The following is a 115,343-nucleotide window of genomic DNA, read 5'->3' on the forward strand; positions in this document are numbered from 1 at the left end:
GAGCTGGAGATCCTGCGCATCTCGCACGAGGTGGAGCTGGAGCAGCGCCGGTTGCTGGCCGAGCGCAAGACCGTCCGGGACGCCGCCCGGGCCCGGGCGGCGGTCGAGGCGATGGTGGCGGTGAGCCGTACCGGGGAGAACATGATCCCGGCGATGCTGGACGCCGTCCGGGCCGAGGCGACGCTCGGCGAGATCTGCGACGCGTTGCGCGCGGAATGGGGCGTTTACCGCGAGCCCGCCCGGTTCTGACCCCTCCCTCCGCCGGGGTGGTTGGGCAGCGGTGACAGTGGCAACTGCGCGGGCGGCGGGTGCACCTGGGTTCGGCAGATCGCGTGCGAGACTAGGTAACCATGAGCGACCCACGGATCACCTCGTCGATCTTCACCCGCGGCGCGGTCGACCTCAGCGCGTTGCGCCCCGCCGCGCCCAGCCCCACCCCGGCACCGGCCCAGTCCGGCCCGCCCGCCGCCGCGCCCGGCAACCCCGTCGTCGGCGGCGTCACCGTCATTGACGTGACGGAGGCGACCTTCCAGTCCGAGGTCCTGGAGCGCTCGCTGACCACACCTGTGGTGGTGGACTTCTGGGCCGAGTGGTGCGAACCCTGCAAGCAGCTCTCCCCTGTGCTGGAACGACTGGCGGCGGAGGGCGCCGGCGCCTGGGTGCTCGCCAAGGTCGACGTGGACGCCAACCCGCGACTGGCCCAGATGTTCCGGGTGCAGGGCATCCCGATGGTGTACGCGGTGGTCGGCGGGCAGCCGGTCGACGCCTTCTCCGGAGTGGTGCCCGAGGCACAGTTGCGCCAGTGGATCCAGGCGGTGCTCAAGGCCGGCGGGGTGACCGTGGCCGAGCCGGAGGACCCGCGCCTGGACGAGGCGGACGACGCCCTGATGAGCGGCGATCTGGATGCCGCCGAGCGGGCGTACCGCAAGATCCTGGCGGAGACCCCGGCGGACGCGGCGGCGGAGGCCGGGCTGGCCCAGGTCGGGCTCGCCCGTCGGGTGGCCGGTACGGACCCGCAGGCGGCGCTCGCCGCCGCCGCGGCCGACCCCGACGACGTCGAGGCGCAACTGCTGGCCGCCGACATCGAGGTGCTCAGCGGTCTTGCCGAGCAGGCGTACCAGCGGCTGGTCGCGGTGGTCCGACGGACCGCCGGGGAGGACCGGGAGAAGGTACGCCAGCACCTGGTCGGCCTGTTCACCATCGCCGGTCCGGAGGATCCGGCGGTCGCGTCGGCGCGTCGGGCCCTGGCCAGCGCCCTGTTCTGAGTCACTGACCACGCCAGTGCGGGCCGGCGTGCTGCCGGCCCGCCCGACATCGGAGGACGGGAGCCCATCATTCGCCGGATCGCCGTCCTCGACGCGCCGAGCAACCTCGGCCTGCGCCCACCCACGCCCACCTCGGTGCCGGGCTGTGGCAAAGCCCCCGGAGCACTGCGTGACCAGGGTCTGCTGCCCCGGCTGCGGGCTCGCGACGCCGGTCACCTGACGCCGCCCCGGTACGACGCCGGGGACTGGCGACCGGGCGACGGGGTGTGCCACGCCCGGGAGATCGCCGACTACTCGGTGGGACTGGCCGACCGGATCGGCGCGATCATCGACCGGGACGAGTTCCCGGTGATCCTGGGCGGCGACTGCTCGATCCTGCTCGGCTCGGCACTGGCCATGCATCGGCTCGGCGAGGCGGTGGGCGGCCGGATCGGCCTGGTCTTCGTGGACGGGCACTCCGACTTCCGGCACCCGGGCAACGCCTCGTACGTGGGTGCCGCCGCAGGCGAGGACCTCGCCCTGGTCACCGGTCGGGGCCAGGCCGACCTGGCCGCCATCGAGGGGCGGCGCCCGTACTTCCGGGACATCGACGTGGTGGTGCTCGGCATCCGCGCCCAGGACGAGTACCGGTTGGATCTCCAGGCCGCCGGGATCCTCACCCGGCCGGTACCGGCGCTGCGTGCCGAGGGCGCCGCCCGCACCGCACAGTGGGCGCACGAGCAGCTCGCCGACTGCGCCGGTTACTGGGTGCACGTCGACGTGGACGTCCTCGACCCGGCCGTGATGCCGGCGGTCGACGCTCCCGACCCCGGCGGGATCGCCTTCGCCGAGTTGGAGATCCTGCTCGCCGGGCTGGTCGACACGCCGCACTGCCTCGGCGTCGAGCTGACCGTCTTCGACCCCGACTACGACCCGGACGGCGCGTACGCGGCCGAGATCGTCAACACGCTGGTGGCCGGGCTGCGACCGGTCACCGCGCCCGGCTCGGTGCCGCCCCGACTGCGTCCCGAGTCGGCCGCGCGTCCCGCTCCGGCGCCGCGCCGGGGCATCGATCCGGCCGACGTGCCACCGGCACCCGATCCGGCCGGGTCGCTCCTGCGCGCGGCGGCACCGGTCGCCGTCGGCCCGTCGACCGGTGAACACCCGGGCGAGGCGGAGGAGGCCGACCTGGACGACGGGGAGTCGGTACCGGACGCCGCCGACCTCGACGAGGACGGGTTCGGCGACGTCGACCCGGCCGGTGACGCCTCCCGTACCATGTCCGCGCCGGGCGGCCTGAGCGCCTGAGCGGTCAGCGGGAGAGGGCGCGCAGGAAGCGCTCGGCGATCGGCACGGCGGTGCCGCTGCCCGAGCCGCCCTTCTCCACGAATGCGGCGAAGGCGACGTCACCCTGCCAGCCGACGAACCAGGCGTGGGTGTTCTCCGGGTTGTCGTCGTACTCCGCAGTGCCGGTCTTGCCGTGCACCGGCCCGCCCGGGGCGTCCTCCAACGCGGTGCCGGTGCCGCTGGTCACGACCTCACGCATCATCTCGCGGACCGCCGCCACCGCCTCGGCGTTCAGCTCCGGGCCCGGCTCGGCCGCTGCCTCCGGCGCGGGGTCGAGCACCAGCCTCGGCGGGGTGAAGCCGCCCTTGGCCACCGCCGCGGTCGCCGCCGCCATGGCCAGCGGGCTGACCAGGGTGGTGCCCTGGCCGATCGCGGCGGCGGCCTGCTCGGTCGCGCCGCCGTTCGCGGAGACCTTGCCGGTGAAGGCGTCGAGCCCGACCGTCCACTGACCCTCCAGGCCGAGCGTCCGGCCGGCGGCGGCCAGCCCGTCGCCGCCGAGCTGTGGTGCCAGGGCGGCGAACGTGGTGTTGCAGGACCGGGCGAAGACGGTGCGGAAAGGCACCTCGCCGAGGGCGAAGTCGCCTGCGTTCTTGAACGACCGGCCGTCGACCACCTGGGTCTTGGGGCAGTCGACCCGCCCGTCCGGGGTCACCGCGCCGCGTTCCAGCAGCCCGAGCGCGCTGACCATCTTGAACGTGGAGCCCGGGGGCACCTGCGCGGTGAAGGCCAGGTTCTCCCCGGCGGCGCCGGGGCCGTTGGCGGCGGCGAGCACCGTGCCGTCGCCGATCCGGACGGCGACCAGGGCGGAGCGCCGCCGCTCGCCGCGCAGCGCCTGGTCGGCCGCGTTCTGGGTAGCCACGTCGAGGCTGGTCCGCACCGGTTCGCCGGGCTGCGGAGCACGCTGGAACAGTTCGGTGCCGGTAAATTCCACCGTGCCGCCCGCCGACGCCCGCCGGACGACCACCGTGAGGCCCGGCGCGCCGCGGAGCCGTTCGTCCCAGCGGCCCTGCAATCCGCCGTGCCCGACCAGGTCGCCGGGGGAGTAGCGGTCGGGGAACTTGGCCAGGTCGTCGGCCTGGGCCGGGTCGACCGTGCCGAGGACCGCCCGGGCGAACTCGCGGGTGGGGGCGAGGTCCAGCTCGTCGGTGGAGAAGACGGCTCCCGGCAGGTCCTTGATCCGGGACCTGATCTGCCGGTACGCCTCGTCGCGCAGGGTGACCACCTCGACGAACGCGTCCGGCTTCGCCTCGTCCAACCGCTTGGCCAGACCGGACAGGTCGACCGGTGGGGTTATCGCCGGCCGGATCGCCCGGAACGCCGCGTCCAGTTCGCGGGTGACGGCCTTCACGTCGGTCACCGCGCGGTGCTCCAGCCCGACCCGGACGACCGCGCGCGGGGCCACCAGCGGCGCACCGGCACCGTCGAGCACTCCGGCACGGGGTGCCGGGTCGCGCCGCAGGCCGAGGCGGTCGCCGCGGGTGAGCTGCTCGGCGAGGACCTGCGGCTCCCAGATCACCTGCCAGTCGTCGTCACGTCCCTTGACCAGCCGCACCGGCCGGTCGTACGTCCAGGTCGTATCGCCCGGCAGCGTCCACTCGACGCGGATCGTGCTGGTCGCGGTGTCCTGCTCCACCGTGGGCTTGCCCTGCCGGCTCAGCTTGGGCGGCGTCTCAGCCAGTTCGCCGGAGAGCTCCTTGATCTCCCGTGCGACATCGGCGGCGGCCAGCCGGCTGCCGGTCGGGTCGACGAAACCGACCGCCTGGAGATCACCTGTGGGCCAGCCGGCGAGGAAGGCGTCGACGCTGCGCTCCGGGCCGTCCTCACCGGAGCAGGCGACCAGAGTGGCCGAGATCACCACGCATGCGGCGAGGACGGCGAGTCGTGACGAGGTGTGACGACTGCGGTACGCGCGGTGCATCGGGGTGGTGTCCTCCTGTTCGGGCTTGCCCTGCACGCTAGTACACCCTGGCACCCGGGGCTGCCCCGCCCGTGCCCCGTCCGGCCGAAAGACGGGGCGGCGCCGGTGTGATGAACAACATCTGGCGGGGTACTCCTGATCCGGCCGAACCTCGTACCGCAACGTGCGAAAGGACGACGTCACGCACCGGAAGTCCGGCTGGTGGTACGCCGACGGGCCGACCGGTCGGTCTGGCCTAGGCTGGGCGGCGAGAGTGACCCACAACGCGGTGGGTCGAGGGGAGTGGCACCGAATGGACCGGCGTCCGGCGATCAAACCGGGACCCGACCTCCGGCAGGCTGACACCGGCCGGGACGACAGCTTCGACACGGCGACCGACGGAGACGGCTACGGCCGACTCGACACAGGAACGACCGGGATGACCGGTTCGAGCATCGACACCCTCTACGACCTGGGCCTGCCACCAGAGGCGCTGGCGGACGACGTGGAGGACGCCGAACTCGACGAGCCGGTGCCCAACGCCGAGCGGTTGGTGGCCCAAGCGGTCGCCCTGGCCGGCGACGACCACGACGCGGCGACCCTGGTGGGACGGTTCTGGCGGTTCGCGCCGGACGAGGAGCTGATCGGTTTCACCGCCGAGGAGATGCTCGACGCCGCGCGTGCCCACCGCCAGCTCGCCGAGCAGCGGGTGCCGGGCGAGTTGAAGCTGCGGATCCACTCGCCCGACGCGGAGCAGCACCACAGCGTGGTCGAGATCGTCACCGACGACATGCCGTTCCTGGTCGACTCGGTGACCGCCCTGCTCAACAGCCACCACCTGGACGTGCACCTGCTGGTGCACCCGTTGGTGGTGGTGCGCCGCGAGCCGCTGGGACGGCTGGTCGAGGTCGCCGCCGACGTGGAGCCGGACGACGCGATCGACGGTGACCTGGTCGAGAGCTGGATGCGGATCGAGATCGACCCGGTCCGTGACGAGGCGGAGCGCGACAAGCTGCGCCGCGAGTTGCAGCGGGTGCTCACCGACGTGCGGGAGGCCGTCGAGGACTGGCCCAAGATGCGGCAGTGCGCCCTCGCTCTCGCCGACGAGCTGGCCGCCGCGCGGACCAGCGACAACCGGCCGCCGGTGCCGGAGAAGGACATCACCGACTCGGTCGAGCTGCTGCGCTGGCTGGCCCACGACCACTTCACCTTCCTTGGGTACCGCGAGTACCGGCTGGTGCAGAACTCGACCGAGGGTGGGCCGGCGCTGGAGGCGGTGCTCGGCACCGGGCTGGGCATCCTGCGGCAGGACTCGCCGGAGGCACGGGCGCTGTCGTCGATGACGCCCGAGGCGCACGAGAAGGTCACCGAGAAGCGCCTGCTGATCATCACCAAGGCGAACTCGCGGGCCACCGTGCACCGCTCGGCGTACCTGGACTACATCGGTTTCAAGATCTTCAACGCCAACGGCGAGGTGGTGGGCGAGCGGCGGTTCCTCGGCCTCTTCTCCACCGCCGCGTACCGGACCAGCGTGCAGGAGCTGCCGGTGGTCCGGCGCAAGGTCGCCGAGGTGCTGGACCGCTCCGGACTGAGCCAGCGCAGCCACTCCGGCAAGGACCTGTTGCAGATCCTGGAGACGTACCCGCGCGACGAGCTGTTCCAGATCAAGACCGACGACCTCTACCACGCGGTGATCGGCGTACTGCGGATGGCGGGTCGCCGGCAGTTGCGGGTCTTCCTGCGCCGGGACGCGTACGGGCGGTTCATCTCCTGCCTGATCTACCTGCCCCGGGACCGGTTCACCACGCAGAACCGGCTGCGGATGCAGGACATCCTGCTGCGCGAGCTGAACGGTGTCGGGGTGGACTACACCACCCGGGTCACCGAGTCGATGCTGGCCCGGGTGCACTTCATCGTGCGTACCGACCCGAGCAGCCCGCCCGGGGACATCGACGCCGACCTGCTCGCCGAGGAGCTGGCCGACGCCACCCGGCTGTGGGACGACGACTACCGGCTGGTGCTGGAGCGCAAGCTCGGCGACGAGCAGGCCAAGCACCTGTTCGCCCGGTACGCCGACGCGTTCCCGGAGGGCTACAAGGACGGGCACACGCCGTACGAGGCGATGAAGGACCTGGCCAAGCTGGAGCTGTTGGAGGAGTCCGGCCAGCTCGAGATGCACCTGTTCCGCAAGCAGTTGCCGCCGCGCGCGGTCGCCCGGTCCGCGGACGTCGACGATTCGATGGACGTCCGGTTCAAGGTCTACCGCTACGGCGAGCCGATGATGCTCTCGGCCGTGCTGCCGGTGCTGCACTCGCTCGGCGTGAAGGTGGTCGACGAGCACCCGTACGAGGTGGAACGCGTCGACGGCCGGATCTGGCTGTACGACTTCGGGCTGCGACTGCCCGAGGGCCACCAGGAGCTGGCCGAGGTACGCCCGCACGTGGAGAACGCCTTTGCGGCGGCGTGGCGGGGCGAGGCCGAGGTGGACGGCTTCAACGAGCTGGTGTTGCGCGCCGGGCTCACCTGGCGGCAGGTGGTGGTGCTGCGGGCGTACGCAAAGTACCTGCGCCAGACCGGCACCGTCTTCTCCCAGGACTACATGGAGTCGACGTTCATCGCGTACCCGGGCATGGCCACGCTGCTGGTGCGGCTCTTCGAGGCCCGGTTCGAACCGGGGACGCTCACCGCCGAGCAGCGGGAACAGCGGGCCGCCGAGCTGGTGTCCGAGATCGACGCCGCGCTCGACGACGTGGCCAGCCTGGACCAGGACCGCATCCTGCGGGCGTACCTGACCCTGATCCAGGCCACCCTGCGGACCAGCTTCTACCAGAAGCCGATCGGCGGACGCCCCAAGCCGTACGTGGCGTTCAAGCTCGACCCGCAGGCCATCCCCGAGCTGCCGGCGCCCCGGCCGAAGTTCGAGATCTTCGTCTACTCGCCCCGCTTCGAGGGTGTGCACCTGCGGTTCGGGCCGGTGGCCCGGGGCGGCCTTCGCTGGTCCGACCGGCGCGAGGACTTCCGCACCGAGGTGCTCGGCCTGGTCAAGGCGCAGATGGTGAAGAACGCGGTGATCGTGCCGGTCGGCGCCAAGGGCGGCTTCGTGCTCAAGCAGCGTCCGGGCGACCGGGACGAGGCCGTGGTCTGCTACAAGGAGTTCATCTCGGCGCTGCTGGACGTCACCGACAACATCGTCGCCGGTGAGATTGTGCCGCCGGAGGACGTCGTCCGGCACGACAGCGACGACCCGTACATGGTGGTGGCGGCCGACAAGGGCACGGCGACCTTCTCCGACATCGCCAACGAGATCTCCGTCGCGCACAACTTCTGGATGGGCGACGCCTTCGCCTCCGGTGGTTCGGCGGGCTACGACCACAAGAAGATGGGCATCACGGCCCGGGGCGCGTGGGAGTCGGTCAAGCGGCACTTCCGCGAGTTGGGCCACGACACCCAGAGCCAGGACTTCACCGTGGTCGGGGTCGGCGACATGTCCGGCGACGTGTTCGGCAACGGGATGCTGCTCTCCGAGCACATCCGGCTGGTGGCCGCCTTCGACCACCGGCACATCTTCCTGGACCCGAACCCGGACGCGGGCACCTCGTTCGTCGAGCGCAAGCGGTTGTTCGAGATGTCCCGTTCGACCTGGGAGGACTACCACGCCGAGCTGATCTCCGCCGGCGGCGGCGTCTACCCGCGTACCGCGAAGTCGGTGCCGGTGTCGCCGCAGGTCCGCGCGGTGCTCGGGCTGCCCGACGACGTGACGCAGATCAGCCCGCAGGAGTTGATGAAGGCGATCGTCACCGCGCCGGTCGACCTGTTCTGGAACGGCGGCATCGGCACCTACGTCAAGGCCTCCGGCCAGACCAACGCGGAGGTGGGCGACAAGTCCAACGACGCGATCCGGGTGGACGGGCGCAACCTGCGCTGCCGGGTGGTCGGCGAGGGCGGCAACCTGGGCTTCACCCAGCAGGGCCGGATCGAGTACGCCCAGGCGGGCGGCCGGATGTACACCGACTTCATCGACAACGCGGCCGGGGTGGACTGCTCCGACCATGAGGTGAACATCAAGATCCTGCTGAACACGGCGGTGGCCGACGGCGAGCTGTCCGTACCCGAGCGCGACGACCTGCTCGCCCGGATGACCGACGAGGTCGCCGAGCTGGTGCTGCGGGACAACTACGACCAGGCCCGCGCCATCAACAACGCCCAGGCGCAGGCCGCGTCGCTGCTGCCGGTGCACCGACGGATGATCAGCCACCTGGAGCGCTCCGGCGAGCTGAACCGGGCGTTGGAGGCGCTGCCGCCGGACGAGGAACTGGCGGTACGGGCCGAGGCCGGGCTGACCGCGCCGGAGTTCGCGGTGCTGCTGGCGTACGTGAAGATCGTCTTGGAGAAGGAGATTCTCGCCGAGGGGCTGGCCGACGAGGAGTGGACCAACGAGGTGTTGGTCAACTATTTCCCGACCCCGATGCGGGAGCGGTTCGCCGACCGGATGGCACGGCACCGGCTGCGCCGCGACATCGTGACCACGGTGCTGGTCAACGAGGCGATCAACCGGGGTGGCATCTCGTTCGTCTACCGGGTGGTGGAGGAGACCGCCGCCACCGCCAGCGACGTGATCCGGGCGTACGTCGTGGTCCGCGAGGTGTTCGGGCTGCGTGAGGTCTGGGACGCCATCGAGGCCCTGGACAACCGCATCGACCCGGAGTTGCAGACCAGCGCCTACCTGGACACCCGACGCCTGCTCGACCGGGCGGTGCGCTGGCTGGTCACCAACCGGCGTGCGCCACTCGACGTGCCGGCGGAGATCGCCCGGCTGCGGGAGGGTGTGTCGGAGCTGCTGCCGAAGCTGGAGACGCTGTTCTACGGCACCGAGCGGGAGGGCATCGCGGCGCACATCGACTCGATGACCGAGCGGGGCGTGCCGCGTGAACTGGCGGAGCGCAACACCCGCCTGATGTACAGCTTCGGCCTGCTGGACGTGGTGGAGACCGGGGCCGGCAGCGGGCGGAACGTGAGCGAGGTGGCCTCGGTCTACTTCGTGCTCTCGAACCGGTTCCGGGTCGACTCGCTGCTGTCGAAGATCTCCCTGCTGCCCCGGGAGGATCGCTGGCAGACGCTGGCCCGGATGGCGCTGCGCTACGACCTGTACGCCGCGTTGGCCGCGCTCACCGGGGAGGTGCTCGACTCCACGCCGGGTGACCTTCCGCCGTCGGAGCGGGTACAGCAGTGGGAGCAGTCGAACGCCACCTCGATCCACCGCGCCGAGCGGGCGATGGGGGAGTTCGACGAGTCCCGCGCCGACCTGGCCGCGCTCTCGGTGCTGCTGCGCCAGATCCGTACCCTGGTGCGGACCTCCTCGGCCAGCTGACATGTAAGGAAGGGCCCCTTCTTAACGCCTCGTGCATAGGAAGGGGCCCTTCCTAACACTTCGGTCAGGTCGCCAGCGAGGCGAAGACGATCACGTTGTCCGGGTAATCGCCCCTGGCCTCGTCGAACGTGCCGCCGCAGGTGATCACGCGCAGTCCGGGCCGGTCGGACGGGCCGTACACCTGCTCGGTGGGGAAGGCGTTCTTGGGGTGGGCGGCCACCGAGTCCACCCGGAAGTCGACGGACCCGCCGTCCGCCCGGCTGACCGTGATGACGTCGCCGGGTTGCAGCGCGCCGAGGGAGAAGAAGACGGCCGCGCCGATCGCGGCGGAGTCCACGTGCCCGACGATCACCGAGTTGCCCACCTCGCCCGGGCTGGGACCCGGCTCGTACCAGCCGGCGCGCATCGCCTGGTCCAGCGGGGGGACCTCCACGGTGCCGTCGGGGTTGGTGCCGAGCGTCATGATCTTCGCGTTGACGCCGATGCGGGGAATCGTGATCGTGGTCGGGGTGGACCGGGGTAGCCCGGTCGCCGGGCCGGCTGCGCCGGACTCACCGCCGTCGAGGTCCGCGTCGTCCAGCGGCGTGGACGCGGCGCGCTCGGGGGCGCCCGGACCGGCCTGCGCCCGGGGCTGCGGTGGGCGTACCGGCTCGGTGGACCGCATCGACGCGCCGATCAGCCCGAAACCCGCCATGGCCAGCAGTACGACGACGGCGGCGCCGACGGCGCGCCACGGAGAACCGTGACGGCCGCCGGCCCGTCTCGCCGTCGTGTCAGACCGCGAACTCATCGGCCCGGCGCCGACGCATCAGCACGAGGCCGCCGAGGGTCGCCGCGCCGACCATGCCCGCTCCGGCGGTGGCCAGGCCACCCTTGGTGCCGGTGGCGATCCCACCGTCACCGCCGTCGACCCCGCCGTGCGGCAGGACCACCAGCTCACCCACGCCGCAGGAGCCCTTCAGCTCGTACGTGCCAGGCTTGGCGTCCTTGGCGACCCGGGCTTCGCCGTAGTAGACGAAGTCCTTCTCGTGCTCCCAGCGATCGCCCGAGTCGTCCTTGCCGTGCTTGTCCGACTCGTCCTTGCGGCGCTCACCGGACCACTCGTGCTCGCCCTCGCTCGACCAGTCCCGCTTGTCCTCGCCCTTCTCGTCCCGGTTCTTCCAGTCGTGCTCGGACTTCGCGTCGCGCTCCTCCTCGGCGGACGGGGCCTTGCGGTCCTGCGCGCCCTCCGCTTCCTGGCCGTGCTCCTCGGCCTTCCAGCCGCGGTCCTTGTCACCCGCGTCGGTCTCGTCGGCCGCACCGCCACCGGTGCCCTTCGACTCCGGCGCCGACTCGGCCTCGCCCGACCAGTCCTTGCCGTGCTGCGAGTCCTTGCGGTCCTCCCAGTCCTTGTGACCCTGTTTCCGGTCGTGGTCCCGGCCGCCCCGGTTGTCGCCCTTGTCGGCTGCCTCGAGTTCGACCTTCCCGGTGACCTTGGACCACACGAAGGGGTGTTCCTGCGCCTCTTCGCAGACCTGCACCAGCTTGACCTCGTCGCCGGCCTTCACCGCGTGTGGCCTGGCGAAGACCTTGCCCTCGTCCTCGTGACCGTGGCCGTCAGCGAGCGCGACCCCGGGTGCGAACACCAGCAGAGAGGCACTGCCGAGGGCGGCGCCCGTAACGACCTTCCCCAGCATCTTCTTAGCCATGACCTGTGTCACTCCATCCCTGTGTTGTCCTGTGGCTCGCACGACCGAGCCAGAACCGACGTTAGACCGTTTCATGGCCTATGAAGGGAAAGATTCGTGTTCTGCCATTCGTGCGATTTACCCGGCTGGCAGGGCTCCGCTGAGGGAGTCGTGCCGGGGCGTCCCGGGTGGGTCCGTTCCACTCCTCGTGACCGGTCATCGCCCGTACGGGCCGCTGATCGACGGCGATGTGTCACGTCGGGTGGCCCGTCGGGCGGGGTAGGGTTTCGAAAATATCGAACCATTGCCATGGAAGCGCTCCCATGCAAGAATCTCTGCACGCGGTGAGCGGAGCCACACCGCGCAGGCAGGTGTCGAGGGCAGCCGGTGTCACCGGACGACCACTTGCCGTCGGCCGGGTACGCCGGTCGTGCACCACCACCAACGCCCGCCCGGGTCGGGCGCTCCCGAAAAATCCCGTTGGCACCGGCGGTCGTCCGTGAGGACGTCCCTCGGGTGCCACGTGCCGGGCCCTACGCGGATCCGGTCTCGCCCAAGGAGATCAGTGGCATGAATGTGTGGAGAAGGCTGTCCAGTCGACGCCGCGCCGTCGCGCTGGCCGGCGCGAGCGCGCTGGTCGCGGGCGGTTTGGTGACGATTCCGGTCACCGCGGCGCACGCCGCGACGCAGTGCGACGTCGCGTACACGACGAACGACTGGCAGGGTGGCTTCACCGCCACCATCACCATCCGGAACATCGGTGACGCGCTCAGCGGATGGACCCTCGGCTTCACGTTCCCCGACGCCAACCAGCGCGTACAGCAGGGCTGGTCGGCCCGCTGGAGCCAGTCGGGCCGGAACGTGACCGCGCAGAACGAGTCCTACAACGGCAACCTCGCCACCGGTGCCAGCACCAGCATCGGCTTCAACGGCTCCTGGAGCGGCAGCAACCCGCGCCCCACCTCGTTCACGGTGAACGGCGTGGCCTGCAACGGCGGCACCACGCCGACCACGCCGGCACCGACCACGCCGGCACCGACCACGCCGGCACCGACCACGCCGGCACCGACCACGCCGGCACCCACCACCCCGCCGCCCACGACGCCGCCGCCCGGCGGACCTCGGGTGGACAACCCGTACCTGAACGCCCGGGGCTACGTGAACCCGGAGTGGAAGGCCAAGGCCGAGTCGGTCAGCGGCGGTAACCGGATCTCGAACACCCCGACGGGTGTGTGGCTGGACCGGATCGCGGCGATCGAGGGCACCGACAACAGCCAGTCCAACGGCCCGATGGGTCTGCGTGACCACCTGGACGAGGCGCTGCGGCAGAACGCCCAGTACATCCAGGTCGTCATCTACAACCTGCCCGGCCGCGACTGCGCGGCGCTCGCCTCCAACGGTGAGCTGCAGGCCCACGAGCTGCCCAGGTACAAGGCGCAGTACATCGACCCGATCGCAGCGATCATGGGTGACGCGAAGTACCGCAACCTGCGGATCATCACCATCATCGAGATCGACTCGCTGCCGAACCTGGTGACCAACACCTCCGGAAACCCGGGCGGCACCGCGATGTGCGACACGGTGAAGGCCAACGGCGCGTACGTGCAGGGTGTCGGCTACGCCCTCGCCAAGCTCGGCGCGATTCCGAACGTCTACAACTACATCGACGCCGCGCACCACGGCTGGATCGGCTGGGACAGCAACTTCGTCCCGACCGCCCAGATCCTGCGCGAGGCGGCCGGCGCCTCCAACGCCACCGTCGCCAACGTGCACGGCTTCATCGTGAACACCGCGAACTACTCGGCGCTGCGTGAGCCGTACGCCCGGGTCACCGACTCGGTGAACGGCCAGACGGTGCGGCAGTCGAAGTGGATCGACTGGAACCAGTACAACGACGAGCTGTCCTTCGCCCAGGCGTTCCGGCAGGAGCTGGTCCGGCAGGGCTTCGACAGCAACATCGGCATGCTGATCGACACCTCCCGTAACGGCTGGGGCGGCAGCGCCCGGCCCACCGGTGCGGGCCCGACGACCAGTGTGGACGCCTACGTGGACGGTGGTCGGACCGACCGTCGTATCCACAAGGGCAACTGGTGCAACCAGTCCGGTGCGGGTCTGGGCGAGCGGCCGAAGGCCGCGCCGGAGCCGGGTATCGACGCGTACGTCTGGATCAAGCCCCCGGGTGAGTCGGACGGCTCCAGCCGCGAGATCCCCAACAACGACGGCAAGGGCTTCGACCGGATGTGCGACCCGACCTACGAGGGCAACGCCCGTAACGGCAACAACCGCAGTGGTGCCCTGCCGGACGCCCCGATCTCGGGCGCCTGGTTCCCGGCGCAGCTCTCCGAGCTGATGCGCAACGCCTACCCGCCGTTGTCCTGACGGTCAGGCATACCGGCCGCCAGCGGTAGGTGAGGCGCTGCGGCGGCAGGTTCCCCGGGCCCCTGGTCCGACCGCACCGGTCGGACCAGGGGCCCCTCTCGCTGCGCGGGAGGAGGTCCGCCCGAATCGGGTGGACCCTGTTCCGCGCTCAGGGCACCGTCTTCTCGATCGCCGCCCGGCCGGTCTCGGCCAGCTCACGCCGGGCGCGTTCGACGTTCTCGGGGGTGAGGTCCTGACCTCGCGCCATCACCAGGTCCTCCGGCTCCCACGGCTGCTCGGCGCCGGTCCGGATGTTGTCCCCGCCGGCTCCGGTGCCGGTACCGGTCGCGCCGGTGCCCGCCGCGTACGGATCGGCGATGACGTCCTCGGTCGGTGCGTCGCGGTCGAGCCGTTCGCCCGGTCCGGCGAAGGCCGGAGTCTCCTGGTCGAATCCGCCGCCGGTCATCAGCTCGGGGACGCCGCTGTCGTCGTCCACCGCCGCGGCCACCTCGGGGCGCTCCTCCAGCGGTCGTTCACGATCCGTCATCGTTGCCGCCTCCTGTCCGCCGCACAGTTCCTCCGGCCCCCTGCGGGTACCCGCCGGATACCGCGCCATGCCTACGACGGCACGACGAAGGCGGGCACCCCGCTCCGGGACACCCGCCTCCCGACACCGATCAGCGGCCGAGCACCCGATCGAGGAAGTCGCGGTACTCGCGGACGGCCACCCGGAGCTGCTCGGTGTCGGGTGAGCCTGCCTCCTGCCAACCGCCGAGCTTGTTCTTGTGCTCCGCCAGCGCCGTGGAGAGCGCCTGCATGGCCTCGTCGACGAGCGACTGCGCCTGACCGGCGGCGGCCTGCGGGTCGTCCACGAAGCGGAGCTGGACGTCACGCCAGCGGTCCCGGAAGCCCTGTGCGGTCGCCCCGTCGAAGAGGGTCGCCGCGCCGGCGAGAACCGACGAACCGGTGGTGTCGGAGTCGCCGCTCGGCGACGGCCCGTCCGGGTCGACCATCGTCGGGGCGGCGCTGCCGTAGCCGGGGCCGCCGGCCGCCGCCGCGTCGGTGGTGTCGACCGTCGAGGTGCGCTCCGTCTCGCCGCCGGGAGTGAGCGGCTCGGCCCGCCCGTCGAGGTTGTCGGCCCGGTGGCCGGCCGGCTCAACCTCGACAGCCGTGTCGGTGTCGTCGAGGTCGTCGCCGGTGCGGCCGAACTCGGCGGTGGGATCGGCCCGCAGCCCCTCCCGCTCCCCGTCGACGGCGCCGTCGCCCGGCCGGGCGGTGCGCTCCGCGCGCGGGTCGATCTCGTCCTCGGGGCGCGGGCTGGCCATCGCGGACGCGGCCACCGCGCCGCCCACGGAGGTGGCGCCGAAGGCGGTCGGCACCGGAGCGGGCTCGGTCACCTCACCACCCTCGTCGTCGCGCGGCCGACCGTCCCACGGGCGGTTGCGGTCGGTGGACTCCACACGGTCGCGGTCCGTCGGCTCGTCGGTGCGGTCGGGGTCGTCCGGTACGTCCCGGTGGGCACCGTTCGGCGGCACTGCCACCGGGGCAGACCGGACGGCCTCGGGGTGGTCGTTGTTGAGCTGCTGCTCGTCTTGCCGCATGGTGCTCTCCTCAGCGGTTCGTGGCGTCATGGGCGGCCTCGGGGTGGCGCTGCTCCGGCGAGGTGGCGGCCGCGACCGGTTCCTCGCCGAGCAGGTCGGCGAAGAGGGCGCGGTAGTGCACGACGGCCTGACGGAGGTCCTCGGTGCTGGCCTCGCCCCGGGAATTGCGCAGGTGGATCTCGTGCGCGTCCCGGTAGTGGCTGAGCGTCCGGGCGTGCTCGACGGACAGGTGGGCGATCTGGTCCGAGAAGTCACCGGTGGGGTAGCCCCGCTCGGCGACGAGCCGGGTGACCAGTTCGTCGGCCTGACCGACGGTCTCGGCGGGGGAGTCGACGAAACGCACCTGGAGTTCCTCCCAGGCGGCGGCGTACCGGGCGCGGGAGCCGGGGTCCAGCGGGACGAGTTCGAGTCCGGCGTGCCGGCGTTCCCGGTCCCGCAACTCCCGCTCGGCGGCGCTGCGGCTGTCCCGTTCGGCGACGACGTGGTCGTACTCGGGTCCGAAGCGTTGCCGCAGCGAACGGCGGCGGCCGGCCACGACGACGGCCGCGGCCACGGCGGCGACCACCAGGATGATGAGGACGGTGACGACTATCTGCGTGGGCGACATGGCTCCTCCTTCGCCTTGAGGTATTCCCTCCGAGCACTGATCGCCAATCCCGTTCCGGAGCACTTTCCTCACCCGAATCGGTGGTGAGGCAGGGCGGAGCCTCGTCCTGACGGGACGAGCGGCGACCTGGGGCGTCGGCCGGGGCCGGGAAACCGGGCGAGCGGCGCGGCGTCGTCCATTCCGGGCGGCAGGCACCTCCCCGGTGCGTTCGGCACCGTATAGGTAGTCTCGACAGACGGTAGTGCGTCCGGCGCGGATTACGTATCCTGCCCAAGGCGCCCGAGCCCGGGCGCCTCGGCGGGCCATCGGGGGTGCGCGCCGGTGACGGTGCCCGGCCCGTGCCGGAGCCCTTCCAGCCACCCTTCCGGGCGAGGTCCGATTGAACACCCGCGACTGGCCGATCCGCTCCAAGCTGACCGCGCTGGTCGTGGTGCCGGTGACCGCGCTGCTGGCACTGTGGATATTCGCGACCACGCTCACCTTCGGTCCCGCTCTGGATCTGCTCGCCGCCCGGACCCTCCTCTACGATTTGGGACGGCCGGGCGAGACGGTGGTGGCCGAACTGCAGCGGGAGCGCCGGCTCTCGGTGGTGCATCTCGGCTCGCCCCGTACGGTCTGCGGTCAGCCGCCGGCCAACTGCGTGTTGCCGGAGTTGGTCGCGCAGCGGGACCGCACCGACACCGCGATCGCCGAACTGCGTCGCCGGGTCGCCGGGGAGCAACTGCGCGACGCCGCCGGCGAGCTGCTCGAGTCCCGGCTGGACCGGTTTCTCGGCGATCTCGACGCGCTGCCGGCGGGGCGCCCGTTCATCGACCGTCGTGACCTCGACCGGGCGGGGGTGATCGGCCTCTACAGTGGCATGATCTCGTCGGCGTTCCACACCTTCTCCGCCCTGGCGAACCTGCCGGACCAGGACCTCAACCGGGAAGCGCGGGCGCTGACCGATATCGGTCGCTCCCGCGAGCTGCTCGGGCAGACCGACGCGTTGCTGGCCGGTGCGCTGATTGGCGGACGGCTCGCCGAGGGCGAGCACACGCTGCTCGTGCAGGGCATCGCCAACCAGCGCTTCCTGACCGAGAGTGCGGTGGCCGACCTGCCGGAGCCGGACCGCGTGGCGTACCAACGGTTGACCGAGCAGGACGCGTTCACGCAGTTGCGGCAGATGCAGGACGATCTGGTCGCCGCCGACCCCTCGGCCCGCCTCCGGATCGACCAGCAGGCATGGCAGAGCAACTACGACACCGTGCAGCAGTCGCTGCGGGACTTCGAGCTGACCCAGGCCGACGGGCTGGCCGACCGCTCGGTGCCGATGGCGGTGCGCACCCTGGTCCGGCTGGCCGCCGCCGGCCTGCTCGGCCTGGTCGCCGTCGTGCTCTCACTCGTGGTCGCGCTGCGGGTCGGCCGGTCGCTGGCGCAACGGCTGACCCAGGTACGCGGCACCGTCAAGGAGGCCGAGGAGCGCCTGCCCGAGGTGGTGGCCCGGCTGCGGCAGGGCGAGCAGGTCGACGTGGCCCGGGAGGCGCCGCTGGCCGACCGGGGCGCGGACGAGATCGGCCAGGTGGCCCAGGCGTTCACCGAGGTGCACAAGGCCGCGATCCGCTCCGCAATGGTCGAGGTGAGCCTGCGGCGCGGTCTCAACGAGGTCTTCCTGAACATCGCCCGACGCAGCCAGGGGTTGGTGCACCGGCAGCTCACCGTGCTCGACCGGATGGAACGGGACGCCGAGGACCCGGACCATCTTGCCGAGTTGTTCCGGGTCGACCACCTCGCCACCCGGTTGCGACGGCACGCCGAGGACCTGGTCATCCTCGCCGGTGCCGCACCCGGGCGGGGCTGGCGCAACCCGGTGGCCATGGTGGACCTCATCCGGGGCGCGACCTCCGAGGTCGAGTCGTACGACCGGGTGGACATCGTCAACGTCCAGCCCGCCGGCACCGTGGGCCGGGTGGTCGGCGACATCATCCACCTGCTCGCCGAACTGATCGAGAACGCCACCGCGTACTCGCCGCCGGACTCTCGGGTCGAGATCTCGGGCGAGCACGTCGCGCACGGGTACGCGCTCTCCGTCACCGACCACGGGCTCGGCATGACGCCTGCCGCCATCGAGGAGGCCAACCGGAAGCTCGCCCGGTCACCGGACTTCGACCCGGCCGAGACCGCGCGCCTGGGGTTGTTCGTGGTCGCGCGGCTCGCCGCCCGGCACGACGTACGGGTGCGGTTGCGGGAGTCGGACGGGACCGGGCTGACCGCCGTGGTGCTGATCCCGGCGGCATTGATCACCGCCGAGCCGTCGCCGCTGCCCGACCTGGACGCGCCGGCCGGTGACGACGAGGCCGCCACCCCGGAGCAGCGGCGGCTGGCCCGGGCCACCCGGCTGACCACGGTGTCCCGACAGAGCACCCGAGCGCAGGCCGGACCGGACAAGCAGGCGTCCACCGAGGCGGTGGCGGCGAGTAGGGCCGGCAGCCGGGGCGGCCCGACCTCCGGGTCCGCCGTCGGCCCGGCCGAGGCCGACGGCCTGCCCCGCCGCATCCGCCAGCGGGGCCCGGCCGTCACCGCACCGCCGGCCGCCGCCCCCGAGCCGCCACCGCGGAACTCGTCCGCCGGACCGGCACCGGTCGGGCCGCCGCCTCCGGTGGCGCCGGACGCCGCCTCGACGGAGGTGGCGTCCGGCAACGGGTCGTCCGGCCCGGCCGGGCACCGGGCGGCACCCGACCGTGACCAGGGCGTCGTCGACGCGCCGACGGTGTGGATGCCGGTGGTCTCCTCGGCGATCGACGGTCCGACCGTGCGGCAACCGGTGGTGGTCCCGCGCGGGCCGATCCGGCCGCTCGGCGAGCCGACCCCGCGCAGTCCGGAGGAGGCCCGCCGGTTCATGTCGGCGCTCCAGGCGGGCACCACGCGGGGCCGGCGCGCCGCCGTCGCGCCGAATGACGACGCGGGACGCGCCGGACCGCCGAGCGACGACGCGGAGCGCACCGGACCGGCCACGCCGGGTCGACCCGGTGCCGTCTCCGCCGACCAGCAGCAGGACCGGAGCGCCGAGCCGGCAGAGTCGCCGGCCGACGATCCGGCGACTGTGCAACCCCCGACCGCGACTGAGAGGGACGCCTGATGCATTCGACGAGGCAGAGTGCCGATCTCGGCTGGTTGCTGGACGACCTGTTGGAACGGGTACCGACCGCGCGGCAGGCGGTGGTGCTCTCGGCGGACGGCCTGCTGCTCGGCTGCTCCACGGGAATGGACAAGTCCGATGCCGAGCATCTGTGCGCGCTGGCCTCCGGGCTGTCCAGCCTGGCCCGGGGCGCGAGCCGCCATCTCATCGGCGGGCCGGTGCGCCAGACGGTGGTGGAGATGGAGTCCGCGTACCTCTTCGTGACGGCAGCCGGGCAGGGCACCTGCCTCGCGGTGGCCAGTGACACCGACGCTGACATCGGCCTGGTGGCGTACGAGATGGCGATGCTGGTGACCCGGGTGGGCGAGAATCTGGGGACACCGACGCGGGCGTCGATGGGTGTCGCCGATGCGCACTGACTTACCGGGGAACCAACACGAGTGGCTCGACGCCGACGCCGGCCCGGTGGTCCGGCCGTACACCCTGACCGGCGGCCGGGTCCGGGCCAGCGCGGACGCCTTCGACCTGGTGGCGTACGTGCTTGCGAAGCCGGACCCGGACCTCGGCGCCTATCCGGAGCTGTACCCGGAACACCGGCTGCTGGTGGAACTCGCCGGCCGGGGAACGCCGGTGGTGGAACTCGCCGCCGATCTCAACCTGGCCATCGGTGTGGTCCGGGTGCTGCTCGGCGATCTACTCTCCCGGGGACTGGTCGCTGTGCACCAGCCGCCGCGTGCCACGTACCTGCCCGACAACGACATCCTCAAGGCGGTGGTCGATGGACTCCGTGCGTTATGACGGCGAGCGGCGGGGCCACGGGGTCCCGATCGCGCTGAAGATCCTCGTCGCCGGCGGCTTCGGTGCCGGCAAGACGACGCTGGTCAGCGCGTTGAGTGAGGTCCGGCCGTTGCAGACCGAGGAGATCTTGACCGGGGCGGGGATCGAGACCGACGACCTCTCCGGAGTGGAGACGAAATCGACCACCACGGTGGCGATGGACTTCGGCCGGATCACCATCAACGACGACCTCCAGCTGTACCTGTTCGGCACGCCCGGGCAGGACCGGTTCTGGTTCCTCTGGGACGAGCTGGCTTTCGGGGCGCTCGGCGCGGTGGTGCTCGCGGACACCCGTCGGCTGGCCGACTGCTTCCCGTCGATCGACTACTTCGAGCAGCGCGGCATCCCGTTCGTGGTCGGGGTCAACTGCTTCGACAACTCGCAGCGGTTCAGTCTGGAGGCGGTACGCCGGGCCCTCGACCTCGACGGCGACGTGCCGATGGTGCTCTGCGACGCTCGTGACCGGCAGTCCGGCAAGACGGTGTTGATCTCCCTGGTCGAGCACGTGGCCCGGCAGCGGGGCGAGCCGGTTCCGGCGGCCTGACCCGGGTTTCGGACGCCTGTCGAGGCCGGGCCGTTCCGGGAGGACCAAAGGTCCGTCCCGGATTCAAGGTCTAACCGGCCCACATCGGGGCAAGGCTTCTGGTGGGATCGACGCAGGGATTCGGCAAGGAGGCGGTACGCGGTGGCAGTTCAGGGCGAGATCGTGCACATCGGCGGGTACACCGCGCAGAGCGGGGGCCGGGCCATCGGCATCGTCGCGGCCCGTCGGGATCCGCGCTCCGGCGAGCTGACGTCGCTGGGCACGGTCGCGGTCACCGCGTCACCGTCCTTCCTCGCCCGCCACCCCCGCCTGCCGATGCTGTACGCGGTCAACGAGCTGCCCACCGGTGAGATCAGTGCCTGGCGGGTGGGCGCCGACGGGGAACTGGACGCGGCCGGCACGCAGCCGACCGGTGGGGCGGAGCCGTGTCACCTGGCGGTCACCCCGGGCGGCGGGCACCTCGTGGTGGCCAACTACGGCAGCGGCAGCGTGACCGTGTTCCCCCTCGACGCCGACGGGGTCCCGGGTGCGCGTACCGACGTGGTGGCACACCAGGGGCACGGGCCGAACCCCGAGCGGCAGGAACAGGCGCACGCGCACATGGTCTCGCCGGGCGCGGACGGCGAGCCGCTGCTCGCCGTCGACCTGGGTACCGACTCGATCTACCGGTACGACCTCGACATGACGGGCGGGCTGACCTCCCGGGGTGCCCGGGTGCGGACAGCTCAGGGGGTGGGTCCCCGGCACGTGGCCCGGCACCCGGACGGCCGGCACTGTTATGTCGCCGGTGAGTTGGACGGCTCGGTTCTCGCGTACGAGGTGACCGGCGACGGGGGGCTCCAGGAACTCGGGCGGGTCGAGGCCAGCGATCGTGCCGGGCACGTGCAACCGTCGGAGATCGCCGTGGGTGCCGACGGACGCTTCCTCTACGTCGCCAACCGTGGGGTGGGCACGATCGCCGTCTTCGCTCTCGGCGCGGGCCTGCCGAAGCAGGTCGCGGAGGTGGAGACCGGCGGCGAGTGGCCGCGCCACTTCGCGCTCGTCGGCGAGCACCTGTACGTCGTCGACGAGCGGGCAGATATGGTACGCACTTTCCTCGTCGACCGGGAGTCTGGAGTTCCGACGCCGTTGGGGGAGCCGCTCGTGGTCGCCAGCCCGACTTGCCTTCTGCCCTGATCGTGGGCTTGAGACATAGATGCATCCACATTGCGCCGTTGCATCGTGACGCAAAGTTACGATTCTGCAGTGATCTGTTTCTCCTCTGTAACTTTCGACCGAAAGGCCATGGCAGACCACCGGCCGGGTACGCAAGATGGTCTGCGTGTCAGCAGGCCGCCATCGCATGCGTTCAGGTATTCACGCCGCCGCCGCCGCGGCGGCGGTCGGCGTTCTCGTCGTCACGGCCGGGGGGTGGGTCGGTTATCGCCAACTCGCCGGTCCGGACTGCTCCGGCAAGATCGAGCTGTCCGTCGCCGTGGCCGGCGAGCTCGCTCCGGCGGTGGACCAGGCGGCCTCCGAGTGGGAGGAGAAGGGTGCCGCCGTCGAGGGGACCTGCATCGACGTGACGGTCACGGCGGCCGACCCGGTCGAGGTGGCGGCGGTGGTGGCGGCCAGGCACGGCGCGACCCTGGCCGGTGTGGGCCAGGCCAGCGGCACCGCGGTGAGCCCCGACGTCTGGATCCCGGACTCCTCCACCTGGCTGCTGCGACTCAAGACCGGTGGCGCGGCGGCCTTCGAGCCGGGTAACGGGGCGTCGATCGCCAGCAGCCCGGTGGTCGTCGCGATGCCGGAGCCGATCGCCGCCCGGCTCGGCTGGCCGCAGAAGGAACTCGACTGGACACAGCTGCTGGCCCGGGTGAACAGCGACCGGCCGCTGCGAACCGGGATCGTCGAGCCGACCCGGGACGCCGCCGGCCTGTCCGGTTTGCTGTCGCTGATGACCGCGGCGTCGTCCACCGGCGGTGCCACCGCCGAGCAGGACCGGGTCGGCGCGCTGCGGGCGCTGGCGTCGGGTGCCTCGGCGCTGCGCCAGGACCTGCTCGCGAAGTTCCCGACCTCGGCGGACAACACCACGCTGGCCAGCGCCCTCGGCGCGGCGGCGCTCTCCGAGGAGGACGTCATCCAGTACAACGCCCGCAAGCCTCCGGTGCCGTTGGCGGCGCTGTATCTCAAGCCGGCACCGCTGCCGCTGGACTACCCGTACGCGGTGCTGCCCGGCATCGACCCGGCCAAGGCGTCCGCCGCCCGGGTGCTGTTCGAGGCGCTGACCACCTCGTCGTTTAGGGACAGGCTGGCCACGCAGTCGTTGCGCGGGCCGGACGGGAACTGGGGTGCCGGCTTCGCGGCGCCGCAGGGTGCGCCCAGCCCGGCCGGTGGCGACGCCTCCGCCGCGCCGCCGCCACAGGGCGGGGTGGCTGCCGGTGGGCTGGCGCCGGACGCGGTGGAGCGGGCGGTGTCGAGCTGGTCGATCGCCACCCTGTCCGGCCGGATGCTCTGCATCATCGACGTCTCCGGCTCGATGAAGAAGACCGTGCCGACGGCCAACGGGGCGACCCGGCAGCAGGTCACCATCGAGGCGGCCCGCCGCGGCCTGAACCTCTTCGACGACTCCTGGTCGATCGGGCTGTGGGTGTTCTCCACCAATCTGGTGGGTACGCGGGACCACCGCGAGGTGGTGCCGATCGGGCCGCTGTCGCGGCAGCGCAGCACCCTGGAGCGGGGTCTGGACACGGTCGCCTCGTCCAGTGGTGACACCGGCCTGTACGACACGCTGCTGGCCGCCTACAAGGACGTCCAGCGGAACTGGGAACCGGGCAAGGTCAACTCGATCGTGCTCTTCACAGACGGCAAGAACGAGGACGCCGACGGCATCTCGCAGCGCCAGCTGATCGCCGAGCTGGAGCGGATCAAGGACCCGGAGCAGCCGATCCAGGTCATCATCGTGGGAATCGGCACCGAGGTGAGCAAGTCGGAGCTGGACACCATCGCCGGGGCCGCCGGCGGCGGGGCGTTCATCGCCGCCGACCCGACCAAGATCAGTGACATCTTCCTCAGGGCGATCGCCCTGAGGAAGGCGCCGGCCTGAGCAAAGGCACAGGACTGGGGTCTGCGGTACCGGAGAAAGCAGTACGACAGGCCCCTTTCCGGTCGTCCTCCACACCGGAAAGTGACGGCAATACGTCGGAAGCAATCGGCCCTCATAGTTATCAAGGCAGGATGTTCCTCGTGCACCGGCAGATCCGGCCGCCCGTCCCGGCCGATCCCGGGCCGTCGGCGAGCGAAGTGTGGGAGGGCCGGTGACCTCGGCGACGCTGTTGACCCCCGCCAGATCGTCATCGCGATCAGGTGACACCCCGCCGGCGAGCGGGTCGGTGCGCGACGACCAGCGGGCGTACGTCCGTTCCCTGGTCGTGCTGGACGCCACCGTCCTGTCCGTGGCGGTGCTCATCGGGTACGCGGCTCGATTCGGCGAATCCGTTCCACGTGGCACCCACGTGTCCTACGTCCTGTTCGCTCCGGCGCTGGTGCTGGCCTGGCTGGTCTCGCTCAAGGCCCTGCGCTGCTACGACGACCGGGTGGTCGGCTACGGCGCGGACGAGTACCGGCGGGTGAGCATGGCCAGTCTCCGGCTGGCCGGCGCCGTCGCGATCCTCGGCTACGTCGCCGATGTCGGCGTGTCCCGTGGTTTCCTGGCGATCTCGTTCGCGGTGGGCACGATCGCGCTCGAAGTGGCCCGGTTCGCCGCGCGCAAGCGCCTGCACCGAGCCCGGTCGCGGGGTGCGGGCTGGTCTCGGCGGGTGCTGGTGGTCGGCGACACCGCACACGTGTTGGAGTTGGTGCACACGCTGCGCCGCGAGCCGTACGCCGGCTATCAGGTGGTCGGTGCCTGCATCCCGGACGCGCTGCTGGCCCCGGTGGCGCAGCGGCTCGGTGACGTGCCGGTGGTCGGCTCGTTCCGGGGTATCCCGGAGGCCGCCGCCGCCATCGGCGCGGACACGGTGGCGGTCACCGCCTGCGGGGAGCTGACCGCCACCCGGCTGCGCCGGCTCGGTTGGCAGCTGGAGGGCACCGGCATCGACCTGGTGCTGGCCCCGGCGTTGACCGACGTCGCCGGTCCGCGCATCCACACCCGCCCGGTCGCCGGGCTGCCCTTGATCCACGTGGAGGCACCCGAGTTCCGTGGGGCGCGCAAGCTGGTCAAGGGGCTGGTCGACCGCTCGTTGTCGCTGGTGGCGCTGACCCTGCTGCTGCCGCTGCTGGCGGCCATCGCGCTCGCCGTGAAGCTGAACAGCCGGGGACCGGTGCTGTTCCGGCAGACCCGGGTGGGGCAGGGGGGGCGCGAGTTCGGCGTCTTCAAGTTCCGCACCATGGTGGTCAACGCGGACGCCCTGCTGGCCGAGTTGACCGCCCGCAACGAGACCGACGGCCTGATGTTCAAGATGCGGGACGACCCCCGGGTGACCAGGGTCGGGCGGCTGCTGCGCAAGTGGTCCCTGGACGAGCTTCCCCAGCTGGTCAACGTCCTGCTCGGTCAGATGAGCCTGGTCGGGCCCCGGCCGCCGCTGCCGTCGGAGGTGGCCCGCTACGACGGCGACGTGGCCCGCCGCCTGCTGGTCAAGCCCGGGATGACCGGCCTCTGGCAGGTCAGCGGCCGATCCGACCTGAGTTGGGAGGACGGCATCCGGCTGGACCTCTACTACGTGGAGAACTGGTCGCTCGCGGCCGACCTGACCATCCTCTGGAAGACCTTCGGCGCGGTGATCAACAGTCGGGGCGCGTACTGACCTCGGCCTACGGCTGCGGGCCGGTCCAGTCCAGGCAGACCACCACCGCGTCGTCGGTGAGGTCGCCGGCGACGAAGGCCCGCAGGTCGCCGAGGAGAGAGCGGACGGCGTCCAGCGGCGTCATCGGCCCGGTACGGCGCAACATCCGGTCCAGCGCGGTCTCGCCGTAGCGGGTGCTGCGCCCGGTCGCGTCGATCACTCCGTCGCTGATCATGAAGAGTCGGTCGCCCCGCTGGAGCTGGATGTACTGTTCGTGATAGTTCGTCCCCTCGAACATGCCGAGCGGGAACTGCGCCTCCAGCGCCTGCACGGTGACCTCGCCGGCCCGCAGCAGCACCAGCCGGGGTGATCCGGCGTCGACGGCGGTGAGCAGGCCGGTCCGCAGGTCGAGTTCGAGCAGCAGGGTGGAGAGATGTTGCTCACCCCGGTGCATGTCGTAGACCGCCTGGTCGGCCAGGGTGGCCTGGTCGGCCAGCGGGATGCCGGCCCGGCGGGCGTTGCGCAGCGCGCAGGTGGCCAGCATGGAGAGCATCGAGGCGGCCACCCCCTCACCCATCCCGTTGATTGTCGCGGTCCAGACCCGTTCGCCGTCGTCGGACCAGTCGAAGCTGTCGCCCCGCACCGCGTACGCCGGTTCGAGCTGACCGGCCAGGCTGAACGACGGACGGGTCCGGCTGCGCCCGGGCAGGAGCTCCCACTGCACCTCGGCCGCGAGCGTGAGCCGCCGACTGCGCCGCGCCACGCGGTACACGTCGGTGCCGGGGTCGACCGCGGTCAGCTCGTGGGCCAGGGACGTGGCGATCTCCAGCAGATCGGCCAGCAGCCCGTCGTCGTCCAGCGGTGCGACCCGGAGCACACCACGCCGTTCGCCGCGCATGTTGACCGGCAGGTAACCGGTACCGTCCGCGTACACCGGAGTCTCGTGGTCGAAGCAGCGCCAGGCGGGGTGACCCGGGCTGGTCACCTCGTCACCACCGCTGAGTGGAAGCAGGGCGGCCAGGCGGTAGTCGACCTGGAGCAGCTCGGTCTCGGTGATGCCGTACTCCCGCTCCAGCAGCTCCGCGATCCGCGCAACGAGCAGGTCAGCGGGGGCCGCCGTGAGTGTGACGCGGGCCTCGTCGACCGGCTCGTTCATCGTCTCTCCTTGATCACAAGCCCATTCGGCGACAGAATCGGAGTACGCTCAGGCCCACCATGGCGGAACTGCATGGTCCACCGGGACCCGAGATGAGTATGGCTGCCGAGCTGGATACCGCGGCAGGTGCCCTGCTGACCGTCTGGGACGGTGCGCGGGAACGGACGGCCAACCGGATCTCGACCGCCCAGCTGCGGGCCGTCATGCTCGTCGAGCAGCAGGACGGGATCAACCTGCGCCGGTTGGCCACCGGGCTGGACATGCTGCTCTCCTCGGCCAGCCGGCTCTGCGACCGGCTGGTCGCCGCCGGGATGCTGGAACGCGAGCCGGGCCGCGCCGACCGCCGGGAGATCTCGCTGCACCTCACCGCCGAGGCCCGCCGGCTCCTCGCCGAGCTGCGCGAGGACCGCCGCCAGCACCTGGCCGCGATCCTGGCCGCGATGACCCCGGAGGCCAGTGAGGCGCTGCTGCACGGATTGCGCGAGTTCGACGCGGCAGCTCGGGCGCGGGTGAGGCGGCCGGTGTCGCCGTTGGTGCCCCCGCAGGAGGCGCACCCGGAGCAGCTACCGGCGTCGGGCCGGGGAGCTGCGGAGCACGGTGTCGAGCCGCAGTCGCGGGGCTGGTCGGCGGGGAAGACCTCGGTCTCACGTACCGCCTGACGCCCAGGCCGGGGTCAGCCGCGCTCGGCCGGGCTCACCGCCAGCATCGCCACGTCGTCGTGCCGGTGCCCACCGCACCACTCGTCGACCAGGCGCAGCACCCGGTCGACCAGTGCGGCCGGCGACGACCCGGTGGCCTCGACCAGGGCCCGGTGCAGTCGCCGCTCGCCGAACATCTCGGTGCCGTGCGGCCCGCCCCGGGCCTCGGTCACCCCGTCGGTGCGGGCCACCAGCAGCTCACCCGGCCGCAGCCGCACCTCGGCCTCGTCGATCCGGGCGCCGGGCACCGCGCCCACCGGCATGCCGCCCACCTCGACCGGGGTCACCGCCCCGGCGCCGTCGACCAGCAGGGGCACCGGATGCCCGCCGCCGGCCACCCGGACCCGCAACCCGCCGTCCGGTTCGGCGCGCAGCGTGCCGAGCAGCAGGGTGGTGAACTGGCCACGACGGGCCGCGTCCGGGATGTCCAGCAGGGCCCGGGAGGTCGGTACGCCCCCGCTCGGTCCGCAGCGCCTCGGCGCGCCGGTGGTCGTCGGTGACGTCTCTTACGTACCAGACCGACCGGTTGCCGGCCAACGGCCGGCGGATGCCCCGGAGCCGCCGGTCCCGGTGCTGCCCCTCGACGTCGTCCGACCCGGTCGCGTACGCCTCGGCCAGCATCGTCACCGGGCACCCGGACAGTCCGGCACCCGGTGCCAGCTCCGGCAGCAACGCGGTGGCCGTGGCGTTGACCAGTACGACCTGCCCGGCGCTGTCGGTGATCAGCACCGCATCGGCGAGCCCGTCGAGGAGTTCGAGGGCGAGATCGGAGTCGACCGAGGTGCTCAGCCGGAGGCGGCCGGCTCGCCCACTGCCGGCGGAGCCGGCGGCCGGGCCTCGTCGGGTCCTGGGCGCCGGCGGTCGCCCTGCGCCCTGCGCTGTCGACCTGTACGCATACCGGTGCTGTGCTCCTCGGGTCCACGGGGTTTGTTGCCTCGCGACAAGGGTACCGAGGCGTTCCGAGGCACGCCGTGCAGGAACAACTAGAGCCGGGCGAGCCAACCGGCGGGGCGGGCGATGATCCTGCGTACCACCGAGCCGGCCGCGCCCACCGCGGCGGCCGTGGCACCGAGGGTTGCCGGTCGCACGGTCACCGGCGACCAGGCGGCGGTGAGCACCCGGCGCTCGATCTCGGCGAGCACCGGGGGCCGGATCCAGGGGGCGAGCGGGGCGTAGCCGCCGCCGAGCACCACGGTGTCCAGGTCCAGCAGGTTGATCACGCTCGACACGGTGATCCCGATGGCCGTACCGGCCTCGTGCAGGGCGTGCCGGGCGGCGGGCTCGCCGGCCTCGGCGAGCTGGGCCAGTCGCATCGCGGCGGTGTCCGCCGGCATGTCGGCCCCGGCCAGGCCGGCTGTGGCGAGGATCGCCTCCTGTCCGGCGTAGCGTTCCAGGCAGCCCCGGCCGCCGCACCGGCAGGGCGGTCCGTCCGGTCGTACCGGGATGTGCCCGATCTCGCCGCTCCAGCCCCGGACGCCCCGGAACAACGCGCCGTCGAGCACGATCCCGGCACCGATGCCGACCTCGCCGGACAGGTGCAGGAAGCTGCCCGGTCCGGCACCGGCGTGCAGTTCGCTGAGCGCGGCGAGGTTGGCCTCGTTGTCCACCACCAGCGCCGGTACGCCCTCGACGGTCTCGGTGAGCGGCGGATACGCGGCCAGCAGCTCCGGCACCGGCACGTCCCGCCAGCTCAGGTTGGGCGCGAGGCGGACCCCGCCGGTGTCGTCGACCAGCCCGGGTACGCCGAGGGCCGCACCGGCCAGGGTGAGGCCCTGGGCAGCGGCGTCGGCGCGGGCGTGGGCGGCGAGCCGGGCCAGCCGGCCGAGTGCGTCGGCGGGGGAGACCGGACGTAGGTCGGCCCGGTGCACCGTGTGGTGGCGGACCTCACCGGAGAGGTCGACCACGCAGGCGGCCAGGTAGTCGACGTTGATCTCCAGGCCGAGCCCGGCCGGTCCGTCACCGGCGAGCACCAGGCCGCGGGCGGGTCGACCGGCACCGGCGCGCGGGGTCGGCTCGGCCTCGGTGACCAGTCGGCCGGCGACGAGGTCCTCCACCACGGCGGAGACGGTGGCCCGGGTCAGACCGGTCTGGGCGGCCAGGGCCGCCCGTGAGGGCGGACGGTCGGCGGCGGCGATCCGGCCGAGGACGAGGGCGAGGTTCAGTTCACGCAGGCTGCCCTGGCGTACGCCGCCGGCCGGGGCTGCGAGTCGGTTCACCCCTTGACACTGCCACATCGCGGCAATTTAATTCAACCACTGAACAAATAGCGGACGACACCACCGGAGGTCTGTCATGGCATCCCGTCCCACCCCCGCCGACAAGTTCTCCTTCGGCCTCTGGACGGTCGGCTGGCAGGGCCGAGACCCGTTCGGTCACGCCACCCGTCCCGCGCTGGACCCGGTCGAGTCGGTGCACCGGCTCGCCGAGCTGGGCGCGTACGGCGTCACCTTCCACGACGACGACCTCGTGCCGTTCGGTGCGGACGCCGCCACCCGCGACGGCCAGATCGCCCGGTTCCGCAAGGCGCTCGACGAGACCGGCCTGGCGGTGCCGATGGTCACCACCGACCTCTTCCAGCAGCCCGTCTTCAAGGACGGTGGCTTCACCAGCAACGACCGCGACGTCCGGCGGTACGCGCTGCGCAAGGTGCTGCGCAACATCGACCTCGCCGCCGAGCTGGGCGCACAGACCTTCGTCATGTGGGGCGGCCGGGAAGGCGGCGAGTACGACGTGGCCAAGGACGTGCAGGCCGCGCTGGAGCGCTACCGCGAGGCGGTCGACCTGCTCTGCCAGTACGTCGTCGACCGCGGCTACGACCTGCGCTTCGCGCTGGAGCCCAAGCCCAACGAGCCGCGCGGCGACATCCTGCTGCCCACCGTCGGGCACGCCCTGGCCTTCATCTCCACCCTCGCCCACCCCGACCGGGTCGGCGTGAACCCGGAGGTCGGCCACGAGCAGATGGCCGGGCTGAACTTCGTCCACGGCATCGCCCAGGCGCTGTGGCAGGGCAAGCTGTTCCACATCGACCTCAACGGCCAGCGCGGCATCAAGTACGACCAGGACCTGGTCTTCGGCCACGGTGACCTGCTCAACGCGTTCGCGCTGGTGGACCTGCTGGAGCACGGCGCACCGGGCGGCGGCCCGGCGTACCAGGGGCCGCGCCACTTCGACTACAAGCCCTCCCGCACCGAGGACATGGACGGGGTGTGGGTCTCCGCCGCCGCGAACATGCGGACCTACCTGCTGCTCAAGGAGCGGGCGGCGGCGTTCCGGGCCGACCCCGAGGTGGCCGAGGCGCTGGCCGCGAGCAAGGTCGGCGAGCTGGGCGTACCGACCCTGGGCGACGGCGAGGGCTACGCCGAGCTGCTCGCCGACACCAGCGCGTACGAGGAGTTCGACGTCGAGACGACCGGGGCCCGGGGCTTCGGCTTCATCCGGCTCAACCAGCTCGCCGTCGAGCACGTGCTCGGCGCGCGCTGAGGCGGACGGCATGCCGCTTGTCGCCGGGGTGGACTCCTCCACCCAGTCCTGCAAGGTGGTCGTCCGGGACGCGGAGACCGGTGACCTGGTCCGCCAGGGCCGGGCACCGCACCCGGACGGCACCGAGGTCGACCCCTCGGCCTGGTGGTCGGCCCTCCAGACGGCGATCGACGCCGCCGGCGGGCTGGACGACGTCGCCGCCGTCTCCGTCGCCGGCCAACAGCACGGCATGGTCTGCCTGGACGCCGCTGGCGAGGTGGTCCGGCCGGCGCTGCTGTGGAACGACACCCGCTCCGCACAGGCCGCCGCCGACCTGGTCGAGGAGGCCGGTGCCGGTACGGCGGGACGGCAGTTCTGGGCCGACGCGGTGGGCAGCGTGCCGGTGGCCAGCTTCACCGTCACCAAGCTGCGCTGGCTGGCCCGCCACGAGCCGGCCAACGCCGATCGGGTGGCCGCCGTCTGCCTGCCGCACGACTGGCTGACCTGGCGTCTGTCCGGATCGTCCGACCTGGCGGCGCTGCGGACCGACCGCAGCGACGCCAGCGGCACCGGCTACTGGTCGCCGGCCACCGGCGAGTACCGCCCCGACCTGCTGGAACGGGCGCTCGGCCGGGCGGTGCGGGTGCCGACCGTGCTGGGTGCCGCCGAGGCGGCGGGCGCGCTGCCCGACGGGGCGCTGCTCGGGCCCGGGGCGGGGGACAACGCCGCCGCCGGGCTCGGCGTGGGTGCCGGCCCCGGTGACGTGGTCGTCTCGATCGGCACCTCCGGCACCGTGTTCAGCGTCGCCGACGCGCCGGCCGCCGACCCGACCGGGATCGTCGCCGGCTTCGCTGACGCCACCGGCCGGTTCCTGCCGCTGGTCTGCACGCTCAACGCGGCCCGGGTGCTGGACGCCGCCGCCGGGATGCTGCGGGTCGGGCTGGACGAGTTGGCCGAGCTGGCGCTGGCGGCGCCGCCCGGAGCGGATGGGCTCGTCCTGGTGCCGTACCTGGAGGGCGAGCGGACGCCGAACCGGCCGCTGGCCACCGGGGCGGTGCACGGGCTCACCCTGCGTACCTCGACCCCGGCACACCTGGCCCGGGCCGCGGTGGAGGGCATGCTCTGCGCGCTCGCCGACGGGCTGGACGCGCTGGCCGCCCAGGGGGCGACCGTCCGGCGGGTGATCCTGGTCGGTGGCGGGGCCCGCTCCGCCGCCGTCCGCCGGATCGCCGCCCAGGTCTTCGGCTGCCCGGTGGTCGTCCCACCGCCCGGCGAGTACGTCGCCGACGGGGCCGCCCGCCAGGCTGCCTGGCTGGCCCTCGGCGGCGCGGAACCGCCGTCGTGGTCACCGTCCGGCACCGAGGAGTACGCGGCCGAGCCGGTACCGGCCATCCGCGAGCGCTACGCCGAAGCTCGGGAGCGCCACCTGGACCGCCCGACGACCGGATAAGAGCGACCGGGCCGGGGCGCGCGACGCTGCCCCGGCCCGGACCACGCCCGGCGCCCGCCGGCCCCGGCAACCCTCCGACCCGTCGGGCCGTGTCGGGTCGCTGTACCTCAAGGTCGTGCTCGATCCTGGATCGAGTGGTCATTGCGGCGCTGGGATGCCACTCGATCCAGGATCGATCCAGGATGAGCGTGATCTTGGTAAGGCGGGCCGGTCGTCAGGCTGGTCCGCTGTCGCCCGGCCGGGATGGGTGGACCCGGTGATTGGGCCGTTATCCGGTCCTGGTTGGCTGCCGACATGACCTTGCGCACGGGCCGATCCGCGCGGGTGTGGGGCGGGAGCGCCACGCACCGGATCTACAGCGTGGTGGTCTTCGTGCTGCTCGCCTCACTGGACAACGTGGCGATCGGTCTGGTGCCGCCGCTCTACGGCGCGATCGCCGACTCCTTCTCGGTGCCGCAACGCCTGCTCGGCCTGGTCACCGCGATCAGCTTCCTGGTCAGCGCGGTGGCGGCGGTCGGCTGGGCGTACTTCGGGGACCGCACCAACCGCAAGCCGTTGCTCATGATCGGCACGTTGATCTGGGCCGTCGGCACCGGCGGCAGCGGCCTGGCCGGCAACTACCCCACGTTCCTTGCCTCGCAGTTGCTGGCGGCGATAGGACTCGGCGCGGTCGGATCGGTCGGCTTCTCGGTCGTCACCGACCTGATCTCGCCCCGCCGTCGGGGCCTGGTGATGAGCTTCTGGGGACTCTCCCAGGGCATCGGCACCCTGGCCGGCACGCTGGTCGGCGGGCTGCTCGGCGCGGCCGACTGGCGTCGGCCGTTCCTGCTGCTCACCGTCGTCGGCCTGGCCGCCACCGCGGCGTACCTGTTCACGTACGACATCCGGCGCGGGCAGAGCGAACCGGAGCTGGCCGCCGCGCTCGCCACCGGCGCGGAGTACGACCATCGGATCAGCCGGTCCGACCTGCCGGTCATCCTGGGCCGGCGGACCAACCGGTGGCTCGTGCTGCAGGGCCTCACCGCGCAGGCCGCGTTCGGCTCGCTGGTCTGGCTGCCGGTGCTCTTCACCGAGCGGGCCCGGGAGCAGGGCTACTCCCCGGCGACGGCGATCGTGGTGGGCAGCGTCTTCGCCACCCTGTTCCAGCTCGGCGGGGTGTTCTCCATCGTCGGCGGCCTGATCGGCGACGCGCTGCAACGGCGTACGCCCTCCGGCCGGGCGCTGGTCGCCGCGGTCGGCATCCTCGCCGCGGTCCCGCTCTACCTGGTGCTGTTCTTCGTGCCGATCCGCATCGACGTGCCCGACGGCGCCGGCACCGGCACGGTGGTGGCCGCCGTGGTGGGCAGCGTGTTCACCGAGCCGACGGTCGGGCTGAGCCTGCTCACCGCGCTCCTGGCGTTGGCGTTGACCTCGGCGAACTCACCGAACTGGTTCGCGTTGATCGCCGACGCCAACCCGCCCGAGCACCGGGGCACCGTCTACAGCCTCGGCAACCTGGTCAACGGGGTGGGCCGGGCGGCCGGCAACGGGCTGGTCGGCGTGGTCTTCCACGCTTTGCGGGCGGCCTTCCCGCCGCCGCTGAACTACGCCGTCGGGCTGGCCGCGTTCCAGCTCTTCTTCATCCCCACCGGCATCATGTACTGGCTCGCCGCGCGGACCTCGCCCAAGGACATCGCCGACGTCCGCCAACTGCTGCACACCCGCGCCGAAAAGCTGTAAGGAAGGGCCCCTTGTTAACGCCTGGTGCATAGCAAGGGTCCCCTGTTAAGCACCTGGCCAGAAGTTCTGTCGGTAATCGTGGGGTAGCCATGGGCTGGTCCAGGGTGCGGCGGCACGTTGTCTGGAAACTCCATGCAAACCCAGCGAGGTCCATACCGCACGACGAGCCTCAACCCAGACGGTTACCGACAGGACTTACGGCAACCTGCTTAACAACGACCGCCATCCGGCCTGCTGCACGAGACACCCCCGGACGGCAGCGTCCGACTGCCGCAGTCCGCGACGAGCGGTGTTAACAAGGGGCCCTTCCTCTACCTGAGGCGTTAACAAGGGGCCCTTCCTTACACCTCAGCCGGGGCGGAGCCAGACGGTCACGTCGGTGGGGAGGGAACCGTCCTCGGTCAGCGGGGCGCTGCTGTGCACCAGCTCGCCGTCGGGCAGCGGAACGGATTCCGGGCCGAAGTTGGTCGACACCACCAGGTCGCCGTTGCGGAAGGTCAGCACCTCGTCGCCGGAGGAGAGCCACTCCAGGGTGCCCTGGCCCAGCCCGTGGGTACGCCGCAGCCGCAACGCCGTCCGGTACGTCTCGTACGTCGAGCCGGGCACGTCACGCTGGCGGTCCAGCGCGTACTCGGCCCAGGCCGGCGGCTGCGGCAACCAGCTCGCGTCGGTGGGCCCGAACCCGTACGACGGGGCATCGGCCTCCCACGGGATCGGCACCCGACAGCCGTCCCGGCCCCGTTGGGTGTGCCCGCTGCGTTCCCACGTCGGGTCCTGGCGGGCCTCGTCGGGCAGGCTGGTGTGCTCTGGCAGCCCCAACTCCTCGCCCTGGTAGAGGTAGGCCGACCCGGGCAGGGCGAGCATCAGCAGGGTGGCCGCGCGGGCCCGGCGCAGCCCGAGCGCCGCGTCCGGCTGCTCGTCGCCGACGCCGATGCCGTTGGGCCGGACGGCGCCCACCGGCAGTCCGAGCCGGGACGCGTGCCGGACCACGTCGTGGTTGGAGAGCACCCAGGTGGTGGGCGCGCCGACCGCGTCGGTGGCCTCCAGCGACCGGGTGATCACCGCGTACTGGGCGGGGGCGGTCCAGGAGGCCAGCAGGTACTCGAAGTTGAACGCCTGGTGCATCTCGTCGGGGCGGACGTACCGGGCCAGCCGCTCGGCCGGCTCCACCCACGCCTCGGCGACCAGGACGCGTTCCCCGGGGTAGCCGTCCAGCAGCCGCCGCCAGTCCCGGTAGATCTCGTGTACGCCGTCCTGGTCCCACATCGGCGGGCGGGGCTTGTCGGACTCCTGCCCGGAGAGGATCTCCTGCGGTTCCCGCCAGTCGGCCAGGTCGGCCTGCTTGACCAGGCCATGCGCCACGTCGACCCGGAAGCCGTCCACGCCCCGGTCCAGCCAGAACCGCAGCACGTCGAGGAACTCCGCGCGTACCTCGGGGTCATCCCAGTTCAGGTCGGGCTGGGCGGTGTCGAACAGGTGCAGGTACCACTGCCCGTCGGGGACCCGGGTCCAGGCTGGTCCGCCGAAGACGCTCTGCCAGTCGTTGGGCGGCTCGGCACCGTCCGGTCCCCGGCCGTCGCGGAAGACGTACCGCTGCCGCTCGGCGCTGCCCGGCTCGGCGGCCAGGGCGGCCTGGAACCACCGGTGTGCCGACGAGGTGTGGTTGGGCACCAGGTCGACGATTACCCGCAGCCCTCGGGCGCGGGCCTGCGCGATCAGGTCGTCGGCGTCGGCGAGCGTGCCGAACAGCGGCTCCACGTCCCGGTAGTCGGCCACGTCGTAGCCGGCGTCGGCCTGTGGCGACGGGTAGAACGGGGAGAGCCAGACCGCGTCGACCCCCAACTCGGCGAGGTGGTCGAGACGGGCGGTGATCCCCGGCAGGTCTCCGATGCCGTCGCCGTTGGAGTCGGCGAAGGAACGCGGGTAGATCTGGTAGATCACCGCCTCGGTCCACCAGCCGGTGATCGTGGCGGGGGGCGAGCTCTGGTGCGTCGCGTTGTCGTTCAGGACGGACTCCCGTGGTCGAGCCGGCCCGGCGGGTCGCCGGAGGACGATGGTGACTGGCGTTAGTTTGCCCGCGCCGGTGCGGTCGATTCACGCACGACCAGCCGAGTGTCCAGAATCACCGGCGACACCGCCTGGTGCGCGCCGGTCTGCGGGGACGGCCCGGCGAGCGGGTCGAGCAGCAGCTTCGCGGCCAACCGGCCCTGCTCGGCGGCGGGCTGGGCGATGGTGCTCAACCCGAGTACGTCGGCAAGGGCGTGGTCGTCGATGCCGATCACGCTGACGTCCTGGGGCACCCGCAGCCCGGCGTCGCGCAGCGCGGTCAGGGCGCCCATCGCCATCTCGTCGCAGGCGGCGAAGATCGCCGTGGGCGGATCACCCCGGCGCAGCAGCTCCTCGGTGGCCCGGGTACCGCCGGCGATGTCGAACCCGGACTCCACGTCGAGGCTCGGGTCGGGGCGCAACCCGGCGGCGCGGAGGGCGTCCTGGTAGCCCCGGCGTCGGTCCAGGTGGGCGGTGAAGGCGAGTTCGTCGTCGGGGTCGCCGGAGATGTGGGCGACGCGGCGGTGCCCGAGGTCCAGCAGGTGCCGGGTGGCGGTCCGCGCGGCGGCCACGTCGTCGATGCGTACGCACGGCCAGCCCGGCACGTCGGTCCCGGAGCTGACGGTCACGCCGGGCAGGTCGAGCGCGGCCAGAGCGGTCAACTCCGGTGCCCGCAGCGGGGTGGCGACCAGCATCACGGCGTCCACCCGATTGTGCAGGTTGACGGGGTGCAGCAGCCGTTGCCGGTTCTGCTCCCGGCCGCCGAGGTTGTGCAGCAGGAGGTCGTAGCCCGCCTGGTGGAGGAAGTCCTCGACCGCTTCGACGACGACGCCGAAGAACCACCGGGTGATCCGGGGGACGACCACCGCGACGGTGCCGGTGCGACCCCCGGCCAACCGGGAGGCGCTCGGCGACACGGCGTACTGCAACTGCTCGGCGGCGGCCAGCACCCGGTGGCGGGTGGCGGCCGACACGGTCGGCAGTCCGCGTAGCGCCCGGGAGACGGTGGCCGTGGAGACTCCGGCCAGCCGGGCGACGTCGTCGATCCTCGTCACACATACCCCGCTCATGTCCCGCGTGGTGCCGCCGTCCCCGTCGACGGCGGCACCACCCGGGGTATCAGCCCTTGACGCTGCCGGCGAGCAGCCCTCGAACGAAGTATCGCTGCAACGACAGGAACACGATCAGCGGTACGACGATCGAGACGAACGCCCCGGCGGTCAGCCGTTGCCACTCGTTGCCCCGGGTGCCGGCCAGTTCGGCCAGCCGGACGGTGAGCGGCGCGGTGACCTCGCTGCCACCGGCGAAGATGAGCGCGACCAGCAGGTCGTTCCAGACCCAGAGGAACTGGAAGATGCCGAACGCGGCCAGGGCGGGAGCGACCAGCGGCAGCACGATGGTGCGGAAGATCCTGGGGTGGGTGGCCCCGTCGACCCGGGCCGCCTCCATCAGGTCCTTCGGTAGCTGCGAGATGAAGTTGTGCAGCAGGAACACGGCGAACGGCAACGCGAAACAGGTGTGCGCGAACCACACCTGGGCGAAGTTCTGCGCGCCGTCGAGGTTCCAGGCGGGCATCAGGGTGACGCCGCCGACGCTGACTCCTCGCGAGAAGAAGCTCAGCAGCGGCACCAGCGCCATCTGCAACGGCACGATCTGGAGCGCGAAGATGCCGATGTAGACCCAGTCCCGGCCGCGGAAGTTGATCCACGCCAGGGCGTACGCGGCCAGGGCGGCGAACGCGAGCGGGAACAGCACCGACGGCACGGTGATGACCAGCGAGTTGACGAAGTAGTTGGCGAGCTGACCCGATCCGGATGCCTGCCCGAACAGCACGTCCTGGTAGTTCTGCAGGGTGAACTGCGGGTCCCGGAAGAACGTCCACCAGCCGGTGGTCTTGAGCTGGGGCTCCGGCCGGAACGAGGAGACGAACAGGCCGAACGTCGGGATGGTCCAGACGACCGCGATGACGATCGCGACCACGGTCGCGGTACGGCTGTTCAGCCGCTTGCGTACCCGGGACGCCCGCGTCGACGTGCCGCTGGTGTCCTGGGCACCGGCGGCGACCGGGGGAGTGGTGGTGGTCATCTCAGCCCTCCCGTCGCTGCTGACGCAGGTTCCGGATCTGGAAGATCACGATCGGTAGCACCAGGACGAAGAGGAAGACTGCCAGGGCTGACCCCTGACCGTTCTGGCCGTACCGGAACGCCTGGTTGTACATCTCGTTCGCGATCACGCTGGTGTCGTAGTTGCCGTTGGTCGTGGTGCGGACGATGTCGAAGACCTTCAGCGTGGCGATCGAGATGGTGACCACGACGACGATCATGGCCGGCCGGATGCTGGGCACGGTGATCTGCCGGAACATCTGCCAGGGGGTGACCCCGTCGAGGCGGGCCGCCTCCACGATGTCGGCCGGGATGGACTTGATCGCCGCGGAGAGCACCACCATGGCGAATCCGGCCTGGATCCATACCATGATCACGATGAGCAGCAGCGTGTTCAGTGGCGAGTCGAGCAGCCACTGTCGGGGTTCGCCGCCGAGGCTGACCACGATCTGGTTGAGCAGACCGATCTGTTCCTGGTCCTCACCCCGGTAGGCGTAGACGAACCGCCAGATGATGGCGGCGCCCACGAACGAGATCGCCATCGGCATGAAGATCAGCGACTTCGCCAGCGCCTCCATCCGGGCCTTGTCGACCAGCACGGCGTAGAGCAGGCCCATGGCGGTGGCGACCAGCGGGACCAGGGTGACCCAGACCAGCGTGTTGATCAGCACCCGGACGATCGCGTCCTCGGCGAACATCCAGCGGTAGTTGTCCAGACCGACCCAGTTCTGGCTGCCGCCGTCCATGAAGGACAGCAGCGTGGTGCGGATTGCCGGGACGACCAGGCCGATCATCAGCAGCAGCACCGTCGGCAGCAGGAAGAACAGCGCGAACAGCCCCTCCCGGGGCTTGGTCCGCCGGGGTAGGGGCACACCGCCGCCGGCGGCGGCGACCAGTTGCGCCTCGCGGCGTCGGGCGAAGAACGCCGGTACCGCGTCGAGCAGGACGAGCAGGCCGCCGACCACCACTGCGAAGGCGACCAGCCCCCACAGCAACATCATCAGTTTCGGCGCCTGGTCGGCGAAGTCGAAGTTCATCAACCCTCCCAGAGGTGTCGGCAGAGCCGGTGGGCCGGCTCGCAGTCGCGGACCGGCCCACCACTGGACTCAGTTCGGCCAGCTGCTCTCGATGCCCTGGAGGACCGTGGCGGTGTCCCGCCCGTTGATCCACTCGACCATGCCCTTCCAGAAGGTGCCGTTGCCGACGGCCGCCGGCATCAGGTCGGACCCGTCGAAGCGGAAGACCGAGCTGTCGTCCTGGAGCAGCTCCACGGACAGCTTGTCGATCGGGTTCGCGACGTTGGCCAGGTCGAGCTTGTTGTTGGCGGACACCCAGTCGCCGATCTTCGCGCGGCTGTTGGCGTGCTCACCGGAGGCGAGGTACGTCTGCACCGCCTGCACCTCGGGACGGTCGCTGAACGCCGTCACGAACTCGCCGCCGCCCAGGACCGGCTTGCCCCGGGCCGGGTCGATGGCCGGGAAGTAGAACGCGAACACGTCGCCGTCCTCGGCCACCCGGGTGCCCTGCGGCCACTGGTTGGCGTAGAACGAGGCCTGCCGGTGCAGCGCGCACTTGCCGGCCGTGATCGGCACGCCGGCCTCCTGGAAGGAGGTGGTGGCGATGCTGCGCACCCCGCCGAAGCCGCCGTTGACGTACTTGTCGTTCTTCAGGATGGTGCCGGCGCGGTCGAGCGCCTCGGCGACCCGCGGGTCGTTGAACGGGATCTCGTGCTTGGTCCACTGGTCGTAGACCTCGGGCGTCTGCGTACGCAGCATCAGGTCTTCGATCCAGTCGGTGGCCGGCCACCCGGTGGCCTCGCCGGACTCGATCCCGGCGCACCACGGCTTGGTGCCGCTGTCCGCGATCGTGTCACTGAGCTTGATCATCTCTTCCCAGGTGTTCGGGACCGTCCAGCCCTTCTCCTGGAACATCTTCGGCGAGTACCAGACGAAGGACTTCACGTTCGAGCCGAGCGGCGCGCCGTAGAAGGTGCCGTTGACCGTGCTGTAGGTCAGCCATTCGGCCGGGTAGTTCTCCTCGGCCATCGCCTTGGTGTCGGCGCTGGCGGCCTTGATCTGGTCCCGCTCGGCGAACCGCTGGATCAGGCCAGGCTGGGGGATGAACGCCAGGTCGGGAGCGTTGCCACCGTCGACGCGTACCGGCAGTTGCGCCTCGAACTCACCACTGCCCTCGTGGCTGATGTCGATGCCGGTGCAGTCCTCGAACTGCTTCCACGACTCGTTCAGCCGGTCGTCCTCGATGTCCCGGATCGACGAGTAGATCGTCACCTTTCTGCCGTCGTGGCCCTGGTACTTCTCGTACGGGGCACACTCGGCGGAACCGGCGTTGTTGTTGCCGCTGCTGGTGTTGCTGCCGGTGCCGCAGGCGGTGGCGCCGAGCGCCAGTCCGAGCGCGCCGGCGATCACGAGGGCCTGGCGTGGCCTGGCAAAGACCGCCATGCCTCCTCCTTCCTAGCCGGCGCGGGCCGGATCTCATCCGGTTGGCCTGGCGCCGGTCCGATGGGCGTTTTCACATGTAAGCGCTTGCATCCCGCGCGGTCCACCCCTGGGACGGACACGACCGAGTAACAATCCGGAAACCTGACGCCCCTGCTTGGGCGCGCTCCCACCCCCACCGGTCACCCTTGTCGATCGGTGCCCGCCCCTCAAGGCCGACAGACCGTCCGACGGGCCGCGCTGGCCGGAGTTGACCAAGGGGTTTGCGCCTTTGACGTCCCCCTCCGTGGCCAAAACTCCTTGATCAACGCGGGCGTCAGCGTGTGGGCGGTGCGCTTGCGCCTGGACGCGGCGAGATCCGGGTGTGCGGACACGGCGCACATTGATCGGGAGCGACGCAGGCGCAGCTCCGGGCGGGTCAGGCGTTCAGTTGCCAGATCGAGTAGTTGAGCGCCGCGGCGAAGGTCACCCAGGCCCAGTAGGGCAGCAGCAGGACGGCCGCGGCGGTGCTGATCCGCCGGAACAGCAGGATGGTCACGCCGATCGCCAACCACAGCAGCACGATCTCCGCGAAGGCCAGGCCGTAGCGGCCGGCGCCGAAGAACAGTGGGGTCCAGGCGGCGTTGAGTACGAGCTGCACCACCCAGGCGAGCACGGCCGGGCCGAGACCCACCCGGCGCCAGACCAGCCAGCCGGCCAGCGCAATGGTCACGTAGAGCACGGTCCAGACCGGCCCGAACAGCCAGGACGGGGGTGCCCAGGCGGGCTGTTCGATGCTGCGGTACTCGTCCGCCGCACCGGCGGCGGCCAGGTTGCCGAGGGCGGCGGCCACGCCCACCGCCGCCGCGAAACCGGCCAACGCCCACCACCGCCGGGCACCGCCTCGCCGGGTGTCGTTCGCACTCGTCCGCATGCTCACAGCTTCTCCCTGGGGCGGGCCGGCAAACCTGCCGGCGGGGCCGGTGCGCGACGCAGGACCCGATCCCGAAGACAACGCCGGGGTCGCCGTGGCCGGTGGCTCCTGTCGGGAGGACGGAGTTCCGGTCACGACGACCCCGGCGGGTCCGGACAGGCGACGCGTCGCGCCGCCACGTCAACTGAAGATGCTCACACCACCCGGGCCCACGAGCAGGCCAACGACGATGAGGACGATGCCCCACAGGATCTGCCGGCGGAACAGCGCGAGGATGCCGGAGACCACCAGTACGACTGCGAGAATCCAGAGAATCAGCTCCATGTTTGCTGAATACCCCCCACGCCTACGCCGGAAACCTGCGGCTGATCAAGGTCGTCACCCAAGTGGAAGACGCTGTACGCCTGCTTGATCACCGGGTGCGCGACGTTGCGTACGCGTACTCCGCCGGGCGTGGTGCCGCGCTCGGAGCCGTGGTGCGCGTGCCCGTGCAGGGCCAGCGCGGTGGGTGCCGAGTCGACCGCCTGCCCGAGCTGGTAGCAGCCCAGGAACGGGTAGATCTCCAGCGGCTCCCCGGCCAGGGTGTCCGGCACCGGCGAGTAGTGGGTCAGCGCCACCAGCGTGTCGCAGTCCAGCGAGCGCAGCGCGGCACCCAGCCGGTCTGCGCTCTCGGTCGTGGTCCGGACGAACGCCTTCATCTCCGGTTCGCCGAAGTCACTGGCGCACCGGCCGGCGAACCCGCCGCCGAAGCCCTTCACCCCGGCGACGCCGAGCCGGCCGCCGGGGCAGTCGAGCACCACGCCGTCGCCCTCCAGCACGATGATCCCCGCCTCCTGCAACGCGCCGACCACCTGCGGCACCTGGTCGCACTGGTGGTCGTGGTTGCCGAGCACGGCGATCACCGGTACGCCCAGTCCGCCGAACTCCCGCGCCACGCACCGGGCCTCCGCCTCGGTGCCGTGCCGGGTCAGGTCACCGGCGAGCAGCAGCGCGTCGGCCTTGCCCGGCAGTTCCTCCAGGGCCGGCCGGAAGCGGCCGACCACGTCCTCGTCCAGATGTACGTCGCCCACCGCGGCGATCCGGATAGCCATCGCGCCTCCCTCAGGGCAGTTGCTCGATCTCTGTGGGTGCCTGCGCGCGGATCACCCCGATGTCGCTGGTGACCGGCTCCTCGGGAAATCGCTCGGCCACCCGGCGCAGGATCTCCTCCCGCCGGTGGGCGCTCTCCACCTCGCCCCGGAGCACCAGGCCGCGTTCCGTGCGGACCACGGTGATGCCCTGCTCGGCGACGGCCGGATCCTCGGCGAGCAGCCGGTGGATCTCCGCCTCGACGTACTCGTCCGGCGGTCCGGCACCGGGGTCGCGGTACGTGGTCACGGTGTTCCCCTCCCGTCGGCCGTGCCGCCGTCGGGCACGACATCCAGCCTGTCCAGCAGCACCAGGAACGCCTCCGCGTACGGCGAGTGCTGCGTCTCCTTGCGTACCCGTTCCCAGTCGATCTGCTCCCGCAGCGATCGGGCCAGCGGCAGCCCTCGCGCGAAGTCGCAGTAGTGCTGGGAGAAACTGAGCAGTTTGTGCACCATCAACTGGCTGGCCGACAGCACCGGCATGTGGATGGCGTCGACCGGTCGCACCACCGTGTCGGCGAAGGTCTCCTCGGTGACCGGCGTCTCGATCGGGCGATGGATCAGATCCACCATGCGACCGCCGTCGTAGACCTTGACCAGCCAGTCCTCCGGTGGCCGTTCGGCGGTGAACCCGGCCGCCACCAGCGCCTCCAGGGCGGCTTCGACGTCCGGCTCACGGATGAGGAAGTCGACGTCGTGCTCGCTGGAGTGGCCGCCGTGCGCGTACACGGCGAAGCTGCCGCCGAGCGCGAACGGGATGTCCGACTGCTTGAGCACGGCGGCGACCTTCTTCAGTGTGTGCAGGAGAGTCTCGTCGTCGCGCTCGGCCATGTCGCCTCTCCCGTCAACGTGTGCGGTACCTACCGGTGGGATGCCGGATCGGTACCCGGCAATCCGGTCGTCCACACCTGTTGCCACGCGCGGAAGGGCGCGATCAGCGGTATAGCGGGATGAACCACCCGGGCGTCGTGCGAGGGTCGGATATCCTGTGCAGAGTGGCCAGATCGACGGGAACCCGGTACGGGACGGCCCGACTGCGCACCGTAGCCCTGATCGGCGTGGATGGATCGGGCAAGACCACTCAGGCACACCGGCTCGCCGAGGCGCTCGCCGCCGCCGGCCACCCGGCCACCTACCACCGCAACGCCGGTGGGCGTCGCTGGTTGGGGCGGGCCGCGCACCGGCTTGGTCGGCCGGACGCGCAGGGACTGCTCGGGCGGGACGCGATGCTCCTGGTGGAGTCCGTGCTGCGCTGGCTCGCGATCGCCATGGCCCTGCTCGGCTGCCTCTTCACCGGGCGCGTGGCGGTGATGGACCGCTACGCCGCCTGCCAGTACGCCAGCCTCCGGGCACACGGTGGCCAGCGCTGGGAACGGCTGATCCGGGCCGCGTACCGGGTCTTCCCGCAGCCGCAGGTGACGTTCCTGCTGACGGTGCCGCCGGCCGAGGCGTACCGGCGGATCGAGCGGCGCGGCACCGACCAGGAGAGCCTGCCCTATCTGACCGCCGCCGACCTCGCGTACCGCACCCTGCCGGAGTCCCCGAGCTTCGTGCCGATCGACGGGGACCGGCCGGCGGACCAGGTGGCCCGGGAGATCCGGGCCCACCTCGCCGAGTGGGTGTCCGTCGACGACGAGCCGGACGAGCCGGGGCCGCAACGGTACCGGCCGTGGCTGCCCGGCCCGGTGACCGCGCTGGTCCCGATTCATGCCCTGCCGTGGACGACCGGGCCGGTGGCGATTCAGGCCCGGCCGTAGACCGGGACCGCGGCGCCGCTGGTCGGCGCGGACTCGTCCGAGGCCAGGAAGCGGATCACCGAGGCGATCTCGGCCGGGTCCACCCAGCGGGCGTGGTCGGCGTCGGGCATGGCGGTCCGGTTGGTGGGCGTGTCGATGACGCTGGGCAGCACCGTGTTGCAGCGCACGCCCGTGGCCCGGTACTCCACCGCCACGGCCGAGGCGAAGCCGAGGACGGCGGCCTTCGCGGTCACGTAGCCGGCCACGCCCGGGAACGGCGCGACCGCCGCGCGGGCTGCCACGCACACCACCGCGCCACCGCCTGCCGCGACCAGGTGCGGCAGCGCAGCCCGGGTGACCAGGTGGGTGGGCCGGAGGTTGAGGGCGAGCATCCGGTCGAAGTCCTCGATCGGGGTCTCGTGCACCAGGCCGGCGCTGGCGTACCCGCCGACCAGGTTGACCAGAGCGCGCAGCGGTGCCTCGGGATCGCCGGCGGCCACCTCGACCGCGCGGGCGACGTCCTGCGGGTCGGTCAGGTCCGCGACGGGCCGCACCGGGTCGGTGCCGCCGGGATCGGTCACCGGCGACGGTCGGGCGCGTTGCGGCGTGACCACCCGCCAGCCCGCCTCGGCGAACGCGGCGGTCACCGCCTTGCCCAGCCCGCCCGCGCCCCCGGTGACCAGCACACTGCGTCGCGTCATGACCCCACGCTAGTGCCGCCGCCCGGTCGGCTCCCGAGCGCCCCCACCCGACCGGACCGACCCGCCCGTCGGGGGAGGCGGGCGCCCTCGGGCGAACGGCAGGCTGTGGGCGTGGTGCCTGGCCCGGTGCTGTCTGTCGGGTGGGCGCGTCGTGGTTGACGCCTCACGGCATGTGAAAGTAAGTTCCACCTGTGGGGAAGAGTTCGAATATTTCCGCGAGCCACGAGCCGGGTGGACTGATCGTCCACATCAGCGGCCTGCTCCCGTCGCTGTCGCCGGCCGAACAGCGGGTCGCCCGACTGGTGGTCGCAGACCCCGCCGACGCGGCCCGGCGGACCATCACCGACCTCGCCACCGCCGCCGAGACGTCGGAGGCCACCGTCATCCGGTTCTGCCGGTCGGTCGGCATGGACGGCTACCCGCAACTGCGGATCCGGCTCGCCGCCGAGGCGGCCCGGCGGATAGAGCCCCCGGACGCGCGGGTCGTCGGTGGCGACATCCCGCCCGGGGCCGACCTCGCCCAGATCATCGCCACCATCGCGTTCAACGACGCCCGCGCTGTGGAGGAGACCGCCGAGCAGCTCGACCCGGCGGTCTGCGAGCGGGTGGTGGACGCCATCGTCGGTGCCGGTCGGATCGACATCTACGGTGCCGGGGCGAGCGGGTTCGTGGCCTCGGACTTCCAGCAGAAGCTGCACCGCATCGGTCGCACCGCGTTCTATTTCCCGGACGTGCACACCGCGCTGACCTCGGCCGCCCTGTTGGGCCGGGGCGACGTCGCCGTCGGCATCTCGCACACCGGCACCACCTCCGACGTGGTGGAGGTGCTGGAGCAGGCACGGGCCCGAGGGGCGACCACGGTGGTGCTGACCAACTTCCCCCGCTCGCCGGTCACCGAGGTCGCCGACCATGTCCTCACCACCGCGGCCCGGGAGACCACCTACCGCTCCGGCGCCACCGCGAGCCGGCTCGCCCAACTCACCGTGGTCGACTGCCTCTTCGTCGGCGTGGCCGCACGCAATCGTTCCCAGGCCCGCAAGGCGCTGGAGGCGACCGCCGAGGCCGTCCGGTCCCACCGGGTCGGTTCCGGCCGGAGGCGGGCATGACGGCGCTGCGCGCCGGACGCCGGGTGCACTACTTCGGCGCCGGCACCTCGGGGCGGCTGGGCGTGCTGGACGCCGCCGAGCTGGCACCGACCTTCAACTCGCCACGCCACTGGTTCTGCGCCCACCTGGCCGGCGGGCCGGAGGCCATGCGGCGGGCCGTGGAGGACGCCGAGGACGACGACACCCGAGGCGCGGCCGAGGCGACGGACTGCGTGCGCCGGGGCGACCTGGTCGTGGGCCTCACCGCCAGCGGTCGCACCCCGTACGTCCTCGGGGCGCTCGCCGCGTCCCGGGCCGAGGGCGCCTCGACGGTGCTGCTCTGCGCGAACCCGGACGCCCCGGCCGCACGGCCGGTGGACGTCTTCATCGGCCTGGACACCGGGCCGGAGGTGGCCGCCGGGTCGACCCGGATGAAGGCGGGCACGGCCCAGAAGATCGTGCTGAACAGCTTCTCCACCGCGGTCATGGTGCGCCTGGGGCGGGTCTACTCGAACCTGATGATCGACATGGTGGCGACCAATGCGAAGCTCCGGGGCCGAATGCTCTCGATCCTGGTCGAGGCGACCGGCTGTGCCGAGGACCGCGCCCGTCGGGCCCTCGACGAGGCGGACGGCGATCTGAAGACCGCCCTGGTCAGCCTCGTGTCAGGCGTGGAGGTGACGGCCGCGCGGGCGGCTCTGGCCCGCTCCGCCGACCAGGTACGCGGCGCGCTCGCGCTCCTCGCGTCCTGAGTCCGACGCCTGCTCCGACGGCGGCGTGCGGGCTGGGCATAGAACCGGGGGCACGGATTGTTCATCAGGGCGTGGGGTATTACCACCGGCGTGGATGAACCGACTGGTCCGCGTACGCGTATCAGGCAGTGACCAGGATCGCAGCACGGTGGTGACCCGGGTCGCTGTGTCGGTCGGCCGGGCAGTGTTGCCATGGACCGGGACGGACGGCGATCCGTCGATCCGTCGACCTCACGAGGTGCCTGCCGACAGCAGTCAGGCAGGGTGCTGACAGCAAACGTAGACCGTGCTCTCAGCGGATTATCAGGCATTCGTGACACTTTCGACCCACGACATGGAATCCCTGACACGTCTCATCTGTTGTGTAGATGCCGGCTCCGGTGGGCACAGCGGAAGTTGCGGGGAGGGCCGATGGGCGTGGGGATGGCAAGGAACCGGGCAACCGGCGCGAGCGAGGGGACCGTGGGCAACGTGGACAAGAACATCGGAATGCGCACCGACGAGGTCGCCGAGGAGCGCGACCTGGTCGGAGTCTACCTGCACGAGATCTCCCGGACGCCACTGCTGGACGCCGCCAAGGAGGTCGATCTCTCCAAGGCGATCGAGGCCGGCCTCTATGCCGAGCACCTGCTCGGTGAGGACCGGGTTCCCGACGGTGCCACCCGGGACGAACTGGCCCGGCTGGTCGCCGAGGGCGAGCGGGCCAAGGACCTGTTCATCCGGGCCAACCTCCGGCTCGTCGTGTCGATCGCCCGCCGGTACGTCCGCTCCGGCATGCCCATGCTGGACCTGATCCAGGAGGGCAACACCGGTCTGGTCCGGGCGGTCGAGAAGTTCGACTACGAGCGGGGCTACAAGTTCTCCACCTATGCGACCTGGTGGATCCGCCAGGCGATCAGCCGGGCCATCGCCCAGCAGGAGCGCACCGTGCGGCTGCCGGTGCACCTGGTGGAGGACGTCAACCGGATGCGTAACGTGGCTCGCCAGCTCACCCGCGAGTTGGGCAGCGACCCGGAGCCCGAGCAGATCGCCGCAGCGCTCGGCGTGACCGTCGAGCGGGTCAACGAGCTGGTCCGTTGGTCGCAGGACACCGTGTCGTTGGACACACCGGTCGGCGACGACGGCGACACCAACCTGGGTGACCTGGTCGCCGACAGCGACGCTCCGTCGCCGGAGGAGATCGTGCTCACCGGGCTGGAGCGGCAGCGGATCGAGGGGTTGCTCAACCACCTCGACGACCGCTCGGCCGGGATCATGCGGGCCCGCTACGGGCTGGAGGACGGTCGGGAGCACTCGCTCACCGAGGTGGCCTCGCGGTTCTCGCTGTCCCGCGAGCGGATCCGGCAGCTGGAGATCCAGGCGCTCGGGCGGCTGCGCGAGCTGGCTCGCGCAGAGGGCCTACAGGCCGCCTGAGCTGGGTATTAATGACGGCGAACGGCCGGCGTCCGATAGGGGGCGCCGGCCGTTCACCGTCTTCGGACGAGTCGGCGACTCAGCGTACCCGTCCGTAGCCGTACGGTGGCATCAGGTCGACAGCGCGTTTCTCCACGTTGCGGCCGAACGTGGGGGCGTGGATGACCTGACCACTGCCCACGTAGATCGCCACGTGCCCGAGATTGCGATAGAAGACCAGGTCGCCGGGGCGAAGCTCGCCACGGCTGATGTGCGCCACCTTGCCCCACTGCATCCGGGTGTTGTGCGGCAGGGATCTGCCCGCCGCCCGCCAGGCGGCGGAGGTCAACCCGGAGCAGTCGTAGCCGTTCGGCCCGTCCTGCCCCCAGGCGTACGGCTTGCCCAGCGCGCCGTAGGCGTACCGGACGGCGGCACCGGCCTGCCCGGAGACCGAGGGCGCGTCGTTGGCGCTGCCGGAGCGGTTGGTCGGGCGTTCGGTCGCCCGGCCGTACGCCTGCCGGCGCATCTCGTACAGCTTGGCCAGATCCCGCTCGATCCGCCGTTTCGCGGCGGTCAGCTCCCGGGACTGGGCGGCCTGCCGGCTGAGCGTGACGTCCAACCGGGTCTTCTCGTCGAGCAGGCGCTGCTGGTCGGCGGTGTAGCTGGCGACGGTCGCCTGGCGTTGCCGGGTCAGGTGGTCCAGCGTGCCGAGCCGGTCGAGCATGGACGTCGAGTCGTCGGCGCGCAGCAGTGCCTCGGCGGCACCGAGGTTGCCGGTCTTGTACGCGGTCACGGCCAGTCGGCCGACGTCCGCCCGGCTCTGCTCGGCCTGCTGCTCCAGCGGGCCGATCCGCTCCTGCAACCGGCCGACGGCGGTCCGGTTGTCCTTGATCTTCTCGCGCAGCTCGTTGTGTGACTCCACCACGTCCTGCAGTTCGGCGGAGGACTTGTCGATCCGCCGGGTCAACTCGGCGGGGGACGGGTCGGCGCGGGCCACCGTGGCCGGCGCGACCAGCGCCAGCGAGCAGGCGGCCACGGCCAGGGCGCGCAGCGTGTTCGTCAGGGACGACAAGAGCTCGATGCTCCTCTCCCAGGGCCGGCGCGGGCTGCTGACGCTCCGCGACGGCACCGGCCCGGTGCCGTCCGGGTGGACGGCGGCCGACCAGGCCGACCTGCCCAAGGTAGTACGGGAACAGAGTTACCGGCAGAGATTGTCGGGACATGTGAGGAGCGTGTGGCGAATTCGATTCACCCTAAGGGGCATGTCGGCTTATCTGGGCAGATGCCGTACTGGTCGCTCTCGGCATATGACGTCGGATGCCTCGGCGCTATAACCGATAAGACGGACTTGGACGGCTCTTTCCGGCGACGGTGTGCCGCAGAAGCGGTGTGACCACCGGAAACAGGCCGGTGCGGCTGGCGCGCCGGGCAGACAATGAAGTGCACAGCCGGGATTCCCGTCAACTGGCGTCGATGGGTTGGTGGAGCGGCCCGGCAGCGCCAGGTGGTGGGGGAGGAGGGGCCGTGAATCCTGACGGTGCGACGACACGACCACCACGCTTCGCGCCCGGTGGCACCGGCCGCAATCCGCGGCTGCTCTACGCCCGACCCGGGATCATCGTCACCGCCGACCGGTTCACCGTCGGCCGCAGCAGTTGGCGGGTCGCCGAGCTGACCCACCTGCACACCACCCGGGGGGACCACGACCCGGTGGCGGCCCGGGCCGTGCTGGTCTCCACCGTGGTGATCGGCGGCATCGGCCTGCTGCTCGGCTTCACCGGTGGGCTGCACCGGCTCACCGCCGAGGCGTACCTGCTGTTGGGGGCGGTGTTCCTGGTGCCGGTGCTGCTCGCGGCGGCCGGGGACCGCTGGCGCCCGCCACCGTACGAACTGTGGGGGCGTCGCGGGGAGGTCGAGGAGCTGCTGTTCAGCAGCGACGACGAGCAGCAGTTCGGCCAGGTGAGCCGGGCGTTGCGCCGGGCCCGGGAGATGAACAGCTACGGCGGGTGGGAGGACCCGCTGGCGACCGTGGACCCGTGGCGGCCGGGCCGCTGAGGCCCGCCACGACGCTAGCCGGCGACCGGCTCCGGCGTCTGCTGCTCCCGTACCCGCTGCTCGGCCAGGTACAGCGCGCTCACCCGACGCTCGGCCCAGAAGGAGACGAACGGCACGGTGCCGGCCAGCATCACCAGGACCATCCGCTTGAGCGGCCAGTCGACCCGCCGGGACAGGTCGAACGCGGCGACCAGGTAGAGCATGTAGAGGAAGCCGTGCGCCTGGCCGACGGTCTCCACCAGGATCGGGTTGTCGAAGCCGTACTTGAGCGGCATGCCGATCACCACGAGCAGGATCAGCACCACGCCGACGATCCAGGCGATCACGCGGTAGCGGGTGAGAGCAGCGCGCACGTCTCGTCAGTCCTTCCGGCCCGGGCTCAGCCGGGGTAGTCACCGGGCTTGGCGCCCGGATTGGCGTTCAACCATGACAGGTAGCGGTTGTAGGCGGCCAGGTCCGCGTTGTCGGAGACCTCGTCGACGACGGTGCCACGGGCCACCCGTACCGGCCGGCGGATCCCGGGTCGCCGGCCCGCCTCCGCCGTAGCGTCGACGGGGCCGGTCTCGTCGGTCGCCGCGGTCTCCGGTGCCGACGCGGTCTCCGGCGCCGACGTGGTGGCTGCGGCGTCGTCGGTGGCGGTCGGCTGGTCCCGCAGCGTGTGACGCACCTCGCGCCACCACACGAAGACCACGAAACCCGCGAAGATCGGCCACTCCACGGCATAGCCCCAACTGATGGCGTTGCCGGCGGCGGCCCGGCTGACCTGCCACCAGCCGAGGCCGAGGAAGGTGGTCACCAGCACGACCAGGGCCACGTGGCGGGCGATCCACGCCGGGGTCCAGAGCCGCTTCATGGCAACGAGGGTACCGGGACCGGCTGTGCTCTCCGACGCGGTGTCGTAGTGGCGGCGTGGTTTGGCCGTACCCGGCGTGGGCAACCGTACAGATGCCAGCCCGGCACGGACGAGGGGGCGCGAGATGACCGCATCAGGACGACCCGACGGATTTCCCGCCGGAGGCACCGAGGTGAGCCCCGAGCAGCGGATCCCCGAGTGGGGTGACCACCGGGCGGCCGCTCACGTGTTCGACGGCGACCTGCCCGGCATCGACCCGGCCGAGTTGAGCGAGGAGGACCTGATCCGTGAGGTGCAGAGCCTGCACCGCACGCGCCTGGACACGTTGCGGCACGCCACCGACTCGGCGCTCGCCAACCACCTGCGACGGACCGCCGAACTCGAGACCGAGTACCTCGCCCGGCACCCCGGGCGGGAAGTCGACCCGAGCCGGCTGCGGGACGCGTGATGGCGTACGCGGAAAGGGGAGTGTCGGCACCTCCCGAGGTCGTCTTCAACACGGCGACCGACCGGCTCGCCGACGAGGCCCTCACCAAGCTGGCCCGCGAGGTGGACGACAACCTCCAGGCCGGCTGACCCGGCCGGACGACCGAGCCGCTCCGGCCGGGGCGGCGATCTGGCCGTCCCGGCCGGGACGGTGCACCCCCGCGTGAGACGAAGGAGGCCGGGTGAGCGAGCTGAGACAGAAGGTGGCGCGGTTGCGTCAGGCGTACGCCCCGCACGAGCACCGCCCACTGGGCGGGTACCTGGCGGCGATGGGTACCTACGCCGCGGTGACCGGCGCCATCGCCGGGTTGGTCAAGGCGACCGGGCGTCCGGTGCCGGAACGCCCCGCCACGTCCGACGTGGTGCTCCTGGCCATCGCCACCCACAAGCTCAGCCGGCTGCTGTCCAAGGACGCGGTGACCAGTCCGCTGCGGGCACCGTTCACCCGATACGACCGGCCGATCGGCAGCGGCGAGGTGATGGAGCAGGTACGCGACTCCGGCAGTTCCACCCGGCACGCCATCGGCGAGCTGCTGAGCTGCCCGTTCTGCCTGGCGGTCTGGGTGGCCACCGGGTTCACCGGCGCGCTGGTCCTCACGCCGAGGCTGACCCGACTGGTGGCCACCGCACTGACCGCGGTGACCGCGTCGGACTTCCTCCAGATGGCGTACGCGATGGCGCAGCGGGGGGCCGAGGGCGACCACCGGAAGTGAGGTCGGGCCCGGTGTGTCTGGCGGTGGTGTGTGCCGCCGGGGCCACCGGGCCTTCGCGGCGCTGGGCCGTCAGCGCTGCATGCCCGACCAGCCGCGCGGCGACTCCGGTTCCCGTTCGTCCTCGTCGGCGCCGGTGATGATGTCCCGGTCCACGGCGGTGCGGTCGTGCTCGTTGGCGAAATCCGGCTCGGGGAGGGTGTCGGTGCCCTCCGGGGGTTGGCCGAGCGCGGGCATCCGGTCGTGCTGGCGTTCCTCGGGCTGCGACATCGCGTTCCTCTTCTCGTCGCCGGCGCCGGCCGGGTCGGCGTCGGACGTCACCCCGCCGTACCACCCAGCAGGTCGGTCACCTCGTCGACCGCGTACTCGCCCTGGGGCAGCGCATTGAGCCGGGAGAGCAGCTGCGCCGGCAGCTCCGCGGCGACCGCCCGCCGGTAGATGTCCACCTGACTGATCCGCTCCTGACCGTGGTAGAGGTCGTCGAGCAGGTCGTCGAGCGGCCGGGTGTCCACCTCCTCCGTCTCCACCTCGTCCGGTACGGCCGCAGCCGTGCCGGGCAGGTCGGTGACGGCCGGGTCGATGCCCGCGGTGTCGACCACGGGCACGTCGGCCAGGATGGCGTCGGGCAGCCGCGCCTCGGTCGTCGGTGCCGTGGGCGTCACGGGCGCCCCGGTCACGGGTACGTCATCGGTCACGCCCGCCACCTACCCCCACCCCACCCGGCCAAACTTCACCGCATTCGCGGCGATCATGAGGTCGGCGGCGTTCTCGCTGGTCGCGCCGCACGCCGACCCCTGATCGACGAGAGCGGGGTGGTAGGTCAGGCGGGGGTGGGCAGGGTCTGCGAGTGGTGGGCGCGGCGGGTGCGGACGGCGGTGGCCAGCGCGTCGAGCACCTCGTCGGTGGTGTCCCAGCCCATGCAGGCGTCGGTGACGGACTGGCCGTAGGTCAGCTCGCGGGTCGGGTCCAGGTCCTGACGTCCGGGTTCGAGGAAGCTCTCCAGCATGATTCCGACGATGCCCTGCTGCCCGGTGGCGATCTGCCCGGCCACGTCGGCGGCCACCCTGGGCTGGTTGCGGTGGTCCTTGCCGCTGTTGGCGTGGCTGGCGTCCACCACCAGCCGCTCCGGCAGGCCGGCGGCCCGCAGCAGCTCCAGCGCGCCGGCGACCGACTCGGCGTCGTAGTTGGGTCGGCCGCCACCGCCGCGCAGCACCAGGTGACCGTCCGCGTTGCCCCGGGTATGCATGATCGCCGGGGTGCCCGAGACGTCGATGCCAGGGAAGACGTGCGGTACGCCGGCCGCCCGGATCGCGTCCACCGCGGTGGCGATGCTGCCGTCGGGGCGGTTCTTCATGCCGATCGGCATGGACAGGCCGGAGGCGAGCTGGCGGTGCACCTGGCTCTCCACCGTGCGCGCCCCGATCGCGCCCCACGCCACCGTGTCGGCGATGTACTGCGGGGTGATCGGGTCGAGGAACTCGCAGCCCACCGGCAGACCCAGTCGCAACACGTCGAGCAGCAGCGCGCGGGCCAGGCGCAGCCCGGTGTTGACGTCTCCGGAACCGTCCAGCCCCGGGTCGTTGATCAGGCCCTTCCAACCCACCGTGGAGCGCGGCTTCTCGAAGTAGACCCGCATCACCACCAGCAGGTCGTCGGCGACCCGCGCCGCCGCCTCGCGCAACCGGTGGGCGTAGTCCAGGGCTGCGGCGGGGTCGTGCACCGAGCACGGCCCGACCACCACCAGCAGGCGGTCGTCGGCCCGGTCGAGAACCTGCCCGACCGCGCGTCGCCCGGCCAGCACGGTCGAGGTGAGGTCGGCGTCCAGGGGCAGCTCGTGCAGCAGCAGGGCCGGGGTGGTCAGCGGCACGACGCGGTCGATTCGCTGGTCGATGACCCGGTGGTTCTCCGGGGTCGTCACGGTGGGCATCCTTTCGCCGACCGCACCCGGGGCCGGTGCCCGGGTCGAGCCGGCTGCTCGTACGCGAAAGGGCAGGAACGAAAGCTCCTGCCCGGCCGGCTCGAATTCGGTGACGTCAGATCATGGTGAGGTCACCGGCCGAGCCGGCTGCCTAAACCATCGATACGACCGCGTCACGGCGGTAAGCGTACCCGACGGCGGCAACCCGGCGGCATCACCTACGAGGTCCGCGGCCCGCTCCGCAGCTGATTGTTAGGAGGGGTCCCCTGCTATGCACGAGGCGTTAGCAGGGGGCCCTTCCTTACATGCTTCCTTACATGCGTGCGGGGAACGGGGTGGGGGTAAGGAAACGGCATGACTGACGCGCAGAGCGACCAGGAGCGAATCGAGTCGCGAGCCCACCTGCTGCCGGAGGAGGCGGCGGTCGGCAGCGACGACCCCCAGGCCCAGGCCCACGCGATCCTGACCGAGTCGGACCTCCGCGAGGCCGACCGCAACGCCGCACCGGACACGGTCCTGGAACGGCGGTCCTCGGATCAGACGGTGACCCCGATCGAGCCGCCGGACTGACCGCGCGGGGGCGCGGCCGACCACGACACGGGCGTGCCGCGTCCCACCCCCGCTGGAGCCCGGAGATCGGATAGCGTCGTGGCCATGCCCGACAGCGGTTATCCCTGGCCCATCTCGACGACCCGACTGGACAACGGCCTGCGCGTGGTGGTCAGCGAGGACCGCACCGCCCCGGCGGTCGCGGTCAACCTCTGGTACGACGTCGGTTCGCGGCACGAGCCGGCCGGACAGACCGGTTTCGCACACCTCTTCGAGCATTTGATGTTCGAGGGTTCGGTGAACGTCGCGAAGACCGAGCACATGAAGTTGGTGCAGGGCGCGGGCGGCTCGCTGAACGCCACCACCAACCCGGATCGCACGAACTACTTCGAGACGGTCCCGGCCGAACACCTCGAACTGGCGCTGTGGCTGGAGGCCGACCGGATGGGCGGCCTGGTGCCGGCGCTGACCCAGCAGACGCTGGACAACCAGCGGGACGTGGTCAAGAACGAGCGCCGCCAGCGCTACGAGAACGTGCCGTACGGCGACGCCTGGCTGAGGCTGCTGCCCCTGCTCTACCCGCCGGGCCATCCGTACCATCACGCCACCATCGGCTCGATGGCTGACCTGAACGCCGCCGACCTGGCCACTTTCCAGGCGTTCCACCGGACGTACTACGCGCCGAACAACGCGGTGCTGACCGTGGTCGGTGACACCGGCGTGGACGAGGTCACCGCGCTGGCCGGGAAGTACTTCGGCGCGATCCCGCCCCGGCCGGAGATCCCGTCCGCGCCGGACGGCCTGGCCGTCACCGGCAGCGGCGAGCCGGTGGGGGAGACGGTGGTCGCGGACGTCCCGGCACCCCGGGTGTACGTGGCCCACCGCACGCACCCGTTCGGCACTCCCGGGTACGACGTGGTGACGGTGCTCGCCACCGTGCTCGGCAGTGGCCGGGGCAGCCGCCTGTACCAGCGCCTCGCCGACGGTGAGCGGATCGCGCAGCCGGATCTGGTCGGGGCGTACGGGGTGGACCTGGCGCACGCGCCGGCACCACTGATCGCCACCGCCACCGCCCGCCCCGGAGTGCACGCCGAGCGGCTGGCCACCGGGCTGGCCGAGGTGGTCGACGAACTGGCCACCGTGCCGGTCACCGCCGCCGAGTTGGACCGCGCCAAGGCGCTGCTGACCACCGCGTGGTGGCGGCAGATGTCCACGGTGGACGGACGGGCCGACGCGTTGGGCCGGTACGCCACCCAGTTCGGTGACCCCGGCGTGATCGCCGAGCGGCTACCGGGCTGGCTCGCGGTGACCGCCGAGCAGATCGCCGAGGTGGCCGCCGACGTACTCGCCCCCGCCGACCGGGCGACTCTCACCTATGTCCCCGAGGAGAAGCCATGACGTTGATCGCCGACCGTCCGGGACCGGGTGCGGCCCGCCCGTACCGGTTCCCGCAGGTGGTCCGTCGGAGCGTGGCGGGCGGTCAGGTCGTCGCGGCGCACCTGCCCGGGCAGAACCTGGCCGTCGCGCTGCTGTTGCTCGACGCGGGCGCGGGCCGGGAGCCGGTGGGCAGGGAGGGGCTTGGCGGGGTACTGGCCAAGGCGCTGGAGGAGGGCACCACCCAGCGGGACGCCACCGCGTACGCGCTGGCCATCGAGGCGCTCGGCACCGAGTTGGTGACCGGGCTGGACTGGGACACCTTCCAGGCCAGCGTGCAGGTGCCGGTGAACCGGTTGGGCGCGGCCGTGGAGCTGCTCGCCGAGGCGGTGCGTACGCCGAGACTGGACCCGGACGACGTCCGGCGCGTCCGTGACGACGAGGCGACCGCCTTGCGGATGGACTGGGCGAACCCGGGCCCCCGGGCGGACGCGGCGCTGCGAGCCGACCTGTTCGGCGCGGACAACCGGTGGGGTCGCCCGATGTACGGCGACCCGGAGTCGGTGGCCGGGCTGGACGTCGAGGACGTCACCGTCTTCCACTCGGAGTGGTTCATCCGACCGGGGACCCTTGTCGTCGCCGGTGACCTGGACCGGCTCGACCTGGACGCGCTGGCCACGACGGCGTTCGCCGGCACCGGCGGCGGACCGGTGGACCGGGGCGCGCCGATCGAGGTGCCGTTGCGCAGAAGTCGCCGGGTGATCCTGGTCGACCGGCCCAATTCGGTGCAGTCCACGCTGCGGCTCGGGCATCCGGCGCCGCACCGGGCCCACCCGGACCACGTGCCGATCGCGCTGGCCGGCACGGTGCTCGGTGGCGCCTTCACGTCCCGGCTGAACCACCTGATCCGCGAGGTGCGCGGCTACACGTACGGCATCCGGGGCGACTTCGCCTCGTCGCGCCGGTTCGGCCGGTTCGCGGTCAGTTCCGGGGTGCAGACCGCCGTCACCGCGTTGGCCCTGGTGGACGCGGTCGGGGAGATCGCGCGTACCCAGGCCGGTGGGGTGACCGAGGAGGAGCTGGCGGTGGCCCGGTCCTGGCGGGCGGGGCAGCTCTCGGTCGAGTTGCAGAGCCCTCGGGCGATCGCCGCTGCGCTCACCACGCTGGTGGTGCACGACCTGCCGGACGACTACCACGCCCGGTTGCGTGAGGCGTTGCTCGCCACCGACGTGGCGGAGGTCTCGGCGGCGGCGGCCGCCCACCTGTTCCCGGAGTCGCTCACCCTCGTCATCGAGGGGGACGCGGCGGTGATCAGGGACGAACTCGTGGCGGCGGGCCTGGGTGAGGTGATCGACGCCACGCGGTGATCAGGCGGTCGGAGGAGTCCGGGCGGTGGGAAAGCGTTCCCGCCGCCACCGGCCGGCTGGGTAGCCTCGCGGGCATGAGGATCGGCATTGTGGGGGCCACCGGCCAGGTCGGTGGCGTCATGCGGCAGGTGTTGGCGGATCGGGAGTTCCCGGCGGAGCAGGTGCGGTTGTTCGCCTCGGCGCGGTCGGCCGGGCGGACGTTGCCGTGGCGCGGCGAGGAGGTCACGGTCGAGGACGCCACCACCGCCGACTACGCGGGGCTGGACATCGTCCTCTTCTCGGCGGGCAAGGGCAGCGCCAAGGAGTTGGCGCCCGGGGTCGCCGCCGCCGGGGCCGTGGTGATCGACAACTCGTCGGCGTTCCGGATGGACCCGGAGGTGCCGCTGGTGGTCGCCGAGGTCAACCCGCACGCCGCAGCCGTCCGCCCGAAGGGCATCATCGCCAACCCGAACTGCACCACGATGGCCGCGATGCCGGTGCTGCGCCCGCTGCACGCCGAGGCGGAGCTGGTCAGCCTGGTCGTCTCGACGTATCAGGCGGTGTCCGGTGCCGGGCTGGCCGGCGTGGCCGAGCTGGACGAGCAGGTCCGCAAGGTGGTGGAGACGGCGTCCGGCCTGGCCTTCGACGGTGCGGCGGTGGACTTCCCGGCCCCGCGCTCGTTCGCCCGGCCGATCGCGTTCAACGTGCTGCCGCTGGCCGGCTCGATCGTCGACGACGGTTCCGCCGAGACCGACGAGGAGCAGAAGCTGCGCAACGAGAGCCGCAAGATCCTGGAGATCCCCGACCTGAAGGTTTCCGGCACCTGCGTCCGGGTGCCGGTGTTCACCGGGCACTCGCTCCAGATCAACGCGCGGTTCGCCCGGCCGATCAGCCCGCAGCGGGCCCACGAGCTGCTTTCCGACGCGCCGGGCGTCGCGCTCTCCGATGTGCCGACGCCGTTGCAGGCGGCCGGGCAGGACCCGACGTACGTGGGCCGGATCCGTGCCGACGAGACGGTCCCGCACGGGCTGGCCCTGTTCTGCGCGAACGACAACCTGCGCAAGGGCGCCGCTCTCAACGCCGTGCAGCTCGCCGAGCTGGTCGCCGCCGAGCGCTGAGCGTTACTGCCTGCGGTCGTCGGGTAGACACCTGGTTGCCCGACACCGAGAGGGAGGCGCCATGACAACGGTCGGAGACTTCATGACGACCCGGTTGGTGACCATGGACGGCAACGCCACGGTCGCTGCCGCTGCCCAGGAGATGCGTGACTCCGCCATCGGGGATGTCGTGGTGACCCGGGGTGACGATGTGGTCGGCATCATCACGGACCGGGACATCACGGTCCGGAGCGTCGCGGCGGACCTGGACCCGAACACCACCCCGCTCGACCAGATCACCTCCAAGGACGTGATCACGGTCAGTCAGTACGACGACGCCGTGGCCGCCGCCGACCTGATGCGGACGTACGCCGTACGGCGGTTGCCGGTGATCGAGGACGGCCGGCTGATCGGCCTGGTCTCCATGGGTGACCTGGCCGTCGAGCGGGAGCCGCAGTCGGTGCTCGCCGACATCAGCGCCGACGACCCCAACACCTGACCATTCCGCCGCTCGACGCCGGCGCCCGCCTCGGGGGCCGCGTCGACGCGTACCCGCGGCCGGTCGGCTCACCCGATCCGGGCGAGGTTGACCCCGCCGAGGGCGGGGACCCGCCTTCCGGAGACGAGCGACCGGGAGGAGTGCGGCGATGTCGGACGCGACCACACGGTTCTTCGAGGACCTCGACCACCGGGGGTACGAGCCCCTGCTGGCGAAGTCGTCGGGGGCCCTGCGCCTCGATCTGCACGAGGGGCCGCGGACCACCCACTGGCTGTTGCGGATCGATCGGGGGAACGTGACGGTCTCCCGGGAGGACCTGGCAGCCGACACCGTGGTCGGGACCAGCCCGGAGCTGTTCGAGGACCTGGTGACCGGCCGGGAGAACGGGCTGGCGGCACTGCTGCGCGGGGACATGAGAGTGTCCGGTGACGCCCGGCTGGTGGTCCAGGTGGACCGGCTCTTTCCCGGGCCGCCGCAGGCCGAGGGGCCGCGTCGCTACCGGAAGGGGGTCCGCTGATGGCTCCCAGCCACACCGTCCGGATCCTCGACGGCAGCACCTTCGTGGTCTGCGAGGCGACCGGCGACATCGAGGCGACACCGACCGAGCCGACCGGGTTGTTCTCCTTCGACACCCGCTACCTGTCGAAGTGGGTGCTCACCGTGAACGGTGAGCGGCTCAACGCGCTCTCCTACGACGACCTCCAGTACTTCGAGTCGCGCTTCTTCCTGGTGCCCGGCCTGGCCACGCACTACGTGGACGCGAAGCTGTCGATCATCCGCGAGCGGGCCGTCGGGGGCAGCTTCCGGGAGAACATCACCATCCTCAACCACGACGAGAAGGCCGTCGACCTCCAGGTGCGGATGGAGGCGGGGTGCGACTTCGCCGACCTGTTCGAGGTCAAGGACGAGATCCTGAACAAGAAGGGCGAGACGTACGCCGAGGTGGAGTCGGACCGGCTGCGTATCGGCTACCGGCGCGGCAACTTCCGGCGGGAGACCGTCATCTCCTCCTCCGAGCCGACCCGGTACGACCGCACCGGCTTCTCGTACACGATCCACCTGGAGCCGAACGAGCAGTGGCACACCGCCGTCGACGTGCAGACGTTGGCGCTCGGCCCGGACCATCGGGACCTGCGGATCGGGTTGCGGGTGCACGGCACCGAACGGCTCGCGCTCCAGCACGACCTGGAGGAGTGGATCGCCCGGGCGCCGAAGGTGAACAGCGAGCACGACCAGGTCGCGGCGACGTACCAGCGGTGCATCGTGGACCTGGCCGCGTTGCGGTTCGCGCCGCTCTCGCTCGGTGGACAGACGCTGCCGGCGGCCGGCCTGCCCTGGTTCATGACCATGTTTGGCCGGGACAGCATCCTGACCTGCTTGCAGACCCTGCCGTTCACGCCCGAGCTGAGCGCGACCACGCTGCGGATCCTCGGCGCACTTCAGGGCACCCGGTGCGACGACTTCCGGGAGGAGGACCCGGGCCGGATCCTGCACGAGATGCGTTACGGCGAGAGCGCCGCGTTCGAGGAGCAGCCGCACTCGCCGTACTACGGCTCGGTGGACGCCACGCCGCTGTTCGTGGTGCTGCTCGATGAGTACGAGCGGTGGAGCGGGGACGCGGCGCTGGTCAAGGAGTTGGAGCAGGAGTGCCGCCGGGCGTTCCGGTGGATGGACGAGTACGCCGACCTGGTCGGCAACGGCTACATCTGGTATGAACGCCGCAACACCGACACCGGCCTGGAGAACCAGTGCTGGAAGGACTCCTGGGACTCCATCTCGTACGCCGACGGCAGCCTGCCGCCGTTCCCCCGGGCCACCTGCGAGGTGCAGGGGTACGCGTACGACGCGAAGATGCGCGGCGCCCGGCTGGCCCGCGAGTTCTGGGACGACCCGGGGTTCGCCGACCAGTTGGAGCGGGAGGCGGCGGCGCTCAAGGAGCGGTTCAACCGGGACTGGTGGGTCGAAGCCGGCGGCTACTACGCGTTGGCGCTGGACCCGGACGGGCGGCAGTGCGACGTGCTCACGTCGAACGTGGGCCACCTGCTGTGGAGCGGGATCGTCGACGAGGACCGGGCCGAGCAGGTCGCCCACCATCTGGTCGGGCCGCGACTCTTCTCCGGCTGGGGGGTCCGCACGCTGGCCGAGGGCGAGGTGCGCTACAACCCGATCGGCTACCACAACGGCACGGTCTGGCCGTTCGACACCTCGTTCTGCGCCTGGGGCCTGCGGCGGTACGGCTTCGCCGAGGAGGCGGCCGTCATCGCCAACGGGATCCTGGACGCGGCCTGCTACTTCGACGGGCGACTGCCGGAGGCGTTCGGCGGCTACCAGCGGGAGCAGACGAAGTTCCCGGTGGAGTACCCGACCGCGTGCAGCCCGCAGGCGTGGTCGACGGGCGCCCCGCTGTTGTTGCTGCGCACCATGCTGGGCCTGGAGCCGCACGAGGGTCACCTGGCGGTGGAACCACGGCTGCCGGTGGGCATGGGCCGGATCGAGGTGCTGGACATCCCGGGCCGCTGGGGTCGGGTGGACGCCTTCGCCCGAGGCCGGCTCGACCTGCACAAACTCGCCGACTGACGGTGCCGGCAGCAGTCCCGGCGGTCGTCCTACCGGCGCGTAACCTACTCGGGGTAAAGTTGCCGGATGCCGGAACTCGTGTACCCGCCCGTGATCGCCGCCTGCAAGACGATGTTCCGCGTACTCGACCTGAGGCTGGCCGTGGAGGGATCGCACCACGTGCCCCGCACCGGTGGCGTGGTGCTGGCCAGTAACCACGTCAGCTACCTGGACTTCATCTTCTGCGGGCTGGGGGCGCTGGAGTCCCGGCGACTGGTCCGGTTCATGGCGAAGGACTCGGTGTTCCGGCACCGGGTGTCCGGCCCGCTGATGCGCGGGATGCGGCACATCCCGGTGGACCGGCGGGCGGGTGCCGAGTCGTACGCCGCCGCCGTGCGGGCGCTGCGGGCCGGCGAGGCGGTCGGCGTATTCCCGGAGGCGACCGTCAGCCGCTCCCTCACCGTCAAGGCCCTCAAGAGCGGGGCCGCCCGGATGGCCCGCGACGCCGACGTGCCGGTGCTGCCGGTGGCGTTGTGGGGCAGCCAGCGCCTGTGGACCAAGGACCGACCGCGTACGCTGACCCGGCGACACACGCCGATCACCATCCTGGTCGGCGAGCCGATGCTGCCCGGCGCGTACCCGGACACCGCCGCGATGACCGGCGACCTGGCCGCCCGGCTCGGCGCGTTGGTGGACCGGGCGCAACGGGAGTACCCGGACCGGCCCGCCGGACCGGAGGACCGCTGGTGGATGCCGGCCCACCTCGGCGGCACCGCGCCGACCCCGGAGGAGGCCGACGCCCGCGACGCCGCCGACCGGGCTGCCCGCAACTCCGGTCGCTCTTGAGGACCAGGCCGGGGTGGATCACCGCTGCCCGGAGGCTGCGTCGTACAGCATCGGATCGGTGTGCCGGGGTCGGTAGTAGTCGTCGCGGGAGTGGAACTCGACGGGCAGGGAACCGGGCAGCACCACCCGCGCCGGTCCGGCCAGCAGCGTGGCACGGGCGATCCGCGCCAGTGCGTCCCGCTCCGGTGGCGACAGGTCCACCAGCTCCGGCCGGGTGAGCCGGAACACGGCCACCGCGCGGCGGATCTGCCGGGCCAACTCGCCGACCTGGTCGCGCTGCCCGATGAGGCCGAGCGCCGGCTGCCGGATGGTCCGCAACGCGTCGCAGACCACCAGCAGCCGCATCGCCTCGTCGGCGGTGCCCGGCAACCACTCCAGCCGGGACGGCCACTGCCAGCGGATCTGTCCACTGACCATGCCCGGGGTCCGGCCGCCCTGGCTGGAACGCGACCCGACCAGGGTGAGGTGCGAGGGCGTCCCGACGTACACCATGCGGAAGTCGGTGACGGTGAGCGTGACCGGGGCGGGCAGCGTCCACGACCGCGAGGCGTCCGTCGGGCACAGCAGGTAGCCCGCCACGTTCAGCCGATGGCGTCCGAGCACCTGCTCGCCAGCCTCCGGCACCAGTTCGTGTCGCCGGTCCAGGACTGGTCCGGCGTCGTCGTGCACCGCGTCGAAGCGATGCGGGGCGATGAAGAACGGGGACGCATCATCGTGCATCGGGACGTAACCTCCGGTGCTGGCGGGGGCATCTGATCACGAGCCTCGCCCAATCCGACACACCCTGTCATGACGCCCGTTAGGGGGTCGGCCATTCGGTCGACGCGTGCGACCGATAGATACCTATTTCCTCCGGCCGGACGAGTCCGTCCTCGATCGCACGGGCGAGCAGCGCCGCCTTGGTGGCCGCCGGACGTCCGGCCCGGGTGTACTTGATCCGCGCCCGGTCCACGTACTGCTTGACGGTGTGTTCGCTGATCCGCATCCGGCGGGCCACCGACGCCTTGGACATCGACTGGAACCACAACAGCAGCGCCTCGCGCTCCTTGTCGGAGAGCACCGGGCGGTCCGGACGGGGGTCACCGACCATCGCACCGGCCAGCGCCGGGGCCACGTACGGGCGGTCGCGCGCCGCGTCCAGCACGGTCGCCACGCAGTGCTCCCGCCCCTCGTGCTTGGCGAGGAACGCCACCGCACCGGCGTCCAGGGCAGCGAGCATGGTGCGCGGATCGGAGTGTTCGGAGTAGACCACCACCCGTCGACCGGCGGCACTGAGCTCGGCGAGCTTGTCCAGCACCAGCCGCCCGTGCAGGCGCAGGTCCAGCATGATCACGTCGGCTTCGGGCGCGGCGCGGAGCACCTCGTCGGGGTCGTCGCCGGTGGCCAGGACGGTCAGTCGCGGCTCGGTGGCGAGCCAGGCGCGGACCCCGTCGATAACCACCGGATGATCGTCCACGATGGCCACACCGACGGGGCGGTGTGGCGTCAACGGCGCCACCGCGTCTGCGTCCATCTGATCTCCCCGTCCCGTTCGTAGACCTGCTCGACCTGCGCGTCGCTCTCCTCCGGCGGCGGCCCGGTGGCCTCCGGGCCGCCCCGGTCCGGTGTGACCAGGCTGACCACCACCTCGTCGGGGCCGGCGACGACTGTCACCCGCGCCCACTCCTGTGCCTCCGCGAGGACGGCGATGAGGGGATCGGCCAGGCTACGGCGGACCTGCACCGGCAACGGTGGCGGTGCACCAATGGTGACCAGGTCGATGGGCAGACCGTTACGCTCCGCCAGGTCGGCCGCGGCACGGAGTTCGTGGAAAAGTGGGTGCGGCACGTCGTCGGACTCGGCGATCAGCCGACGCAACTGGCCGGCGGCCCGTACGCAGCGGCGCTGCACCTCCGGGTCGGCCGGGTCAGCCCGGCCCTGCGCCAGCTCGGCCAGCACCTCGCTGGCCGCCGCGCTGGCCAACGCCAGCCGCTCCCGCCGTTCGCGCCGGGCGTGTTCGGCGGCGTCCCGTTCGGCCACCATCGCGTTCGTGGTCGCGACGGTGGCGGCGCGCTCGCGGGAGAGCAGCGACAGGGCCACGGCACCGACGAAGACCGCCGCCGGCAGCGATGAGGTGCCGTACAGGGCCATCGTGGAGCGGGCCAGGTCCGCTGCGCCGGTCGCGCCGTACAGCGCCACGGCGGCCAGTGCGGTCGCCGCGTGCGCTACCAGCAGGGCGAGCAGCCAGCGCACCCGCCGGCCCCAGAGCACCACCACGAAGAACCAGGCGAGCGTGCCCCAGACCCAGTTGGCCGGACTGAAGAGGTGCTCCCGGCCCACCGCGGCGAAGACCGCCACGTCGACCGCCAGCAGCAGCCCGGCCAGCGGCGCCGCCGGCAGCGGGCGGTCGTGCAGCAGGCGTACCCCGGCGGCCATGCCGACCGCCGTCACCAGCAGCCAGCCACCGACCACCACCTGCGACGCCGCCAGCTCGGACCAGGCGGACAGCACCGCCGGCAGCCCGATCACCAGGTGCCAGACCAGCGCGATGGTCACCGCGACGATCCGGGCACCCCGGTCGGAGATGAGCGCCACCGCAGCCGCCGCCCGGCCCGCGTCGGCACCGTCGACCACTCCGGTGGTACGCGCCGCCGGTCGTACCACCGCCCCGGGTGCCGTTCCCGCCTCAGCCGACATCCGACCACTCCAACCGGATCCGGGTGCCGCGACCGGGGGCGGAGTCCACCTCGGCCCGCCCGCCGATGGTGGCCATCCGGCCGTGGATCGACTCGCGCAGGCCGTACCGGTGCGCCGGGACGGTGGTCGGGTCGAAGCCGGGACCGTCGTCGACCACCTCGACCGCGACCGTGCCGGTGATGCGCCGCAGTCGCACGGTGGTGGCGGCGCCCGGCGCGTGCCGGAGCACGTTGGACAGCGCGGCGTGGGTGCTCTCCGCGATCGCCTCGGCGACCGGCGCCGGTGCCGGGCACGGCGGCAGGTCGGCGTTGACCGGCAGGCCGGGCAGCCGGGCGAACACCGCCCGCAGCCGTTCGTCCACCCGGGCCGTGCCGTCCGCCGGCACCGACCGGGTGTCCGCCAGGGCGGCGAGGGTACGCAGGTCGGCCGTGCACCGGTCGCGCAGGGCTGGTGACGGGCCGGGTACGGCGCCCTGTCCCACCATGGTCAGCGTCGCCAGGACGGTGTCGTGCAGGTCGCGGTTCTGCTGCCGCTCGGACTCGCGGGCGGTACGGGCGACGAGCGCCTCCCGGGTGGCCTTCTGGCTCGTCACGAACTCGGCGTCGGCGCGGGCCATCCGGCGACGCATCACCGCGGTCATCATCGCCGTGCAGGCGATCTGCGCCAACAGCGTCGCGGAGTGGGCGCTGGCCTCGACGGGGTCCCCGGTCGCGTACGCGCCGGTCGCGTAGCTCGCGGTGACCAGCAGGCCGGCGGCGACGGACCAGCGTGCCGGTGCGGTCGCCTGTGCGTTGATGACCGTGGTGCTGGCCAGGACCGCGATCCAGCTAGCCTCGCCGGGCAGCACCTCCGGGGCGACCAGGACCGGCATCGCCAGGCAGGCGGCGGTGGTGAGGGCCACGTCCCCGGCGACCACGGCGGGACCGATGCCGTGCCGGAAGGCGCGCAGCGCGTACCAGACGGCCCAGGCGGTCAGCACCGCCACGGCCGGGACCAACAACTCCACCCGGACCGGCGGGGTACGGACGGAGAGCGCCACCACCGCGACGAAGAGGCCGCAGGAGAGCCGCAGCAGTGCCGGTAACCGGGTGAAGATCAGCGCGAACGCGCCGGTGGCGGGGCGCTCCACCGGAGCGGGTGGTGCGATCGAAACGGTGTGGGCCGACATCGGGGGAAAGCGTCCTTTGCGACAAACGACCCGATCCGGGTCCGCGCTGCGGAGATCGACGCCGGAGAATAGCATGTGGCAGCGACCTCGGTGACCGAGGGTGTTCGAAAATTCGCGTATGTTACATTGATAAACATCACTATATAGGGAGGTGGCATGAGAATCCGACTCACGGTCGGGGCCGTACTCACCGCCGGGCTGGTCGCCGGTGCCGTCGGTGTCGGTGGTCTCGCCGGTGCGGTCCCCACCGTCGAACGCCCGCCCGCGCTCACCGCCGGATCTGCCCCCGGGCTGCTCGCCGTCGGCGACTTCGACTTCACCCGCCCGGAAACGGTCGCCACCGGACTCCAGGTGCCGTGGGGCATGGACTTCCTGCCCGACGGCAGCGCCCTGGTCGCCCAACGCCCCACCGGCCAGGTGGTCCGGGTCCGTCCCGGCCAGCAGCCCCAGCCCGTCGTCACGATCTCCGGAGTGACCGCGACCAGCGAGGGTGGCCTGCTCGGTCTCGCCGTCTCGCCGACCTACGCGCAGGACGGCTGGATCTACGTCTACTTCACCACCGCGACCGACAACCGCATCTCCCGGTTCCGGCTCACCGCCGTGCAGGACCAGCAACCAATCCTCACCGGGCTGACCCGGGCCTCGATCCACAACGGAGGCCGGATCGCCTTCGGACCGGACGGGATGCTCTATGTCGGAGTCGGTGACGCCGGACAGACCGCCACGGCCCAGAACCCACAGAGCCGCAACGGCAAGATCCTGCGTGTCCGGCCGGACGGCAGCGTCCCGCCGGACAACCCGACCGCCGGCTCGCCGGTCTACAGCCTCGGCCACCGCCACGTGCAAGGTCTTGCCTGGGACGCCCAAGGCCGACTATATGCCAGCGAGTTCGGTCAGAACACCTGGGACGAGCTCAACCTGATCGTCGCGGGCGGCAACTACGGCTGGCCCACGGTCGAGGGCCGGGCCAACGACCCCCGGTTCCGCAATCCCCTGCTCGTCTGGACCCCGGCCGAGGCGTCACCCAGCGGCGTCACCATCGCCGGGAACCGGCTCTTCGTGGCCGGGCTGCGCGGCAACCGGCTGTGGAACGTGCCGCTGAACGGCTCCGGCGGCGTCGGCACCCCCACCGCCGAACTGCTCGGCGCCTACGGACGCCTGCGCACTGTCGAGTACGGCCCCGACGGCTGGCTCTGGGTCACCACCAGCAACCGCGACGGCCGGGGCACCCCGGCGTCCACCGACGACCGGGTGCTGCGCTTCCCGCCCCGCGACGGCACCACGCCTCCGCCGACGACGCCCCCGCCGACGACGCCTCCGCCGACGACGCCCCCGCCGACGACGCCTCCGCCGACGACGCCCCCGCCGACGACGCCCCCGCCGACGACGCCTCCGCCGACCACGCCCCCGCCGACCACCGGCCCGGCGGCCTGCACGGTGAGCTGGACGGCCAACCAGTGGAGCAACGGCTTCACCGCCGACGTGCGCGTCACCAACCGTGGGTCCGCCCTGACCAGTTGGACGCTGACCTGGTCCTTCCCCGGCAACCAGCAGGTCACCAACGCCTGGAACGCCCAGGTCACCCAATCCGGCCGGACCGTGACCGCGCGCAACGTGTCCTGGAACGGCAGCCTGCCGACCAACGGCACGGCCACCTTCGGCCTCCAGGCGACCTACTCCGGCGCCAACGACCATCCCTCCGACTTCCGCCTCAACGGCACGTCCTGCCGACTCGGCTGATCCCCGCCTCCGCGCAAGGGCAGCCCGCCATTCACGGCGGGCTGCCCTTGCCATGCTGCTGGTACGGGTGCACCGGCCAGTCGGCGTGGAGTCGTCCGATCGAGGATCGCGGCGGCGCTGACGTCCGGTCCGTTTCCTTACGCGCAGTCATGGGGATCGATCAACCATGCTCGCTCGTCGACTCCTGCAGAGTTGCGGGTTTAGTGATTCTAGGACTACTGTCCGTGTGGTATTAGGTGAGGCTTACCTAATTAGATATCGCGGAATGGCGGGTCTTGTGCGACGGGAGGAGCGGGGCATCTTGTTACACATCAGTGAACTCGCGCGCAGGGTGGGGGTGAAGCCGTCCGCCTTGAGGTACTACGAGCGGGAAGGTCTACTGACACCCGCAGGGCGGTCGAACGGCCGGCGAGTGTTCGATGAGGAAGGGCTGGCGCAACTCGCGGCGATTGACTTCTGGCGCGAAGCCGGTTTCTCGATCAAGGAGATGGCAGTGCTGCTCGCCGACATGAAGGTCTCCATGAGCGCGGTGAAGCGGATCGCCTCCGCGCGTATCGCTGAGCTTGATGGCACCATCAACCACGCCGAACGCGTCAAGGAACTGTTGTCCGAGGTCATGGCGTGTCACCATCGCCAGCTCAACGAGTGTCCGCACTACCAGAACATCCTGAAGGCGCGGATTGACAGCATCCTGCTCGACGACTATCGGGGGTTCGGTCCCCGGTGGCACGAGCGGTCGCCTGGCTGATGCCACGGGCATGGCACCGTCGTGCCTAGTTCACCGTCGCCGTGCTGCTCGGCCGGCCCGGCTTGTCGGCGACGGAGGCGCGCAGCGCCTTCTTGTCCACCTTGCCGATCCCCAGGTAGGGAAGTCGTGCCACGATCTCCACACGTTCTGGCAACTTGAACCGTGCCAGCCCGCGCTCCGCCAGGAAGCTGCGCATCTCCCTCAAACGTGGTGCGGGCACGCCCTCACGGCACACGACGTACAGGCACACGATCTCGCCGTAGCGTTCGTGCGGGACGCCGATGACTGTCACCTCAACCACATCGGGATGCTCGGCGGCCAGGGACTCCAGCTCCGCCGCCGGGATCTTCTCGCCACCGCGGTTGACCACGTCCCGGCACCGGCCCTCGACCACGAGCGAGCCGGACGGCTCATGCACTCGGACCAGGTCGCCTGTGCGGTAATAGCCGTCGACAGTGAAGCTGGAGGCGTTGGCCTCGTCGTCGGCGTAGTAGCCCGCCACGGTGTACGGCCCGCGAGTCAGCAACTCGCCAGTGCCGCCCGGCGGTACCGGGCGGCCGTCGGGGCCGACGACGAGGATCTCGTCGGCAGGCGAGGCCGGTCTGCCCTGGGTGTCGAACTTGACGTCGTCGCCGTCGTCCAACGCGGTGTAATTCAGCAGGCCCTCGCTCATCCCGTAGCACTGCTGCACCACCGCCCCGAGCGTCTGGGGAATCCGCTCGACCTGTGGCCGGCTCGGCCGTGCCCCACCTACCTGCAACACCTGCAGGCTGGACAGATCGTGCTCGGTGTCGGCGGCGGCCTCGACCCAGCGCTGGGCCAGGGCGGGCACCAACGCGCAGTGGGTGACCCGTTCGCGCTCGACCAGCGCGAAGGCGACGGCGGGCTCGGCCGAGTGCCCCAGCACCACCCGGCCACCAACACCGATCGTCCCCAGCACGCCGGGACAGCCGAGCACGAATCCGTGGGTGGCGGGCATCACCGCCAGATACACCGAGTCCTGATCGACGCCCGCGAGATCCGGTGTGATGCGTAACTGGTAATCGTAGGCTTGCTGAAGCCGGGGGATCACCTTCGGCGGCCCCGTGGTGCCGCTGGACAGCAGACACAGCGCCGGATCGTCGAGTTGGGCGGTATCCGTTACGGGAATGGATGATCCGAAACCGGGCGCGCAGAGCGCGACCAGGTCCACGATGGATTCATTGGTCGCATGGTCGGCGACGCCGGAGACCAGCAGGCTGCGTACCGACGGGTGCGTCGCACGCAGCCGCCGTGCCATCGCGAGATGATCGAAACGCGCGTGTGTGGCCGCGATGGCGATCCCCACCGGTCGGACGATCCGTACCAGATGCTCCAGCTCGTAGTCGCGCAGCGCAGTCGGCGTCAATACCGGTGGTGCCCCCAGTCGAGAGAGCGCCAGCGTCAGGACGACCAGTTCGAGGTCGTTGGGTAGCTGCACGATCACTGCGTCACCGCGACGGATGCCGAGGGCGGTCAGTCCTGCGGCGGCCGTGGCGACCGCCGCCGCCAGTTCGCCATGCGTCAGGCTCCGCCCGCCGGCGCTCAGCGCGAGGGCCTCCGGGCGGGTACGCGCCGCCGCCAGCACCGTCTGGTCGATCCGTGTGTCGCCCCACAGGCCACCGTCCCGGTAGCGCTTGGCACGTACGGCAGCGATCCTGGCCAGCGGCTCACGCACCGGACGCTCCCGATGTGCCGTCGGTACGCGTACGCTCGATCCGTTCGGCCAGCTCGGCCACCGTGAAGTCGTGCTTGTCCCACAGATCCACCACGACACCGAAGCGGGTCTGGAGTTCCTGCTCCAGCTCGACGGTGTCGACCGAGTCCAGTGCCAGGTGCGCGCGCAGCCTGCGATCTGCCGCGATCTCGCTGCCTTCGAGGCCCAGCGCCAGGAGGATGTCCCGCAGTTCGCCCATGTGCGAAGGCTAGCCACGGGCCCGCTCGCGCCGCAGTACATCCTTGGTGCTACACCGTCCGGCCACTACCTGGCCTCCGCCGGCCGTGACAAGACTGTGGAACCGTGGCTACCCCCCCGAGCTACCTTGTCCCCTATCCACAGCGCGGAAGCGTCCTCGCCGACGAGGAACTAGAGGCGATCACGGAGGTTCTGCGCTCCGACGTTCCGCTGTCCGGCGGCGTGTACCGGGAGGCGTTCGAGCAGAGGTTCCGCGAGATGATCGGCGCGCGTCACGCGTTGTCGGTGACCAGCGGTACGGTGGCGCTGTCCCTCGCGGTCGCTCTGCTGGGCCTGCGGCCGGGCGACGAACTGATCGTCACACCGCAGACGTACAAGGCCACGATCCAGCCGTTGCTGGACTATCCGGTGACCGTGCGCTTCTGCGACGTCGACCCGCTGACGCTCAACGCGGACCCGGCGAGCATCGAAGCCTTGGTGACCGAACGCACCAAGGCCATCCTGCTTGTGCACTACGGTGGCCTGCCCGCCGACATGGACCGGATCATGGACATCGCCAGACGGCACGGCATCCTCGTGGTGGAGGACTGCGCACACGCCCTGGGCAGCCGCTACCGTGACCGGCGGCCCGGAGCCCTGGCCGACATCGGCTGCTTCAGCTTCCACACCAGCAAGAACATCACCACGCTCGGCGAGGGCGGCATGGTGACAATGCACAACGCCGAGCACGGTGACGCGTGGGCCGTACGCCTGGACCGGATGCGTTCCAACGACTCCGACGCGGACTACGTGCCCGCCGGACTACGTATCGGCGATCGTCAGGACGCACCGCCCTGGATGTTGCACGCGGGCAACTCCTATACCCATGACTGCGTGGAACTGCGCAGCTCCGGCACCAACGCGACCCTGCCCGAGCCGAGCGCGGCGGTCGGCATCGTCCAATTGAACCGGCTGGACCGGCTGGTCAAGCGCCGCCGGGAGAACGCCGCGCGCATCACCGACGTGCTGCGCGCTTTCCCGTTCGTCGAGCCGGTCACCGAGTCCGGCGACGTGGTGAACGCCTACCACCTTTACACGTTCTTCCTAGACCCGGCCGTGGGGGTGACTCGCGACACCGTCGTGGAGCGCTTGGGCCAGCTCGGTGTGCAGTTGCAACTGCGGTACTTCCCGCTGCACCTGTTGCCGGAGTGGCGTGCCCGCGGGCATCGCTTCGGTGAGTGCCCCGCCGCCGAGGAGGTGTGGTTCCGGCGGCAGGTGAACGTGCCCTGTCAGCCGAGTCTGTCCGACCAGCAGGTCAATCACCTGCTGGAAGCGCTGCACACGGTGCTTACCGAGGTGGAAAGGACTGCGGGGTAGATGACCGGCTCTGAGGTGTTCGACATCATCGTCGTCGGCGGCGGTCCGGTGGGACTGTCCACCGGATGGCAGGCCGCAGCACAGGGCCAGCGCACATTGGTGCTGGACCGCCACGGCTTCTTCAACGAGCGCTGTGGTACCAGCGGGGCGGAGCGGCACTGGCGTCTGCAGTACACCCAGGAGGACCTGTTCCGACTGACGCTGGAGACCTTGCCCCGCTGGCGCCGGCTGGAAAGCCTTGCCGAGCGCACCCTGATCCACGAGATCGGCAGCCTGTGGTTCGGCGATGTCGACGTCGAGACCAACGAGGGGCAGATCGCCGAGACCATGCGGGTCATGGACCGGCTCGATGTGCGCTACGAGGCGTTGACGGCACGTGACATCGAGCGCCGCTTCGGGTTCGCCAACCTGCCCGCCCACTACGCCGGGTTCCTCCAGCCGGACGGCGGCACCCTCGACGTACGCGGCACGTTGGCTGCGGTGTACGGCCTCGCCCAGCAGGAGGGGTGCGTGTTACGTGGCGGGGAAAGGGTGCTGGGCCTGGAACCCGACGCGGACGGTGTCACTGTGCGCACCGACCGGAACGAGTACCGGTGCGCGAAGGTCGTGCTTGCCAACGGTGCTGAGGTGAACAGCCTGCTGGCCCCCCTCGGTTGCCGAATCGACATCAAGCTCTACGAGATGGCCCTGGTGACGCTGCGTTGCCGTGGACACGATGTCGACTTCCCGTTCTGGTTCGTCTTTCAGCAGCCGACCGAGGAGGACACGAACCTGTTCTACGGATTCGGCCGCAACCCGTGGTCTCCCAGCGAACTGGTACGGCTCGGCCCGGTGTTCGAGGTCGACCCGATCGACGACGCCGACCAGACCCGAGGGGTGCCCGACCCTCGTCACGTCGCCCGACTGTCGAACTGGGTGGGTGAGCACCTGCCCGCGCTGGACCCAGCGCCGGCGGGCGCCTCGACGTGCCTGGCGGTCCTCCCCGGTGACCCACGGCGGCAGTTCTACCTCGGTCTGGCCACCGGCCTGGTGCCGGACGGCCACAACATCGTGCTCTACAGCTCCGGCTGGGGTTTCAAGTTCGTCCCCCTTCTCGGTGAGGTCTGCGTCGATCTCGCGCTGACCGGGCAGACCCAGCACGACATCTCCCGACTCGCCCCGACTGTGCCCCAGGAGGCCGCGCAGTGACGCCCTGCGACCACACAGAGACCTCCGGCCAGGCCATCGCGGTTGTCGGCATGGCCTGCCGGTTCCCCGGGGCACCGGACGTGGACGCGTTCTGGCGCAACCTCCGCGACGGTGTCGAGTCGATCACCGAGTTGACCGACGAGGAACTGTCGGCTGAGGGGGTGCCCCGCGACCTGTACTCGCGAGACGACTACGTGCGCTCGGCGTCGGTGCTCGACGGCGTGGACCTGTTCGACGCGGCGTTCTTCAACATCCCGGGGCGCGAGGCGGCACTGCTGGATCCGCAACAGCGGCTGTTCCTGGAGACGTCGTGGCACGCCCTGGAGGACGCCGGTCGCGGACCGGGCACCGACTCCGACGTCGCGGTGTTCGCCGGGGCCAACATGCCTGCCTACCTGATGTCCAACCTGCTCGGCGGTCGGCCGATCGTGATGAGCCCCTCGGTGTTCGAGCTTCAGATCCACAATGACAAGGACTACCTGGCCAGCCGGACGTCGTTCCTGCTCGGCCTGACCGGGCCTGCGGTCAGTGTGCAGACCGCCTGCTCCAGCTCGCTGGTCGCCGTGCATCAGGCCGCACGGGCGCTACTGGCGGGGGAGTGCGGCACCGCGCTCGCCGGCGGTGTCTGCGTACGGGTGCCGCATCGGGTGGGTTACCTGTTCGAGGAGGGGCTGATCTATTCGCCGGACGGACACTGCCGTCCGTTCGACGCGGACGGGCGGGGCACTGTCTTCGGCAACGGTGTCGGTGTGGTGGTGCTGCGCAGGCTCGCGGATGCACTCGCCGACGGCGACCGAGTCCTCGCGGTGCTGCGCGCGTCGGCGGTCAACAACGACGGCTCGGACAAGGTCGGTTACACCGCGCCGAGCGTCGCCGGGCAGGAGCGGTTGGTGAGCGCCGCGCTCGCGGCGGGCGGTCTGGACGCGCGCACCATCACCGCGGTCGAGGCGCACGGCACCGCCACGGCAGTCGGCGACCCGATTGAGATCAAGGCGCTGAGCCGTGCGTTCGCGGCACACACCAGCGACACCGGGTTCTGCGCGGTCGGCTCCGTCAAAGGCAATATCGGGCATCTGGAATCGGCTGCGGGGGTGGCGAGCCTGATCAAGGCTGTCCTCCAGTTGGGGCACCGCAGCCTGGTGCCCACTCTGCACTTCCAGACACCTAACCCACGCATCGCGTTCGACGACTCGCCGTTCCGGGTCAGCACCAAGCTGAGTGACTGGGGAAACGGTACCCACCCGCGTCGTATCGGGATCAGCTCCTTTGGCATCGGTGGCACCAACGCCCATGTCATCCTCGAAGAGGCTCCTGCCGCGCCACCTGCCGCACTGCCCGAGCGGGTACCGCAGATCGTGGTGCTGTCCGCCCGATCACCGCGTGCGCTCGACCAGGCTGCCCAGGATCTCTCCGCCCGACTCGGCGCGGATCCGGACAGCATTACCCTGGCCGACGTCGCCGCCACCACCCAGCTCGGACGCGGCGCCCTGCCGTTCCGGCGGGCACTGGTGGCCCGCGACACCACCGAAGCCGCCGCGCTGCTCGCCGGGGCTGATCCCGCGCGTGTGGCAGGTGCGCTCGCTCCACCGGACCCACCCCGGCTGGTCTTCCTGTTCCCTGGACAGGGCACCCAGTACCCCGGAATGGGACAGGACCTCTACCGCGACGAGCGGCTGTTCCGCTCCGAGGTGGACACCTGCGCCGAGATTCTCGCCCCGATGCTCGGCGCCGACCTGCGCGAGGTGATGTACCCCGAGACCGAACTGGATCCGGATACGGCGGCCGATCGATTGGCCGACACCGCATTCGCCCAGCCCGCACTGTTTGTCACCGAGTACGCGTTGGCCCGTCAACTCGACGCGTGGGGCGTACGCCCGGATGCGATGGTCGGGCACAGCCTGGGCGAGTTCGTTGCCGCCTGCCTCGCCGGGGTGTTCGAGTTGCCCGACGTCCTGCGGCTGATCGCCATGCGGGGCGTGATGATGCGTGACCTGCCGTCCGGGGCGATGGCTTCGGTCGCCGCACCAGAGAAGCGTGTGCGGGAGCTACTCGCCAGCGCCGGTCTCGTATCGGTGTCGGTGGCGGCGGTGAACGGGCCCGGTCTGTGCGTGGTGTCGGGTCCGCATCCGGCGATCGCGGACGTGCGTGCGCTGCTGGACAGCGCCGAGATTCCCACGCGGATGCTGCACACCTCGCACGCCTTCCACTCGTCGATGATCGACCCGATCGTGCCCGCCTACACCGACCTGGTCCGCCAGACCGGCGCGGCACGTCGGGCCACGACACCGATCGCCTCCACGGTTACCGGCGCCTGGATGACCGACGCGCAGGCCACCGACCCCGAGTACTGGGGCACCCACATGCGACTGCCGGTCCGATTCGGTGACGCCGTGCGTACCGTCACCGGATCCGAGCGTACGGCGCTGCTGGAGATCGGGCCGGGTAACACCCTCGGCACCCTGTCCCGCCACTCGGTCGAGTCAGTGGCGTCCACCACGGTGTTGTCCACCCTACGTCGGGCTGACCAGAATGGCTCCGATCAGGACACTCTGCTCTCCTCGGTGGCCGGGCTGTGGCTGGCGGGCGTACCCGTTGACTGGGCACGGATGCAGGCGCCGCGCAGCAAAATCACTCTGCCGGGCTATCCGTTCCAGCGGAGGCGGTACTGGGTGGCCCCGAGCACGGTGAACGGCGCGGCCGGTGTCGAGTTGGTGGTGGACACCCCGGCCCCGAAGGACGCCGACACCGACACACAGAGCAGCCGGCCCGCGCACCTCCTCACCACCTACACCGCTCCCCGCGACGAGGTCGAGGGTGTCATCGCCGCGCTGTGGGAAGAATTCTTCGGCATTCAGCCGATCGGCGTGCATGACAACTTCTTCGAGCTGGGCGGCCATTCGCTGCTGGCCACTCAGGTGCTCAACCGGGTACGGGCCGAACTCGGCCGTCCGGTCACCCCCGCGCAGTTGCTGTCGCGGCCGACCATCGCCGCGCTCGCCGAACTACTCGCCGACCAGGCGACCGACAGCGGGGTACCGGAGGCGCTGCCGGTCGTGACTCCTGAACCCGACCGGCGTCACGAGCCGTTCCCACTGACGGAGATGCAGCAGGCGCAGTGGATCGGTCGACTCGGCAGCTTCGACATGGGTGGGGTGGCCCCGCACCTCTACCTGGAGTTCGATAGCGACGACCTGGAGCTCCACCGGCTTGAGCAGGCTTGGCGGCAGGTGGTGCGCAGGCACGAGATGCTGCGGATCGTCGTTCTCGCGGACGGCCGCCAGCGCGTCCTGGCCGACGTGCCGGCCTACCGCATCGAACTCCTGGATCTGCGCGGCGAGCAGCAGGAGAACGCCGACGAGCAGCTCACCGAGGTCTCCGACCGGATGGCCACCGAGGTGCGCCCGGCCGACACCTGGCCGCTGTGGGAGATCCGGGCGACCCGGCTGGCGAGTGGCACCCTGCGCGTACACATCAGCTTCGATCTGCTGTGCGCGGACGTGGCGAGCTTCTTCTACCAGGTGCTTCCTTCCTGGCGGGATTTCTACCACGATCCCGCGTTGCCCGGGCAACCGCCGGAGCTGTCCTTCCGCGACTACGTACTCGCCGAGGAGAACCTGCGTGGCAGTGCGCTCTACGAGCACTCGTTGGCCTACTGGCGCGAGCGGGTGCGGGCACTGCCACCAGCTCCCGAGCTGCCCACCGCGGTCGCTCCTGGCGAACTGGCACGGCCCACGTTCGTGCGCAGGCACGCGGTGCTCGACGCCGAGCTGTGGGCGGCGATCCGGGAGCAGGCCGGCGAGCACGGTGTGACCCCGTCCAGTGTGCTGGTCGCGGCGTACGCCGCCACCGTGGCCCGGTGGAGCAAGAGTCAACACTTCACGCTCAACTTCACCGCGGTCAACCGGCTGCCCGTCCACGAGGACGTGGACGGCATGGTTGGCGAGTTCGCCTCCTTTGAGCTGCTGGAGGTGGACGCCCGCTCCCCACGGACCTTCGCCGACCTGGTCGCTCAGGTGCAACGTCAGGCGTGGGAGGACTTCGAGCACCGGTACGTCAGTGGGGTGCGCATCCTGCGTGAGCTGAACCGGGCGCGGCAGGACACCACCGGTGCGGTCATGCCGGTCGTGTTCACCAGCGCCCTACCCACCGACCGGGACCCCACGCGGGCGGGCTCGCCGGTGGCGTGGCTCGGCACCCAGAACCGGTTCATCTCGCAGACCCCGCAGGTGACGATCGATCACTTCGTCCTGGAGTTCGACGGGGTGCTGGAACTGGCCTGGCATGCGGTCGACGAGCTGTTCCCGGACGGTCTGATGGCCGACATGTTCGCCGCCTATCAGGATCTGCTCGTCGGGCTGGCCAACGCCGACGGATGGGAACGGCCGCCGTCAGCCGACCTGCCCGCACACCAACTGTCCCGTCGCGAACAGGTCAACGCCACCGCCGGACCGCTGCCGGACGGGTTGATCGTGGAGCCGGTACTCGCCGCGGGAACGGACCCGGCTACCGCCGACCGCGTCGCCGTCGTCACCGACGAGCGTACGCTGAGCCACGCCGAACTGGGCGGCCGTGCGGTGGAGCTGGCCAGGACACTCGCCGCACGCGGCCTCGGCCCCGGATCCCTGGTCGGGATCGGCATCGCCAAGGGCTGGAGGCAGGTCGTCGCCGCAGTCGGTGTGAGCGCTGCGGGCTGCACCTATGTGCCGATCGATCCCGAACTGCCAACGAGCAGGCGGGCCTGGCTCATCGATCATGCGGGCGTAGACTGTGTGGTCATCGCTGACGAGGACGCCGGCGGCTGGCCGACGGCAACCGTGACGGTGGCCGACGGACCGGACTGGCGTGCCGTCGACATCGCCGCGTGGCAGTGCCCGGCGGATCGTGGGGACATCGCCTACATCATCTACACCTCCGGCTCGACCGGCACCCCCAAGGGCGTCGCGGTCACCCATACCGCCGCGAGGAACACGCTGGACGACGTTCGGGAGCGGTTCGGGATCACCTCGGCCGATCGGGTGCTCGGCCTGTCCTCGTTGAGCTTCGACCTCTCGGTCTTCGACGTCTTCGGAGTGCTCGGCGCGGGTGGTGCGCTGGTGCTGCCCACCCCCACCGCCCGACGCGACCCGGCCGTGTGGATCGAATTGGTGCGGGCACACGGGGTCACCGTCTGGAACACGGTGCCCGCGTTGCTGGAGATGCTGGTGACTCACGTGGAGGCCAGGCAGTCCGACACACCGCTTCCGCTGCGACTGGCGATGCTCAGTGGCGACTGGATCCCGGTCCGGCTGCCCGACCGCGTCCGCGCCCTCGTGCCGGACCTGGCAGTGGTCAGTCTGGGTGGTGCGACCGAGGCGGCCATATGGTCGATTCATTACCCGGTGCAGGACGTCCCCGCCTCATGGACGTCCATCCCGTACGGCCTGCCGATGCGAAACCAGACCTTCCACGTTCTCAACGAAAGGTGGGAGCCGACTCCGGTATGGACCGCCGGGCACCTGTACATCGGCGGTGCCGGGCTAGCCTCCGGTTACTGGAACGACGAGCGGCGCACCTCTGATTCGTTCGTCACCCATCCGGGCTCGGGGGAGCGGCTGTATCGCACCGGCGATCTCGGTCGATACCTTCCCGACGGGACCATCGAATTCCTCGGCCGGGAGGACTTCCAGGTCAAGATCGGTGGGTTCCGCGTGGAGTTGGGCGAGGTCGAGCATGCCATCGCCACGCATCCTGGCGTGTCGGCGGCGGTGGCGACCGCCATCGGCCCGCGTACCCAGCAGCGGCTGGTCGCCTACCTGGTGGCCGTGGAACCGGACGCGGAGCTGTCCGCCACCGAGCTGGTCGCGTCGGTGCGATCGCATCTGGTGGACACGTTGCCAGGCTATCTGATCCCCGCCGACATCCTCGTGCTGGACGCGCTTCCGCTCTCGGCAAACGGGAAGGTGGACCGGAGCGCACTGCCTGCCCCTGATCGCGTCGGGGCACCAGCGGGCGAGACCGTCGTGGAGGAACGGCTGCGGGCGACGGTGGAGCGGCTGACCGCGCTGGCGCAGACGGTGCTCGGCGTGCCAGCGGTCGACGCCGGTGACAACTTCTTCAGCCTGGGCGGTGACTCCATCATGGGTATCCAGTTGGTCAGTCAGGCCGCTGCGGTCGGGCTACCGCTCGCTCCACAGGACCTGTTCGAAAGCGACACGTTTCTCGACCTCGCCAGGCGGATCGTGGTGGTGGAAGACGAGGTGGTCGACACCAGCGTGGTCCCGCTCACCGCCCACCAGGCGTCCCTGTACGTCGCCGGAGCGGTCCGATGGGTCCAGGTCGCCGCCACGCCCGGCTTCGATCCCTCCGTCGCCGGCCTTGTGCTCGGCGAACTCGTCGCCCGGCACACCGCACTGCGCCTGCGTGCCGGAGGAGAAGGCGCCGAAGCCGGGCCGCCAGGGCTCCACGACGGCGGAGTCCTGCCTGATATCGCCGAAATCGACTTGGGCGGGCTGCCCGAAAGCGGTCGGGCGGCGGCCATCGCCGAGTTGGTCGACGAGATGTCCGACGAGTTGGACCTGGCTGTGGGCGAGGGCGTCAAGGTGGCTCACATCACCGTGGGTGATGGCGAGGGGCTGTTGGTGTGGCTGGGTGCGGCGGCTGCACTCGACGACGGGTCGCTGCGGCTGCTGCTCAGCGAGTTCGCCCACGCCTACCGACAGGTGGCCGCTGGCGGCTCGGTCGACTGGACCGACCGGCCCGCCTGCTTCCTGGACTGGGCGCGTGGACGGCACCGTCCGGCGCCAGCACTGGTCACACCGGGGCTGCCCAGCACTGCTGCCGCGCTGACCGGGGAGACCGTCACCACGCTCGACGCCGACACGGTCACTGCGCTACGCCAGTCCGCGTTCGCCGCCTACCATGTCGACTTCGCCGAGACGGTAGCCGCTGCCCTGGTCGTGGCCATGCGTTCGGTGTCAGACGACACCCCGGTCCTGGTGGAACGGGCACTGCGGGAGCCCGCCGTGGTGGGCACGGCCGGACGGTTCACCGACCTGGTCGTGTTGACCGCGGCGCAGGGCGTGGGACCGGCGCAGGTGCTGTCCTCGGTCAAGCGGGAGCACCGTGCTCCAGCGGTGGAGGATCCGCCTGCGGCGCCGCTGTTGCTTCGCGAGGTCATCGACGTCGACTGGCCGGAAGGTGACGGGACGTTCACCCTCGCCGGCTTCACCGGCCCGGACGGCACCCGCGTACCGGGGGACGCGGTGGCCGAGGTGAGCACCGCCCTGGTGGACGGCGCACTTCGGGTGCGCTGGCGCGGTACCGCCACGCGGATCGCCGCGGTGTTCCCGGCAGCGGTCGAGGCCGTCATCGAGCAGTGTCGTACGAGCGCCGAGGGCTCATACACCCCGTCCGACTTTCCCCTTGCCGGGCTCGACGCCGACGAGCTCAGCGCATTCCTCAGCACGCTGCACGACGAGAGGCAGGCGACGTGAGCGCCCATCGGGCCACCAAGGGCATCGAGGATGTCTACGAACTGACCCCCATCCAGCAAGGTCTGCTGTTCGAGCAGCTCAAGCGACCAGAAGCCGGCGTCTACATCGAACAGCTCGTGCTGACCTTCGCCGGCACCCTGGATACCGATGCGTTCGGCTGGGCGTGGCAGCGGGTCGTCGACCGGCATCCGGTCCTGCGGACCTCCTTCCACTGGCGTGCCGAGGGTCAGCCGCTTCAGGTCGTGCACTCCGCAGCCGAACTGCCCGTCGAGGTCCTGGACTGGCGTGAAGTCCCGCTCGCCGAGCAGCAGGCACGCCTGCAAACCTGGTTGGACCGCGAGCGGGTCGAGGGGTTCGACCTGGCCAAGGCTCCGTTGATGCAGATCTCCGTGGTGCACAGCGAGCCGGAGACCTGGTGGTGCGTCTGGCGCCTGTCCCACCTTCTGATGGATGGCTGGTCGTTCGCCATCGCCATCACCGACTTCGTCGCCGCCTACCGGTCGCGGCGCCTGGGTGGGGAGCCAGTGTGGGGTCCGATGCGCCCCTACCGGGACTACGCGGCCTGGTGGCGCGCGCGGGACGGCGGGGACAGCGTGGAGTTCTGGCGGGCCGAGCTGGCGGGGTACCAGCCGCCGGAGCCGCTGTTCATCGATGGCACCCCACCAGGGCCGGGTGAGCCGAGCCACGGATTCGTGGAACTGAGCCTGGCTGACATCGAACCCGGCTTGGTCGAGCTGGGTCGGGCTCACCAGCTCACCATGAACACCGTCGTGCAGGGCGCCTGGTTGATTGTGCTCGCCCACCACTACGGCACCACCGACGTGGCGTGCGGCTTCACCATGGCACACCGGCCTGCATCGTTGCACGGCGGCGAGACCATTCTCGGCCCGCTGATCGCCACCATGCCAGTGCGGGAGAGACTGGAGATGACTCGGGCGGCGGTGTCCTGGCTGCGGGGCCTCCAGGTGCACATCGCCGCCGTCCGCGACCACACGACGCTACCGCTGTTCGAGGTGCAGCGCCTGCTCGGCCTCCCGCTGGATGTGCCGCTGCTGGAAAGCAGCGTGTCGTACGAGAACACGCCGATGCCGGACTTCGCCTTGCAGGAGACCGGTATGAAGTTCACCGATCTGAGCTACGACGGCCGCCCGCACTACCCGATCACGATGGTGATCATGCCTGGCGACGGCATGCCGCTCCGAGTGATCTACGACCGTGGCCGGTTCTCCGCCGAGGCCGCACAGCGGTTCTGCGACCAGGTGAGAACCGTGCTGGCGACCCTGGTGCGGCGGCCCGACCTGACCCTGGGTGAACTGTCCCCCGCGGCGGCGGTCGTCGAGCCGGTCAGCGGCGGCACCGGCCTGGCGCTGGACACGCGACCGCTGCACGAGACCCTCGCCGAGCACGCCCGCCGGAACCCGGACGCCGAGGCCGTCGTCTTCGGCGAACACCGTCGTACCTACCGCCAGCTCGACGCGTACGGTGATGCCGTCGCTCACCGGTTGAGTGCCGCCGGGGTGCGTCCCGGTGACCGGGTCGGCCTCCTCGCGGAGCGTTCGGATCTGCTGGTGGCCGCCGTGGTCGGGGTGTTCAAGGCCGGAGCGGCCTATGTACCTCTCGATCCCGGCCTGCCCGGCGCGCGGCTGGCCGAGATGGTCGCAGACGCGGGGGTACGCGTCGTCGTCGCCACCACTGACCTCGCCGAGCGGGTACCTGCCGGCGTGACCACCCTCGTGCTGGGCGACGATTGGCAGGCGGAGACAGAGGGCGAGCGGCTGCCCGCCGTGTCCGCCGAGGATCCGGCCTATCTGATCTTCACCTCCGGATCGACCGGCCGGCCCAAGGGCGTCGTCGTCTCGCACCTGAACGTGCAGAGTCTCCTGTCGGCTGGACGTGAGTTGTTCGGTTTCGCCGACAGCGACGTGTGGACCATGAGTCACTCCTTCGCCTTCGACTACTCGGTGTGGGAGATGTGGGGGGCGCTGGCCAACGGCGCCACGCTGGTTGTCGTACCTCGACAGACCGTGTGGTCGCCCGAGGACTACCACCGACTGGTGATCACCGAGCAGGTCACCGTGTCCAGCCAGACGCCCACGCTGTTCGAGCACTTCGCCGCCGTCGACGCGGCCGAAGCCGGGCTGGACGACGAGGCGACGTCGGCACTGCGGTGTGTCTTCATCGGTGGCGACCGGCTGCACACCTCCGCGCTGCGCGGCTGGATCGAGCGCCACGGCGACGAACGTCCCCGCATCTACAACCTGTACGGCGTCACCGAGGCCACAGTGGTGTCCACCTTCCACCGTGTCACCGCCGACACCGTACGCGACGACACGCCGGCACCTATCGGCGTGGCCCTGCCCAACCAGCGGGCCTACCTGCTCGACGAACGAGACCGTCCGGTCCCGCAGGGCGCGCGTGGTGAACTGTGCGTGGCGGGCGACGCCGTGGCTCTGGGATACCACGACCGGCCGGAGCTCACGGGAGCCCGATTCGGTGCCGAGCCGGTGCCGCCCGGCGCGCGTATGTACCGGACCGGCGACCTCGCCCGGGTTCTGCCCGACGGAACGTTGTGCTACTCCGGTCGTGCCGACACCCAGGTCAAGATCCGTGGCTACCGGGTGGAACTCGGCGAGGTGGAGTCTGCGTTGCGGGCACACCCGGCCGTGCGTGCGGCGGTCGCCACCACCCGGAGGACGCAGGCCGGCGCCGTCGACCTGGTGGCCTACGTGACTCCGGTGGACTTCGACGACGTGCCCGCCTCCGCGTTGCTTCGCGAGTTCGTCGCACGCGTCCTGCCCGAGCACATGGTGCCGGTGGCGGTCGGTTGGCTGGACGAACTACCCACCACGGTCGGCGGCAAGATCGATTTGAGGTCGCTACCCGATCTCGCTGCCGCCCGGGGCGAGCTGGTCGAGCCCGCCACCGAGACCGAGCGTGACCTTGCCGTGTTGGTGACCGGACTGCTGGGTGTCGATGCGATCGGTATGCGTGATCGTTTCGCTGATCTGGGACTGCACTCGGCGCACCTCATGCGGCTGATGAGCGTACTTCGTACCCGGTGGGGCGTGTCCGTCCCGCTGCACGAGCTCTATGTCACACCGACTGTGGAAGCGCTCGCGAGCCTGGTCGAGAGGGTGCGCCGATGACGCTCACCGACCCCGGCCAGACCAGTGCCGAGCTGCGGACGGACAGCAACGGCCCGGCCGACGAACAGTGGCGCCGCCGGATCCGAGCCTTCGCGACACGGGAGGTCGCGCCACTCTCCGCCGAGATGGACCGGGATGCCGACCTCCACCCCGAACTGCGCGGAAAGCTCTTCACCGAGGGACTGATGGCGATCGAGGCTCCTACCCGTTACGGCGGCGGTGGCGGGTCGCTCATGCAGGTGGTGCTGGCCATCGAGGAGATCGCTCGGGTCGATCCCGGCGTCGCCGTCGCGGTCGACGTGCAGAACGCGTTGATCGTGGCGACCCTGCTGAGACAGGGCACCGGCGACCAGAAGCGCAGACACCTGCCGCTGCTCGCCACCCGACACGTCGGCGCGTTCGCGCTGTCGGAGGAACAGGCGGGCAGCGACGCGCTGGCCCTTGCGACCACGGCGACGCCCGTTCGAGGCGGCTTCCGGCTCAACGGTCGCAAGCGGTGGACGAGCAACGCGCGGCAAGCTGACCTGTTCCTGGTCTTCGCCCGAGCCGAAGGACACGGCACCTCTGCCTTCCTGGTCGAGCGCAGCACCGCCGGGGTGGCAGTCGAGCCACGCGCCGAGCAGTTGGGGGTACGTGCCGCGGCCACCGCCGATCTGGTGCTCACCGATGTCCCTGTGCGGGCCGGTGCCTGCCTCGGCGGACTCGGGCGCGGCGACGGGGTGGCCATCGCCGCACTGGACATCGGCCGTGTCGGTATCGCGGCGCAGTTGGTCGGACTGGCACAGGGCGCCCTGGACGAGGCGGTCGCCTACAGCAGACAGCGTGAGCAGTTCGGGCAGCGCATCAGCAGTTTCCAGGGTGTGCAGTTCGTGCTGGCGGAGACCGCCACCGAGATCGCCGCCGCGCGGGCGCTGCTCTACGAGGTGACCAGGGCGGTGGCCGGCGACACCGATGTCGCCGAGCGGCTGCGACTGTCGGCCATGGCGAAACTCTTCGCCTCCCAGGTCGCCGAGCGGGCCGCCTCCCGCGCGGTGGAGGTGCTGGGCGGTAACGGCTACACCCGGGAATACCCGGTCGAGCGGTTCTATCGCGATGCCAAGGCGGGTCGCATCTATGAGGGAACGTCGAACATCCTGCTCCGTGCGATCGCGGGCTCGCTCCCGCAGGAGCGGCCGTGAGGGGGAGCAGTCATGACGTCCGGCTGTACTGCCTGGCCCATGCCTGCGGTGACGCGCGGATGTACGCGCCGTGGTCCGCGCTGTTGCCGGAGCACGTCGAGGTGCGCCCGGTGCAGTTGCCCGGCCGTGGTGACCGGGTGCGGGATCGCCCCCGCCGGACCTTGCCGGAGGTGTTGGACGTGGTGTTGGACGCCGTGGACACCCGCGAGCCCTACGCGCTGTTCGGGCACAGTCTCGGTGCGTTGCTGGCGTTCGAGGTCGCCGACCGGTTGCGGGAGCGCCCGCCGGTGCGGCTGTTCGTCTCCGGCCATCGTGCACCGCATCTGCCCGACCGCGAGCGGCCGATCCGCCACCTGCCGGACGAGGAGTTCGTCGCCGGACTCGCCGGCCTCGGTGGGATACCCGAGGTCGTGCTGGAGCATCCGGAGTTCCTGCGGATGCTCCTGCCCGCGATGCGTGCCGACCTCACCGTGGCCGAGACCTATCGCTACCGGGACCGGCCGGTACTGGACTGCCCGATCTCGGTCTTCGGCGGCAGTGACGACCCGACCGTGATTCACGACGACCTGATTCCCTGGATCCGGCACACCACCGACGTCTGCCGGATCACCCTGTTTCCTGGGAATCACTTCTACCTGACCGCCGACCCTCGGCCGGTTCTGTCTGCGGTGGCCGACGGGCTGGCCGGGGAGTCGCGCTCCATGGGTGGATTCCCGGCCAGGTAGGGGCGGTCGGCGCGCGGACGCGTCGGCACCATCGTCGAGCGCATGGCTATGACCACCGCCTCGGTGCGGTCGGCCGCGCCGAGCTTGCGGTAGATCATGTGCAGGTGAGCCTTCACGGTCTGCTCGGTGATGTGCAGCGTCCGGCTGATCCGGCGGTTCGTCACGCCCTGCATCAGCAGTTCGAGCACCTGCTGCTGGCGGCGGGTGAGCTGAACGCTCTGGCGAGCGGGAAGTGCCGCTGCGGGTGCGGGTTCGCGCACCGGCAGCGGCTCTGGACAGGCCGAGGCCAGCCTGTCACGGGCGTCGCGGGCCAACTCACCGATCATCTGAAAGTGAGCCAGCACCTCATCGAGGCTCTTCATGGCGGCGACGAGGCCCTCGTCCTGGTGGGTCGGGTGAGACATGTCGTCCACTCCTTTGTCAGGTCGTGCGCTGGCCGAGATACCCCGTCGGGCCCTTGGCCAGGGCCCCGTACTTCCACACGTGAGTGATGTCGTCGGGGCGAGCGAGCACGCTCACATCGTGCAACGGGTCGGCGGCCAGCGCGATGACATCGGCGTCGTAGCCCTCGACCAGCCTCCCCGACCGTGGCCCCCGCCTGCCGAGCGTGAGTGGACCGGTTGCGGTGCCGGCCTCGATGGCCTGTAGTGGGCTTAGACCCGCTGCGACCAGGTGGCCGAACTCCCCTCCGTTGCGGCCCCAGGCCAGCGGCGAGTCCGACGCGCGGGTGCCCAGGTCGGTGCCGAGCGCGATGCGGACCCCGGCCGCGACGGCGATGGACATGGCCTCGCGGTGACGCGCCTCCAGTCTCTCCAGCTTGGTGCGGGCTGCCGGAGGCAGGATGTCCCGCTGGCCGAGGAAGCCCTCGAAGGCGGTACGGGTGGGGACCAGGATCGCGTCCGCATCTCGCATCGCGACGGCGGTCTCCTCGTCGAGTTCGGTCCCGTGTTCGATGGTCCGGCAGCCGGCCGCCAAGGCTGCGACGATCCCCGACCGGCCGTGACAGTGCGCGGCCACCACCCGGTCGGCGCGGTCGGCCTCCTCGACGATTGCCCGCAGTTCGTCCGGGCTGAACTGCTGGTGAGCCGGGTGGTCCAACTCGCTGATGACCCCCCCTGAGGTGCACACCTTGATCACCTCGGCGCCCATCCTCAGTTGCAGACGGACCGCGCGCAGACAGTCGGGTACGCCGTCGGCCAGGTGCAGCATCCCGTTGGCGCGCTGTGGATCGGTCGCCCACTCGTGAGGCAGCGAGTGTGCGTCGGAGTGGCCGCCAGTCGGACTGATCACTCGGCCCGCCGCATAGGTCGACGGACCGGGCACCGTGCCCTCGTTGATGACCTGAGCCAGGTACACCCCGTACCCGCCGAGTTCACGGACGCTGGTGAACCCCGCACGCAACACCACCGCCGCGTCGGCCACCGAGCGCGCGGTGGCGACCTCCGAGCGGGTCAGCATCATCCGTTCTGTGCTCACCACATCGCTCAGACCGCTGAAGTGCGTGTGGCAGTCCCACATACCCGGCATCACCACCGGCACCGACCAGGACGTCTCGTCCGGTTCGACCGGCGGCGCCTGCGAACGCGGACCCGCGTATGCGATCCGCTTGTCCGCGAGTACCAGGGTGGCTTCGGACACTGGGTGTCCCACACCCGGGATGAGCAGGTCGGCGTGAATCCGGTGCACCCTGGTCCTCAAGACATCCCCCAGCACAGCGTCGTTCGGGAGGTCGTCCCGGGCACGGCAGTACGCCTGGGATCGACCGCGGCGGGCTCCGCGACACCCGGCGGTGGACAACTGGTCCTCCGGGGAGCATCGTCGCCGCTTGCCGGTGTTCGGCTGTCGAATCAGCCTTGCCGAGTGTGTCAGTTGAACCCGGCTTCAAGGCAACTGTCCACACAGCACAGTCCGCTGCGGACGGACCTGGGTTACGGCAGATCTTCTGCTGGGTGGCGGGTAGCCGTTCGGTAGCGCACTTGTCTGCAGGCGGACGAGCAGTAGATCCGCCTGCGTCCCCGCGTGGGCTGGACCAGTGCGCCAGCGCACACCGTGCACCTGTCCGAAGCGGCCGGAATTTCGTCACGGTCGTGCGTTGTTTCGTCACGTCGTGGACGGGTGGGCGTCAGCGGAAGTGTGCGCGCAGCCATGACCAGATTCTCCTCGGTGAGGAGTCCGCGCGGGGTGTGGGCGCTCAGTTCCTCGTCCAGGTGCTCGCAGTCGCGCACCACGTTGTCGTCTGGGCAGAGGGTCAGGTGGGCCAGATAGCCCAGCGCGCTGCGTAGCCGGGCGATACGGGCCTGCACCACCCCGGCATGCTCGCGTACCGCCGATCGCCACTCCTGGTTCGGGTGTGTACCGGTGGTGACCAGCGCTGCCCGATCCAACGGCATACCGCCGACCACGCAGCACAGGTAGGCCAGCCCAATCCGGCGCAGCTCGGTCTCAGGGTAGACCCGGCGTCCGTTGATCCTCGGCGGCTCGGGGAGCACGCCTGCGGCCTCCCACCACCGCAAGGTCGACGGGACGAGACCGTACAGGGCGGCGGCCTGGCCGATGGAGACACCGATTGGATCGCTCATGTCGTCCAGCACCCCACCTGTTGACATCAAGTCATCTTGAAGTCCCAAGATACCAGTCAGGTAAGGCATGCCTAAGTCGCTGTCTCCGGTCAGGCGACAGCTCGACGTCACGTACACAAGGAGTTCGATCCACCCATGCTCGTCACCGCTCATCACCGCCGCTTTCGCGTGGGCGCTGCGGTCGCCCTGTTCGCGTTCGTCCTCACTGCCTGCGGTTCCGCAGCCGACACCCCGGCGGACGCCCCGGCCGCGCAGGTCACGCTCCCGGGTGCGTACGGCGATGTCACCGTGCCGGTGACCGACCAGAAGATCTGGGCGCTCGACCCGAGCACAGCCACCGAACTCCTACAGATCGGGGTCCGCCCGACCCACTCCGGACGGTTCACCCATCAGAACGACGACGCCTTCGACGCCCGCCACGACCTGCTCGACCGGGAGGGGGTGGCGTTGGTCGAGCCGGACAAGCTCGAACTGGTGGTGCAGGCCAGGCCCGCCCTCATCGTCGGTGCTCAGACTCCCGACAGCGACGAGTTGGTGACGGAACTACAGAAGATCGCCCCGGTTTTCGTGGTCAAGGGCTCGGCGACGTGGAAGGAGACGCTGACCCAGCTCGGCCAGGTCACCGGACACGACCGGCAGGCCGCCGCGATCGTCGAACACCTCGCACAGCAGACCGCCGCCGTGCGGACCGACCTGGACAAGGCAGGATTCACCGGCAAGTCCGTGTCGCTGATGTCGGCCTGCGGTGCCGGCTCGTTCTGCGCCTACGGCTCCGGCCGCGCGGCTGGGCCTTTGTTGGCCGAGCTGGGGTTCACCCGACCGGCGACGCATGGCCAGGACAAGTCCGACGCCGAGTACGGCTACACGATGGTCAGTGAGGAGAAGCTCGGCGAACTCGTCGCACCGATCGTGTTCGTTCTCACCGGCTCGGTCCAGTACGGTGCGCCGGATCCGCTCGACAATCCGCTGTTCAACGTCGGCGACGCCACTGTCGCGGAGGTCGACTTCGGTGCCTGGTTCGGGGCTGCGTCCTTCGACGTGCCGTGGATCCTCGCAGACATCCGCTCGGTGCTGCTCGACGACGGAGAGATCACCGGCCGGGCTGCGGGTCCTGCCCTCTTCGACGAGCTGCGCAAGGCCGCCGCCTGATGCCGATCGTCGCCACACGCGCCGCACCCCTGGCATGATCTCCCGCACGAGCCCGTGGGCGCGTCCGCTGACTCGGCGTACCGGCTCCGCAGAGCGGTGGCGCCGGCTCGGCATGTTGCTCGCCGCGCTTCCCGTCGTCGTCGCACTCAGCATCGCGGTCGGCTCCGGCGGGATCGCACCCGACACCGTGTTCTCCGTCCTGGTCCACCCAGACGGTAGCGAGGCGGCGATCATCGTGCATCACCTGCGTGTGCCACGCACCGTGCTCGCCTTCGCGGTCGGGGTGGCACTCGGCATGGCGGGAGCACTGATGCAGGGGCAGACCCGAAACCCGTTGGCCGACCCCGGCCTGTTGGGTATCGAGGCGGGTGCAGCACTGGCCGTGGTACTCGCCATCGCCCTGCTCGGCGTCGACCACATTGGCGGCTACCTGTGGTTCGCGCTGGCCGGGGCCGGGGTGGCCACGGTGGCCGTACTCTCCATCGCGGCGGGGCGCGGTGGTCCAGACCCGCTGTCGCTGGTCCTCGCCGGGGCGGCGACCAGCGCGCTACTGATGGCTTTCACCCAAGCATTCGTCATACGCGATGGCGACACGATCGCCGCCTACCGCGTCTGGGGCGCGGGGACCCTCCTCGGCCGTGGGATCGACATCTTTTACCAGTGTCTGCCGCTGTTACTGCTCGGCGTGCTGCTGGCGGCGTTGAGCGCACCCGGGCTCAACCTGCTGCAACTCGGCGACGACGTCGCCCGGTCGTTGGGCCAGCATCCGGTACGGCAGAAGGTCCTGGGCGTCGGCGCCATCCTCGTGCTCACCGGGACGGCTACGGCGGCGTGTGGGCCGATCGGGTTTATCGGCCTCACCGTCCCACACGTGGCCCGTGCCCTGTGCGGCGTCGACTACCGGTGGATCGTCGCCTTCTCGGGTCTACTCGGAGGGATGCTGCTCATCCTCGCCGACACCATCGGCCGGGTCATCGCGCTGCCGTCGGAAGTGCAGGTCGGTGTCGTCATGGCGCTCATCGGCAGTCCGGTCTTCGTCCTTGTCGTCCGTCGTAGCCGACTGGTGACGATATGAGGGCTCACCTCGCGCTGCGCTTCGGCCCAGCGTCCCTGGTGGCGTCCGCGCGCGTCGTCGCCACCACCTTCGCCGCCGCGACGTTGCTGGTCATTCTTGTCGCCGCCGACCTCGGCACCGGTGACGTCGAGATCGGCCTTCTCGCCGCGTTGCGCGCGCTCCTGGTGGCCGAGGACCCCAACGCACTGCTCGTCCGGGAGTTCCGTCTGCCACAGACCACGGTGGCGGTCCTGGTCGGAGCCGCGCTCGGCCTCTCCGGTGCGCTCACCCAGACCTTCGCCCGCAATCCGCTGGCCAGTCCGGACATCCTGGGTGTCACCCGGGGCGCGGCGCTGGCCGCCGTTGTGGTGATCGTCGGTGCGACGCCCGGCGGCTACGGTGCGGGCCTGGTCGAGGGCACCATGCAACGGGTGGGGCTGATGCCCGCAGCGCTGGCGGGCGGCCTCGCCTCGGCCGGGCTCCTGTGGATCCTGGGCTGGCGGCGAGGGCTGGACCCACGCCGGCTGGTGCTGGTCGGAATCGCTGTCGGGGCCGTGCTGACGGCCCTGACCCAATGGTTGCTGGTGGTCGCCAGCGTCGAGGACGCGGCCAGCGCCCAGGTGTGGCTGTTCGGCACCCTCAACGGCCGTGGCTGGGACCACGCACTTCCGGTCGCCGTCGTCCTCGTCGTGGTGTTTCCGCTCGCGCTGTTGCTCGTTCGGCATCTGAACACCATTCAGCTCGGCGATGACGCCGCACGAGGTCTCGGTGTGCGGCTACAGCGTGTCCAGGCGCTCACCCTGTTGGCTGCCGTGCTGCTCGCCGCGGCTGCGGTCTCCGCGGTCGGGCCGTTGGACTTCGTGGCGTTCGCTGTGCCGCAGATCGCGTTGCGCCTCACCGGGGGATCCCGGCCCCCATTGGTCGCCTCGATGGTCTGTGGCGCCTGCTTGGTCGTCGCCGCCGACCTGGTGTGCCGTTCCGTCCTGCCCGCAGGTGTGCCAGCCGGCGTCGTGACCGCTGCCGTCGGGGCACCGTACCTGATCTGGCTCCTGATCCGTGCCAACCGGAGGAACAGCGTATGAACACCCGACTCGGGGTCGAGAACCTGACGGTCGGTTACGGCGGCGATCCGGTGGTCCGGGATCTCACCCTCGACGTTCCGGATGGTGCGGTCACCACCATCATCGGTCCCAACGGCTGCGGCAAGTCGACCCTGCTGCGCACGATGGCCCGCATCCTGACTCCCACGGCGGGCCGAGTGCGCCTCGACGCCCGCGAGCTGCACGCGATCCCCACCCGAGAGGTCTCCACCCTGCTTTCCCTCCTGCCGCAGAGCGCCACCGCGCCGGAGGGCCTCATCGTCCGGGATCTCGTCAGCCGTGGCCGCCACCCGCACCAACGATGGTTCAGCCAATGGTCGCCCGACGACGAGGCGGCGGTGGAGCAGGCGCTGATCCTGACCGACATCGCCGACCTCGGCGAGCGACGCCTCGACCGGCTCTCCGGGGGCCAACGTCAGCGCGCCTGGATCGCGGTGACCCTCGCCCAGGACACCGGGATCATGCTCCTCGACGAACCGACCACCTATCTCGACCTCGCCCACCAGGTCGATGTGCTGGACCTGGTGTTGCGCCTCAACCACGAGCGCGGACGTACCGTCGTGATGGTCCTGCACGACCTCAACCTGGCCGCTCGATTCAGTGACCTGGTGGTGGTGATGGCCGCAGGCGAGATCGCCGCTCAGGGCACCCCCGAGGAGATCTTCACCCCCGCGCTGCTGGCTGAGGTCTTCGGCCTCGAAGCACACGTCATCACCGACCCCGGGACCGGTCTGCCCATCGTGGTGCCGGTGCGTTCGCGCCTGACCGGACGGACGGGCTGTGTCCCTACGCTCGACGGCGCCGAACGAACGGCGTGATCACCTCTCCGGTGTCACCGACAGCCTGTGGTGGAACACGTCGCGCGGATCCCACCTCGCCTTCACTGCCCGCAGCCGAGAGTAGTTCGACCCGTAGTAGAGGGTGTGCCAGGCAACGGCTGACGTGTTCCACAGCGGATCGGCGAGGTCGATGTCGGCGTAGTTGATGTATGCGCCGGTGTTTGTCGCATCCGGCACCGGGACACCACCTGTCGTGGCATGGACGTCCCGGTACAACTTCCGGATCCACCGCAGGTGACGGTCGTCGTCGGCCGGGTCGTGCCACAGGGTGATGTAGAAGGTCCGCAGCACCGCCTCACGCGTGACGGCGGTCGCCGTGGAAGGCACACTGTTGACCCGTCCGCCGTATGCGATGTACTCCAGGGCCGAGTACGTCGTCTGATGGTCCTCGCTGGTGAGATGGCGGTAAGCGGTGGCTAGCTGCTCGTCGGTGTGGGCGCCGCGCAGGTCGGCTGACTTCACCTTGCAGCGCAGACCCACGGCGAACGGCCCGGTCTCCGGCACCGCCAGGTAACGGGTGGCCGCCATCCATGGCAAAGAGCGCCGCCGGACCACCGCCGGAACGCCCACCCCGTCGCTCACCGCGTCGAGGAAAGTGGTCAGCCGGTCGTACGATCCGACGGCCTCGTCGGGTACGTGGGCGTGCATGGCGACGTCGCCTGCGGCGCGGTGCACGCAGTTCAGCAGCGCGTAGATGTCGATGTCGGCGGAGTCGGGGGCGCTGTTGGCCAGTTGCCAGCGGACGAAGTTGCCGGTCAGCCGAACGAAATCGACTTCGGTCAGTTCTGCCCACGGCCAGTTCACCTCGGCGATGTGAAGTACGCCGGGTGGGCGTGGCAGCAGGTCGGCAGGGTCGGTGCCGGTGGCGTCCGGGGACCGCAGGAAGAAGCGGGTGACCACACCGAAATTTCCGCCGCCGCCGCCGGTGTGTGCCCACCACAGGTCCCGGTTCGGATCGTCGTCGTCGCGGGTAGCCAGCACCGTCGACACCGTGCCGTCGGCAGCCACCACCACCACTTCGACAGCGTGTAGGTAGTCGACGCTGAGACCGAGCCTGCGCGAGAGCGGCCCGTAACCGCCGCCGCTGATGTGTCCGCCTGCACCGACGCCCAGGCAGAACCCGCACGGAACGGTAACCCCCCATCGGTGGAACAGTTCGCGGGTGATCTGCCCGACCGTCGCGCCCGCTCCGATCGCGAACGCGCCGAAATCGTGGTCGAAGGAGATCCCGGACATGGCCGAGAGATCCACGATGACATCGACGTCCGGCGCGGCGACGAAGTCCTCCCCGCAGTGCCCGCCCGAACGTACGGTGACCCGCCTGCCCGCCGTGACTGCTGCCTGCACCGCTGCCTCGACGTCCTGGGTGGTGCGCGCCAGCACGAAATGGTCCGGCTTGGCGATGAACCGGTAGTTGTAGGCGCGGCAGAGCGCCTCGTAGCGCAGGTCGCCGGAGGTCACGACCGGGATAGTAGTGGAGTGCGGATGTTCGCCGGGCTGCCGGGAATCGTCGCGGGCCATGAGTCATCACGGTGTCAGTGCGCTCGCCGATCGGCAATCACGACAAAGGTCGAAGCGCCTGTGGGTCGCAGGGTTTAGAACCCGTTGCCTGCGCCGATCCGCCGTGCCTAGGGTCGAAATCGGCTCGACGTGTGGACGTTTTCGACACAGCGATCCGAATCATTCGGCCCGATGAGAGGAACCCGATGACTGTTCCCGCCGGCGAGCGTCTTTACGCCGACCACGTGCTGAACGGATGGCTGACCAGTGTGGGGCTGGGAGTGGAGTACACCAGGGCTGCCGGGAACACCCTGTATCTCAACGAGAACGGCGTCGAGGTGCCCGTGCTCGACCACATTTGCGGGTTCGGCTCGTTGATCTTCGGACATCATGATCCGGAGATCGTCGCCTTTGCCAAGGAATGCCTTGACCGGCAGGTTCCGGTCTTCGCCCAACTGTCCGTGCAGTCACCGACAAGCGAGATCGCCGCCAAGCTGAACTCCATCGTACGGCGGGAGACCGGCGACGAGCGTGCCTACTCGGCCGTGTTCGCCAACACCGGCGCCGAGGCGATCGAGATCTGCCTCAAACATGCCGAACTGGAACGGCAGGAACGGATCTCCGCGCTCGTGGCCGAGATCGAGGCGAACATCGACAAGGCGCGGGCAGCCGTACGCGCCGGGACGGTCGACCGAATCGAGGTCACGGGCCCGGCTGACGGGTTGCCCCATGACGTCACCGAGTTCGATGCGCTGATCGCCGCCGTCGAACGCCGTAACGCCGAGGTGACGGCGGGCCGGCCGGTCTTTCTGGCGCTGACGCACGCCTTCCACGGCAAACTGGCGGCCAGCGTGCAGCTAACCCACAGTCCGCAGTGGCGTGCGCCGTTCACCGCGTTGGCCTCGACAGTCCGCTTTCTCGACCCCGAGCGCCCTGAGGCGATCCGACCCGCCGTGAACGAGTTGCGGCAGATCCTGCTGGACATCGAGCTTGCGGGTGGGGTGGCGCGCATGGTCGCCCGGGACTTTCCCGCCGTCGGCGCGTTCTTCGTCGAACCGGTGCAGGGCGCCAACGGTATGCGTCCGCTCAGTGAGCACCTGGTTCGTGAGATCAGGGCGGCGTGCGACGCGCTGGGTTGCCCGTTGGTCGTGGACGAGATCCACAGCGGCATGGGCCGGACGGGCGCGTTCCTGGCCAGCTCCCACCTTGGTCTGCGCGGCGATTACTACACGTTGGGGAAGAGCCTCGGCGGAGGTATCACCAAGGCCTCGGTGGCACTGTTCAGCCAGGATCGGTTCCGCCCGGCGTTCGAGGTGATCCACAGCTCGACCTTTGCCAAGGACGGCTTGTCGACGGCGATCGCGGCGAAAGTGCTCGACATGCTTGAGGCCGACGATGGGCTTGCCTATCGGACGGCCGCCGAGCGGGGCCGGCGCCTGCGGGCGATGCTCGACAAGGTGGCCGCCGACTTTCCTGCGGTGGTCACCGCCGTCAACGGCATCGGCCTGATGCTCGGGATGGAGTTCGCCGACCAGGCGCGCAACGGTTCCGAGGTGATTGCCGAGAAGGCGCGCGCCGGTGGGCTCGGCCATACGTTGGCGGGTTATGTGCTGCGCGTGCACCGGGTACGGCTGCTGCCGGTCGGGCCGAGTACCAACTCCGTCCGGTTCGAGCCGTCGATCCGCCTGACCGACGACGAGATCACCCAGACCGAGGCTGCCCTGCGTGACATCTGCTCCATCCTGCGTGACCAGGACGGCGAACGGCTGGTGACGGTGGCATGAGAGGCGGCCGGTCTCTCCGAAGCAGGGATCGACGCCCGCGTAGGCGGAAAAGGACGGCGGAGGCGATGGGTGACGACACGGCCGGCTCGGTGGTGACCGGGCTCATGGAGTTGGCGCTGGGCGCGGCTCACGCGGCGGCTGTCCGGGCGGCCGTTACCCTGCACCTGCCCGACGTGCTGGGCGAGACGCCGATGGAGGCGGCTGAGCTGGCTGCTGCGGTCGGCGCTGACCCGGCGGCGTTGGGCAGGCTGCTGAGGTCGCTGGCGGCACACGGCGTGTTCGCCGAACGCGGTGCCGGCAGGTACGTCCACACATCGCTGTCGCTGGCCCTGCGTTCGGACACGGACGACAGCCTTGTCGACGTCGTGCGCTGGTGCACCGAGCCGTGGAACTGGGCACTCTGGGGCGAACTGGCCGAAGCGATACGCACCGGGGATGAGGTGTTCACCGCCGCGTATGGCAGTCGGTTCTACCAGCATCTGCACCGCCAGTGGCCGGAGTCGGCCAGGACCTTCGAGCGTGCGATGACCCAGCAGAGCCGGGCCGCGGCGGTGGTGCTGGCCGATCTGCTGTCGTTGGCCGACGCGCGCAGCGTCGCCGACATCGGCGGCGGGCAGGGGATCGTGCTCCTGACGCTCCTGCGCCGCCACCCCGGGCTGCGCGGATACCTGCTCGACCTGCCCTCGGTGATCGCGAACGTCGACGCCCGGCTGCGGCCCGATGGTGAACTTGGCGAACGCGTCGATCTGGTGGCCGGTGACTGTCTCGCGGAGATCCCGGTACGCGCCGACGTCTACCTGTTCAAGAACATCCTCGGCGTGGACGGGGACAGCTCGGTCCGGATCCTGCGCAATGCGGTTGCCGCCGCTCCACCGGGTGCCCGCATGGTGATCGTGGAGCACATCGCCGATGAGGCCGCTGGCAACAGGCTCGCCACCCTGATGGATCTGCGCATGTTGGTGGTCACCGGCGGGCAGAAGCACACCTGGGCCGGGCTGCTCGAAGTCATCCAGCGGGCGGGCCTGACCATACGCGAGATCCGGGCGGTGGACGCCACCCTCCATATGGTCGTGGCCACCTGACCGGCCCCGACCGCTGATCGGCAAGCTCAGGCCCGGGGCGAATCGGCAGCTACAGCGGGCGTAGCTAGCCCCATTCGGCCATGAAGTCGGCAAGGGACAACACGCCGGAGTTCACCTGGGCGAAGGCGTCCATCGCCTGGCTGTTGCCGTCGATGTCGGACAGCAACGCCGCGAACTCCGGCGACGGCGGCTCCAATGCGGCGAACCCGATGGTGAAGTCGTAGATGGGGCGGGCGTGCGCGTCGCGGACCTCCTGGTACTCGTCCATCGCCTCGGTGTAGGAGCGCCGTCCGGACAGTGCCTCGTCCAACGCGTGAGCGCACCACTGCGCAGCGAGGAACGCGTCGCTGATTCCCTGTGCGGTGAAGAAGTCCTTGCAGTACCCGGCATCGCCGACCAGAGCCCAGCCAGGCCCGTACGGTGTGCGGAAGTAGTTCGGCAGTGCCGCGCCCACCAGCCGTGACTCGCGGCGTGCCGCCGCGATGCGTTCGGCGAAAGCCGGCGCCAGGGCGAAGTTGCTCAGGTAGCTGCCCTCGATGTCGCGTTTCACTGCGGCGAACTCCGCATACGGCCAACACCCGCCGACCAGCGTCAGACCGTCGTGCGTCGGCCACGCCCCGAAAGCACGGTACGGGCGCGAGTGCGCTCTGAAGACGCCCGCCAGGTCCAGCCCGCTGAAGTACGAGTAGTAGCCGACCATCAGGCGCGGCTTCTCGTTGTAGTGCCGCGCCTCCACCGCGCGCGCGACCGTCGAGTGCAGTCCGTCCGCGCCCACCACCACCCGAGCGCGTTCGGTGACCAGCGGTCCGTTCTGTTCCCGGCCGCGGATTCCGGTCACCCGGCCGTTCTCGTCGAAAATGACCTCGGAGACGACGAATCCCTCGCGGACCTCCGCGCCCGACTCGGCCGCGGCATCCACCAGTAGCTTGTCCAACACGATCCGGCGTGGACCGTACGCGACGGGGTTGTCGGCGGGGCCCGGGCTGCCGGCGATGACCGGGCCGTCGAAGTCGAACGCGTAGGTGTGGATGGGCGGACAGCCGGTAGCGATCAGCCGATCGAGCAGACCCCATCTGCGGAGCGCTCCGACCCCCGGCGGATGTACGAGGTGTGTCGACAGGGTGTCGCTGGGAAAACGCGCGCGGTCCAGGAGCAGAACCCGATGCCCGGCCCTGGCCAGCAGCATGGCGGTCGGGGAGCCCGCGCAGCGGGCCCCCACCACGATGACGTCGTAACCGGTACCAGGCATGTCCCTCTCCCGCTCGGACGAGTGCGCACCAGGTGCCGCACTCGCAGCAGGCTAACCAGGCGTTTTCCGGCCGGGCAATACGGCTAGAACCAGGGTTCTACACCACCCGGACGACCGGATGACTGCTCGGCTGTGGCCCCGTGCCGGTCCCGACTTGTAGCTTTCGGCAGGGGAGTAGGACGTCTGTCCCTTGTGGACCAACCCCGGGTGCGACCGCGCCCGCCGAACCCGAGGAGCAGACATGACCGGACCCGCGTCCGCGCTCGACACACCGTGGGACAGCCCGCCGTCCGCGACCGATCTCATCGAGGAGGCCATGCGATGGCACTTCGACGAGCGCACCGGCTCGCCGTTCTGGCTGGAACGGGCGAAGAGTCTCCACTTCGACCCGCTGACGGACGTCCGTACCGTCGATGACCTCACCCTGTTCCCGAACAACGTCGACGACCTGCGCGATACTCGAATCGAGGACCTGATACCCCGGGGCTATGGCGAGGTCAAAGACCTGGCGGTGCCGCCGGTGGTGGGGGAGAGTGGCGGCACGACCGGTGCGCCCAAGCGGGTCTTCGCCCTGCCCGACGTGGTGGAGCAGTCCTGGGCCTGGTACCACCACCGTCTCGTCGAGCACGGTATCGCCGACGGCGACAGTTGGCTCGGTGTCATGCCCGCGGGACCGCACATGGCGGGCATCCTCGCCCGGGACACCGCCGCCCGGTTCGGCAGCGTGTTCTTCACCGTGGACCTCGACCCCCGGTGGGCCAAGCGGTGCATGGCCCGTGGCGCCGTCGACGAGCTGAGAGGCTACGTCACCCACATCATCGACCAGGTGGAGTGGGTGCTGCGCAGCCAGGCCATCGGCGTCATGGTCATCACCCCGCCCCTCATCGAGGCGCTCTGTGCCCGGGAACACCTGGTCGAGTTGGTGAACCAGAAGGTGAACACGATCATCTTCGGTGGGACGTCGATGGACGAGGACACCAGAGGTCTGTTGCGCTCGGAGGTCTTTCCCGAGGTCGACATGGTGAGCATCTTCGGCAGCACCATGATCTTCTGCGCGATGCCGGAGCGTCCCGGCACGACTGCCGGCCATCCACCGATCTTCGATCCACCGTCGCCCTTCGCCATGTTCTCGGTGATCGACCCGGCGACTCGGCGACCGGTCGCGTACGGGGAGCGCGGGCAGGTACTCACCCACCACATCACCCGCAACCTGTTCCTGCCCAACAACCTCGACCGCGACACCGGCATCCGCCACCCGCACCGGCACGGCTATCCGGGCGACGCGGTGTCGGAGTTCGCACCGGTCAAGGAGTTCGGCGACACCGCTGTCATCGAGGGGGTCTACTGACGTGACGCGTGCTGCGGCGCCGACCAGAATTCCCGCGCTCGGCCCCGCCGGGCCCTACCACACCAGGCGGTCCGAGCCGGTCATCGATGTCACTGGCACGCAGGTGGCCGAGCTGTGTCTGGTCCCCTGGCTGTTCGCCGAGCGCGCTGTGCGGGTGCTGCGACGGGCCGTACCGCCGGGGCCGGACGAACGGGCAGCGCTGCTGGCCGAGGCAGGCCGCATCTTCGCCGACGGTGACGTCGACGGAGTGGGGGTGGATGAGCACTGCCACACCGTCGCGTCCGTTGCGGGAACTCCGATCTCCGTGGTGCGCGACGCGGTCGACATGGTCGCCCGATACGCGGGGGCCGCGTACGACAGCGCACGTCAAGCCCGGCCGATCGGAACAGTGGACAGTTGGCGCGACGACCGCGTCCGGCACGGCTGTGGGGTGTGGACGCGACGCGGTGAGGTGCTGGCCGTGCATGCGCCTGCCAACTCCGCCGCCGTCCACACGGCGTGGATCGACGCCCTGGCCTTGGGCTACCGCGTCGCTCTGCGTCCGTCACAGCGCGAACCGTTCACCGCCCACCGGTTGGTCTCCGCACTGCGGCAGGCGGGTTACGGTGCCGATCAGGCAGTCCTGCTCCCGACCGACCACCAGGCGGCGGATCGTCTGGTCGCCGAGGCCGATCTGGCCATCGCTTTCGGCTCGGACGGTGTCGTCGGCAAGTACGGCACGGGGACGCGGGTGCTGCCGTTCGGGCCGGGCCGTTCAAAGGTCCTGATCACCGCAGGTACGGATGCCACAGCCCACCTCGACACGATCGTGGAATCCGTCGCCGGGCACGCGGGCACCGGCTGCGTCAACGCGACTTCGGTGTTCGTCGAAGGTGACGCCACAGCCGTAGCCGAGGCCCTTGCGTTGCGACTGAACCGGATTCCGTCGTTGCCGCCGGCCGACGAGGGTGCCCGACTGCCGGTGAGCACGGCCGCCAACGCCCGGGCCGTGCGGGATCACCTGGCGAGCCGGGTGGGCGACGCACGGGCATTGCACGGGGCGCCCGCCGTGGACGACCTCGGCGACGGCTCCGCGGTGCTGCGGCCCGCGGTGTTCCTGCTCGCACATGCGGGCGCACCGCAGGCGCGGATCGAAATGGGTTTTCCGTGCGTGTGGGTCGCGCCGTGGCATCGCCAGCGTGACGGCATCCAGCCGCTTCGAAACACCCTCTCGCTGACCGTCCTCACCGGTGGCGTCGAGTCAGCCGTCGACCTCATCGAGGCGGTGGTCGCCGAACCGACCATCGACAAGGTGCACGTCGGCGACCACCCGACCACGTGGACGCGACCAGGCATGCCGCACGAGGGTTACCTCGGCGACTTCCTCATGCGTGACAAGGCCGTCATCGTCGGCTGACCCATCGAATCCTCTGGGAGAGACCAAATGACGAACACCACTGGCTCCGCCCCCGACGACGCGCGTCGTACCGTCATCTCGGCGGTCTTCGGCACGCTCGCCACCCAGGCGATCGGTCTCGCGGCGCGGCTGGACCTGGCCGAGCGCATCGGTGACGGTGACGCCGAGGTCGCAGCTCTGGCCGCCGCCTGCGGGCTGCCGGAGGAGTCTCTGACCAGGCTCCTGCGGGTCCTGGCGTCGTTGGGGCTGTGTACCGAGCACTCCGACGGCCGGTTCGGACTGACCGAGGCCGGTGCCCTGCTCCGTTCCGGGCATCCCGCCTCCCTGCTGGACTTCGTGACCTTCCTGACCGCCCAGGTGTTCCAGCGCAACTGGCTCAACGTGGACGACTCGCTGCGCAGCGGCCAGCCCGCCTTCGACGTCGAGCACGGTGTGCCGGTCTACGACTACCTGTCCGAGCACCCCGAACTCGCGGCGCTGTTCCACGCCGCGATGAGTAGGCGAACGCAGCCTCCGGCAATGGCTGCGGCGATCTCGGCGGACTACGATTTTGGCCGTTTCACCTCGATCACTGATGTCGGTGGTGGCGACGGCACCCTGCTCGCCGCACTGCTGGCGTTGCATCCGCACCTCACCGGAACGGTCTTCGAGACCTCAGCTGGGGTGGCACGGGCCGAGGAGACCATCGCCAGGACGGGGCTGGCGGGCCGCTGCCGCGCGGTCGCGGGTGACTTCTTCGCCGAACTGCCCAAGGGGTCGGATCTCTACTTCATCAAGAACGTGGTGCTCAACTGGAACGACAGCGCTGCCGAGACGATCCTGCGCCGTTGCCGCGCCGCCATGCCCGACCACGGCAGGCTTCTCATCGTGGAGCCTGTCCTGCCCGCCCTGGCCACGGCCGAGGTGGCGAACCATGCCGTCGAGAACCCTTACCTGACCGACCTGCACATGCTGGTCACCCTGGGCGGACGTGGCCGGACGGGGGCGGAGTACACCGCGCTGCTGGCCCGCGCGGGCCTACGGGTCACCGGGATCACCCCGCTGTCGCGGGAGATCAACGCCGCGCTCGTCGACGCCGTCCCCGACCTCACCGGCTGATCGATCCATCGGATGGCGACGGAGACCTCGTGTGGTAGCCCTGTTTATCCGGTAAAGCGCCATGACACGTGAAGTTTCTAGATCCAACATCCTCTAGGATCGTCGGTATGAGCCCCCGACGCCGGTCGACGCCGGGCAGACCTCGCACCAAGCCCGCCGAGGAGCGTTACGCCGACTTGCTCGATGCCGCCGAGCAGGTGTTCGTGGAACGCGGGATCCACGCCGCCCGCATCGACGAGGTGACCGAACGCGCCGGCGTCGCCATCGGCACCTTCTATCTTCACTTCGGCTCCAAACAAGATCTGATGCTGGCACTGCGTACCCGGTTCAACGACCGGCTGGCGCGGCGGCAGGACGCCGCAGTCGGGGCCCTGCCCGAGGACGACTGGGTGGGCCGTCTGGACGCCTGGCTCAGCGACGCGGTGCGCGCCTACGTGGTGCACGCTGAACTGCACGACGTGCTGTACGACCACACTCCGATCAATGCCAACTCCACGGTTCAGGTCGCGCTCGACGCCGAGAACCCTCACCTGGACGCGTTCCGGCAGCTCATCGCCGAGCGTCGGGACGCACCGAAGGACGCCCCGGACCCGGCGATGGCCGCGAACCTGATCTACAGTGCCTGGTACGGTGCCACCCACATGCTGCTGCACCACCAGACCGACGAGATCGACCAGCTCGCCGACAACCTGATCGCCAGCATCACCGACCTCGCCCACCGGTACCTCCGAGTTGAGCCCTGACGGTGTGATCAGCGTCCCGCGCCCGCGATCCGCCAGTGCCTGGCCCGCTCGTACTGCCTACTGAGCCGCGCGAACGCACCACCGGTGGCCAGCAACTCGGAAGGTGTGCCGATCTCGTCGACACGGCCGCGGTTCAGGGACACCACGTAGTCGGCCGCCGCCAGCGTGGCGGGGCGGTGGGCGATCACCACCACGGTGCGATCGGGAGCGTTACCCAGGTTGGCGATGGCCTGTGTGACGGCGGCCTCGTTTTCCGGGTCCAACGCCGAACTGGCCTCGTCGACGAGCACGATGCGGGCCTTCTTGAGTATCGCCCGGGCAATGGCCACTCGCTGGCGCTCACCGCCCGAGAGCTGCGCGCCTGCCTCCCCGACGCAGGTGTTCCAGCCATTCGGCAGACGGGCGATCACCTCGTCCAGCCGGGCGGCAGCGGCCGCTGCTTCCATCTCTGCCCAATCGGCATCCGGACAGGCCAGGCGCAGGTTGTTCTCGATCGTGTCGTCGAACAGGTACACGTCCTGAAAGACGATGGCGATCTCGTCCAGCAGCACCGCCGGATCGAGGTCGCGGACGTCGACGCCGCCGACGCGCACCTGCCCAGCGTCGACATCGAAGAACCGGGCGACCAGTCGGGTCACCGTCGTCTTCCCTGAGCCGGACGGGCCGACCAAGGCGGTGGTCGTACCGGCCCGGAAGCGCAATGACACGCCGGCCAGGGCCGGAGAGTCGCCGCCCGGATAGGTGAACACGACATCACGTAGCTCGATGTCGGCCGCAGCGATCGCGGGTACCGGATCCACGGGTGCGGGCAGGGTCGGGGTGGCCAACAGGTCCTCGATGCGAGTGATCTGGTTGGTCAACGCACGCAGCGCCCCGATGAGGTCGATCAGATTGCCCAGCGGCTGCAGGAAGCGCGCCCCCAGTACCAGCAGCGCGACCGCAGCCGCCACGCTGACGTGACCGTTGAGCAGCAGCCAGGCAGCCAGCGACAGCACCGCCACGAAACCCGCCATCACCACGGCGGTGTAGACGAAGAAGGGCCGCCGCGCCCGGCGCATACCCTCGCGGTAGGTCTCGCGGTGGTTCTCCAGAGTGGCGCGCATCCTCGGGGTGCCGTCGACCTGGCCGGCGGCGCGCAGCACCGGCTGAGCCTGGCCGAGTTCGATGGCGCGGCCCGCGACCGCAGTCGCGGCGATCTCCAGTTCGATCTCGGCGATGGCGGAGATACGCGCGGCCCGTTGCAGAGCCCAGTAGGCCACGGCGGCGATCACGCAGAACAGCACCGCCATCCGCCAGTCGACCGCGAAGGTCACCGCGACGATGGTGGCGGGTAGCAGGGTGGAGGTGATGGCCGGCCCGCCGATGGTCACCGCCAGGTGCGCGGCGTTGCCCACATCGGCGGTGACGACCCGGGCGAACCTGGCCTTGTTGTCGGCGGTGAACCAGCCGAGTGGCAGGGTGCTCACATGTCGCATCAGCCTGCGCCGGAGCTGTGCGGCGAGGACGCCCGCCGCCGCGAAGCCCACTGGGGACGACACGACACTGAGCACCGCGTACAGGGCCACCGCGACTGCGCCGGCCACCAGCCACGGTGTCGCGGTCGCGAAGTCGGGCTCGGGCGCCACGATGGCGTCGAGGATCGGCACGAGCATGCCGAGCAGCGCGCCCTGGAGCACCGCTTGGAGCGCGGTGAGCAGCCACAGACGGGCGAGAAGCCGCGGCTGCGGCCAGAGCCGGTAGAGCCTGCGGATCATGCGGGGACACCTTCCTGCGCGGCCCACATCCGGGCGTAAAGACCCCCGTGGGCCAGGAGGTCGTCATGGGAGCCGCGTTCGACCAGGCGGCCACCGTCGAGCACCAGGATCTGGTCGGCTCCGACGATCGTGTGCAGCCGGTGGGCGATGACGATGACGGTCTTGCCGTCGGCCAGGCCCGCAAGCGCATCCTGTACTGCGGCCTCGCTGTCCGGGTCCAGCGCGGCGGTGGCCTCGTCCAGTACGACCACGGGCGCACCGGACAGGATCGCCCGGGCGATCGTCAACCGCTGTCGCTCACCACCGGACAGGCTTCCCCCGCCGCCGTCGAGAGGAGTGTCGTACCCCTGGGGCAGAAGCTCGATCACGTCGTGGATGTGCGCGGCCGTCGCAGCGGCACGGACCTCGTCGTCAGAGGCACCCGGCCTGCCGATCCTGATGTTCTCGGCGACGCTGTCACGAAGTAGGGCGACATCCTGGAACACCAGCGACATCGATGACAGCAGCTCTGTCGATGGAATGGACCGGACATCGACCCCGCCGACACGAACCGCACCGTCGGTGACGTCATAGAAGCGGGGCAGCAGGCTGGCCAGGGTGGTCTTGCCCGCGCCGGATGGCCCGACGAGCGCGGTCACGCTGCCCGGCGGACAGACGGCACTCACGTCCTCGACGGCGTTGGTCACCCCGTCGTAGGAGAAGGTGACCCGGTCGAACTCGACCTCGTGCCCGGTCGGCGTGCTTGCCAGACTTGGTTCCGGCAACGGGGCTCGGGACAGCAGCCGCTCGATGTTGGCCGCTCCCATCCGCCCCTTGCGGACCCCCTGGGCGGCGGATACGGCGGGCAGGATCGACGTGGGCAAACCGACGGCCACGACCAGGAAGGCCACCAGGTCGGCGACGCCCAGCGTGCCGTCCGCGACGAACGCGAGGCCGGTCGCGGCGACGGCGGCGAGTACGGCCATCTCCGAACCGAACAACCGTGACATCGCCGAGCTGTACTGCACTTCGGCAACCCAGTCGGCGAACGCCCGGGTGTGCTCGTCAACGGCCTCGTCGAAGCGGCGCAGCACCCGACCGCCGGTGCCGAAGGTCTTGACCACCTGGATGCCGTCCGCGTACTCGATGCTCGCCGCGCTGATCCGAGCCTCGGCGGCGATCAGGCGATTCATGTGGGTGGTCATGGAGCGCATCGCTATCCGATAGAACAACGCCATGAGGGCGAGTACGGCCAGCGCGATCAGCGTCATCCGGGCGTCCACCGCGAACAGGTAGGCCGCACCGACCGCGATCACGGTGACCGCGCCGGTCAACTGACCCAGGGCGTGCGCGATGACCTCGTGCATCTCTTCGAGGTCGCCTGTCATGGCCCGTTTGACCTTGCCGGAGCCTGCCGCGCGGAACCAACCCAGCGGAAGCGAACCAAGATGCCGAACGATGCGTCGGCGCAGGTCGTGCAGCAGTGACGCGTCTGCGAAGTGGCCGACCCGGGCCGACTGCACGGCCAGCAGCAGCCACAGGCCCGCCCCAGCCGCACCCACCGCCACCCAGGTCCAGACGGTCGACGCCGCGCCAGCGGGGTTCTCCAGCATCACCCGCGCGATCTCGGCGACCGCGATGTAGGGCACGATCCCCGCCGCAGCGCTCAGTGCCGACAGGATCGCGCAGAGTGCGAGGTGGCCTCGGATCGGCGTGAACAGCCGGCGCAGCGACCCTGGAGCAGCCAGGCCCGGGATCTCCGGTGCGGAAGCGGACATAAGGGTACCCTAACACACTGACTGAACCTCGTTCAAAAACCCCACCCCCACCCCCACCCCCACCCCCACCCCCCCACCCCCACCCCCACCCCCACCCCCACCCCCACCCCCACCCCCACCCCCACCCCCACCCCCACCCCCACCCCCACCCCCACCCCCACCCCCACCCCGGCTCAACTCGGTCGATCAAGGAGTTTGGGTCATGGAGGGGTGGCTGGAGGGCACAAACTCCTTGATCAACCTCTGGTGGGTGGAGGTGGGGGTGGGGGTGGGGGTGGGGGTGACGCGCGAACTGGTGTGGATCGGATTCATCTCGATCGACGGGATCGTGGACTCGCCCGGCGGTACCGTCGAGGGGCCGCTGGGGATGGGTGTTCCGGACGGAGTTCGACGCCGAGTCGTACTCGCTCAAGAGTGAGGAACTCGCGGAGACCACCGCGTTGATGTTCGGACGCCGCAGTTACGAGGCGTTCGCACCGATCTGGCCGCAGTCTGAGGACCACGTGGCCTACCGGGATCTGCCGAAGTACGTGGTGTCATCGACGCTCGGCGAGGACGCGCTGGTTGGCGACTGGGGCGATCAGCACGTCCTGCGCTCAACGGACGATGTCGCCGCGCTCAAGGAGACCGAGGGCGGGGTGATCTTCGTACATGGCAGTGCGGAACTCGCGCGCTGCCTGGCCGAGGCTAGCGTTGCGCGAGTCGGTCGCCTACGGCAACGGCGTGCTCAAGGCCGGCTACGACGTCCTCGCGCTAGCGCTAGCGGATCGGGGTCTTCTCGCCCTGGTCTAGGTCGGTGGGGAGTTCTGTTGTCGTCGGAGCGACAACAGAACTCCCCACCCTCCCCAGGATCACAAGCACACCGCCGCCCCGGCACCGTCCGACAGACTTGGAAACTTGATCAAGAAGTTTGGTCGCGAAGGGAGAGGACGGAGGGCGCGAACTCCTTGGTCAGCTCTGGTGGGCCCGGTCCGTCGGGTGGGCGTCGGTCGTCCGGGGGTGGTGTCGGTTTCGTACAAGACCGGTGGGGGTGGGGGCGATAGCGTCACTCGTGTGGCGCGGGGTGTGGGAGCTTCGGGCCGAGGTGCAGGTGTTACGAGGACCGAAGCGGAGACTGTGGTGACGCGCGAACTGGTGTGGACGGGATTCATGTCGATCGACGGGATCGTCGACTCGCCCGGCGGTACGGTCGAAGGGCACCCCGCTGGGGGATGGGTGCTCCGGACCGAGTTCGACCCCGAGGCGTACTCGCTGAAGGGTGAGGAACTCGCCGAGACCAGCGCGTTGATGTTCGGACGCCGCAGCTACGAGGCGTTCGCACCGATCTGGCCGCAGTCCGAGGACCACGTGGCCTACCGGGATCTGCCGAAGTACGTGGTGTCCTCGACGCTCGGGGAGGACGCGCTGGTCGGTGACTGGGGTGATCAGTACGTTCTGCGGTCGATGGACGACGTGGCCGCGCTCAAGGAGACCGAGGGTGGGGCGATCTTCGTACACGGCAGCGCGGAACTCGCGCGGAGCCTGGCCGAGGCCGGGCTGATCGACCGGTACCACCTGCTGGTCTTTCCGGTGCTGCTCGGCGACGGCAAGAGCGTGTTCCCCCGGCGGGAGCAGCGGGAGCAGCGGCTAGCGCTGCGCGAGTCCGCCGCCTACGGCAACGGTGTGCTCAAGGCCGTCTACGACGTCGTCCGCTAGGCCGTGTGTCATAAGTGCCCGTGGCCCTGCTGTGAGGTGATCGGCTGGGTGTGTCGGTGATCGATATGCGGTGAGGTCTCCGGTAGATGGGTTATCGACCAAGACAACCATCTGCACGGAGACCTCGTGGCCAGCGTAGTGGTGACGAGGCGGCACGACCTGACCGACGCGCAGTGGGCGGTGCTGGAGCCGTTGCTGCCCGGGCGGAAGAAGCCGGGTCGGCCGCCGAAGTGGAGCAAGCGGCAGCTCATTGACGGGATCAGGTGGCGGGTCCGTACGGGTGCGCCGTGGCGGGACGTGCCGGACTGCTATGGGCACTGGCGCACGGTGTACGGGCTGTACCGACGCTGGCAGCGGGCGGGGGTGTGGGCGGGGATCCTGGCCGGGTTGCAGGGTAGGGCCGACGCGCTCGGGTTGATCTCCTGGGACGTGAGTGTGGACTCCACGATCGTGCGGGCGCATCAGCACGCCGCCGGCGCCCGCCGGGACAGTCACACGCAGGTCGAGCCGCCGGGCGGCAGCAGCGCCGCCGAGCCGGCGGATCACGCGCTGGTCCGGTCCCGGGGCGGTCTGACGACCAAGCTGCACCTGGCCTGCGAGCAGGGCCGTATGGTGCTGGCGTTCGTCATCACCGGTGGGCAGCGCGGCGACAGCCCGCAGTTCACCACTGTGCTGGACCGCATCCGGGTGCCTCGTCTCGGTGTCGGGCGGCCCCGGTGTCGGCCGCAGCGGGTCCTGGCGGACAAGGCGTACAGCAGCAAGGCCAACCGCACCTACCTGCGGCGCCGTGGTATCGGCTGTGTCATCCCGGTCAAGGCCGACCAGGCCGCGAACCGTCGTAAGAAGGGCTCGGCGGGTGGCCGGCCACCCGCCTTCGACCCCAGCGCATACCGGCAGCGTCACGCCGTGGAGTGCGGCATCAGCCTGCTCAAACAGCACCGTGCCGTGGCTACCCGCTACGACAAACTCGCAGTGCGCTACGAAGCCACCGCCACCATCAGCATGATCGACAACTGGCTCCGGCGCCTCGAACGGCACTTATGACACACGACCTAGTGCCGGGAACGCGACGTCGTCGGCTAGTGCCGGGAACGCGACGTCGTGGGCTAGCGCCGGGAGCGCGATCGCGCCGCCGGCGCCGCTGCGGAGTTGACCGGCGGTACGCCCCACGTACCGTCGCAACGCCCGCGCGAGATGCGGCTCGTCGTAGTAGCCGAGCCGGTCCACGACGGTGCTGACCTGTGCGCCCGCCGACAGCAGTTCCGCGGCGGCCCGGACGCGCCCGATCTGCGCGACTGCGCCCCGGGTGAGGCCGGTGGCGGCCCGGAAGCGGCGCTCCACGGTGCGGCTCGCGGTGGCTGCCAGGCTGCCGTCCAGTGTCGCCTGCACCAGCGGGTCGCGCACCAGCACGCCGGCGCGGACGAGCCTCGCCACCAGGGCCTCGGCGTCGTCGTCGACACGCGGCGTGTGCCAGCGCTCGCCGTCGAGCCAGAACCGCCCGGAGGTGGTGTCGGGCAGCTCGATCCCCGAGTTCAGCAGCGTCGACGTGGGTGCCGTCCGCAGCACGGTGCCGACCGCGAACTGGACGCCGACGAACCGGGCCTCCTGCGGTACGGGTGCCGAGTCGGTGCGGTCCTCCGGGCCGACGACGGCGGCGAACGGCGTACCCCTGGACTCCCAGAACACGAGCCCCCAGGTCTCGCTGGCGACGGACGTCATCTGCGAGACCTGGGTGCTGTGGCTGGTCCACACCGAGGAGATCCACGGTGAGTCCGAGGAACGCGACGTGCTCACCAGCCCCACGCCGGCAACACTACGACGTGGCTGTCAGTCCACCGCGCCGCCGGTGTTGCGGATCAACTGGCGGAGCACCTTGAGGGCCGCCACGTAGTCCGCGTCGTCGATGCCCTCATGGATGCGGGCGCGGATCGACGGTGCGTGCTGCTTGAGGCTGACGCGCGCCTCCTCGCCCGCGTCGGTGATCCACAGCCGTCCGTCACCGTCCCGGGTCAGCCACCCGCGCTCCTGCAACACTCTCGCCTCGGAGTCCAGATCGTCCTCGGGGCGCAGGTACGAACTCATCGCCTGTTCGAGTTCGGGCACCGTCATCCCGCTGCCGTCCGGCCGCAGGTCGTGCACGGAGAGGTTGCGCAGCAGCCAGAACTGCGGCTGCGTGAAGCCGAGCTCGACGTGCCGGGCACGGGTGAACGTGATCAGCGACGTGTACGCGACGCCCGTCCAGTAGGCGGCGGGCTGCGCGGCGAGCTCGGTGTCGGAGAGCTGTTCCGTCGTCATGGGTCTTCCTCCAGGGCGTTCGCAAGGTAGTGAGATGACCGGATTGCCGATTGTGGGGTAGTCACGCCGGTTCCGGCGGGTACGTGAGAGAGCGCGGCCTTCTGGTGATCATTCAGGTGTCTAGACTGGATGATCGAGGAAGACCGCGCTCGTGGAAGCATCATTGTTGATCGGCGGGTTGTCCGCACGCCTGGGTGGCGTGTCGCCGTTGTCGGAGCGGGACACGCCGGGGTTGCTGCAGGTCCTTGCCGAGGTGCCGGACCCGCGTGATGCCCGGGGTCGGATCTATGCGCTGCCGGGGCTGCTCGCGATGGCGATCGCGGCGGTGCTCTCGGGATCCAGCCGGGTCGTGGAGATCGTCGAGTGGGCTGCGGATCTGCCGGACGCGGTGTGGGACCGTCTCGGCGCGGCCCGCGACGCCTTGACCGGGGCCCGGCGGGTGCCTGATGACGGCACGCTGGGCCGGGTGCTGGCCGGCATCGACGCCGACGCGTTGGATGCCGCGGTGTGTCGCTGGCTGCTCGGCCGGGCCGGTGTGACCGGGCGGGGTCGGCGGGTGATCGCCGTTGACGGCAAGACGCTGCGTGGCAGCGGCCCGGCCGGGTCTCAGGCGCACCTGCTGGCCGCGTTGGACCAGGCCGAGCAGATCGTCCTGGCGCAGATCGACGTTAATGGGAAGACGAATGAGATCAGCCGGTTCCAGCCGTTGCTCGACGGTCTGGACCTGGCCGGGGCGGTCATCACGGCGGACGCGCTGCACACCCAGCGCGAGCATGCCCGCTGGCTGGTCGAGGACAAACACGCCGGATACGTCTTCGTCGTCAAGCGCAATCAGCCACGGCTCTACCGACAGGTCAAGGCCCTGCCCTGGGGGAAGATCCCCGCCCTGGACGCCACCCGTGAGCGCGGGCACGGCCGCTACGACATCCGGGAGTTGCAGGCGGTCACCTGTCTGGGGCCGCTCGCGCTGGACTTCCCACACGCGGCCCAGGCCCTGCGTATCCGGCGCCGCCGACACAACCCGGCCACCGGACGTTGGTCCACCGTCACCGTGTACGCGATCACCAGCCTGACCGCAGCCGCGGCCGGTCCCGCTGACCTGGCCGACTGGCTACGCGGACACTGGGCCATCGAGGTCCTTCACCATATTCGCGACACCACCTACCGCGAGGACGCCAGCCGGCTACGCACAGGCAACGCGCCTCGCGCCCTGGCCACCCTTCGCAACACCGCGATCAGCCTCCTCCGCCTCAACGGCGCCACCTCGATCGCAGCAACCCTGCGCCGAAACAGCCGAGATCCATACCGATCCCTACAAATACTCGGACTCACCTAGAACGGACATACCTCGACCTTGCGAACGCCCTGGGTCTTCCTCCGAGTGCAGAACGGATGGAGGAGGAACATAAAACCTCACGTCTGATTCAGGTCAAGACGCCGGTCACTGCTCCACGGCCGGGCACCGGGTGCCCGGTGGCGGCGTCTTGACGTGGATCAGGTACCGCGTGGTGGCGTCACCGACGCAGTCGCTGCCGAACGAGTAGACCCCGTGCCCCGCGCCGTCGTAGGTCAGCAGGGTCGCACCCGACTGACGGGCCACGTTCCGAGCCCACTCGTGCGGCGTGACCGGGTCGTACCGGCTGTTGAGCACCAGCACCGGCGGCACGCCCTTCCACCGCAGCGGCGCCTGCGGGTTGCGGACCTCGGTCGGCCAGCCCAGGCAGGCCATCGTCGAGCCCCACGCCTGGAGGTTGACCTTCATCTCCGGTGCCACCTCGGCCAGCCGGTCCTGGTACGCCCGCAGTTGCTCGACGTCCCGCACCGGCAACCGCCAGTCCTGGCAGAAGATGGCGAGGCTCGGATCCTCGACCGGCTCCTGCCCCGGCTCTTGCTCCGGCTCTTGCTCTGTGATCGCCGTCCGCGCCGTCGTCGGGCGGGCGGCGTCCGTCGTGGGGCCGGGCTCGCCCGCCGACAGGCTCACCAGCCGCTCCGACAACTGCGTCCAGTACGGGCCGAGGAACGTCCACTGGATGTCGTCCAGCAGATCGGTCGGGCTCATCGTCCGCGAGCTGCCCGGGTCGACCAGCTCACCGCGTTCGGCCTTGGCGTACAGGTCCCGGAAGACCGTGCGGGCATCCTGGCCGTGCAGCGCACACTCGGTCGAGCTGCGGCACCACTCGACGTACCGGTCGAAGCTGTCCTGCGTCGCCTTCGTCTCGCTGCGCAGGAACTCCCAGGTGGTGGCCGCGCTGTGGTCCATCGTGCTGTCGAGCACCATCGCCCGCACCCGCTGCGGGAACAGCGTGGCGTACTGCTGGCCCATCATCGTGGCGTACGAGTTGCCGTAGAAGGTCAACTTCTTCTCGCCGAGCGCGGCCCGGATCGCGTCCATGTCGCGGGCGACGGTCCGGCTGTCGAGGAAGTCCACGTGCGGGCCGCTGTGCTCCCGGCAACTCTCGCCGTACGCCCGGGTCCAGGCGCGCAGGCCGTCGAACTCCTCGGCGGTGGTGGGGAACAGCTCCGGCTCCGGGCCCTCCGGCACCTGACACCGGATCGGGTCGCTGCCGCCCACGCCCCGAGGATCGAAGCCCACCACGTCGAAGCGGCGGCGTACCTCGTCACTGAAGCTGCCGCCGATGCCGCCGAGGATGGCGTCCTGCAACCCCGAGGCACCCGGTCCGCCGGGGTTGGTGAGGATCGTGCCGATCCGCGCGGTCGGGTCCGTGGCGGCACGCCGGGCCAGCGCGATGTCGATCGTCGGCCCGTCCGGTTCGGACCAGTCGACGGGTACGGTCACGCTGCCGCACTCCGCCTCCGGCTCGTCGGCACACGGCTCCCACGCGATGCCCGTACCGGCGGCGGGTGCCTCGGTCCGTGGGTTTGCCTGGGCGGGTGTGATGCCGAGCGCCACCACGGTCGCCAGCGCGGCGACCGCCGTACCGGTCAGCGTCTGTCGTCTCACGTCACAGCCTCCGTCTCTCGCGGTCCTCCCGTGCCCGCCGGAGTCCAGTGGCGTCCGGGCCGCTATACACACAGGCTATACACACAGTTTCTAATCCGCGATTCGAGATCAAAATGCCTGGTCATTGCGCTGGACCGCGCCCACCGCTCCGAAGTCGTCGATGCCTTGACCCGTTTTCATGACGTCGGGTTCGCCTACGTCGAGGACGACGCAAGCCTTGCTGGACGAGCGGGCATAGCAAGATTCTGAGACGGTCTTGCTGATCTTATGTGCGGGCTGTTCAAAGCGCTCTGATAATTCTTTCACTGTGAATGAGAGGGAGCCGTCGTCTTCAGTGAAGTTATCTCAACAAGATTCGGATAGGTATTTGTATTCGAAGTGGGTCAGGTGTAATGCGGCGGCGACGATGTCGCCGATTCGGCGTGGGCTGATGTTCGTGTGGCGGAGCGTCTTCCAGTAAACATTCAGGGCCACTCCGGGTGGTGGCCGTGAGTGGCTGTCTGTGATTGACGGGCTGGGTCGATCTTGACGGTGTGTCGATGCGCGGCCGGGTGCGATCGATGTGTTGTGATCGGTGGGTGCCGGGCTTGGAGGAGTTGTCGCGCGAGGAGTTGATCGGACTCACGCGACGGCTGATCGTTCAGGTGGAACAGTTGACCCAGGCGAACCGGGAGTTGACTGATCGGGTCGCGCGGTTGGAACGCCTGGTGTCGCGTAACAGTGGGAACTCGGGGATGCCGCCGTCGAAGGATGATGATCCGGGACGGACGCCGCCGGCGGAGGTGTCCACGCCGGTGCCGGCAGCCGGTGCTGGTAAGCGGTCGCGGGGTAAGCAGCGGGGTGCGCCGGGTGCGCAGCTGTCCTGGTCACCGTTTCCGGACGGCATTGTGGATCATTTTCCGGGCGGGCCGTGTGGATGCGGATCGGATCTGGCATCGGCGGCTGATCTGGGGGTTTACGCCTCGCATCAGCAGGTCGATGTGCCGGCGATGACGGCGACGGTCACCCAGCATGATCGGCACGCGGTGCGCTGCGGGTGCGGGGCGATGCACGTGGCGGCCCGCCCCGAGGGGGTGCCGGACGCAGGCGTCTCGTACGGGCCGAATCTTCAGGCGTGGTGCGTCTATCTGATGGTGGTGCACGCGATTCCGGTGGCCCGGTGCGCTGACCTGGTCGCCGCGTTGACCGGCTCGCGTCCGTCGGACGGGTTCGTCCACGCGTTGATCGGCCGGGCCGCGGCGGGGGTGGCCGAGTCGAACCGGATCATCCGCACGCTGATCGCCCTCGCGCATGTGGTCTCCTGCGACGAGACCCCGATCCGGGTCGGTGCCCGCAAGGTCAAGAAGTACCTTCTGGTCGCCTGCACCCGCCTCTACACCTGGTACCTGCTCGGTGACCGCAGCCTCGACACGTTCAAGGTGTTCGTCCTGCCGGACCTGACCGGGGTGGTCGTGCACGACCGTTACCAGAACTACGACGCGAAGATCTTCGCCCACCTGGTCCACCAACTCTGCGTAGCCCACCTGATCCGCGACTGTCAGGACGCCGCCGAGACCTACCCCGACGCGCACTGGCCGATCCAGATCCGCCAGGCGCTACAGGGACTCGTCCACGCCGCGAACCTCGCCCGCGCACAGAACCTGCCCGCGATCGGCGAACACATCGCCGGCCCGCTGATCGACGCCTACCGGCACGGCGTGCGGATCGGGCTCAAGGAGGTCGCCCGGGTGGACGGCCGTAAACAGCCGAAACACCGGGCACTGCTGGAAGACCTCCACGACCGAGAAGCCGACATCCTGCGATTCACCACCGACCTGCGCATCCCACCCACGTCGAACCAGGCCGAACGCGACCTACGGCCCGCGAAGACCCAGCAGAAGATCTCCGGACGGCTCACCAGCGAGAAGGTCACCGAACACCGCTACGCCATCCGCGGTTACGTCTCCACAGTGACCAAACACGGCGCGGATGTCATGACCGCCATCCGCGACGCCATCCTCGGCCGACCCTGGACACCACCCGCCTGGGCACCCGGCTAACCCACCACGAGCAACGACCGCCACCACCCATCACACACTGCCACCAACGGCTACGTCATGGAGTGGCCCTGAATGCTTACTCGGCCAGGGCGGGCAGGTCGAGTTCGGCGGCGGACCAGTTCAGGGCGGCGGTGACGCCGAGTTCGCGGGCGCAGCTGGTG

General features: G+C 70.6%; 98 protein-coding genes and 1 pseudogene (2 of these 99 only partly in view). 55 read left to right on the forward strand and 44 right to left on the reverse strand.

Features of this window, described 5'->3' with window-relative positions; genetic code table 11:
- The 3 genes from ID554_RS20905 to ID554_RS20915 all read left to right on the forward strand — a co-directional run.
- A protein-coding gene (locus ID554_RS20905) for a methylmalonyl-CoA mutase family protein (protein ID WP_117225952.1) crosses the window boundary here: on the forward strand, positions 1–249 show its 3' end. 462 nt of this gene lie to the left of the window's left edge; the window shows 249 of its 711 coding nt (coding positions 463–711); its start codon lies off the left edge, out of view; its stop codon occupies positions 247–249.
- Positions 250–350: 101 nt separating this feature from the next.
- Entirely contained in the window at positions 351–1,265 is a 915-nt protein-coding gene (locus ID554_RS20910; protein WP_117225951.1) for a tetratricopeptide repeat protein, read from the forward strand.
- A gap of 66 nt (positions 1,266–1,331) precedes the next feature.
- The gene (locus ID554_RS20915) at positions 1,332–2,552 is read left to right on the forward strand and encodes an arginase family protein (RefSeq protein ID WP_317985231.1); all 1,221 of its coding nucleotides are present in this window, start codon (positions 1,332–1,334) and stop codon (positions 2,550–2,552) included.
- A gap of 4 nt (positions 2,553–2,556) precedes the next feature.
- Here the strand turns inward: ID554_RS20915 and ID554_RS20920 are convergent, their stop codons facing one another.
- On the reverse strand, positions 2,557–4,509 hold the full coding sequence (locus ID554_RS20920; protein ID WP_117226414.1) for a penicillin-binding transpeptidase domain-containing protein: 1,953 nt from the start codon (positions 4,507–4,509) through the stop codon (positions 2,557–2,559).
- A gap of 292 nt (positions 4,510–4,801) precedes the next feature.
- Here ID554_RS20920 and ID554_RS20925 point away from each other — a divergent pair, with 292 nt between their 5' ends.
- A complete protein-coding gene (locus tag ID554_RS20925; RefSeq protein ID WP_117225950.1) occupies positions 4,802–9,856 on the forward strand; it encodes an NAD-glutamate dehydrogenase in 5,055 nt (1,684 codons plus the stop codon).
- A 64-nt stretch (positions 9,857–9,920) separates the two neighbouring features.
- Here ID554_RS20925 and ID554_RS20930 read toward each other — a convergent pair whose 3' ends face one another.
- Both ID554_RS20930 and ID554_RS20935 read right to left on the reverse strand, forming a co-directional pair.
- The gene (locus ID554_RS20930) at positions 9,921–10,646 is read right to left on the reverse strand and encodes a class F sortase (protein ID WP_117225949.1); all 726 of its coding nucleotides are present in this window, start codon (positions 10,644–10,646) and stop codon (positions 9,921–9,923) included.
- Positions 10,630–11,544, reverse strand: a complete 915-nt coding sequence (locus ID554_RS20935; protein WP_117226413.1) for a hypothetical protein — start codon at positions 11,542–11,544, stop codon at positions 10,630–10,632. The genes ID554_RS20930 and ID554_RS20935 overlap by 17 nt, the downstream gene beginning before the upstream one ends.
- Positions 11,545–12,093: 549 nt before the next feature.
- Between ID554_RS20935 and ID554_RS20940 the strand changes: the two genes are divergently transcribed.
- Positions 12,094–13,902 carry a glycoside hydrolase family 6 protein gene (locus tag ID554_RS20940; RefSeq protein WP_117226412.1) on the forward strand — a complete coding sequence of 603 codons (1,809 nt, stop codon included), beginning with the start codon at positions 12,094–12,096 and terminating at the stop codon, positions 13,900–13,902.
- Positions 13,903–14,050: 148 nt separating this feature from the next.
- Here the strand turns inward: ID554_RS20940 and ID554_RS20945 are convergent, their stop codons facing one another.
- From ID554_RS20945 to ID554_RS20955, 3 genes are all read right to left on the reverse strand, one after another.
- Positions 14,051–14,428 carry a hypothetical protein gene (locus tag ID554_RS20945; protein ID WP_117225948.1) on the reverse strand — a complete coding sequence of 126 codons (378 nt, stop codon included), beginning with the start codon at positions 14,426–14,428 and terminating at the stop codon, positions 14,051–14,053.
- Positions 14,429–14,558: 130 nt separating this feature from the next.
- On the reverse strand, positions 14,559–15,482 hold the full coding sequence (locus ID554_RS20950) for a hypothetical protein (RefSeq protein WP_117225947.1): 924 nt from the start codon (positions 15,480–15,482) through the stop codon (positions 14,559–14,561).
- Positions 15,483–15,492: 10 nt separating this feature from the next.
- The gene (locus ID554_RS20955; RefSeq protein ID WP_117225946.1) at positions 15,493–16,089 is read right to left on the reverse strand and encodes a hypothetical protein; all 597 of its coding nucleotides are present in this window, start codon (positions 16,087–16,089) and stop codon (positions 15,493–15,495) included.
- A gap of 379 nt (positions 16,090–16,468) precedes the next feature.
- Between ID554_RS20955 and ID554_RS20960 the strand changes: the two genes are divergently transcribed.
- The 7 genes from ID554_RS20960 to ID554_RS20990 all read left to right on the forward strand — a co-directional run bounded on the left by ID554_RS20960 (position 16,469) and on the right by ID554_RS20990 (position 25,369).
- A complete protein-coding gene (locus ID554_RS20960) occupies positions 16,469–19,204 on the forward strand; it encodes a sensor histidine kinase (protein WP_117225945.1) in 2,736 nt (911 codons plus the stop codon).
- A complete protein-coding gene (locus ID554_RS20965; protein ID WP_191088592.1) occupies positions 19,204–19,623 on the forward strand; it encodes a roadblock/LC7 domain-containing protein in 420 nt (139 codons plus the stop codon). Before ID554_RS20960 ends, ID554_RS20965 begins: the two co-directional genes overlap by 1 nt.
- Positions 19,613–20,002, forward strand: a complete 390-nt coding sequence (locus ID554_RS20970; protein ID WP_117225943.1) for a DUF742 domain-containing protein — start codon at positions 19,613–19,615, stop codon at positions 20,000–20,002. Before ID554_RS20965 ends, ID554_RS20970 begins: the two co-directional genes overlap by 11 nt.
- On the forward strand, positions 19,983–20,585 hold the full coding sequence (locus ID554_RS20975; protein WP_117225942.1) for a GTP-binding protein: 603 nt from the start codon (positions 19,983–19,985) through the stop codon (positions 20,583–20,585). Before ID554_RS20970 ends, ID554_RS20975 begins: the two co-directional genes overlap by 20 nt.
- 141 nt (positions 20,586–20,726) lie before the next feature.
- Positions 20,727–21,761, forward strand: a complete 1,035-nt coding sequence (locus tag ID554_RS20980; protein ID WP_117225941.1) for a lactonase family protein — start codon at positions 20,727–20,729, stop codon at positions 21,759–21,761.
- A 145-nt stretch (positions 21,762–21,906) separates the two neighbouring features.
- Complete coding sequence (locus ID554_RS20985) at positions 21,907–23,670, forward strand: substrate-binding domain-containing protein (protein ID WP_117226411.1); 1,764 nt, start codon at positions 21,907–21,909, stop codon at positions 23,668–23,670.
- A gap of 211 nt (positions 23,671–23,881) precedes the next feature.
- Entirely contained in the window at positions 23,882–25,369 is a 1,488-nt protein-coding gene (locus tag ID554_RS20990; protein ID WP_117225940.1) for a sugar transferase, read from the forward strand.
- 7 nt (positions 25,370–25,376) lie between these two features.
- Here the strand turns inward: ID554_RS20990 and ID554_RS20995 are convergent, their stop codons facing one another.
- On the reverse strand, positions 25,377–26,504 hold the full coding sequence (locus ID554_RS20995; protein WP_117225939.1) for a PP2C family protein-serine/threonine phosphatase: 1,128 nt from the start codon (positions 26,502–26,504) through the stop codon (positions 25,377–25,379).
- A 92-nt stretch (positions 26,505–26,596) separates the two neighbouring features.
- On the opposite strand from ID554_RS20995, the gene ID554_RS21000 reads away from it, so the two are divergent.
- Positions 26,597–27,163 (forward strand): MarR family winged helix-turn-helix transcriptional regulator, encoded by a 567-nt coding sequence (locus ID554_RS21000; protein ID WP_223884167.1) that lies wholly within the window; start codon positions 26,597–26,599, stop codon positions 27,161–27,163.
- A gap of 14 nt (positions 27,164–27,177) precedes the next feature.
- On the opposite strand, the gene ID554_RS31815 is transcribed toward ID554_RS21000, so the two are convergent.
- Both ID554_RS31815 and ID554_RS21010 read right to left on the reverse strand, forming a co-directional pair.
- Positions 27,178–27,636 carry a PP2C family protein-serine/threonine phosphatase gene (locus tag ID554_RS31815; protein ID WP_396888556.1) on the reverse strand — a complete coding sequence of 153 codons (459 nt, stop codon included), beginning with the start codon at positions 27,634–27,636 and terminating at the stop codon, positions 27,178–27,180.
- Positions 27,637–28,185: 549 nt separating this feature from the next.
- On the reverse strand, positions 28,186–29,436 hold the full coding sequence (locus ID554_RS21010) for an ROK family protein (RefSeq protein WP_191088593.1): 1,251 nt from the start codon (positions 29,434–29,436) through the stop codon (positions 28,186–28,188).
- A gap of 58 nt (positions 29,437–29,494) precedes the next feature.
- On the opposite strand from ID554_RS21010, the gene xylA reads away from it, so the two are divergent.
- From xylA to ID554_RS21025, 3 genes are all read left to right on the forward strand, one after another.
- Positions 29,495–30,682 carry a xylose isomerase gene (gene xylA, locus ID554_RS21015; protein ID WP_117225937.1) on the forward strand — a complete coding sequence of 396 codons (1,188 nt, stop codon included), beginning with the start codon at positions 29,495–29,497 and terminating at the stop codon, positions 30,680–30,682.
- A gap of 10 nt (positions 30,683–30,692) precedes the next feature.
- Positions 30,693–32,111 (forward strand): xylulokinase, encoded by a 1,419-nt coding sequence (gene xylB, locus ID554_RS21020; RefSeq protein WP_117225936.1) that lies wholly within the window; start codon positions 30,693–30,695, stop codon positions 32,109–32,111.
- Between the two features lie 294 nt (positions 32,112–32,405).
- The gene (locus ID554_RS21025; protein WP_117225935.1) at positions 32,406–33,830 is read left to right on the forward strand and encodes an MFS transporter; all 1,425 of its coding nucleotides are present in this window, start codon (positions 32,406–32,408) and stop codon (positions 33,828–33,830) included.
- A gap of 348 nt (positions 33,831–34,178) precedes the next feature.
- Here ID554_RS21025 and ID554_RS21030 read toward each other — a convergent pair whose 3' ends face one another.
- The 10 genes from ID554_RS21030 to ID554_RS21075 form a co-directional block, all read right to left on the reverse strand.
- Entirely contained in the window at positions 34,179–35,837 is a 1,659-nt protein-coding gene (locus ID554_RS21030; protein ID WP_396888557.1) for a glycoside hydrolase family 13 protein, read from the reverse strand.
- Positions 35,838–35,896: 59 nt separating this feature from the next.
- Positions 35,897–36,931 carry a LacI family DNA-binding transcriptional regulator gene (locus ID554_RS21035; RefSeq protein WP_117225933.1) on the reverse strand — a complete coding sequence of 345 codons (1,035 nt, stop codon included), beginning with the start codon at positions 36,929–36,931 and terminating at the stop codon, positions 35,897–35,899.
- A 64-nt stretch (positions 36,932–36,995) separates the two neighbouring features.
- Positions 36,996–37,961, reverse strand: coding sequence for a carbohydrate ABC transporter permease (locus tag ID554_RS21040; RefSeq protein ID WP_117225932.1), 966 nt, complete (start codon positions 37,959–37,961; stop codon positions 36,996–36,998).
- Between the two features lies 1 nt (position 37,962).
- Positions 37,963–39,015, reverse strand: coding sequence for a carbohydrate ABC transporter permease (locus tag ID554_RS21045; RefSeq protein ID WP_117225931.1), 1,053 nt, complete (start codon positions 39,013–39,015; stop codon positions 37,963–37,965).
- 69 nt (positions 39,016–39,084) lie between these two features.
- Positions 39,085–40,437 (reverse strand): ABC transporter substrate-binding protein, encoded by a 1,353-nt coding sequence (locus ID554_RS21050; RefSeq protein WP_117225930.1) that lies wholly within the window; start codon positions 40,435–40,437, stop codon positions 39,085–39,087.
- A 415-nt stretch (positions 40,438–40,852) separates the two neighbouring features.
- Entirely contained in the window at positions 40,853–41,347 is a 495-nt protein-coding gene (locus ID554_RS21055) for a TspO/MBR family protein (protein ID WP_117226410.1), read from the reverse strand.
- 180 nt (positions 41,348–41,527) lie between these two features.
- Complete coding sequence (locus tag ID554_RS21060) at positions 41,528–41,671, reverse strand: GPGG-motif small membrane protein (protein ID WP_162854360.1); 144 nt, start codon at positions 41,669–41,671, stop codon at positions 41,528–41,530.
- Complete coding sequence (locus ID554_RS21065) at positions 41,662–42,438, reverse strand: metallophosphoesterase family protein (RefSeq protein WP_117225929.1); 777 nt, start codon at positions 42,436–42,438, stop codon at positions 41,662–41,664. The genes ID554_RS21060 and ID554_RS21065 overlap by 10 nt, the downstream gene beginning before the upstream one ends.
- Positions 42,439–42,448: 10 nt before the next feature.
- The gene (locus ID554_RS21070) at positions 42,449–42,724 is read right to left on the reverse strand and encodes a hypothetical protein (protein ID WP_117225928.1); all 276 of its coding nucleotides are present in this window, start codon (positions 42,722–42,724) and stop codon (positions 42,449–42,451) included.
- The gene (locus tag ID554_RS21075) at positions 42,721–43,347 is read right to left on the reverse strand and encodes a nucleotidyltransferase family protein (RefSeq protein ID WP_263407346.1); all 627 of its coding nucleotides are present in this window, start codon (positions 43,345–43,347) and stop codon (positions 42,721–42,723) included. The genes ID554_RS21070 and ID554_RS21075 overlap by 4 nt, the downstream gene beginning before the upstream one ends.
- A 122-nt stretch (positions 43,348–43,469) precedes the next feature.
- Between ID554_RS21075 and ID554_RS21080 the strand changes: the two genes are divergently transcribed.
- Positions 43,470–44,231 (forward strand): dTMP kinase, encoded by a 762-nt coding sequence (locus ID554_RS21080; RefSeq protein ID WP_117225926.1) that lies wholly within the window; start codon positions 43,470–43,472, stop codon positions 44,229–44,231.
- Here the strand turns inward: ID554_RS21080 and ID554_RS21085 are convergent.
- A complete protein-coding gene (locus ID554_RS21085) occupies positions 44,216–44,911 on the reverse strand; it encodes an SDR family NAD(P)-dependent oxidoreductase (RefSeq protein WP_117225925.1) in 696 nt (231 codons plus the stop codon). The two genes, ID554_RS21080 and ID554_RS21085, sit on opposite strands and share 16 nt — an antisense overlap.
- A gap of 191 nt (positions 44,912–45,102) precedes the next feature.
- Between ID554_RS21085 and ID554_RS21090 the strand changes: the two genes are divergently transcribed.
- The 3 genes from ID554_RS21090 (at position 45,103) to ID554_RS21100 (ending at position 48,161) form a co-directional block, all read left to right on the forward strand.
- Positions 45,103–46,017, forward strand: coding sequence for a MurR/RpiR family transcriptional regulator (locus ID554_RS21090; protein ID WP_117225924.1), 915 nt, complete (start codon positions 45,103–45,105; stop codon positions 46,015–46,017).
- Complete coding sequence (locus ID554_RS21095; protein ID WP_117225923.1) at positions 46,014–46,748, forward strand: N-acetylmuramic acid 6-phosphate etherase; 735 nt, start codon at positions 46,014–46,016, stop codon at positions 46,746–46,748. Before ID554_RS21090 ends, ID554_RS21095 begins: the two co-directional genes overlap by 4 nt.
- Before the next feature lie 423 nt (positions 46,749–47,171).
- Complete coding sequence (locus tag ID554_RS21100) at positions 47,172–48,161, forward strand: sigma-70 family RNA polymerase sigma factor (protein WP_191088913.1); 990 nt, start codon at positions 47,172–47,174, stop codon at positions 48,159–48,161.
- 79 nt (positions 48,162–48,240) lie between these two features.
- Here the strand turns inward: ID554_RS21100 and ID554_RS21105 are convergent, their stop codons facing one another.
- Entirely contained in the window at positions 48,241–49,212 is a 972-nt protein-coding gene (locus ID554_RS21105; protein WP_117226409.1) for a C40 family peptidase, read from the reverse strand.
- A gap of 452 nt (positions 49,213–49,664) precedes the next feature.
- Here ID554_RS21105 and ID554_RS21110 point away from each other — a divergent pair, with 452 nt between their 5' ends.
- Entirely contained in the window at positions 49,665–50,195 is a 531-nt protein-coding gene (locus ID554_RS21110) for a DUF6232 family protein (RefSeq protein ID WP_191088594.1), read from the forward strand.
- A 14-nt stretch (positions 50,196–50,209) separates the two neighbouring features.
- Here the strand turns inward: ID554_RS21110 and ID554_RS21115 are convergent, their stop codons facing one another.
- Positions 50,210–50,548 (reverse strand): DUF3817 domain-containing protein, encoded by a 339-nt coding sequence (locus ID554_RS21115; protein WP_117225921.1) that lies wholly within the window; start codon positions 50,546–50,548, stop codon positions 50,210–50,212.
- A gap of 26 nt (positions 50,549–50,574) precedes the next feature.
- Positions 50,575–51,048 carry a hypothetical protein gene (locus ID554_RS21120; protein ID WP_117225920.1) on the reverse strand — a complete coding sequence of 158 codons (474 nt, stop codon included), beginning with the start codon at positions 51,046–51,048 and terminating at the stop codon, positions 50,575–50,577.
- A gap of 124 nt (positions 51,049–51,172) precedes the next feature.
- Between ID554_RS21120 and ID554_RS21125 the strand changes: the two genes are divergently transcribed.
- The 3 genes from ID554_RS21125 (at position 51,173) to ID554_RS21130 (ending at position 52,247) form a co-directional block, all read left to right on the forward strand.
- Positions 51,173–51,496, forward strand: coding sequence for a DUF6158 family protein (locus ID554_RS21125; RefSeq protein ID WP_117225919.1), 324 nt, complete (start codon positions 51,173–51,175; stop codon positions 51,494–51,496).
- On the forward strand, positions 51,496–51,624 hold the full coding sequence (locus tag ID554_RS32495; RefSeq protein ID WP_263407298.1) for a hypothetical protein: 129 nt from the start codon (positions 51,496–51,498) through the stop codon (positions 51,622–51,624). Before ID554_RS21125 ends, ID554_RS32495 begins: the two co-directional genes overlap by 1 nt.
- A 92-nt stretch (positions 51,625–51,716) precedes the next feature.
- Positions 51,717–52,247: a DUF1360 domain-containing protein gene (locus tag ID554_RS21130; RefSeq protein ID WP_117225918.1), complete on the forward strand. Its 531-nt coding sequence runs from the start codon at positions 51,717–51,719 to the stop codon at positions 52,245–52,247.
- A gap of 69 nt (positions 52,248–52,316) precedes the next feature.
- Here ID554_RS21130 and ID554_RS21135 read toward each other — a convergent pair whose 3' ends face one another.
- The 3 genes from ID554_RS21135 to ID554_RS21145 form a co-directional block, all read right to left on the reverse strand.
- Entirely contained in the window at positions 52,317–52,514 is a 198-nt protein-coding gene (locus tag ID554_RS21135; RefSeq protein ID WP_117226407.1) for a hypothetical protein, read from the reverse strand.
- Positions 52,515–52,561: 47 nt separating this feature from the next.
- Positions 52,562–52,825, reverse strand: a complete 264-nt coding sequence (locus ID554_RS21140; RefSeq protein ID WP_396888558.1) for a hypothetical protein — start codon at positions 52,823–52,825, stop codon at positions 52,562–52,564.
- Positions 52,826–53,064: 239 nt separating this feature from the next.
- A complete protein-coding gene (locus ID554_RS21145) occupies positions 53,065–54,171 on the reverse strand; it encodes a 3-deoxy-7-phosphoheptulonate synthase (protein WP_117225917.1) in 1,107 nt (368 codons plus the stop codon).
- A gap of 345 nt (positions 54,172–54,516) precedes the next feature.
- Between ID554_RS21145 and ID554_RS21150 the strand changes: the two genes are divergently transcribed.
- The 8 genes from ID554_RS21150 to ID554_RS21185 all read left to right on the forward strand — a co-directional run bounded on the left by ID554_RS21150 (position 54,517) and on the right by ID554_RS21185 (position 62,429).
- Entirely contained in the window at positions 54,517–54,732 is a 216-nt protein-coding gene (locus tag ID554_RS21150; protein WP_117225916.1) for a hypothetical protein, read from the forward strand.
- Between the two features lie 84 nt (positions 54,733–54,816).
- Positions 54,817–56,109 (forward strand): M16 family metallopeptidase, encoded by a 1,293-nt coding sequence (locus tag ID554_RS21155; RefSeq protein WP_117225915.1) that lies wholly within the window; start codon positions 54,817–54,819, stop codon positions 56,107–56,109.
- Entirely contained in the window at positions 56,106–57,452 is a 1,347-nt protein-coding gene (locus ID554_RS21160; protein WP_117225914.1) for a M16 family metallopeptidase, read from the forward strand. The genes ID554_RS21155 and ID554_RS21160 overlap by 4 nt, the downstream gene beginning before the upstream one ends.
- Positions 57,453–57,526: 74 nt before the next feature.
- Positions 57,527–58,549 carry an aspartate-semialdehyde dehydrogenase gene (locus ID554_RS21165; RefSeq protein ID WP_117226405.1) on the forward strand — a complete coding sequence of 341 codons (1,023 nt, stop codon included), beginning with the start codon at positions 57,527–57,529 and terminating at the stop codon, positions 58,547–58,549.
- A 61-nt stretch (positions 58,550–58,610) separates the two neighbouring features.
- Entirely contained in the window at positions 58,611–59,027 is a 417-nt protein-coding gene (locus ID554_RS21170) for a CBS domain-containing protein (RefSeq protein ID WP_117225913.1), read from the forward strand.
- Positions 59,028–59,175: 148 nt separating this feature from the next.
- On the forward strand, positions 59,176–59,544 hold the full coding sequence (locus tag ID554_RS21175; protein ID WP_117225912.1) for an SCP2 sterol-binding domain-containing protein: 369 nt from the start codon (positions 59,176–59,178) through the stop codon (positions 59,542–59,544).
- Positions 59,544–61,604 (forward strand): amylo-alpha-1,6-glucosidase, encoded by a 2,061-nt coding sequence (locus ID554_RS21180; RefSeq protein WP_117225911.1) that lies wholly within the window; start codon positions 59,544–59,546, stop codon positions 61,602–61,604. The genes ID554_RS21175 and ID554_RS21180 overlap by 1 nt, the downstream gene beginning before the upstream one ends.
- A gap of 66 nt (positions 61,605–61,670) precedes the next feature.
- The gene (locus ID554_RS21185) at positions 61,671–62,429 is read left to right on the forward strand and encodes a lysophospholipid acyltransferase family protein (RefSeq protein WP_117225910.1); all 759 of its coding nucleotides are present in this window, start codon (positions 61,671–61,673) and stop codon (positions 62,427–62,429) included.
- Positions 62,430–62,447: 18 nt separating this feature from the next.
- On the opposite strand, the gene ID554_RS21190 is transcribed toward ID554_RS21185, so the two are convergent.
- From ID554_RS21190 to ID554_RS21205, 4 genes are all read right to left on the reverse strand, one after another.
- Positions 62,448–63,149 (reverse strand): hypothetical protein, encoded by a 702-nt coding sequence (locus ID554_RS21190; protein WP_117225909.1) that lies wholly within the window; start codon positions 63,147–63,149, stop codon positions 62,448–62,450.
- 79 nt (positions 63,150–63,228) lie between these two features.
- Positions 63,229–63,942, reverse strand: a complete 714-nt coding sequence (locus ID554_RS21195) for a response regulator transcription factor (RefSeq protein WP_117225908.1) — start codon at positions 63,940–63,942, stop codon at positions 63,229–63,231.
- Complete coding sequence (locus ID554_RS32500) at positions 63,915–65,105, reverse strand: hypothetical protein (RefSeq protein WP_117225907.1); 1,191 nt, start codon at positions 65,103–65,105, stop codon at positions 63,915–63,917. Before ID554_RS32500 ends, ID554_RS21195 begins: the two co-directional genes overlap by 28 nt.
- Positions 65,095–66,273: a sensor histidine kinase gene (locus tag ID554_RS21205; protein ID WP_117225906.1), complete on the reverse strand. Its 1,179-nt coding sequence runs from the start codon at positions 66,271–66,273 to the stop codon at positions 65,095–65,097. The genes ID554_RS32500 and ID554_RS21205 overlap by 11 nt, the downstream gene beginning before the upstream one ends.
- A gap of 156 nt (positions 66,274–66,429) precedes the next feature.
- On the opposite strand from ID554_RS21205, the gene ID554_RS21210 reads away from it, so the two are divergent.
- Together ID554_RS21210 and ID554_RS21215 are read left to right on the forward strand one after the other, a co-directional pair.
- Positions 66,430–68,013 carry a PQQ-dependent sugar dehydrogenase gene (locus ID554_RS21210; protein ID WP_117225905.1) on the forward strand — a complete coding sequence of 528 codons (1,584 nt, stop codon included), beginning with the start codon at positions 66,430–66,432 and terminating at the stop codon, positions 68,011–68,013.
- 265 nt (positions 68,014–68,278) lie between these two features.
- Positions 68,279–68,761, forward strand: a complete 483-nt coding sequence (locus ID554_RS21215; RefSeq protein WP_223884170.1) for a MerR family transcriptional regulator — start codon at positions 68,279–68,281, stop codon at positions 68,759–68,761.
- Between the two features lie 25 nt (positions 68,762–68,786).
- Here ID554_RS21215 and ID554_RS21220 read toward each other — a convergent pair whose 3' ends face one another.
- Together ID554_RS21220 and ID554_RS21225 are read right to left on the reverse strand one after the other, a co-directional pair.
- Entirely contained in the window at positions 68,787–70,367 is a 1,581-nt protein-coding gene (locus ID554_RS21220) for a (2,3-dihydroxybenzoyl)adenylate synthase (protein ID WP_223884171.1), read from the reverse strand.
- Positions 70,368–70,449: 82 nt separating this feature from the next.
- Complete coding sequence (locus tag ID554_RS21225) at positions 70,450–70,695, reverse strand: acyl carrier protein (protein ID WP_117225902.1); 246 nt, start codon at positions 70,693–70,695, stop codon at positions 70,450–70,452.
- A 104-nt stretch (positions 70,696–70,799) separates the two neighbouring features.
- Here ID554_RS21225 and ID554_RS21230 point away from each other — a divergent pair, with 104 nt between their 5' ends.
- From ID554_RS21230 to ID554_RS21255, 6 genes are read left to right on the forward strand one after another with little or no spacing between them, the layout of a single operon-like run.
- Positions 70,800–72,050: a DegT/DnrJ/EryC1/StrS family aminotransferase gene (locus tag ID554_RS21230; RefSeq protein WP_117225901.1), complete on the forward strand. Its 1,251-nt coding sequence runs from the start codon at positions 70,800–70,802 to the stop codon at positions 72,048–72,050.
- Positions 72,051–73,238: an FAD-dependent oxidoreductase gene (locus ID554_RS21235; protein WP_117225900.1), complete on the forward strand. Its 1,188-nt coding sequence runs from the start codon at positions 72,051–72,053 to the stop codon at positions 73,236–73,238.
- Positions 73,235–80,710 carry a non-ribosomal peptide synthetase/type I polyketide synthase gene (locus ID554_RS21240; protein ID WP_199489122.1) on the forward strand — a complete coding sequence of 2,492 codons (7,476 nt, stop codon included), beginning with the start codon at positions 73,235–73,237 and terminating at the stop codon, positions 80,708–80,710. Before ID554_RS21235 ends, ID554_RS21240 begins: the two co-directional genes overlap by 4 nt.
- Positions 80,707–83,856 (forward strand): non-ribosomal peptide synthetase, encoded by a 3,150-nt coding sequence (locus tag ID554_RS21245; protein ID WP_117225899.1) that lies wholly within the window; start codon positions 80,707–80,709, stop codon positions 83,854–83,856. The genes ID554_RS21240 and ID554_RS21245 overlap by 4 nt, the downstream gene beginning before the upstream one ends.
- Complete coding sequence (locus ID554_RS21250; RefSeq protein ID WP_117225898.1) at positions 83,853–85,034, forward strand: acyl-CoA dehydrogenase family protein; 1,182 nt, start codon at positions 83,853–83,855, stop codon at positions 85,032–85,034. Before ID554_RS21245 ends, ID554_RS21250 begins: the two co-directional genes overlap by 4 nt.
- Positions 85,031–85,759 (forward strand): thioesterase II family protein, encoded by a 729-nt coding sequence (locus ID554_RS21255; protein WP_199489121.1) that lies wholly within the window; start codon positions 85,031–85,033, stop codon positions 85,757–85,759. Before ID554_RS21250 ends, ID554_RS21255 begins: the two co-directional genes overlap by 4 nt.
- Here the strand turns inward: ID554_RS21255 and ID554_RS21260 are convergent.
- The 3 genes from ID554_RS21260 to ID554_RS21270 form a co-directional block, all read right to left on the reverse strand.
- On the reverse strand, positions 85,666–86,163 hold the full coding sequence (locus tag ID554_RS21260; RefSeq protein ID WP_117226403.1) for a response regulator transcription factor: 498 nt from the start codon (positions 86,161–86,163) through the stop codon (positions 85,666–85,668). The genes ID554_RS21255 and ID554_RS21260 overlap by 94 nt on opposite strands.
- 16 nt (positions 86,164–86,179) lie before the next feature.
- Entirely contained in the window at positions 86,180–87,397 is a 1,218-nt protein-coding gene (locus ID554_RS21265) for a metal-dependent hydrolase family protein (protein ID WP_117226402.1), read from the reverse strand.
- A gap of 290 nt (positions 87,398–87,687) precedes the next feature.
- Positions 87,688–88,491: a MerR family DNA-binding transcriptional regulator gene (locus ID554_RS21270; RefSeq protein ID WP_199489120.1), complete on the reverse strand. Its 804-nt coding sequence runs from the start codon at positions 88,489–88,491 to the stop codon at positions 87,688–87,690.
- On the opposite strand from ID554_RS21270, the gene ID554_RS21275 reads away from it, so the two are divergent.
- From ID554_RS21275 to ID554_RS21290, 4 genes are read left to right on the forward strand one after another with little or no spacing between them, the layout of a single operon-like run.
- On the forward strand, positions 88,474–89,487 hold the full coding sequence (locus ID554_RS21275) for an ABC transporter substrate-binding protein (RefSeq protein ID WP_117225896.1): 1,014 nt from the start codon (positions 88,474–88,476) through the stop codon (positions 89,485–89,487). The genes ID554_RS21270 and ID554_RS21275 overlap by 18 nt on opposite strands.
- Positions 89,488–89,521: 34 nt before the next feature.
- Positions 89,522–90,562, forward strand: coding sequence for a FecCD family ABC transporter permease (locus ID554_RS21280; RefSeq protein ID WP_117225895.1), 1,041 nt, complete (start codon positions 89,522–89,524; stop codon positions 90,560–90,562).
- On the forward strand, positions 90,559–91,623 hold the full coding sequence (locus ID554_RS21285) for a FecCD family ABC transporter permease (RefSeq protein WP_117225894.1): 1,065 nt from the start codon (positions 90,559–90,561) through the stop codon (positions 91,621–91,623). Before ID554_RS21280 ends, ID554_RS21285 begins: the two co-directional genes overlap by 4 nt.
- Positions 91,620–92,459, forward strand: coding sequence for an ABC transporter ATP-binding protein (locus tag ID554_RS21290; RefSeq protein WP_117225893.1), 840 nt, complete (start codon positions 91,620–91,622; stop codon positions 92,457–92,459). The genes ID554_RS21285 and ID554_RS21290 overlap by 4 nt, the downstream gene beginning before the upstream one ends.
- Here the strand turns inward: ID554_RS21290 and ID554_RS21295 are convergent, their stop codons facing one another.
- Positions 92,460–93,941: an FAD-binding oxidoreductase gene (locus tag ID554_RS21295; protein WP_199489119.1), complete on the reverse strand. Its 1,482-nt coding sequence runs from the start codon at positions 93,939–93,941 to the stop codon at positions 92,460–92,462.
- A 191-nt stretch (positions 93,942–94,132) separates the two neighbouring features.
- Here ID554_RS21295 and ID554_RS21300 point away from each other — a divergent pair, with 191 nt between their 5' ends.
- Positions 94,133–95,764 (forward strand): aspartate aminotransferase family protein, encoded by a 1,632-nt coding sequence (locus tag ID554_RS21300; RefSeq protein ID WP_223884172.1) that lies wholly within the window; start codon positions 94,133–94,135, stop codon positions 95,762–95,764.
- Between the two features lie 65 nt (positions 95,765–95,829).
- Positions 95,830–96,846 carry a methyltransferase gene (locus ID554_RS21305; protein WP_117225890.1) on the forward strand — a complete coding sequence of 339 codons (1,017 nt, stop codon included), beginning with the start codon at positions 95,830–95,832 and terminating at the stop codon, positions 96,844–96,846.
- Positions 96,847–96,910: 64 nt separating this feature from the next.
- Here ID554_RS21305 and ID554_RS21310 read toward each other — a convergent pair whose 3' ends face one another.
- Positions 96,911–98,095 (reverse strand): NAD(P)/FAD-dependent oxidoreductase, encoded by a 1,185-nt coding sequence (locus ID554_RS21310; RefSeq protein ID WP_117225889.1) that lies wholly within the window; start codon positions 98,093–98,095, stop codon positions 96,911–96,913.
- Positions 98,096–98,336: 241 nt separating this feature from the next.
- On the opposite strand from ID554_RS21310, the gene ID554_RS21315 reads away from it, so the two are divergent.
- The 4 genes from ID554_RS21315 (at position 98,337) to ID554_RS21330 (ending at position 102,680) form a co-directional block, all read left to right on the forward strand.
- Positions 98,337–99,443 (forward strand): phenylacetate--CoA ligase family protein, encoded by a 1,107-nt coding sequence (locus ID554_RS21315; protein WP_117225888.1) that lies wholly within the window; start codon positions 98,337–98,339, stop codon positions 99,441–99,443.
- Between the two features lies 1 nt (position 99,444).
- A complete protein-coding gene (locus tag ID554_RS21320) occupies positions 99,445–100,839 on the forward strand; it encodes an aldehyde dehydrogenase family protein (protein WP_117225887.1) in 1,395 nt (464 codons plus the stop codon).
- A gap of 27 nt (positions 100,840–100,866) precedes the next feature.
- Positions 100,867–101,937 carry a methyltransferase gene (locus ID554_RS21325; RefSeq protein WP_117225886.1) on the forward strand — a complete coding sequence of 357 codons (1,071 nt, stop codon included), beginning with the start codon at positions 100,867–100,869 and terminating at the stop codon, positions 101,935–101,937.
- Between the two features lie 107 nt (positions 101,938–102,044).
- Positions 102,045–102,680, forward strand: coding sequence for a TetR/AcrR family transcriptional regulator (locus ID554_RS21330; protein WP_117225885.1), 636 nt, complete (start codon positions 102,045–102,047; stop codon positions 102,678–102,680).
- Between the two features lie 8 nt (positions 102,681–102,688).
- On the opposite strand, the gene ID554_RS21335 is transcribed toward ID554_RS21330, so the two are convergent.
- The gene (locus ID554_RS21335) at positions 102,689–104,434 is read right to left on the reverse strand and encodes an ABC transporter ATP-binding protein (RefSeq protein ID WP_117225884.1); all 1,746 of its coding nucleotides are present in this window, start codon (positions 104,432–104,434) and stop codon (positions 102,689–102,691) included.
- Complete coding sequence (locus tag ID554_RS21340; RefSeq protein ID WP_117225883.1) at positions 104,431–106,191, reverse strand: ABC transporter ATP-binding protein; 1,761 nt, start codon at positions 106,189–106,191, stop codon at positions 104,431–104,433. The genes ID554_RS21335 and ID554_RS21340 overlap by 4 nt, the downstream gene beginning before the upstream one ends.
- A 280-nt stretch (positions 106,192–106,471) precedes the next feature.
- Here ID554_RS21340 and ID554_RS21345 point away from each other — a divergent pair.
- From ID554_RS21345 to ID554_RS21355, 3 genes and pseudogenes are all read left to right on the forward strand, one after another.
- Positions 106,472–106,886, forward strand: a pseudogene (locus ID554_RS21345) (dihydrofolate reductase family protein); the annotation flags it as partial.
- Between the two features lie 424 nt (positions 106,887–107,310).
- Entirely contained in the window at positions 107,311–107,886 is a 576-nt protein-coding gene (locus ID554_RS21350) for a dihydrofolate reductase family protein (RefSeq protein ID WP_117226400.1), read from the forward strand.
- A gap of 126 nt (positions 107,887–108,012) precedes the next feature.
- Entirely contained in the window at positions 108,013–108,930 is a 918-nt protein-coding gene (locus ID554_RS21355; protein WP_191088595.1) for an IS5 family transposase, read from the forward strand.
- Here the strand turns inward: ID554_RS21355 and ID554_RS21360 are convergent.
- The gene (locus ID554_RS21360) at positions 108,925–109,689 is read right to left on the reverse strand and encodes a helix-turn-helix domain-containing protein (RefSeq protein ID WP_117231429.1); all 765 of its coding nucleotides are present in this window, start codon (positions 109,687–109,689) and stop codon (positions 108,925–108,927) included. The genes ID554_RS21355 and ID554_RS21360 overlap by 6 nt on opposite strands.
- 24 nt (positions 109,690–109,713) lie before the next feature.
- Positions 109,714–110,181: a MarR family winged helix-turn-helix transcriptional regulator gene (locus ID554_RS21365; protein ID WP_117231430.1), complete on the reverse strand. Its 468-nt coding sequence runs from the start codon at positions 110,179–110,181 to the stop codon at positions 109,714–109,716.
- A 178-nt stretch (positions 110,182–110,359) separates the two neighbouring features.
- On the opposite strand from ID554_RS21365, the gene ID554_RS21370 reads away from it, so the two are divergent.
- Complete coding sequence (locus ID554_RS21370) at positions 110,360–111,517, forward strand: ISAs1 family transposase (RefSeq protein WP_117230052.1); 1,158 nt, start codon at positions 110,360–110,362, stop codon at positions 111,515–111,517.
- A 105-nt stretch (positions 111,518–111,622) separates the two neighbouring features.
- Here the strand turns inward: ID554_RS21370 and ID554_RS21375 are convergent, their stop codons facing one another.
- Together ID554_RS21375 and ID554_RS32505 are read right to left on the reverse strand one after the other, a co-directional pair.
- Entirely contained in the window at positions 111,623–113,143 is a 1,521-nt protein-coding gene (locus ID554_RS21375; protein ID WP_117231401.1) for an alpha/beta hydrolase, read from the reverse strand.
- 345 nt (positions 113,144–113,488) lie between these two features.
- A complete protein-coding gene (locus ID554_RS32505) occupies positions 113,489–113,617 on the reverse strand; it encodes a hypothetical protein (RefSeq protein ID WP_263407299.1) in 129 nt (42 codons plus the stop codon).
- Between the two features lie 104 nt (positions 113,618–113,721).
- Between ID554_RS32505 and tnpC the strand changes: the two genes are divergently transcribed.
- Positions 113,722–115,182, forward strand: coding sequence for an IS66 family transposase (gene tnpC / locus ID554_RS21380; RefSeq protein ID WP_117231431.1), 1,461 nt, complete (start codon positions 113,722–113,724; stop codon positions 115,180–115,182).
- A gap of 76 nt (positions 115,183–115,258) precedes the next feature.
- Here the strand turns inward: tnpC and ID554_RS21385 are convergent, their stop codons facing one another.
- Positions 115,259–115,343 carry the 3' end of a transposase family protein gene (locus tag ID554_RS21385; RefSeq protein ID WP_223884173.1) on the reverse strand. 497 nt of this gene lie beyond the right edge of the window, so the window shows 85 of its 582 coding nt (coding positions 498–582); the start codon falls outside the window, past its right edge — the gene reads right to left on this strand; it ends in the stop codon at positions 115,259–115,261.

The organism is Micromonospora craniellae, from assembly GCF_014764405.1.
GTDB lineage: Bacteria > Actinomycetota > Actinomycetes > Mycobacteriales > Micromonosporaceae > Micromonospora > Micromonospora craniellae.

Bases quoted from the DNA above. Each gene is read 5' to 3' on its own strand.
- ID554_RS20910 (WP_117225951.1), top strand. From the start codon at position 351: ATGAGCGACCCACGGATCACCTCGTCGATCTTCACCCGCGGCGCGGTC.
- ID554_RS20920 (WP_117226414.1), bottom strand. From the start codon at position 4,509: ATGCACCGCGCGTACCGCAGTCGTCACACCTCGTCACGACTCGCCGTC.
- ID554_RS20925 (WP_117225950.1), top strand. From the start codon at position 4,802: ATGGACCGGCGTCCGGCGATCAAACCGGGACCCGACCTCCGGCAGGCT.
- ID554_RS20930 (WP_117225949.1), bottom strand. From the start codon at position 10,646: ATGAGTTCGCGGTCTGACACGACGGCGAGACGGGCCGGCGGCCGTCAC.
- ID554_RS20935 (WP_117226413.1), bottom strand. From the start codon at position 11,544: ATGGCTAAGAAGATGCTGGGGAAGGTCGTTACGGGCGCCGCCCTCGGC.
- ID554_RS20940 (WP_117226412.1), top strand. From the start codon at position 12,094: ATGAATGTGTGGAGAAGGCTGTCCAGTCGACGCCGCGCCGTCGCGCTG.
- ID554_RS20945 (WP_117225948.1), bottom strand. From the start codon at position 14,428: ATGACGGATCGTGAACGACCGCTGGAGGAGCGCCCCGAGGTGGCCGCG.
- ID554_RS20950 (WP_117225947.1), bottom strand. From the start codon at position 15,482: ATGCGGCAAGACGAGCAGCAGCTCAACAACGACCACCCCGAGGCCGTC.
- ID554_RS20955 (WP_117225946.1), bottom strand. From the start codon at position 16,089: ATGTCGCCCACGCAGATAGTCGTCACCGTCCTCATCATCCTGGTGGTC.
- ID554_RS20965 (WP_191088592.1), top strand. From the start codon at position 19,204: ATGCATTCGACGAGGCAGAGTGCCGATCTCGGCTGGTTGCTGGACGAC.
- ID554_RS20970 (WP_117225943.1), top strand. From the start codon at position 19,613: ATGCGCACTGACTTACCGGGGAACCAACACGAGTGGCTCGACGCCGAC.
- ID554_RS20975 (WP_117225942.1), top strand. From the start codon at position 19,983: ATGGACTCCGTGCGTTATGACGGCGAGCGGCGGGGCCACGGGGTCCCG.
- ID554_RS20995 (WP_117225939.1), bottom strand. From the start codon at position 26,504: ATGAACGAGCCGGTCGACGAGGCCCGCGTCACACTCACGGCGGCCCCC.
- ID554_RS21000 (WP_223884167.1), top strand. From the start codon at position 26,597: ATGAGTATGGCTGCCGAGCTGGATACCGCGGCAGGTGCCCTGCTGACC.
- ID554_RS21010 (WP_191088593.1), bottom strand. From the start codon at position 29,436: ATGTGGCAGTGTCAAGGGGTGAACCGACTCGCAGCCCCGGCCGGCGGC.
- xylA (WP_117225937.1), top strand. From the start codon at position 29,495: ATGGCATCCCGTCCCACCCCCGCCGACAAGTTCTCCTTCGGCCTCTGG.
- xylB (WP_117225936.1), top strand. From the start codon at position 30,693: ATGCCGCTTGTCGCCGGGGTGGACTCCTCCACCCAGTCCTGCAAGGTG.
- ID554_RS21025 (WP_117225935.1), top strand. From the start codon at position 32,406: ATGACCTTGCGCACGGGCCGATCCGCGCGGGTGTGGGGCGGGAGCGCC.
- ID554_RS21040 (WP_117225932.1), bottom strand. From the start codon at position 37,961: ATGACCACCACCACTCCCCCGGTCGCCGCCGGTGCCCAGGACACCAGC.
- ID554_RS21045 (WP_117225931.1), bottom strand. From the start codon at position 39,015: ATGAACTTCGACTTCGCCGACCAGGCGCCGAAACTGATGATGTTGCTG.
- ID554_RS21050 (WP_117225930.1), bottom strand. From the start codon at position 40,437: ATGGCGGTCTTTGCCAGGCCACGCCAGGCCCTCGTGATCGCCGGCGCG.
- ID554_RS21055 (WP_117226410.1), bottom strand. From the start codon at position 41,347: ATGCGGACGAGTGCGAACGACACCCGGCGAGGCGGTGCCCGGCGGTGG.
- ID554_RS21060 (WP_162854360.1), bottom strand. From the start codon at position 41,671: ATGGAGCTGATTCTCTGGATTCTCGCAGTCGTACTGGTGGTCTCCGGC.
- ID554_RS21065 (WP_117225929.1), bottom strand. From the start codon at position 42,438: ATGGCTATCCGGATCGCCGCGGTGGGCGACGTACATCTGGACGAGGAC.
- ID554_RS21085 (WP_117225925.1), bottom strand. From the start codon at position 44,911: ATGACGCGACGCAGTGTGCTGGTCACCGGGGGCGCGGGCGGGCTGGGC.
- ID554_RS21095 (WP_117225923.1), top strand. From the start codon at position 46,014: ATGACGGCGCTGCGCGCCGGACGCCGGGTGCACTACTTCGGCGCCGGC.
- ID554_RS21100 (WP_191088913.1), top strand. From the start codon at position 47,172: ATGGCAAGGAACCGGGCAACCGGCGCGAGCGAGGGGACCGTGGGCAAC.
- ID554_RS21120 (WP_117225920.1), bottom strand. From the start codon at position 51,048: ATGAAGCGGCTCTGGACCCCGGCGTGGATCGCCCGCCACGTGGCCCTG.
- ID554_RS21125 (WP_117225919.1), top strand. From the start codon at position 51,173: ATGACCGCATCAGGACGACCCGACGGATTTCCCGCCGGAGGCACCGAG.
- ID554_RS32495 (WP_263407298.1), top strand. From the start codon at position 51,496: ATGGCGTACGCGGAAAGGGGAGTGTCGGCACCTCCCGAGGTCGTCTTC.
- ID554_RS21135 (WP_117226407.1), bottom strand. From the start codon at position 52,514: ATGTCGCAGCCCGAGGAACGCCAGCACGACCGGATGCCCGCGCTCGGC.
- ID554_RS21145 (WP_117225917.1), bottom strand. From the start codon at position 54,171: ATGCCCACCGTGACGACCCCGGAGAACCACCGGGTCATCGACCAGCGA.
- ID554_RS21150 (WP_117225916.1), top strand. From the start codon at position 54,517: ATGACTGACGCGCAGAGCGACCAGGAGCGAATCGAGTCGCGAGCCCAC.
- ID554_RS21155 (WP_117225915.1), top strand. From the start codon at position 54,817: ATGCCCGACAGCGGTTATCCCTGGCCCATCTCGACGACCCGACTGGAC.
- ID554_RS21160 (WP_117225914.1), top strand. From the start codon at position 56,106: ATGACGTTGATCGCCGACCGTCCGGGACCGGGTGCGGCCCGCCCGTAC.
- ID554_RS21165 (WP_117226405.1), top strand. From the start codon at position 57,527: ATGAGGATCGGCATTGTGGGGGCCACCGGCCAGGTCGGTGGCGTCATG.
- ID554_RS21170 (WP_117225913.1), top strand. From the start codon at position 58,611: ATGACAACGGTCGGAGACTTCATGACGACCCGGTTGGTGACCATGGAC.
- ID554_RS21175 (WP_117225912.1), top strand. From the start codon at position 59,176: ATGTCGGACGCGACCACACGGTTCTTCGAGGACCTCGACCACCGGGGG.
- ID554_RS21180 (WP_117225911.1), top strand. From the start codon at position 59,544: ATGGCTCCCAGCCACACCGTCCGGATCCTCGACGGCAGCACCTTCGTG.
- ID554_RS21185 (WP_117225910.1), top strand. From the start codon at position 61,671: ATGCCGGAACTCGTGTACCCGCCCGTGATCGCCGCCTGCAAGACGATG.
- ID554_RS21190 (WP_117225909.1), bottom strand. From the start codon at position 63,149: ATGCACGATGATGCGTCCCCGTTCTTCATCGCCCCGCATCGCTTCGAC.
- ID554_RS21195 (WP_117225908.1), bottom strand. From the start codon at position 63,942: ATGGACGCAGACGCGGTGGCGCCGTTGACGCCACACCGCCCCGTCGGT.
- ID554_RS32500 (WP_117225907.1), bottom strand. From the start codon at position 65,105: ATGTCGGCTGAGGCGGGAACGGCACCCGGGGCGGTGGTACGACCGGCG.
- ID554_RS21205 (WP_117225906.1), bottom strand. From the start codon at position 66,273: ATGTCGGCCCACACCGTTTCGATCGCACCACCCGCTCCGGTGGAGCGC.
- ID554_RS21210 (WP_117225905.1), top strand. From the start codon at position 66,430: ATGAGAATCCGACTCACGGTCGGGGCCGTACTCACCGCCGGGCTGGTC.
- ID554_RS21215 (WP_223884170.1), top strand. From the start codon at position 68,279: ATGGCGGGTCTTGTGCGACGGGAGGAGCGGGGCATCTTGTTACACATC.
- ID554_RS21225 (WP_117225902.1), bottom strand. From the start codon at position 70,695: ATGGGCGAACTGCGGGACATCCTCCTGGCGCTGGGCCTCGAAGGCAGC.
- ID554_RS21235 (WP_117225900.1), top strand. From the start codon at position 72,051: ATGACCGGCTCTGAGGTGTTCGACATCATCGTCGTCGGCGGCGGTCCG.
- ID554_RS21250 (WP_117225898.1), top strand. From the start codon at position 83,853: ATGACGCTCACCGACCCCGGCCAGACCAGTGCCGAGCTGCGGACGGAC.
- ID554_RS21260 (WP_117226403.1), bottom strand. From the start codon at position 86,163: ATGTCTCACCCGACCCACCAGGACGAGGGCCTCGTCGCCGCCATGAAG.
- ID554_RS21275 (WP_117225896.1), top strand. From the start codon at position 88,474: ATGCTCGTCACCGCTCATCACCGCCGCTTTCGCGTGGGCGCTGCGGTC.
- ID554_RS21270 (WP_199489120.1), bottom strand. From the start codon at position 88,491: ATGAGCGGTGACGAGCATGGGTGGATCGAACTCCTTGTGTACGTGACG.
- ID554_RS21280 (WP_117225895.1), top strand. From the start codon at position 89,522: ATGATCTCCCGCACGAGCCCGTGGGCGCGTCCGCTGACTCGGCGTACC.
- ID554_RS21285 (WP_117225894.1), top strand. From the start codon at position 90,559: ATGAGGGCTCACCTCGCGCTGCGCTTCGGCCCAGCGTCCCTGGTGGCG.
- ID554_RS21290 (WP_117225893.1), top strand. From the start codon at position 91,620: ATGAACACCCGACTCGGGGTCGAGAACCTGACGGTCGGTTACGGCGGC.
- ID554_RS21305 (WP_117225890.1), top strand. From the start codon at position 95,830: ATGGGTGACGACACGGCCGGCTCGGTGGTGACCGGGCTCATGGAGTTG.
- ID554_RS21310 (WP_117225889.1), bottom strand. From the start codon at position 98,095: ATGCCTGGTACCGGTTACGACGTCATCGTGGTGGGGGCCCGCTGCGCG.
- ID554_RS21315 (WP_117225888.1), top strand. From the start codon at position 98,337: ATGACCGGACCCGCGTCCGCGCTCGACACACCGTGGGACAGCCCGCCG.
- ID554_RS21325 (WP_117225886.1), top strand. From the start codon at position 100,867: ATGACGAACACCACTGGCTCCGCCCCCGACGACGCGCGTCGTACCGTC.
- ID554_RS21330 (WP_117225885.1), top strand. From the start codon at position 102,045: ATGAGCCCCCGACGCCGGTCGACGCCGGGCAGACCTCGCACCAAGCCC.
- ID554_RS21335 (WP_117225884.1), bottom strand. From the start codon at position 104,434: ATGATCCGCAGGCTCTACCGGCTCTGGCCGCAGCCGCGGCTTCTCGCC.
- ID554_RS21340 (WP_117225883.1), bottom strand. From the start codon at position 106,191: ATGTCCGCTTCCGCACCGGAGATCCCGGGCCTGGCTGCTCCAGGGTCG.
- ID554_RS21365 (WP_117231430.1), bottom strand. From the start codon at position 110,181: ATGACGACGGAACAGCTCTCCGACACCGAGCTCGCCGCGCAGCCCGCC.